98 protein-coding genes, 2 pseudogenes and 1 riboswitch (1 of these 101 cut by a window edge) are annotated in these 113,823 nt (G+C 66.7%); of the genes and pseudogenes, 40 read left to right on the top strand and 60 right to left on the bottom strand.

Translation table 11 applies throughout. From position 1 onward, the window contains the following. A protein-coding gene (locus KDK82_RS11160; RefSeq protein ID WP_088164900.1) for a helicase HerA-like domain-containing protein crosses the window boundary here: on the bottom strand, positions 1–914 show its 5' portion. 613 nt of this gene lie to the left of the window's left edge; the window shows 914 of its 1,527 coding nt (coding positions 1–914); the start codon lies at positions 912–914; its stop codon lies off the left edge, out of view. Positions 915–992: 78 nt separating this feature from the next. Between KDK82_RS11160 and KDK82_RS11155 the strand changes: the two genes are divergently transcribed. The 9 genes from KDK82_RS11155 to KDK82_RS11115 all read left to right on the top strand — a co-directional run bounded on the left by KDK82_RS11155 (position 993) and on the right by KDK82_RS11115 (position 11,206). Then, positions 993–1,712 (top strand): YebC/PmpR family DNA-binding transcriptional regulator, encoded by a 720-nt coding sequence (locus tag KDK82_RS11155; RefSeq protein WP_012205357.1) that lies wholly within the window; start codon positions 993–995, stop codon positions 1,710–1,712. Beyond that, a complete protein-coding gene (gene purD, locus KDK82_RS11150; protein ID WP_088164899.1) occupies positions 1,709–2,992 on the top strand; it encodes a phosphoribosylamine--glycine ligase in 1,284 nt (427 codons plus the stop codon). Before KDK82_RS11155 ends, purD begins: the two co-directional genes overlap by 4 nt. A gap of 4 nt (positions 2,993–2,996) precedes the next feature. Next, positions 2,997–3,971 (top strand): oxygen-dependent coproporphyrinogen oxidase, encoded by a 975-nt coding sequence (gene hemF / locus KDK82_RS11145; protein ID WP_051940708.1) that lies wholly within the window; start codon positions 2,997–2,999, stop codon positions 3,969–3,971. A 249-nt stretch (positions 3,972–4,220) separates the two neighbouring features. Continuing rightward, positions 4,221–5,006 (top strand): ribosome silencing factor, encoded by a 786-nt coding sequence (gene rsfS, locus KDK82_RS11140; protein ID WP_088164898.1) that lies wholly within the window; start codon positions 4,221–4,223, stop codon positions 5,004–5,006. Positions 5,007–5,027: 21 nt separating this feature from the next. Continuing rightward, on the top strand, positions 5,028–5,495 hold the full coding sequence (gene rlmH, locus KDK82_RS11135) for a 23S rRNA (pseudouridine(1915)-N(3))-methyltransferase RlmH (RefSeq protein ID WP_012205361.1): 468 nt from the start codon (positions 5,028–5,030) through the stop codon (positions 5,493–5,495). 127 nt (positions 5,496–5,622) lie between these two features. Then, positions 5,623–6,237 carry a nucleoside triphosphate pyrophosphatase gene (locus tag KDK82_RS11130; protein ID WP_088164897.1) on the top strand — a complete coding sequence of 205 codons (615 nt, stop codon included), beginning with the start codon at positions 5,623–5,625 and terminating at the stop codon, positions 6,235–6,237. Positions 6,238–6,398: 161 nt separating this feature from the next. Further along, entirely contained in the window at positions 6,399–7,886 is a 1,488-nt protein-coding gene (gene rng, locus KDK82_RS11125) for a ribonuclease G (protein WP_013802635.1), read from the top strand. Positions 7,887–8,065: 179 nt separating this feature from the next. Further along, a complete protein-coding gene (locus tag KDK82_RS11120) occupies positions 8,066–9,967 on the top strand; it encodes a LodA/GoxA family CTQ-dependent oxidase (RefSeq protein WP_088164896.1) in 1,902 nt (633 codons plus the stop codon). Positions 9,968–9,976: 9 nt separating this feature from the next. Further along, a complete protein-coding gene (locus KDK82_RS11115) occupies positions 9,977–11,206 on the top strand; it encodes an FAD-dependent monooxygenase (protein WP_088165495.1) in 1,230 nt (409 codons plus the stop codon). On the opposite strand, the gene KDK82_RS11110 is transcribed toward KDK82_RS11115, so the two are convergent. The 9 genes from KDK82_RS11110 to lptF form a co-directional block, all read right to left on the bottom strand. Next, positions 11,142–12,134 (bottom strand): tripartite tricarboxylate transporter substrate binding protein, encoded by a 993-nt coding sequence (locus tag KDK82_RS11110; RefSeq protein WP_088164895.1) that lies wholly within the window; start codon positions 12,132–12,134, stop codon positions 11,142–11,144. The two genes, KDK82_RS11115 and KDK82_RS11110, sit on opposite strands and share 65 nt — an antisense overlap. Before the next feature lie 414 nt (positions 12,135–12,548). Then, a complete protein-coding gene (locus KDK82_RS11105) occupies positions 12,549–14,768 on the bottom strand; it encodes a TonB-dependent siderophore receptor (protein ID WP_256974452.1) in 2,220 nt (739 codons plus the stop codon). A 77-nt stretch (positions 14,769–14,845) separates the two neighbouring features. Next, a complete protein-coding gene (locus tag KDK82_RS11100; RefSeq protein WP_088164894.1) occupies positions 14,846–15,808 on the bottom strand; it encodes a helix-turn-helix transcriptional regulator in 963 nt (320 codons plus the stop codon). 110 nt (positions 15,809–15,918) lie between these two features. Beyond that, complete coding sequence (locus KDK82_RS11095; protein ID WP_088164893.1) at positions 15,919–17,613, bottom strand: tannase/feruloyl esterase family alpha/beta hydrolase; 1,695 nt, start codon at positions 17,611–17,613, stop codon at positions 15,919–15,921. Between the two features lie 105 nt (positions 17,614–17,718). After that, the gene (locus tag KDK82_RS11090; RefSeq protein WP_034393073.1) at positions 17,719–18,885 is read right to left on the bottom strand and encodes a pyridoxal phosphate-dependent aminotransferase; all 1,167 of its coding nucleotides are present in this window, start codon (positions 18,883–18,885) and stop codon (positions 17,719–17,721) included. A 58-nt stretch (positions 18,886–18,943) separates the two neighbouring features. Beyond that, on the bottom strand, positions 18,944–19,885 hold the full coding sequence (locus tag KDK82_RS11085) for a CysB family HTH-type transcriptional regulator (RefSeq protein WP_034398475.1): 942 nt from the start codon (positions 19,883–19,885) through the stop codon (positions 18,944–18,946). A gap of 64 nt (positions 19,886–19,949) precedes the next feature. Continuing rightward, entirely contained in the window at positions 19,950–20,363 is a 414-nt protein-coding gene (locus KDK82_RS11080) for a sirohydrochlorin chelatase (protein WP_088164892.1), read from the bottom strand. A 10-nt stretch (positions 20,364–20,373) separates the two neighbouring features. Next, complete coding sequence (gene lptG / locus KDK82_RS11075) at positions 20,374–21,483, bottom strand: LPS export ABC transporter permease LptG (protein ID WP_088164891.1); 1,110 nt, start codon at positions 21,481–21,483, stop codon at positions 20,374–20,376. Next, positions 21,483–22,610, bottom strand: a complete 1,128-nt coding sequence (gene lptF, locus KDK82_RS11070; RefSeq protein ID WP_034393085.1) for an LPS export ABC transporter permease LptF — start codon at positions 22,608–22,610, stop codon at positions 21,483–21,485. Before lptF ends, lptG begins: the two co-directional genes overlap by 1 nt. 23 nt (positions 22,611–22,633) lie before the next feature. Between lptF and KDK82_RS11065 the strand changes: the two genes are divergently transcribed. From KDK82_RS11065 to KDK82_RS11055, 3 genes are read left to right on the top strand one after another with little or no spacing between them, the layout of a single operon-like run. Then, entirely contained in the window at positions 22,634–24,211 is a 1,578-nt protein-coding gene (locus KDK82_RS11065) for a leucyl aminopeptidase (protein WP_088164890.1), read from the top strand. Positions 24,212–24,256: 45 nt separating this feature from the next. After that, positions 24,257–24,688: a DNA polymerase III subunit chi gene (locus KDK82_RS11060; RefSeq protein ID WP_012205376.1), complete on the top strand. Its 432-nt coding sequence runs from the start codon at positions 24,257–24,259 to the stop codon at positions 24,686–24,688. A 3-nt stretch (positions 24,689–24,691) separates the two neighbouring features. Then, the gene (locus tag KDK82_RS11055) at positions 24,692–25,543 is read left to right on the top strand and encodes a hypothetical protein (RefSeq protein WP_088164889.1); all 852 of its coding nucleotides are present in this window, start codon (positions 24,692–24,694) and stop codon (positions 25,541–25,543) included. 46 nt (positions 25,544–25,589) lie between these two features. Here the strand turns inward: KDK82_RS11055 and KDK82_RS11050 are convergent, their stop codons facing one another. The 3 genes from KDK82_RS11050 to KDK82_RS11035 all read right to left on the bottom strand — a co-directional run bounded on the left by KDK82_RS11050 (position 25,590) and on the right by KDK82_RS11035 (position 28,080). Then, positions 25,590–26,606, bottom strand: coding sequence for a D-2-hydroxyacid dehydrogenase family protein (locus KDK82_RS11050; RefSeq protein ID WP_034393098.1), 1,017 nt, complete (start codon positions 26,604–26,606; stop codon positions 25,590–25,592). Between the two features lie 632 nt (positions 26,607–27,238). Beyond that, on the bottom strand, positions 27,239–27,769 hold the full coding sequence (locus KDK82_RS11040; protein WP_088165493.1) for a DUF4124 domain-containing protein: 531 nt from the start codon (positions 27,767–27,769) through the stop codon (positions 27,239–27,241). A gap of 107 nt (positions 27,770–27,876) precedes the next feature. After that, a complete protein-coding gene (locus KDK82_RS11035) occupies positions 27,877–28,080 on the bottom strand; it encodes a hypothetical protein (RefSeq protein ID WP_071955643.1) in 204 nt (67 codons plus the stop codon). Between the two features lie 113 nt (positions 28,081–28,193). Beyond that, positions 28,194–28,257, top strand: a riboswitch (Fluoride riboswitch). Between the two features lie 81 nt (positions 28,258–28,338). On the opposite strand from KDK82_RS11035, the gene crcB reads away from it, so the two are divergent. Further along, on the top strand, positions 28,339–28,725 hold the full coding sequence (gene crcB / locus KDK82_RS11030) for a fluoride efflux transporter CrcB (protein WP_088164888.1): 387 nt from the start codon (positions 28,339–28,341) through the stop codon (positions 28,723–28,725). A gap of 177 nt (positions 28,726–28,902) precedes the next feature. Then, on the top strand, positions 28,903–29,460 hold the full coding sequence (locus KDK82_RS11025) for an ATP-binding protein (RefSeq protein WP_088165492.1): 558 nt from the start codon (positions 28,903–28,905) through the stop codon (positions 29,458–29,460). Positions 29,461–29,507: 47 nt separating this feature from the next. Here KDK82_RS11025 and KDK82_RS11020 read toward each other — a convergent pair whose 3' ends face one another. The 5 genes from KDK82_RS11020 to lexA form a co-directional block, all read right to left on the bottom strand. Beyond that, positions 29,508–30,479 carry a FecR domain-containing protein gene (locus KDK82_RS11020; RefSeq protein ID WP_088164887.1) on the bottom strand — a complete coding sequence of 324 codons (972 nt, stop codon included), beginning with the start codon at positions 30,477–30,479 and terminating at the stop codon, positions 29,508–29,510. 4 nt (positions 30,480–30,483) lie between these two features. Further along, a complete protein-coding gene (locus KDK82_RS11015) occupies positions 30,484–30,960 on the bottom strand; it encodes a sigma-70 family RNA polymerase sigma factor (protein WP_088164886.1) in 477 nt (158 codons plus the stop codon). Between the two features lie 80 nt (positions 30,961–31,040). Continuing rightward, a complete protein-coding gene (locus KDK82_RS32745) occupies positions 31,041–31,187 on the bottom strand; it encodes a hypothetical protein (protein ID WP_179217886.1) in 147 nt (48 codons plus the stop codon). A gap of 27 nt (positions 31,188–31,214) precedes the next feature. Then, positions 31,215–31,637 (bottom strand): hypothetical protein, encoded by a 423-nt coding sequence (locus KDK82_RS11010; protein ID WP_088164885.1) that lies wholly within the window; start codon positions 31,635–31,637, stop codon positions 31,215–31,217. Between the two features lie 162 nt (positions 31,638–31,799). Then, a complete protein-coding gene (lexA, locus tag KDK82_RS11005) occupies positions 31,800–32,474 on the bottom strand; it encodes a transcriptional repressor LexA (protein ID WP_012205399.1) in 675 nt (224 codons plus the stop codon). Positions 32,475–32,572: 98 nt separating this feature from the next. Between lexA and KDK82_RS11000 the strand changes: the two genes are divergently transcribed. Then, positions 32,573–33,544, top strand: a complete 972-nt coding sequence (locus KDK82_RS11000) for an asparaginase (protein ID WP_088164884.1) — start codon at positions 32,573–32,575, stop codon at positions 33,542–33,544. A 92-nt stretch (positions 33,545–33,636) separates the two neighbouring features. On the opposite strand, the gene adk is transcribed toward KDK82_RS11000, so the two are convergent. The 6 genes from adk to KDK82_RS10970 form a co-directional block, all read right to left on the bottom strand. Next, positions 33,637–34,293, bottom strand: coding sequence for an adenylate kinase (gene adk, locus KDK82_RS10995; protein WP_088164883.1), 657 nt, complete (start codon positions 34,291–34,293; stop codon positions 33,637–33,639). A 264-nt stretch (positions 34,294–34,557) separates the two neighbouring features. Further along, complete coding sequence (kdsB, locus tag KDK82_RS10990; RefSeq protein WP_088164882.1) at positions 34,558–35,349, bottom strand: 3-deoxy-manno-octulosonate cytidylyltransferase; 792 nt, start codon at positions 35,347–35,349, stop codon at positions 34,558–34,560. Between the two features lie 67 nt (positions 35,350–35,416). Beyond that, a complete protein-coding gene (locus tag KDK82_RS10985) occupies positions 35,417–35,599 on the bottom strand; it encodes a Trm112 family protein (protein ID WP_012205403.1) in 183 nt (60 codons plus the stop codon). Between the two features lie 64 nt (positions 35,600–35,663). Beyond that, positions 35,664–36,680 (bottom strand): tetraacyldisaccharide 4'-kinase, encoded by a 1,017-nt coding sequence (gene lpxK / locus KDK82_RS10980; RefSeq protein ID WP_088164881.1) that lies wholly within the window; start codon positions 36,678–36,680, stop codon positions 35,664–35,666. Between the two features lie 13 nt (positions 36,681–36,693). Beyond that, entirely contained in the window at positions 36,694–37,119 is a 426-nt protein-coding gene (locus KDK82_RS10975; protein ID WP_012205405.1) for a biopolymer transporter ExbD, read from the bottom strand. Positions 37,120–37,150: 31 nt separating this feature from the next. Beyond that, positions 37,151–37,783 (bottom strand): MotA/TolQ/ExbB proton channel family protein, encoded by a 633-nt coding sequence (locus KDK82_RS10970; RefSeq protein ID WP_012205406.1) that lies wholly within the window; start codon positions 37,781–37,783, stop codon positions 37,151–37,153. Positions 37,784–37,930: 147 nt separating this feature from the next. Here KDK82_RS10970 and KDK82_RS32005 point away from each other — a divergent pair, with 147 nt between their 5' ends. The 3 genes from KDK82_RS32005 (at position 37,931) to KDK82_RS10960 (ending at position 40,416) form a co-directional block, all read left to right on the top strand. Next, positions 37,931–38,182 (top strand): hypothetical protein, encoded by a 252-nt coding sequence (locus KDK82_RS32005; RefSeq protein WP_139093503.1) that lies wholly within the window; start codon positions 37,931–37,933, stop codon positions 38,180–38,182. Further along, complete coding sequence (xseA, locus tag KDK82_RS10965) at positions 38,179–39,516, top strand: exodeoxyribonuclease VII large subunit (protein ID WP_088164880.1); 1,338 nt, start codon at positions 38,179–38,181, stop codon at positions 39,514–39,516. The genes KDK82_RS32005 and xseA overlap by 4 nt, the downstream gene beginning before the upstream one ends. Before the next feature lie 318 nt (positions 39,517–39,834). Continuing rightward, on the top strand, positions 39,835–40,416 hold the full coding sequence (locus KDK82_RS10960; protein WP_012205408.1) for a Fe-Mn family superoxide dismutase: 582 nt from the start codon (positions 39,835–39,837) through the stop codon (positions 40,414–40,416). Between the two features lie 92 nt (positions 40,417–40,508). Here the strand turns inward: KDK82_RS10960 and KDK82_RS10955 are convergent, their stop codons facing one another. Continuing rightward, on the bottom strand, positions 40,509–42,059 hold the full coding sequence (locus KDK82_RS10955; RefSeq protein WP_088164879.1) for an MFS transporter: 1,551 nt from the start codon (positions 42,057–42,059) through the stop codon (positions 40,509–40,511). Between the two features lie 114 nt (positions 42,060–42,173). Here KDK82_RS10955 and KDK82_RS10950 point away from each other — a divergent pair, with 114 nt between their 5' ends. Further along, positions 42,174–43,055, top strand: coding sequence for a LysR family transcriptional regulator (locus tag KDK82_RS10950; protein WP_088164878.1), 882 nt, complete (start codon positions 42,174–42,176; stop codon positions 43,053–43,055). Positions 43,056–43,089: 34 nt separating this feature from the next. Here the strand turns inward: KDK82_RS10950 and KDK82_RS10945 are convergent, their stop codons facing one another. After that, a complete protein-coding gene (locus KDK82_RS10945; protein ID WP_088164877.1) occupies positions 43,090–44,310 on the bottom strand; it encodes an MFS transporter in 1,221 nt (406 codons plus the stop codon). A gap of 122 nt (positions 44,311–44,432) precedes the next feature. Between KDK82_RS10945 and KDK82_RS10940 the strand changes: the two genes are divergently transcribed. Further along, positions 44,433–45,029 carry a TetR/AcrR family transcriptional regulator gene (locus KDK82_RS10940; protein ID WP_071955663.1) on the top strand — a complete coding sequence of 199 codons (597 nt, stop codon included), beginning with the start codon at positions 44,433–44,435 and terminating at the stop codon, positions 45,027–45,029. 33 nt (positions 45,030–45,062) lie between these two features. Here the strand turns inward: KDK82_RS10940 and KDK82_RS10935 are convergent, their stop codons facing one another. From KDK82_RS10935 to KDK82_RS10925, 3 genes are read right to left on the bottom strand one after another with little or no spacing between them, the layout of a single operon-like run. Then, complete coding sequence (locus KDK82_RS10935) at positions 45,063–45,923, bottom strand: oxaloacetate decarboxylase (RefSeq protein ID WP_013802578.1); 861 nt, start codon at positions 45,921–45,923, stop codon at positions 45,063–45,065. A 44-nt stretch (positions 45,924–45,967) separates the two neighbouring features. Continuing rightward, the gene (locus KDK82_RS10930) at positions 45,968–46,978 is read right to left on the bottom strand and encodes a tripartite tricarboxylate transporter substrate binding protein (protein ID WP_088164876.1); all 1,011 of its coding nucleotides are present in this window, start codon (positions 46,976–46,978) and stop codon (positions 45,968–45,970) included. Between the two features lie 44 nt (positions 46,979–47,022). After that, positions 47,023–48,018 carry a tripartite tricarboxylate transporter substrate binding protein gene (locus KDK82_RS10925; RefSeq protein WP_088164875.1) on the bottom strand — a complete coding sequence of 332 codons (996 nt, stop codon included), beginning with the start codon at positions 48,016–48,018 and terminating at the stop codon, positions 47,023–47,025. A gap of 197 nt (positions 48,019–48,215) precedes the next feature. On the opposite strand from KDK82_RS10925, the gene prpR reads away from it, so the two are divergent. Continuing rightward, the gene (prpR, locus tag KDK82_RS10920) at positions 48,216–50,237 is read left to right on the top strand and encodes a propionate catabolism operon regulatory protein PrpR (RefSeq protein ID WP_088164874.1); all 2,022 of its coding nucleotides are present in this window, start codon (positions 48,216–48,218) and stop codon (positions 50,235–50,237) included. Between the two features lie 21 nt (positions 50,238–50,258). Here prpR and KDK82_RS10915 read toward each other — a convergent pair whose 3' ends face one another. Next, positions 50,259–51,116 carry a hypothetical protein gene (locus KDK82_RS10915; protein WP_088164873.1) on the bottom strand — a complete coding sequence of 286 codons (858 nt, stop codon included), beginning with the start codon at positions 51,114–51,116 and terminating at the stop codon, positions 50,259–50,261. A gap of 331 nt (positions 51,117–51,447) precedes the next feature. On the opposite strand from KDK82_RS10915, the gene KDK82_RS10910 reads away from it, so the two are divergent. Next, positions 51,448–52,476, top strand: a complete 1,029-nt coding sequence (locus KDK82_RS10910; RefSeq protein ID WP_088164872.1) for a hypothetical protein — start codon at positions 51,448–51,450, stop codon at positions 52,474–52,476. Positions 52,477–52,510: 34 nt separating this feature from the next. Here the strand turns inward: KDK82_RS10910 and KDK82_RS10905 are convergent, their stop codons facing one another. Continuing rightward, positions 52,511–53,014 carry a GNAT family N-acetyltransferase gene (locus KDK82_RS10905; protein ID WP_065347807.1) on the bottom strand — a complete coding sequence of 168 codons (504 nt, stop codon included), beginning with the start codon at positions 53,012–53,014 and terminating at the stop codon, positions 52,511–52,513. Positions 53,015–53,123: 109 nt separating this feature from the next. After that, entirely contained in the window at positions 53,124–54,062 is a 939-nt protein-coding gene (locus KDK82_RS10900) for a LysR family transcriptional regulator (protein WP_088164871.1), read from the bottom strand. Between the two features lie 67 nt (positions 54,063–54,129). On the opposite strand from KDK82_RS10900, the gene KDK82_RS10895 reads away from it, so the two are divergent. Beyond that, on the top strand, positions 54,130–55,062 hold the full coding sequence (locus tag KDK82_RS10895) for a pyridoxal-phosphate dependent enzyme (RefSeq protein WP_088164870.1): 933 nt from the start codon (positions 54,130–54,132) through the stop codon (positions 55,060–55,062). A gap of 34 nt (positions 55,063–55,096) precedes the next feature. On the opposite strand, the gene prpF is transcribed toward KDK82_RS10895, so the two are convergent. The 3 genes from prpF to KDK82_RS10880 are packed head-to-tail and all read right to left on the bottom strand — an operon-like array spanning position 55,097 to position 59,950. Then, complete coding sequence (prpF, locus tag KDK82_RS10890; RefSeq protein WP_088164869.1) at positions 55,097–56,293, bottom strand: 2-methylaconitate cis-trans isomerase PrpF; 1,197 nt, start codon at positions 56,291–56,293, stop codon at positions 55,097–55,099. Then, positions 56,293–58,920: a Fe/S-dependent 2-methylisocitrate dehydratase AcnD gene (gene acnD / locus KDK82_RS10885; RefSeq protein WP_088164868.1), complete on the bottom strand. Its 2,628-nt coding sequence runs from the start codon at positions 58,918–58,920 to the stop codon at positions 56,293–56,295. The genes prpF and acnD overlap by 1 nt, the downstream gene beginning before the upstream one ends. A gap of 49 nt (positions 58,921–58,969) precedes the next feature. Further along, positions 58,970–59,950, bottom strand: a complete 981-nt coding sequence (locus tag KDK82_RS10880) for a tripartite tricarboxylate transporter substrate binding protein (RefSeq protein ID WP_013802568.1) — start codon at positions 59,948–59,950, stop codon at positions 58,970–58,972. A gap of 539 nt (positions 59,951–60,489) precedes the next feature. On the opposite strand from KDK82_RS10880, the gene KDK82_RS10875 reads away from it, so the two are divergent. The 5 genes from KDK82_RS10875 (at position 60,490) to KDK82_RS10855 (ending at position 71,999) form a co-directional block, all read left to right on the top strand. Further along, positions 60,490–63,768 (top strand): EAL domain-containing protein, encoded by a 3,279-nt coding sequence (locus KDK82_RS10875; RefSeq protein ID WP_088164867.1) that lies wholly within the window; start codon positions 60,490–60,492, stop codon positions 63,766–63,768. A gap of 133 nt (positions 63,769–63,901) precedes the next feature. Next, positions 63,902–67,429: a chromosome segregation protein SMC gene (smc, locus tag KDK82_RS10870; protein WP_088164866.1), complete on the top strand. Its 3,528-nt coding sequence runs from the start codon at positions 63,902–63,904 to the stop codon at positions 67,427–67,429. Between the two features lie 57 nt (positions 67,430–67,486). Next, a complete protein-coding gene (locus KDK82_RS10865; RefSeq protein ID WP_065346993.1) occupies positions 67,487–68,833 on the top strand; it encodes a cell division protein ZipA C-terminal FtsZ-binding domain-containing protein in 1,347 nt (448 codons plus the stop codon). A 47-nt stretch (positions 68,834–68,880) separates the two neighbouring features. Next, a complete protein-coding gene (gene ligA, locus KDK82_RS10860) occupies positions 68,881–70,992 on the top strand; it encodes an NAD-dependent DNA ligase LigA (RefSeq protein WP_088164865.1) in 2,112 nt (703 codons plus the stop codon). Next, positions 70,992–71,999 (top strand): patatin-like phospholipase family protein, encoded by a 1,008-nt coding sequence (locus KDK82_RS10855; RefSeq protein WP_012205427.1) that lies wholly within the window; start codon positions 70,992–70,994, stop codon positions 71,997–71,999. The genes ligA and KDK82_RS10855 overlap by 1 nt, the downstream gene beginning before the upstream one ends. Before the next feature lie 70 nt (positions 72,000–72,069). On the opposite strand, the gene KDK82_RS10850 is transcribed toward KDK82_RS10855, so the two are convergent. The 3 genes from KDK82_RS10850 to KDK82_RS10840 form a co-directional block, all read right to left on the bottom strand. Beyond that, positions 72,070–74,922: a chemotaxis protein CheW gene (locus KDK82_RS10850; RefSeq protein ID WP_088164864.1), complete on the bottom strand. Its 2,853-nt coding sequence runs from the start codon at positions 74,920–74,922 to the stop codon at positions 72,070–72,072. A 252-nt stretch (positions 74,923–75,174) separates the two neighbouring features. Continuing rightward, complete coding sequence (locus KDK82_RS10845) at positions 75,175–75,738, bottom strand: NUDIX hydrolase (RefSeq protein ID WP_012205429.1); 564 nt, start codon at positions 75,736–75,738, stop codon at positions 75,175–75,177. 147 nt (positions 75,739–75,885) lie between these two features. Further along, the gene (locus KDK82_RS10840; RefSeq protein ID WP_088164863.1) at positions 75,886–76,581 is read right to left on the bottom strand and encodes a fumarylacetoacetate hydrolase family protein; all 696 of its coding nucleotides are present in this window, start codon (positions 76,579–76,581) and stop codon (positions 75,886–75,888) included. A gap of 133 nt (positions 76,582–76,714) precedes the next feature. Between KDK82_RS10840 and maiA the strand changes: the two genes are divergently transcribed. After that, positions 76,715–77,380, top strand: a complete 666-nt coding sequence (maiA, locus tag KDK82_RS10835; RefSeq protein ID WP_013802559.1) for a maleylacetoacetate isomerase — start codon at positions 76,715–76,717, stop codon at positions 77,378–77,380. Beyond that, positions 77,377–78,234 (top strand): peptidoglycan editing factor PgeF, encoded by an 858-nt coding sequence (pgeF, locus tag KDK82_RS10830; protein ID WP_088164862.1) that lies wholly within the window; start codon positions 77,377–77,379, stop codon positions 78,232–78,234. The genes maiA and pgeF overlap by 4 nt, the downstream gene beginning before the upstream one ends. Here pgeF and KDK82_RS10825 read toward each other — a convergent pair. After that, complete coding sequence (locus KDK82_RS10825) at positions 78,154–78,489, bottom strand: hypothetical protein (RefSeq protein WP_088164861.1); 336 nt, start codon at positions 78,487–78,489, stop codon at positions 78,154–78,156. The two genes, pgeF and KDK82_RS10825, sit on opposite strands and share 81 nt — an antisense overlap. A 141-nt stretch (positions 78,490–78,630) precedes the next feature. On the opposite strand from KDK82_RS10825, the gene KDK82_RS10820 reads away from it, so the two are divergent. The 3 genes from KDK82_RS10820 to phbB all read left to right on the top strand — a co-directional run bounded on the left by KDK82_RS10820 (position 78,631) and on the right by phbB (position 82,778). Then, on the top strand, positions 78,631–80,523 hold the full coding sequence (locus KDK82_RS10820) for an alpha/beta hydrolase (protein ID WP_088164860.1): 1,893 nt from the start codon (positions 78,631–78,633) through the stop codon (positions 80,521–80,523). Between the two features lie 123 nt (positions 80,524–80,646). Then, positions 80,647–81,828, top strand: coding sequence for an acetyl-CoA C-acetyltransferase (locus KDK82_RS10815; protein ID WP_012205435.1), 1,182 nt, complete (start codon positions 80,647–80,649; stop codon positions 81,826–81,828). A 212-nt stretch (positions 81,829–82,040) separates the two neighbouring features. Then, positions 82,041–82,778 carry an acetoacetyl-CoA reductase gene (gene phbB / locus KDK82_RS10810; protein WP_012205436.1) on the top strand — a complete coding sequence of 246 codons (738 nt, stop codon included), beginning with the start codon at positions 82,041–82,043 and terminating at the stop codon, positions 82,776–82,778. A gap of 717 nt (positions 82,779–83,495) precedes the next feature. Here phbB and KDK82_RS10805 read toward each other — a convergent pair. From KDK82_RS10805 to dapC, 15 genes are all read right to left on the bottom strand, one after another. Then, positions 83,496–84,470 (bottom strand): isoaspartyl peptidase/L-asparaginase family protein, encoded by a 975-nt coding sequence (locus tag KDK82_RS10805; RefSeq protein WP_088164859.1) that lies wholly within the window; start codon positions 84,468–84,470, stop codon positions 83,496–83,498. Then, a complete protein-coding gene (locus tag KDK82_RS10800) occupies positions 84,467–85,549 on the bottom strand; it encodes an amino acid ABC transporter permease (RefSeq protein ID WP_088164858.1) in 1,083 nt (360 codons plus the stop codon). The genes KDK82_RS10805 and KDK82_RS10800 overlap by 4 nt, the downstream gene beginning before the upstream one ends. A 17-nt stretch (positions 85,550–85,566) precedes the next feature. After that, complete coding sequence (locus tag KDK82_RS10795) at positions 85,567–86,616, bottom strand: amino acid ABC transporter permease (RefSeq protein WP_088164857.1); 1,050 nt, start codon at positions 86,614–86,616, stop codon at positions 85,567–85,569. Between the two features lie 20 nt (positions 86,617–86,636). Continuing rightward, on the bottom strand, positions 86,637–87,674 hold the full coding sequence (locus tag KDK82_RS10790; RefSeq protein ID WP_088164856.1) for an amino acid ABC transporter substrate-binding protein: 1,038 nt from the start codon (positions 87,672–87,674) through the stop codon (positions 86,637–86,639). Further along, entirely contained in the window at positions 87,671–88,627 is a 957-nt protein-coding gene (locus KDK82_RS10785) for a MurR/RpiR family transcriptional regulator (protein WP_256974451.1), read from the bottom strand. The genes KDK82_RS10790 and KDK82_RS10785 overlap by 4 nt, the downstream gene beginning before the upstream one ends. A 256-nt stretch (positions 88,628–88,883) precedes the next feature. Beyond that, a complete protein-coding gene (locus KDK82_RS10780) occupies positions 88,884–90,950 on the bottom strand; it encodes an ABC-F family ATP-binding cassette domain-containing protein (RefSeq protein ID WP_088164854.1) in 2,067 nt (688 codons plus the stop codon). A 94-nt stretch (positions 90,951–91,044) separates the two neighbouring features. Next, complete coding sequence (locus KDK82_RS10775) at positions 91,045–92,064, bottom strand: tripartite tricarboxylate transporter substrate binding protein (RefSeq protein WP_088164853.1); 1,020 nt, start codon at positions 92,062–92,064, stop codon at positions 91,045–91,047. Positions 92,065–92,105: 41 nt separating this feature from the next. After that, complete coding sequence (locus tag KDK82_RS10770; protein WP_088164852.1) at positions 92,106–93,329, bottom strand: acyl-CoA dehydrogenase family protein; 1,224 nt, start codon at positions 93,327–93,329, stop codon at positions 92,106–92,108. Position 93,330: 1 nt separating this feature from the next. Next, positions 93,331–94,935: an AMP-binding protein gene (locus KDK82_RS10765; RefSeq protein WP_088164851.1), complete on the bottom strand. Its 1,605-nt coding sequence runs from the start codon at positions 94,933–94,935 to the stop codon at positions 93,331–93,333. A 175-nt stretch (positions 94,936–95,110) separates the two neighbouring features. After that, positions 95,111–96,109, bottom strand: coding sequence for a LysR family transcriptional regulator (locus tag KDK82_RS10760; RefSeq protein WP_088164850.1), 999 nt, complete (start codon positions 96,107–96,109; stop codon positions 95,111–95,113). A gap of 1 nt (position 96,110) precedes the next feature. Beyond that, the gene (gene prmB, locus KDK82_RS10755; protein WP_088164849.1) at positions 96,111–97,088 is read right to left on the bottom strand and encodes a 50S ribosomal protein L3 N(5)-glutamine methyltransferase; all 978 of its coding nucleotides are present in this window, start codon (positions 97,086–97,088) and stop codon (positions 96,111–96,113) included. A 20-nt stretch (positions 97,089–97,108) separates the two neighbouring features. Next, positions 97,109–98,269 (bottom strand): succinyl-diaminopimelate desuccinylase, encoded by a 1,161-nt coding sequence (gene dapE / locus KDK82_RS10750; RefSeq protein ID WP_034393204.1) that lies wholly within the window; start codon positions 98,267–98,269, stop codon positions 97,109–97,111. Positions 98,270–98,355: 86 nt separating this feature from the next. After that, a complete protein-coding gene (locus KDK82_RS10745; RefSeq protein WP_034393206.1) occupies positions 98,356–99,525 on the bottom strand; it encodes a PilT/PilU family type 4a pilus ATPase in 1,170 nt (389 codons plus the stop codon). Positions 99,526–99,705: 180 nt separating this feature from the next. Further along, entirely contained in the window at positions 99,706–100,530 is an 825-nt protein-coding gene (gene dapD / locus KDK82_RS10740; protein WP_012205450.1) for a 2,3,4,5-tetrahydropyridine-2,6-dicarboxylate N-succinyltransferase, read from the bottom strand. Positions 100,531–100,581: 51 nt separating this feature from the next. Next, entirely contained in the window at positions 100,582–101,787 is a 1,206-nt protein-coding gene (gene dapC / locus KDK82_RS10735) for a succinyldiaminopimelate transaminase (RefSeq protein ID WP_013802542.1), read from the bottom strand. 188 nt (positions 101,788–101,975) lie between these two features. On the opposite strand from dapC, the gene KDK82_RS10730 reads away from it, so the two are divergent. After that, positions 101,976–103,514, top strand: a complete 1,539-nt coding sequence (locus KDK82_RS10730; RefSeq protein ID WP_088164848.1) for a methyl-accepting chemotaxis protein — start codon at positions 101,976–101,978, stop codon at positions 103,512–103,514. A gap of 108 nt (positions 103,515–103,622) precedes the next feature. Here the strand turns inward: KDK82_RS10730 and rsxB are convergent, their stop codons facing one another. The 4 genes from rsxB to KDK82_RS32000 all read right to left on the bottom strand — a co-directional run bounded on the left by rsxB (position 103,623) and on the right by KDK82_RS32000 (position 107,124). Continuing rightward, on the bottom strand, positions 103,623–104,351 hold the full coding sequence (gene rsxB, locus KDK82_RS10725) for an electron transport complex subunit RsxB (protein WP_088164847.1): 729 nt from the start codon (positions 104,349–104,351) through the stop codon (positions 103,623–103,625). 23 nt (positions 104,352–104,374) lie between these two features. Then, a complete protein-coding gene (locus KDK82_RS10720) occupies positions 104,375–105,748 on the bottom strand; it encodes a polyhydroxyalkanoate depolymerase (protein ID WP_088164846.1) in 1,374 nt (457 codons plus the stop codon). Positions 105,749–105,916: 168 nt separating this feature from the next. Then, positions 105,917–106,927, bottom strand: a complete 1,011-nt coding sequence (gene dusA / locus KDK82_RS10715) for a tRNA dihydrouridine(20/20a) synthase DusA (protein WP_088164845.1) — start codon at positions 106,925–106,927, stop codon at positions 105,917–105,919. Next, a complete protein-coding gene (locus KDK82_RS32000; RefSeq protein ID WP_143343452.1) occupies positions 106,924–107,124 on the bottom strand; it encodes a hypothetical protein in 201 nt (66 codons plus the stop codon). The genes dusA and KDK82_RS32000 overlap by 4 nt, the downstream gene beginning before the upstream one ends. Between KDK82_RS32000 and KDK82_RS32995 the strand changes: the two genes are divergently transcribed. Further along, the gene (locus KDK82_RS32995) at positions 107,111–107,359 is read left to right on the top strand and encodes a hypothetical protein (RefSeq protein WP_218827071.1); all 249 of its coding nucleotides are present in this window, start codon (positions 107,111–107,113) and stop codon (positions 107,357–107,359) included. The two genes, KDK82_RS32000 and KDK82_RS32995, sit on opposite strands and share 14 nt — an antisense overlap. 94 nt (positions 107,360–107,453) lie before the next feature. After that, positions 107,454–108,091: pseudogene (locus tag KDK82_RS32990) on the top strand (site-specific integrase). Here the strand turns inward: KDK82_RS32990 and KDK82_RS32740 are convergent. Then, entirely contained in the window at positions 108,010–108,513 is a 504-nt protein-coding gene (locus KDK82_RS32740; RefSeq protein WP_179217825.1) for a hypothetical protein, read from the bottom strand. The pseudogene KDK82_RS32990 and the gene KDK82_RS32740 overlap by 82 nt on opposite strands. 101 nt (positions 108,514–108,614) lie before the next feature. Next, positions 108,615–111,335, bottom strand: a complete 2,721-nt coding sequence (locus KDK82_RS10700) for an IPTL-CTERM sorting domain-containing protein (RefSeq protein ID WP_368731463.1) — start codon at positions 111,333–111,335, stop codon at positions 108,615–108,617. 499 nt (positions 111,336–111,834) lie between these two features. Between KDK82_RS10700 and KDK82_RS33380 the strand changes: the two are divergent. The 4 genes and pseudogenes from KDK82_RS33380 to KDK82_RS32735 form a co-directional block, all read left to right on the top strand. Then, positions 111,835–112,773: pseudogene (locus KDK82_RS33380) on the top strand (LPD38 domain-containing protein); the annotation flags it as partial. A gap of 101 nt (positions 112,774–112,874) precedes the next feature. Then, positions 112,875–113,222 carry an LPD38 domain-containing protein gene (locus KDK82_RS33150; protein ID WP_306417381.1) on the top strand — a complete coding sequence of 116 codons (348 nt, stop codon included), beginning with the start codon at positions 112,875–112,877 and terminating at the stop codon, positions 113,220–113,222. Positions 113,223–113,226: 4 nt separating this feature from the next. Then, positions 113,227–113,427: a hypothetical protein gene (locus tag KDK82_RS33145; RefSeq protein ID WP_256974449.1), complete on the top strand. Its 201-nt coding sequence runs from the start codon at positions 113,227–113,229 to the stop codon at positions 113,425–113,427. 163 nt (positions 113,428–113,590) lie between these two features. Beyond that, on the top strand, positions 113,591–113,823 hold a 233-nt coding region (locus KDK82_RS32735; RefSeq protein ID WP_179217885.1), incomplete at its 3' end, for a hypothetical protein.

The raw sequence follows: 113,823 nt of genomic DNA, 5'->3' as shown, positions 1-113,823 counted from the left end.
ATCGGGTTTTGCGTGACGAAATACACACCCACGCCCTTGGAGCGCACCAGGCGCACCACCAGCTCGATGCGTTCGAGCAGCACCTTGGGCGCGTCGTTGAACAGCAGGTGGGCCTCGTCGAAGAAGAAGACCAGCTTGGGCTTGTCGGGGTCGCCGATCTCGGGCAGGCGCTCGAACAGCTCCGACAGCATCCACAGCAGGAAGGTGGAGTACAGGCGCGGCGAATTCATCAGCTTCTCGGCGGCCAGGATGTTGACCACGCCCTTGCCGCCGGCATCGGTCTGCATCAGGTCGTTGATGTCGAGCATGGGCTCGCCAAAGAATTTGTCGCCGCCCTGCGACTCGATGGCCACCAGTCCGCGCTGTATGGCGCCCACGCTGGCCGCGCTGATGTTGCCGTACTCGGTGGTGAACTGCTTGGCGTTGTCGCCCACATGCTGGAGCATGGACCGCAGGTCCTTGAGGTCCAGCAGCAACAGTCCGTTGTCGTCGGCAATCTTGAAGACCAGGTTGAGCACGCCCATCTGCGTGTCATTCAGGGCCAGCATGCGGCCGATCAGCAGCGGACCCATGTCCGAGACCGTGGCGCGCACCGGGTGGCCCAGCTCGCCGAACACGTCCCACAGCGTGGTGGGGCAGGCCAGGGGCTGGGGAATCTCGATGCCGCGCTCCTGCAGGGAGGCCGCCATCTTGGCGCCCGTGCTGCCAGCCTGGCTGATGCCGGACAGGTCTCCCTTGATGTCGGCCATGAACACCGGCACGCCGATCTCGGAGAATCCCTCGGCCATTTTCTGCAGCGTCACGGTCTTGCCGGTGCCGGTGGCGCCCGTGATCAGGCCATGTCGATTGGCCAGTGCGGGCAGCAGCAGGCATTCTGTGGCAGAGTGGCGGGCGATCAGAAGTGGAGCGGCCATTTCGGGTTTCCTCGGGGGAGCATGCGGTCAAAAGTAAAATCCCAGCCGCAAGGTTAAATCAATATCAAAGGACAGCCTGTGGCAGGACACAGTAAATGGGCCAATATCCAGCACCGCAAAGGCCGCCAGGACGAAAAGCGTGGCAAGGTCTGGACCCGCATCATCCGTGAAATCATGGTGGCGGCACGCACGGGAGGGGGCGATCTCAGTGCCAACCCGCGCCTGCGCCTGGCGGTGGAAAAGGCCAAGGCGGCCAACATGCCGGCCGACAACATCAAGCGCAACATCGACAAGGCCACGGGCAACCTCGAAGGCGTGACCTACGAGGAAATCCGCTATGAAGGCTATGGCATTGGCGGCGCGGCCATCATCGTGGACACCATGACCGACAATCGCGTACGCACTGTGGCGGATGTGCGTCACGCCTTCAGCAAGTACGGTGGCAACATGGGCACGGAGGGCTCCGTGTCCTTCCAGTTCAAGCATGTCGGACAACTGATCTTCGCTCCCGGAAGCGACGAGGACCAGATCATGGAAGTGGCTCTGGAGGCCGGCGCCGAGGACGTGATCACCGATGACGAGGGAGCCATCGAGGTGCTGACCGCACCCGCAGAGTTCGAAACCGTGCGCGACGCGCTGCAGGCCAAGGGCCTGACGCCGGAGGTGGCTGAAGTCACCATGCGCCCGGAAAACACCATCGCCCTGCAAGGCGATGACGCAGCCCGCATGCAAAAGCTGCTGGACATGATCGAAGACCTGGATGACGTACAGGACGTCTACCACAACGCTGAACTATGAAAATTCTTGTGATTGGTGGCGGAGGCCGCGAGCACGCCCTGGCGTGGAAACTGGCTGAATCGCCGAAATCGACCAAGGTCTATGTGGCCCCCGGCAACGGTGGCACGGGCCTGGCCGGCGGCAAGGTGGAAAACCTCAACATCACCGACCCGCAGGCGCTGCGCGAGTGGGCTCAGGCCGAGAAGGTCGCGCTGACCGTGGTCGGCCCCGAGGCCCCGCTGGCTGCCGGCGTGGTCGATGAGTTCCGCGCCCACGGCCTGCGCATCTTCGGCCCCTCCAAGGCGGCCGCCCAGCTGGAAAGCTCCAAGGCCTTCTCCAAGGACTTCATGGCGCGCCACGGCATTCCCACGGCGCTCTATGAAACCTTCACCGACCCGGTGGCGGCCCATGCCTACGTGGACCGCCTGGGTGCGCCCATCGTGGTCAAGGCCGACGGCCTGGCCGCAGGCAAGGGCGTGGTCGTTGCGACAACGCTGCAGGAAGCCCACGACGCCGTGGACTTCATGCTCGTGGACAACAAGTACGGCGTGGCCCACAACGACGGCGGCGCCCGCGTGGTGATCGAGGAATTCCTCGCCGGCGAGGAAGCCAGCTTCATCGTGCTGTGCGACGGCAAGAACGTCCTGGCCCTGGCAACCAGCCAGGACCACAAGCGCCTGAAGGACGGCGACCAGGGCCCGAACACGGGCGGCATGGGCGCCTACTCGCCCGCGCCCGTGGTCACGGCCGACGTGCATGCCCGCGCCATGCGCGAGATCATCCTGCCGACTATCCGTGGCATGGAAAAGGACGGCATTCCCTACACCGGCTTCCTGTATGCGGGCCTGATGATCGATGGATCCGGCCATCCCAAGACGCTGGAGTTCAACTGCCGCATGGGCGACCCCGAGACCCAGCCGATCATGATGCGTCTCAAGAGCGATCTGGTGGACGTCATGCTGGCGGCCACCGATGCCAAGCTCGACCAGGTCGAGCTGCAATGGGACCGCCGCACGGCGCTGGGCGTGGTCATGGCCGCAGCAGGCTACCCCGAGGACCCGCGCAAGGGCGATGCCATCAGCGGGCTGCCGCAGGACGCCGCCGATGCCATGGTCTTCCATGCCGGCACCCAGCTCAAGGATGGCGTTCCCGTCACCAGCGGTGGCCGCGTACTGTGCGTCACCGTGCTGGCCGACAGCGTCAAGCAGGCCCAGCAAAAGGTCTATGACGTGGCGCGCGGCATCCATTTCGATGGTGCCCAGTACCGCCGCGACATCGGCTTCCGTGCCGTGAAGAACTGAGTCCATGGCAGAGCAATCGACCGGGCAGGCGCTGCCCGTGGCCCAGGTGCGCGAGTACCTGACGGGCCTGCAGGCCCGCATCACGCAGGCGCTGGAGCAGGTGGAAGGCGAGGGCGGTGCACGCTTTCTGTCCGACGCCTGGAGCAAGGGCCCCGGCGAGCGCCTGCAGGGCGATGGCATCACCCGCATCATGGAGGGTGGCCGCGTGTTCGAGCGCGCGGGCTGCGGCTTCTCGCATGTGCGCGGGCCGCAGCTGCCGCCCTCGGCCACGCAGCACCGGCCTGAACTGGCGGGTGCGCCTTTCGAGGCCATGGGCGTGTCCCTGGTCTTCCATCCGCGCAATCCTTTTGTGCCTACGGTACACATGAATGTGCGAATGATTGCGGCTGGCTCAGGTGCGGCCGGCTCAGGTGCGGCAGGGCATCCGGGCAACGAACCCACCTGCTGGTTCGGCGGCGGCATGGACCTGACACCGGTCTACGGCTTCGAGGAAGATGCACAGCACTTTCACCGCGTCTGCCGCGATGCGCTGGCGCCTTTTGGCGACACGCTCTACCCGCGCTTCAAGACCTGGTGCGACGAGTACTTCTGCCTAAAGCACCGCAACGAGCAGCGCGGCATCGGCGGCATCTTCTTCGACGACTTCTCTGAGCTGGGCCAAGCGCGCAGCTTCGACATGCTGCGTTCGGTGGGAGATTCCTTTCTGGAGTCCTACCTGCCCATCGTCGAGCGCCGCCAGGCCATGGACTACGGGCAGCAGCAGGTCGATTTCCAGCGCTACCGCCGCGGCCGCTACGTGGAGTTCAACCTGGTCTGGGACCGGGGCACGCACTTCGGCCTGCAGTCCGGCGGGCGCACGGAATCCATCTTGCTGTCCATGCCCCCGCATGCGAGCTGGAGCTACCAGCGCGAGGACGCGCCCGGCACGCCCGAACGCGCGCTGCTGGAGCAATTCCTGGTGCGCCGCGACTGGCTTTGAGCTCCATTGCCGCCATCCCCGACCGCGTGGCGAAATCCGCGCGTGCAAGGGAATAGGCGGCAAAACTATAATTTCAATAGCTTGAGGCGCAGCGTTGGCTGCGTTCTCCACTTTCTTCGGCGCGAAATCTTCCGGCGATCTGTGGGCGAACTCCATGCATTTTGGAGCGCCGCTACAGCCAAGCCCTCTACGGGCCGCACGGCGCTCGCGCTATATTGATCCCATTTCTATTCCACTGATCACCGCCTGATGACCACTTCCACCAAATCGGATTCCGCAGCCAAGCGCGACGTGACCAAGCTGCAACGCGCCATTGTTGACGGCCTCGAAAACGTCAAGGCCCAAGACATCCAGGTCTTCAATACCGAAAAGCTCTCGCCGCTGTTCGAGCGCGTGATCGTGGCTGCGGGCACCTCCAACCGCCAGACCAAGGCGCTGGCCTCCAGCGTGCGCGACGCCGTCAAGCAGGCCGGTTTTCCCGTACCACGCCAGGAAGGCGAAGAAAACGGCGAGTGGATCATCGTGGACTGCGGCCAGGCCGTGGTCCATGTCATGCAGCCAGCCATCCGCCAGTACTACCGCCTGGAAGAGATCTGGGGCGAGACGCCTGTGCGCCTGAAGCTGGGTGCTCCCAAGCCCACGCGCTCTGCCGCCACCGACAAGGCCGAGGAAAAGGCCAAGAAGGCTGCTTCCAAGAAGGCTGCTGCAACGGCCGCCAAGCCTGCTGCCAAGAAGGCCGCTTCTGCCGCTGCACCCGCCGCAGGCAAGAAGCCCGCTGCCAAGAAGGCAGCTCCTGCCAAGGCCGCTGCACCCCGTTCCGCAGCTGCCAAGCCGGCAGCATCCCGTACGGCAGCCGCCAAGCCGGCTGCTGCAAAGTCGGCCGCCGTGAAGTCGGCCGCCGCCAAGGCGCCGGCCCGCAAGACGGCAGCGCCCAAGGCCATCAAGACCGTGGTGGTCAACCGCGCTCCCGCCAAGCCCAAGGCAGGTGCCGCTGCCAAGCCGGCCGCCAAGCGCGCTCCTCGCGCCAAGGCCTGAACGGTTCGGGACTGACGCTGCATGAAGCTGTTGATCGTGGCCGTGGGCCAGCATGTGCCCGACTGGGCGCAGACGGCCTACGACGACTATGCCAAGCGCTTTCCCCCGGAGCTCAAGGTGGAGCTCAAGGCCGTCAAGACCGAGCCGCGCGGCTCCAAGACGGTAGAGACCCTGTACGCGGCCGAGCGCAAGCGCATCGAGGCCGCCATTCCGCGCGGCACGCGCATCGTCGTGCTCGATGAGCGTGGCACCAATCTGACGACCAAGGCACTGGCCCAGCGCCTGCAGGGCTGGCAGCTGGAGGGCGACGACGTGGCCCTGATCATCGGCGGCCCGGACGGACTGGACCCCGCCTTCAGGCAGGCTGCGCACGAGCGCATCCGCCTGTCGGACCTGACCCTGCCGCATGCCATGGTGCGGGTGCTGCTCATCGAGCAGCTGTACCGTGCCTGGTCGGTCAACGCCGGCCATCCCTACCACCGGGAATAGGGCCTGTCCCGGCTCCCAGGCTCTGCCAGCGGCCCTGTCACGCGGATCCGAGGATCTCGTGATACTATGATTTTGATAGCCTTCAGCGCTTTGCAACAAAGGGCTGAAGGCATTTCTCATTCTTATCATGCCGCCATTCATCTACCTTGCCTCCCAGAGCCCCCGCCGCCGCCAGCTGCTGGAGCAGCTGGGTGTGGCCCATGAGCTTTTGCTGCCCAACGCTGAGGGCGACATTGCCGAAGATGCCGAGGCCATAGAGGCCGAACTGGCCGATGAGGCAGCGCGCGACTATGTGCAGCGCGTCACCGCGCTCAAGCTCGATGCCGCCATGGCCCGCCATGCGCGCCGCGCCCTGGCTGTGGCGCCCGTGCTGTGCTCGGACACCACGGTGGCGCTGGATGGCCGCATTCTTGGCAAGCCTGCCGATGCCGACGATGCCCGCCGCATGCTGACCGCGCTTGCGGGCCGCGAGCACGAGGTGCTGACCGCCGTCGCCATACAGCACGGCACGCGGCGCCTGGCTGCGCTGTCGGTGTCCCAGGTCTGCTTCTCGGCCGTGAGCGCGCAGCAGATCGACGCGTATGTGGCCTCGGGCGAGCCCATGGGCAAGGCCGGCGCCTATGGCATACAGGGCCGCGCGGCGGCCCATGTGCAGTGGCTGCACGGCAGCTACTCGGGCATCATGGGCCTGCCGCTGTTCGAGACGGCGGCGCTGCTGCGCGAGCTGGGCTGGGCACTGTAGGCCGGCTCCCCGACCTGGGCCCGCAGGGGCGTGCAGGCATGCGCAGACCGCCGATGGCAGCGGATGGCTCGGCAAGATAGTGGCAAGCGGCCACCGGCGCAATGATTGCCGGGCCGCCATGGCCGAGAAATACAAACGACAAAGCACACCACAGGCACAGCATGCAGCAAGACATTCTGATCAATTGGTCGCCACAGGAAACGCGCGTGGCCATCATCGAGAACGGCGCCGTCCAGGAGCTGCACATGGAGCGCCCGCTGGAGCGCGGCCTGGTTGGCAACGTCTATCTGGGCAAGGTCTCGCGCGTGCTGCCGGGCATGCAGTCGGCCTTCATCGACATCGGCCTGGAGCGGGCAGCCTTCCTGCATGTGGCCGATGTCTGGCAGCGGCAGGAAGGGGGCGAGGCCCCCATGTTCGCGCGCAAGGACATGCCTGTCGTGCCCATCGAAAAGCAGGTTTTCGAAGGCCAGACCATCATGGTGCAGGTCATCAAGGACCCGATCGGCACCAAGGGTGCGCGCCTGTCCACGCAGATCAGCATTGCGGGGCGATTGCTGGTGCTGCTGCCCCAGGATGACCATATCGGCATCTCGCAGAAAATCCCGCAGGGCGAGCGCGACGCGCTGCGCGCCCGCCTGCAGGGCCTGGTGGGCACCAAGGAAACCGGCGGGGGCGGCGGCTTCATCCTGCGCACCAATGGCGAGGACTCCAGCGACGCCGAGCTGGCCGACGACATCCGCTACCTGCGCAAGACCTGGAGCCGCATCAAGGACGCCTCGGTGCGCCTGCCGCCCATGTCGCTGCTGCACCAGGACCTGAACCTGCTGCAGCGCGTGCTGCGCGATCTGGTGGGCGAGGGCACGCAGAGCATCCGCATCGACTCCAAGGAGCAGTTCGCCCTGCTCATGACCTTCGGCCAGGAATACATGCCGGCGGCCGTTCCCAAGCTGCAGCACTACCGCGGCGAGCGGCCTATCTTCGACCTGTTCGCCATCGACGAGGAAATCGCCCGTGCGCTGGGTCGCCGCGTGGACCTCAAGTCCGGCGGCTACCTGATCGTGGACCAGACCGAGGCGCTGACCACGGTGGACGTCAATACCGGCGGCTACGTGGGGGCGCGCAACTTCGACGACACCATCTTCAAGACCAACCTGGAAGCGGCCCAGCAGATCGCGCGCCAGCTGCGCCTGCGCAACCTGGGCGGCATCATCATCGTGGACTTCATCGACATGGTGCGCGACGACCACCAGGCCGAGGTGCTGTCCGAATTCAAGCGCCAGCTCGGGCGCGACCGCGTCAAGACCATGGCGGGCGGTTTCTCGCAGTTGGGCCTGGTGGAGATGACGCGCAAGCGCACGCGCGAATCGCTGGCCCACATGCTGTGTGAATCCTGCCCGGTCTGCCAGGGCAAGGGCCATGTGAAGACCGTGCGCAGCGTCTGCTACGAGGTGCTGCGCGAAATCCTGCGCGAGGCGCGCCAGTTCAACCCGCGCGAGTTCCGCATCGTGGCCTCGCCCAAGGTGGTGGAGATGTTCCTGGACGAGGAAAGCCAGCACCTGGCAGGCCTGTCCGACTTCATCAAGAAGCCCATCTCCCTGCAGGCCGAGACAGCCATGGCACAGGAGCAATACGACATCGTGCTGCTGTGAATCGGTATTTATCCTGCTAATTCATTATCAATAGCAGTCCATCTATTGGCGAATGAATGAGTTCAATTGAACTCATTCATTCTTTTCTATGGATTGTTGATTCCCGATAATTAACTTTGTCTCGGCTTTTTTGATACTGTTTGTTGCAATCAGTGCCTCAGCAACTGAAAGGGCGACGAATGGGAATAGACTCCACCATTGTGCGTGCAGCCATACACCCGGGAATTGGTGTGGCGCGTATTGGCAATAGTCCGGATGAGTACTATGTCGGCCCCGAGCTGATGCATGTGCCGCCCATGGCGCCGGGCAGCCTGCGTGATGCGCAGGGCGCGCTCAAGCGGCAGGCTGCGCGCTTTCGCATCTACGGCTACAACGCTGCAGGCGAGGTGGTGCGTGAACTCACGGCCGACCAGGACCAGATCGAATGGGAAGTCGAGCTGGCCAATACCAAGGCCGCCTGGTATCAATTCCAATTGGCGCTGGACGTGCCTGAAGCTGCAACGGCCGATCCCACGATTTTGCGCAATGCCACGGTGAAGGACCGGAAAAGCCTGGCCATTCGACCGGGAGCCCGCCGAATTGCCAAAGGCTCGGCCCCGGTGGCATTCGACAGCGGCAGTTTCTGCGGCAAGCCGGTTTATCTGGGCGAATTGCGCATTGAAAAGACGGGCCAGCTTCTCGTGCTGGGAGGCCGTGGCGTCTCTGCCTCCGTGGATGGCTCCAAGGCCACCACGTTTGCGAACAACGAGGGCTGGCATGACGATGTGGCCGACGGCCCCGTGCGCGCCAAGGTCGTCGTGGCCGGTGTTTCCGTGCCGGTGGATGCGGCATGGGTCACGGTTGCGCCGCCCAACTACGGCCCGCAGATGAAGTCGGTGCGCACCATGAAGGACCTGATGGAGGATGTGTACATCCACTCGGGCATGGCCGCCTTCCCGCTGCACGTCTCCTTCAGCCGGCACATCCTACCCATACTCCAGCGCCAGAGCAGCCTGCAGTGGGCGAACAAGGGCTTTGCATCCCAGTTCGGCTGGGGCGGGGCGGCCAATGCGGATGACGAGGTGTGGATCGCCAGGCTCAACAGCCCGGGCACGACCTGGGCCGAGCTGCGCCAGCAGGTGGCGAATGCCTTCCGGCGCTTTGACCGTGATGGCGCATCTCCCCAGCCCTGGCCCTGGCTGTATGGCGACGCCATGGCCGTGCCGCCCGTCGACACACCGCGCCAGCATGCGGCGCTGACGGCCACGCAGCTGAGGATGCTGGACCTGTGGGCCGCAGGCCACTTTCTCTCCGATTGGACGCCCGGCCAGAAGTACCCGGCTCAGCTGTCCGATGTGCCGCTGCAGGAGCAGCCCACCATGCTCGACTATGCCGCCATGGACGACTGCCTGGCCGATGCCTTTCACCCGGGTTGCGAGATCACCTGGCCCATGCGCCACGCCAGCATGTACCGGGCGCCGTTCCGCATCCGCGAGGCGGCAGTGAACCCGCCCGAGCTGCAGCTCTACGGCTCCCGGCTCACGCCTGCGGTGGCCTTGTCCGAGAGCGGGCCGCTGTATGCGCAGGTGGCCGGCGACCTCACGCGCTGGATGGCGGTCCCCTGGCAGACCGACACCGCCAGCTGCCGCAGCGGCTATTACGCCGGCTATGGCCCACGCTACGACCCCTACCTGCCCACGTTCTGGCCGGCCCGCGTGCCCAACCAGGTGCTGACGCAGGAGGCCTATGAAAGGGTCATCAACTCGGAGCTGCCGCGCGAGCAGCGCGTTGCCGCCTTCAACCGGCGCGAGTCGTGGTTCCGCACACTGGGTGAGGAAGGCTATGAGAGCGAGATCAACCGCATGATCAGCCACTTCGGTGACATGGGCGTCATCGAGAGTCGGCCCGGCGTGCGGGGCGACAAGGACTTCCCGCCGGTGATGCAGGTGGAAAACCGCATCGCCCCGGCGCCGTCGCACATGCTCAAGACTGCGCAGCAACCGGACGGGCAGGAGGCGCCTCCCCGCATCGAGCCCTTCGATGCAGACAACGAGCAGCAGTTGCGCGCCATGACGCAGCGCGGCCCGGTGCTGCCGCGCTGAGTGCCGGCCATGCCGTCGCACGCCATGGCCGCCGCGCCGCTGCCGAATGAACTGGATGTGCTCGTCGTGGGCGCAGGGCCGGCGGGCGCGGCCGTTGCCGCGCAACTGGCAGGGCACTGCCGCGTGGCGCTGGTAGGACGCGCCGTGCAGGCTGGGCGGGCCATTGGCGAAACCCTGCCCGCTGCGGCCCGGGTGATTCTGTCCGACCTGGGCGTGTGGGATGCGTTCGCGGCACAGGGCCACCGTCCTGCCTGGTCGCGGCGATCATTGTGGGGAAGCTCCGAGATCATCTTTCAGGACGCGCTGTTCGACCCGCATGGCGCGGGCTGGCACCTGGACCGAAAGCGCTTCGACGCCATGCTGCTGGAGGCTGCGCGCAGCCGTGGCGTGCCCTGCCTGGTGCCTGCCACGCTGCGCAGCCTGCAGCGCCAGCCGCCGGGCGCGCCCATGCGCTGGCGCTGCCTGATCGATAGGGTGCAGGGCGACACGGCGCACGACCCGTTGGAGCTGTCCTGCCGCATCGTGGTCGATGCCACGGGCCGCGCGGCCCGCGTGGCCCGGCAGGCGGGCGCCCAGGTCCACCGTGATGGCCGCCTGGCCTGCTTTCACGCCTGGGTGGAGCCGCCATCGCATGAGCATGCAGGCACCACCATGATCGAGTCGGATGCCGAAGGCTGGTGGTACAGCGCCGACCTGCCCGATGGCAGTTGCGTGATTGCCTGGCAGACCGACATCGATCTGCCTGAAGCCCGGCGCCTGCGCAGCACGGCCGATCTGTTGGAAATGGCGCATCACACGGCCCTGGTGGGCGCGCGCAGCAGGGGCAGCCGGGTGCTGGAGCCGCTGCGCGTGGCCGCCGCCCGCGAACAATGGCTTGATGCAGCCAGCGGGCCGGACTGGCTGGCCGTGGGCGATGCAGGCCTGTCCTTCGATCCCCTGGCATCGCAGGGCCTGCTCAACAGCCTGGTCACGGGCAGCGAGGCCGCCACGGCCGTGCGCCGCAGCCTGGCGGGCGATACCGATGCGCTGCCGTCCTGGAGTGCGTGGATCGGCACGATACGCGCCGCGTACCGCACCCATCACCAGCACTACTACGCGCTGGAGCAGCGCTGGGCGGCCGAGCCGTTCTGGACCCGCCGCCAGCAGGTGCCGGAGGCAGGGATCGGAGCCGACGTTACTGCCGCTCCAACTTCGCCGTCTGCACGATCGCATTCCAGCGCTGGTACTCGGCCCGCGTGAATTCGCGGAAGGCCTTGGAGTCCAGCAGGCGCACTTCGCCGCCCAGTGCCGTCACCTTGGACTTGAAGTCGGCATGGCCCGCCACCTTGAGCGTGGCCTCTTCCAGGCGCTTGACGATGGCGGCCGGCGTGCCCTTGGGTGCCAGCACGCCGTTCCAGGTGCCGGTCACGAAGGTGGGGTAGCCGCTTTCCTTCATGGTCGGCACATCGGGCAGGGCGGGCAGGCGCTGCTCGGAGGTCACGGCCAGGGCCTTGAGCTTGCCCGACTGCACGAAGGGCAGGGCGGGCGTTACGTTCTCGAAGATGAAATCGATCTGGCCGCCCAGCAGGTCGGTCAGGGCTGGCGCGCTGCCCTTGTAGGGCACATGCACCATGTCCAGCTGGGTGGCGCTCTTGAACAGCTCGCCCGACAGGTGGACCGTGGAGCCGCTGCCCGGCGAGCCATAGCTCATGCCGGTCTTTTGCGCGGCGGCGCGTGCCACCAGGTCCTTCACCGTCCTGGCGGGCGTGCGCGTCTCGTTGACGACCAGCACATTGGGAATGGTGGTCACCAGGGCCACGTACTCGAAATCGCCCAGGTTCTTCTCGCTGAGGTTCTTGTACAGGCTCTGGTTGATGGCCTGGGTGCCGGCCGTGCCGAACAGCAGTGTGTAGCCATCATTGGCCGCCGAAGCCACGCGGCTGGCGCCGATGGAGCCGTTGGCGCCGGAGATGTTTTCCACGATCACGGGCTGGCCCAGCGATTCGGACAGGCCCTGCGCCACCATGCGCGCCAGTACATCGGTATTGCCGCCAGGGGCGAAGGGCACGACCAGCTTGACGGGCCGGGTGGGATAGGCATCCGCCCAGGCCTGGGGCAGGGGCAGCAGCGTGGCGCCGAGCAGCGCGGCAGCGCGCAGGAATTGCTTGCGTGAAAGGGTGCGGGGCATGGGGGATGTCTCCTTGTCGGTGTTTTTGGTGGCGCAGCGGCTGGGGCCGGCGGCGGATTTTTCAGGCGGGCCAATGCTGGGTGGTGGCTGTCTTGACGTCAATCAATGTTTTGGCAGGACGTCATGCGGCGGGCGAATGACCTGTTCGGCCTTGCTCGGAAAATGAGAATGGATTGCACCGGCGTGCGCCCGTCATGGCTCCTGCAACCACGGCGCAAGCCTCCTGGACCCGCCCATGAACAAGGTCCGTACCCTCTCCTGCATCCGCCCCCGACGCTGCCAACTGCCCGCATCCATGCGGCTTTGCGGCTCCTGCCCGCACCTGCACGATGTGCCCCATGACGTGGGCTGGCGCATGCCGGGGCGCCGGGGTGGAGCGGTAATTGCCGCTGTCCATGCCGATGCCGATACAGCTCAGAAATCCGCCTTCAGGCTCACCGTCAGATTGCGCGGCTCGCCCCACCAGCCCTGGTTGTAGAAGCCGATCTGGCTGTAGTACTGGCGGTCCAGCACGTTGTTGAGCTGCACGCTGGCCGACCAGGTGGGATCGATGCGGTAGTGGGCCGAGAGGTTGACCACCAGGTAGCTGCCCTGGCCGACCTGCACGCTCTGGCGCAGCGGGTTGGTCACGTTCTGCCAGATGCGGCTTTGCCAGCGCAGGTTGCCGCCCAGGCTCAGGCCTTGCAGCGCACCCTCGAAGCTGCGCATGGCCGTGAGCTTGACCAGGCTGCGCGGGTGCGTGGTGTTGAAGGCGGCGCCGCTGGCGCTGCGTGCCGTGTAGTGCGTGTAACTGGCGCCCAGGCGCCAGCCCCTGGCCGGCTCGCCGCTGAGTTCCAGATCGATGCCGCGCACCTGGGCGCCCTTGACGCCGCGATAGGCCTTCTGGTCCGTGGTGCCGTCGATGAATTCGCCCGTGTCCTGCGCCAGGTTGTCCTGGCGGGTCTGGAACAGCGCGGCAGAACCCTGCAGCCGGTCCTGCAGCCAGGAGCCCTTGAGGCCCAGCTCGAAGGCCTGGCCGGTGACGGGGTCCAGGATGCTGCCTTGCTTGTCGCGGTAGTTCTGGGGCGTGAAGATTTCCGTGTAGCTCAGGTAGGCCGTGTGCCGGGCATCGATGTCCCACAGCAGGCCGGCGTAGGGCGTGATTTCGTTGCTGTAGCGGTAGTCGCGCAGGCTGCCGAAGTAGTTCTGGCGCGTGGACCAGCGGCTCAGGCGGGCGCCGGCCACGGCCGTCCAGCCATCGGCCAGCGAGAAACGCCCCACGGCATAGCCGCCGCTTTGGCGCATGCGGCTGTCGTCGCCGCCGTTGGAGACGTCGGACCAGCCCGGCTCGGCCAGGCTGCCGTTGCGCCAGTCGAGGAAGTTGTCCGTGGCAGGCGGCGTGCCCAGCGGTGCATAGCGGCGGATGTCGATGTCGTCGCGCACATGGTTCCAGCCCACGGCAATCTCGTGCTGGCGCCCGAACAGCGCGACCGGGCCGCTGGCCGTGAGGTGCAGGCTGTCGCGCGAGCGGTCGCCCCGGTACTTGATGAAGGAGTTGGCCATGCCCAGGCCGGTGCTGGCGTCCGGCGCGCCGCCCCGGTAGACGTAGCGCATGTCGTAGTTGCCTTCGTTGCGGCTGTAGGCGGCGCGCAGCAGCCAGCGGTTGTCCAGGCGGTGCGTCAGGTCCAGCGTGGCCGTGGTGTTCTCGGTGCCGAAATGCGACCAGCGCGTGTTGTTGGATACCGAGCGGTCGAAGTCCGTGCGGCTGCCGTCCGCATAGAACAGCGGAAAGCCGGCGCCCATGCCGGGACTGGTGTTCTTCTGGTATTCGAGGCTGGTCACGAGCCGCGTGGCGGGCGTCAGGGCCGCGCTGACCACGGCATACAGGCCCTGCCTGCGCTGGCCGAAGTGGCTGACGTAGCTGTCGCTATCCGATTGCACGGCCACGACACGGCCATGCACGCGGCCTTCGCGGTCCAGCGGCAGGGACAGATCGGCCTCGGCGCGGCGCAGGTTCCAGCGGCCCAGCGTCAGTGAGGCATGGCCGCCCGCCGTCTCGCGCGGCTGCTTGCGCACGAAGTTCACCGTGGCCGACGGATCGCCCGAGCCATTGAGCAGGCCCGTGGCGCCGCGCACGATTTCCACGCGGTCGTAGAAGGCCGTGTCCATGTCGGTGGCGCCGAAGTTCCACAGGCTGTTGATGGGCGAGGCCAGCCCGTCGAACTGGAAGTTGCTGACGCCAAAGCCGCGCGACGAGAACTGATAGCGGTTGCTGTCGCTGCGGCTCACCGACAGGCCGGGCGCGGAGGCCTCCAGCGTCTGCGAGACGGTGAGCTGGCCTGCATCGTCCATGAGCTGGCGCGTGATCACGCTGACCGACTGCGGAGTTTCACGCGCCGACAGTTGCAGGCCCGTGGCCGTGCCTGTGGCGCCGCTGGTGTAGCGCGCCGTGCCTTCGGTGGTGCTCGCATCGGCGGCGGCGCGCACGGTGACGGTGCCCAGTTCGGTGTCGCTGTTCCTGGCAGGGGGCCTGTCCTCGTCGGCGGCCCAGACTGCTGGCGCAGGGGCGGCACAAAGGGCACAGATCAGCAGGGACAGCGGGGTCCGCGCGCCTTGGGGGTGTCGCGGGGTGGGGTTTTGAATACGAATGCTCATCATTTCCATGGTCCTGGGCGTGAGCCAGGATTGTGGGAAATGTGCGCCGCCGCCGCCTGTTCCAGGCGACGCCAGTCCTATGGTTTGCGACGCAGGCTGCCTTGGCTGGGTGCGTGGCCGAAGCGCTGGCGAAAGGCCGTGGCGAAATTGCTGGCGTGCTGAAAGCCCGCGCAGTCGGCCGCTTCCTGCACGCTCCAGCCCTGTGCCAGCCGTTCGCGCGCCAATTGCATGCGGCGCTCGCGCAGCCAGCCGAACACGGTCTGGCCGTAGGCCGCCTGGAATTTCTCGCGCAGCGTGGTCGGGCTCATGCAGGCCAGGCGCGCCAGGTCGTCCAGGCTGTGCGCCTGGCCCGGCGCTGCATCCATGCACTCGCGCACGCGCTCCAGGCCGCGCCTGTCCCGGGGATGGATGCGCGGCGAGGGCGCAGGCCGCGGCTGCGCATGTGCCTGCAGCGCGCAGGCCAGCACCTGCAGCCCAATGCCTTCGCGGTGCAGCCGGGCCAGGCTGCCGCTCCAGACACCATCGAGCAGCTGGCGCAGCGACACCGCCAGATGCTCGGGCAGCGACCAGGCATGCAGCGGCGGGCCGGACTGCCGCAGGGCATGGTGCAGCAGCTCGGCCAGTTGGGCATCGGCGCAGGCCTCGGGTGCCTCGATGGACAGGTTGAAGCCGCGCACCGTCTGGCCTGCCGCATGGGTGGCCTTGAGCACCTCGGTGTCGCCGCAGGAGAATGCCGCTGCGGCATGGCGCGTCACGCTCAGGGCCTTGCGGGCGGCGGGCAGCTGCAGTTCGGCCTGGCCGTCCAGCAGGACCACGGCGGTGAAGCGCCGCGGGTGCTCGGACGTGGATTCATAGCCATGGTTGATGCGGATGTCGGAGCTGACCAGCTGCAGGCCCGAAGGCAGTTGGTGCTCCTGTACTTGGCCCTCGAAGATGCAATCGTTTTCGGAGACGGTGGAGAGAAAGCGCACGCTGAAACCGTGGCGCTGGCGCATGGCGTCGAGCTGCGCCGTGGTATAGCGCTGGGAAGGGGCGGGCATGGGCGGAGGCGGAAAGGCGGTGGCGGGAAGCGCTCGCTGCAGTGAACGCTTCTCATTATCGCTGCAGGCTTGCTTCGGCCAGGTGCCGTCCAGCCCGCAGATGCGCAGGCTCAGGGCAGGGCGCAGACAAAGCTGGCCGCATCCTCCACATTGCCCGTGCCGGCGGCTGCGCCCTCGAACCTGTACCTGGCAATCTTCGGATACGGGCACAGCGGGCGCGTGCGCTGCGGAAAGTCCGCGCTGGACGGCAGGGCCCTGGCGGCGATGGTGTCCGGGGCGACGCCTTTCTCCACCCAGTCGACCATGGCCTGTATGGAGTCGAAGCTGTCCGTGGCCGGGCCGCCCGAGCAATGGTTCATGCCCGGCACGAGGAAGGTGCGCGCAAAGTCCTGCGTGGCCTGCATGCCGCCGTTGTTGGCGGCCAGGCGCTCGTAGTAGTCCAGCGTGTCCAGCGCCGAGAAGATGGGGTCGGACATGCCGTGGATGAAGAGCATCTTGCCGCCGTGCTGCCGGAAGGCCGTGAGCCGGTCGTCCCGGTAGGTGTCATAGATGGCCGAGTAGGCCTGCATGCGCGCCGGGTCGGTGTCGAAATTGAAGGCCAGCGGGTTGAAGCCCAGGTCTGGCGGCGTGAGGAATTCGTTGACCAGCGCATCCACGATCAGCGTGATGTAGCGCGAATCCGGCGTGGCGGTGGTGGAGCTGCCCAGTGTCCAGGTGCGCCAGCCCGGCGCTGCCAGGCCCGGATCCCACGGCTGGCCCGCATACAGGGCCTGGCCTGCCGAGTTGCGCGGCCCGGCAAACACGTTTCTGAGCGCGTTCACCTGTCCGCTGCTCAGGCAGCTGCTGGTCTTGGCGCCGCCGCACTGCAGCACGCCGGGGTTGAAATGGCAGGCCTTGACGTGGTTCACCATGCCATCGGCCACGCCGTCGGCCGCATCGCAGGAGGCGGTCACGGCCTTGGCCACCAGGTTCAGGTCCTCGTTGCTGAAGGCCCGGGAGAGGATGCGCCGGCCACTGCTGTCGGCCGGCGCGATGGCGTCGAACTCGATGGTGTTCCACATCGCGGCCACCGTGGCGCCGCTCGACACCCGCATGGCAGGGGCACCGGCCGTGATGGCGTCGAAGTAGTCGGGAAAGCGCTGCGAGAACACCATGCCCTGGCGTCCTCCGCCCGAGCAGCCTGAAAAATAGGAGTGCTCAGGCTTGCGCCCGTAGCGCGTGGAGATCAGCGATTTGGCCGCCACGGCGGTCTTGTCGTAGGCGTTGTAGGCGTGGTCCAGCCGGGCCTGAGGGTCGGCACCGAAGCTGGCCGTCGTGCCGGTGTGGCCCGCGTCGGTGGAGACCACCGCAAAGCCCTGGCCCAGCGGCGAAGGCGTTGCGCCAGAGATGCTGGAGCTCAGCGAGGTGTCGCGCAGGATGCCGTCGTTGCCACCGCCGCCGATGAAGAGAAACCGGCCGTTCCATTGGTCCGGCAGGCTGAGCTGGAACCCGATGGCGTAGTTCTTTCCGTCCACGCCCACGCGCGGGTTGATGGCACCGGTGACTACGCAGTGCCCGGGCAGCAGCGCGCCGGTGCTGGCGCCGCCCGGCCTGCGGGTGTCGGGCGGCACATAGCTGGTGGACAGCCGGGTTGCCGCAAGGCCTGCCCTGTCAGGCAGGTCGGCGCAGGCGGCCGCCGGCGTTTCCGCATCGGCCAAAGTGGGGCTGCTGCCACCGCCGCAGCCCGCCATGAGAAGGGATGCGGCAAAGGCGGCCGTGGATGGAAAAACGCGCCGCAAGACGCGTGGGGCGTGGTCGGTTCGCATGGCTTGTGTCTCCTGTCGCCCGAGCGTAAGACCAGGGACGGAAGGGCCATGTCATCTCAGAGGATGACGGGACAACCCGGCGTGGGCGCTGCCCCGCGCCCGGCTTCAGAGTTTGCGCAGCCGCTCCAACGCCGCGCGCAGCGTGCTGTCTTGCTTGGCAAAGCAAAAGCGCACCACGCGCTGGTCGAAGCCGTCGCCATAGAAGGCCGACAGCGGGATGGCCGCCACGCCATGCTCCCGGACCAGCCACTGGCAGAACGCGGCTTCGTCCAGGTCCGACACGGCCGAGATGTCGGCGCAGACGAAGTAGGTCCCCGCCGTGGGCAGCAGGCGCAGGCGCGAGCCTTCCAGGCCCTGGCAGAACAGGTCGCGCTTGGCCTGGTAGAAGGCGGGCAGCTGCAGGTAGGGCGCAGGGTCGGCCATGTAGCTGGCCAGGCCCGCCTGCATGGGCGTGTTGACGGTGAAGACGTTGAACTGGTGGACCTTGCGGAACTCGGCCGTAAGCGCGGCCGGCGCGGCGACGGTGCCCACCTTCCAGCCCGTGACATGGTAGGTCTTGCCGAAGCTGGAGACGATGAAGGCGCGCGCCGCCAGGCCGGCAAAGCGCGCGGCGCTCTGGTGCTGGCGGCCGTCGTAGACCATGTGCTCGTAGACCTCGTCGCTGATCAGCAGCACGTCGGTGGGCGCCAGCAGCTCCTGCAATTGCAGCATCTCGGCATCGCTCCAGATGGTGGCGCTGGGGTTGTGCGGGCTGTTGATGATCAGCAGCCGTGTGCGCGGCGTGATGGCGGCGGCAATTTTGGCGAAGTCGGGCTTGAAGCTGCCCGGCGTCAGCGGCACGCGCACGGGCACGCCGCCGGCCAGCTCGATATTGGGCACGTAGCTGTCGTAGCAGGGGTCGAGCACGATGACCTCATCGCCCGCATGCACGGTGGCCAGGATGGCGGTGAGGATGGCCTGCGTGGCGCCGGCCGTGACCGTGATCTCGGTGCCCGCGTCGTAGCGGCGGCCGTACAGTGCCTCCATCTTGTCGGCCATGGCCTGGCGCAGCTGCGGCAGGCCGGGCATGGGCGGGTACTGGTTGTGGCCGGCCTGCATGGCGGCCGTGACGGCATCGACCAGCCTGGGGTCGCAGCCGAAGTCGGGGAAGCCCTGGCCCAGGTTCACCGCCTGGTGTTCGGCGGCCAGCGCCGACATGGTGGTGAAGATGGTCGTGCCCACATGGGGCAGGCGGCTGGGGAAGGCGGGCGTGCGGGGCGTGGCAGAGGTCATGGCGGAGGCAGCGGAAAACGGGAACGGGCCCGCGCTGCGGGCCCGGTGGGGCGGAGGATCAGAGTTCGTAGTCGTGCACGTGGCCGCTCATGGCGCGCATGATCAGGTCGCGCGTCAGGCGGTCGCTGAGCAGTTCGGCGAAGCGGTAGACGAAGTTGCGCAGATAGGCGCCGCGCTTGATGGCCACGCGCGCCACGCTCTGGCCGAACAGATGGCCCATGGGGCGCACCACGAGGTCGTTGACCGGATCGTCGCGCATGGCCATCTCGGCCACGATGCCGATGCCCAGGCCCAGGCGCACATAGGTCTTGATCACGTCGGAGTCAATGGCCTCCAGCACGATGCGCGGACGCAGCCGGCGCGTGGCGAAGGCCTGGTCGATCTTGCCGCGCCCGGTGAACGAGGGGTGGTAGGTGATCAGCGACTCATGGGCGATGTCGTCCAGCGTGATGCGCTCCTTCTGCGCCAGCGGATGGCCCGTGGGCATGACCAGCACGTGCTGCCATTCGTAGCAGGGCAGGGTGACGAGATCGGGGTAGTCGGCCAGGGACTCGGTGGCCATGCCGATGTCGGCGATCTCGTCGATGACCATGCGCGCCACTTCGGCCGGCGTGGCCTGGTGCAGGCTGATGGTGACCTTGGGATACAGGTCGCGCAGCCGTGCCACGGCGGGCGGCAGCACGTAGCGGGCCTGGGTGTGGGTGGTGGCAATCGACAGCGTGCCGCTGTCCTGGGCGCTGTACTGCTCGCCGATGCGCTTGAGGTTGCCGATCTCGCGCATGATGAGTTCGATGCTCTTGAGCACCTCCAGGCCGGGTTCGGTGATGCGCTTGAGGCGCTTGCCGTGGCGCGCGAAGATGTCGATGCCCAGCTCCTCCTCCAGCTCGATGATGGCCTTGGAGACGCCGGGCTGCGAGGTGTGCAGGGCCTTGGCCGCCTCGGTGAGGTTGAGGTTGCGGCGCGCCGCTTCTTGGACGAATCGGAATTGGTGCAGGTTCATGGCGGTGACAGCTGGGTGCAGCGCGCCATTATGCTGCATTTATATAAAGAAGCGATTCGTTATTTCAGCTTCCTGACCTGCCGGAAGGCTCCATGGCCGCCAACGCCAGCTCTGCCAACAGGGCCGTGACACGTGGATGCTCGCCCACGGCCGGCTCCAGTTCCACGGTCACCTGTGGGTGGGTGTCGCGGATCTCCTGCACCAGCTTGGGGATGTCCTCGCGCGCATGCTTGCCCGTGCCCAGGAACAGGGGCAGCACGGTGATGTGCGTCGCGCCCGCCTCGATCAGCCCGCGCGCGGCGGTGGGCAGGTCGGGCGCACAGGCTTCCAGGTAGGCGCATGCAGCCAGGCCGTGGGGCCGCGTTTGCCGGACGGCGCCGAGCACGGCCTCGATGGGCTGGCGCCACAGGGCGTCGCGGGAGCCGTGGGCCAGCAGGATCAGGCCGGCAATGCCGGCCGCTGTTGTGTCGTTTTGCATGGCAACGGATCTAGCGGCGCAGCACCAGCCAGGTGAACGCGGTCAAGGAAAGAAGGCTGTAGAGCAGGCCCGGCGCTGCAGCGGTCAGCCAGGGCGACCAGGTCTGCAGCGTGCCGATGTAGCCGAACACGTTGTTCAACAGGAAGAAGCTGATGCCGGCCATGACGCCGCCGAACACATAGGCCGCGATGCCGCCCGAGCGGAAATGCAGATAGGCAAAGGGCAGGGCCAGCACCACCATCACCAGGCAGCTCATGGGGTAGAAGACCTTGCGCCAGAACTCGATCTCGTACTTCTGCGCGGCCTGGCCGTTGGCCTCCAGGTGGCGCACGTACTGAAACAGCGAAATGGTGGACATGCGGTCGGGCTTGAGCAGCGCGGCCGTGACCATTTCGGCGCTGATGCCGGTCTTCCAGACCAGGCTGTCCTCCTTCTCGCGCAGCAGCACCATGCCTCCGTCGGCCTTGGCCTTCAGGCGGCTGGCCTCAACGCCCTGGAGCGTCCAGGATTCGCCATCCTCGCTGACCTGCGCCGCCTGCGCATGGATCTGGGCCGAGATGCGGCCCTGGCCGTCAAAGTCGAAGATGCGCACATTGGAGAAATCGCCGGGCCCGCGGATGGCGCGCACGTTGATGGCGATGGAGTGATCGCCCTGGCGTTCCTTGAGCCAGGCACCCGTGGCGCCGCGCGACAGCTGGGCCAGGTGGATGGCGCGGATGTTCTGGCCCGCGTTCTCGGCCGCCGGCGCCAGGTAGTCGCCCGTGCCGAAGGTGGCCAGCACAAAACCCAGGCCCAGCACCATCAGCGTGCGCAGCGCCAGCCAGGGGCCCATGCCGCTGGTGCGCATGATGGTGAATTCCGAGCTCTGGGCAAAGCGCGCCATCACGTAGATGGTGCCGATCAGCACGGTGATGGGCATCAGCTCGTACAAGTGGCTAGGGATGCGCAGCACCACGAAGAGCAGGGCGTGCGTGATCTGGTAGCCGTTGTCGCCGCCGCGCCCGACCCAGCGCAGCTCATCGACCAGATCGAAGAAGAAGAACAGAGCCAGGAAGGCCAGCGTCACATAGCTGACGGCCGCGATGATGTCGCGGTACAGCAGGTTTCTCAGAACTCTCATCAGGGCACCGCCTTTGCGTCGTCCAGGGCAGCCGGCTTGCAGGGCCTGCGCCACAGGTCGCGCGGCGACCAGCGCTTGTGCCGCACCAGCAGCACCAGCAGTGCCAGCAGCAATGTTCCACCGTGCAGCAGGGCCGTCATGGCGGGCATGCTCAGCTTGCCCGAGGCCACCCAGTTCTCGCCCAGCGTCATCAGGTTGTAGTACACGATGAAGGCGAACAGCGCGAGCATGAGGCTGCCGCTGCCACCAGCGCGTGGGTTCACGCTGGCCACGGCCAGGCCCAGGATCACGAAGTTCAGCGCCGCCAGCGGCAGGCCTATGCGCCAGCCCAACTCGGCGCGGTAGATGGGTTCGGTGCGCGGCAGCAGCTCATGCGTGTAGGTGCTGCGAGCGGCCATTTCCTCGGCAGCGGCCAGATTGTTGCCGCCGCCGAGCTGCGTGCCGTATTCCTTGAACTCGCTGATCTTCACCGAGCCGTCGCTGGTCTGCGTTTCCATGCGCTGGCCGTCGGTCAGCACGGCCATGCGTTCGCCCTTGACCACTTCCAGCCGCGCCCCGCGCGCCGAGGTCACGGACTCGCGCCCGCGCTCATTGGCCACGATGAACACATTGTTGGCAGCGGTGGCGCTGGGCACGTCCTTGTCGATGAAGAACACGCGCGAGCCGCCGGCAGACTCCTGGAACTCGCCGGGAGCGATGCGGTCGATGTCGCTGCGTTGCTCGAACTGGGTCTTGATCTGCTCGATCTGCTGATTGGCCCAGGGCAGGATGCCCAGGCCCAGCACGGCGATCACGGCCAGCACCGGCCAGGCAAAGCGCAGCAGCGGGCGCAGCAGGCTGGCCAGCCCCTGGCCTGCGGCGAACCAGATCACCATCTCGCTGTCGCGGTACATGCGCGACAGCGAGCCGACCACGGCCACGAAAAGCCCCAGGCCCAAAATCGTGGGCAACTGGCCAAGCACCGTATAGCCCATGACCAGCAGAACGTCGGAAGGGCTGACATTGCCCTTGTAAGCCTGGCCCAGCGTGCGGATCAGCATCATGGTCATGACGACCGTGATCAGCACCACGACCGTGGCACCGAAGCTGCGGGCCAGCTCTTTGCGTATGGATGAATCGAATAACATTGGCTGAAAGGAAAACGCCGATTATGAACTTTGAACTGAAGCCGTTGACGACTGCCGCAGCAGTACGTGAAAAGTGTGACCTGTTGTTGGTGCTGGTGACCGAAGCCACGGTCACGGGCAGCGACGCGCTGTCCACTCTGGTCGCACACGCGGTCAAGGCCGGAGATTTCGAAACGGCAGCCGGCAAACAGCTGGCACTGTACGGCCTGCCAGCCGTTGCCGCACGCCGCGTCGTGCTGCTGGGTGCGGGCAACGGCTCGGCACGGGAAGTGCGCCAGGCCGTGGCCGGCGCAGGTGCCGCGCTCAAGGCGACCGGTGTTGGCAAGGCCTTGCTGTGCTTTGGCTTCGATGCGGCAGGTCCTGCCGTTGCTGCCGCCGTTCTGGCGGCGGCCGATGCCTGCTACAGCTATACCCACACCAAGCCGCAGGCCAAGCCCGTGGCGCTCAAGAAGCTGGTGATTGCCGCAGCCGTCAAGGCGGGCGACAAGAATGGCGTTGCCGACGCTTTCAAGACCGCCGTGGCCCAGGCCGAAGGCATGACCCTGGCACGCGAATGGGCCAATCGCCCCGCCAACCACGCCACGCCCACCTTGCTGGCTGACGCGGCCCGCGCCCTGGCCAAGCTGCCCGGCATCAGCTGCAAGATCCACGGTCCCGCTGAAGTCTCCAAGCTCGGCATGGGCGCTTTCATGGCCGTGGCCCAAGGATCGGAGCAGCCGCTGCGCTTCATCGAACTGCACTACAACGGCGGCGCCAAGGGTGCCGCGCCCGTGGTGCTGGTCGGCAAGGGCATCACTTTCGATACCGGCGGCATCTCGCTCAAGCCTGCTGCTGAAATGGACGAGATGAAGTTCGACATGGGCGGCGCTGCCAGCGTGCTGGGCGTGTTCCATGCGCTGGCCCGGCTGCAGCCGGGCGTCAATGTCGTAGGCCTCATTCCGGCGTCCGAGAACATGCCCGGCGGCGCTGCCGTCAAGCCGGGCGACGTGGTCACCAGCATGAGCGGCCAGACCATAGAAATCCTCAACACCGATGCCGAAGGCCGTCTCGTGCTCTGCGATGCGCTGACCTACGCCGCCCGCTTCAAGCCCCGCGCCATGGTGGACATCGCCACGCTGACCGGCGCCTGCGTCATCGCCCTGGGCGGGCTGCGCAGCGGCATGTTCTCGCCCAGCGACGAACTGGCCCGCGCGCTGGAGCAGGCCGGCGATGCAGCACTTGACCCCTGCTGGCGCATGCCGCTGGACGAGGAGTACGGCGAAGGCCTCAAGAGCAATTTCGCCGACATGGGCAATGTGGCTGGCCGCGCGGGTGGCGCAGTCACGGCAGCCAAGTTCCTGCAGCGCTTTGTGGGCGACATTCCCTGGGCGCACCTGGACATCGCCGGAACGGCCTGGAAGAGCGGCGCCGCCAAGGGCGGTACAGGCCGCCCCGTGGGCCTGCTGCTGCACTATCTGCTGGCCGGCATCGATGCTGGCAAGGCGCAGGCCAAGGCTGCTGCACCCCATAAAGCTGCTGCACCCAAGAAGCCGGTGCCACCCAAGGCAGGATCTGCCAGCCGCCGCAAGGCTGCAGTTGCAGCTCAGCCGGAGCAGGCATGAGCGCATCGTCCCCGTCGGCCCGGGCCTGTTTGAAGGGAGCATCGCTTGACTGAAGTGGCGTTCCATTTCAACGCGCCCGACAAGCTGGCCTATGTCTGCCGCCTGGCGCGCAAGGCGCTCAGGCACCGCACGCAACTGGTGGTGCTGGGGTCGCCGCCGCTGCTCAAGGCCTTGTCGCCCAGGCTGTGGAGTGTCTCGCCCACCGACTTCCTGGCCCATGCGGGCGAAGGCGATGGGGCAGACATCATGGCCTTCTCGCCCATCGTTCTGCTGGAGCGGCTGGACGGCGCGCCGCACCACGACATGCTGGTCAACCTGGGCGGCGAAGTGCCCGAAGGGTTCGAGCGCTTTGCGCGTGTCGTCGAAGTGGTTTCCGCCACCGACGAGGAAGACCGCCACCTGGCCCGGCAGCGCTGGAAGCACTATGCGGCCCAGGGTATTTCCATCAAGCGCCATGACCTGGTCCTCAAGGAGTAAGCCATGAGCGCTCCTCCCTCCAAAACCCCACCGCGCTTTGTTCCCACGCTCACCGATGTCGTTGCGGTGGATGCGGTGCAGGCACCGGTTCAGGCGGTCGAACCCCCGGCACCCCTGGCACCCCCCGTGTCCGAACTGCCGCTGACGGACGAAGCGACGCCCTGGGCCAGCGAAGGCATGCTGGCGCCTCGGCGTGGCGTGGTCACCCTGCCTGCGTCCCTGCCGCCGCTGCCGCAGGACCTGGAGCCCCAGCGGCCCATGGTCACCGAGCAGGATGCACCTGAGGAAATCCCGACACCTGCAATGCAGCCTGTGCTCTCGGACTATCAGCCGCCCAGCGCCCCGTCCGTGGAAATGCAATTGGCCCAGGAAAGCCGTCTGGCCGAAATGGCTGATGTGACTGATGCGGCAGGTGCGGCAGGTGCGGCAGGTGCGGCAGGTGCGGCAGATGTGGCTTCAGCGGGCGACGCGGCACCGGTCGGGGAAGTGGTCCCTGCCGACCTGGTGGTCCCGGTGGTGCAGGCTGTCGTGGCAGAGGCGGCTGCCGCGCCGACGCCGGCTTCCCCCGCCATGCCGGCCGCCCCCACCATGGAGTCCATCTGGGACAGTCATGCGCAGCAGGTCACCGAGGAATATCTGGTCCATCGCCTCATGCAGCGTGTGGACCTGGTGCTGGACCAGCGCCTGCGCGACGCCATTGCCACCGTGGTTCAGCAGCAGACACGGTCCATCGTCGTGCGTCTGCGCGAGGAGGTGGAATCCGTCGTGCGCCAGGCTGTCTATGAGGCGGTGGCCGATGAACTGGCCTTTCGCGCCACGGCCGCACGTGGCGACTCCGGCCAGGGCGGCCGTTGAGTGCAGGGCAAGGGCGGGTGGCGCAAGCCCCCGCCTGATCCGGTCGTCAGCCTGCGCGGGCCGGGCCTGAGAACACCTCGGGATTGAGGATGTTGCTGGGCTGCCCCGCAACGAAGTTCACCACATTGTCGAAGGCAGCGCGAAAGTACAGCTCGTAGCTGTCCTGCTCCACGTAGCCGATGTGCGGCGTGCAGATGCAGTTCTCCAGCCGCAGCAGCGCATGGCCCTGGAGAATGGGCTCGCTCTCGAACACGTCCACGGCCGCCAGGCCCGGCCGGCCTCGGTTGAGCGCACCCAGCAGGGCATCGGCCTCCACCAGCTCCGCGCGCGAGGTGTTCACGAACAGGGCGGTAGGCTTCATGCGTGCCAGATCCTGCGCCGTGACGATGCCGCGTGTGGCCTCATGCAGTCGCAGATGCATGGACAGCACGTCGGATTCGGTAAAGAAAGCCTCGCGCGATTCCGCCGCCGTAAAGCCATCGGCCTGCGCCTTCTGGCGCGAGCTTTCGCTGCCCCAGACCAGAACCTGCATGCCGAAGGCATGGCCGTAGTGCGCGACCAGCCGTCCAATGCGGCCGTAGCCCCAGATGCCCAGCGTGCGCCCGTGCAACACGCTGCCCAGTCCGAAATTCGCAGGCATGGACGCAGCCTTGAAGCCCGATTGCTGCCAGGCGCCGTGCTTGAGGTTGGCGATGTACTGCGGCAGCCGCCGCGTGGCCGCCATGATCAGCGACCAGGTCAGCTCTGCCGGTGCAATGGGCGAGCCCACGCCCTCGGCAATCGCAACGCCTTGGTCGGTACAGGCCTGCACATCGATATGAGCGCCGGCCTTGCCGGTCTGCGCAATCAGCTTCAGGCGCGGAAGCTTTTCCAGCAGCTGCCGGCTGATCTGCGTGCGCTCGCGGGTCAGCACGATGATGTCCGCATCGCGCAACCGCACCGACAGCTGGCCAACGCCCTTGACGGTATTGGTGAAGACCTTGGCGTTGAAGGGCTCCAGCAGACGAGCACAGTCCAGCTTTCGCACGGCGTCCTGGTAGTCGTCAAGAATGATGATGTTCATTGCCTGTGAATCCGTCATAAGCCTTTGATTTATCTCTGGTTTGCCGCGCAAGATGTTGTCGGCAGACACTTTAATCTGTCGTTGCGCTCTGTCTTCGGCATCGTCGGCACTTGCCTGAGCTGGGCTGCTTGAAGGTTCTACGACGCTCGCGCAGCCAAGGCCCTGAAGCCCGGCGAACACATTGTCGTTCAAGCTTGTCCCAACCTGAGGCTGGAGGCTTCGGTCAGTACCAAATCTTGGACCTGTCGTTACAGAAGCCTCGCAGATGCAAAGGCTCAAGCCGGCGAAGTGCGGCCGTTGGCCCACCATGCCAGCCGCACAGGCTGCTTCTGAATGGCAAGCTGCATCTTGCTCCGCTCGCCCCGTGGCTTATCCAACGAACGCAGGCAGGCAGGCCAAGGTCGGCTCCGCGCAACCGTATCAGTGGCTTACACACTGGAACGTCTTGGCGACGACGATGTCGAGAAGGCTTGGTGGATGGCCGCCTGTTGTGAAGTCGGTGAAGACCGGTTGGCGGCGGTCTGAAGAGGCTGTGTGGCATTGGGAGAATGCCTGAACATGTTCCCCCGCTGCTGAGTGGCGCGAGAGGAGTCATGATTGCGCTCGATATCTGGCAGTTCCGTGCCTGGTTCTCATTGAGAAACTGGTTGCTGAATGGAGTGGGGTACTCCCGGTGTCACAATCACCTTCGGCGGCTCCTGCATCAGGGGCGTATTTGAGCCGCATGCAGCATTGACACCCGTGATCGCGGCATTGGTCCGCATCCGTTTTTCGTCTTGGGAAATGGTGCGAATGCTGGAGACGAATTCCAGCTCCTTGCGCGCCTGCTTGCACTGAAGGGACGCGCCGAGCTGCTCGGGCGCAGGAGCAGTTGTCTGGCGGGCTTGCTGCTCGATGATACGCTGCTGGCTCTCGATCTGGCGCTGCTGCATTTCGTTCAGCTGGCGCTGATACTTTTGTTCATTCGCCTGTGCTGCATCAGCCCGCTCACGGGAGATCTCATCGTCCGATTTTTTGCGCTGTATCAGAGCTCCAGTGTCATTGCTGCTGCAAGGACTGTCTGAGAAAGTCGACTTTCCAGAAGCATCCTTGCATTGAAAGACCTGGGCTGCGGCAGGCAATGCGAAAAGTGCTGTAAAGATTGCTGTGGTCAAGAGTCGCATATGCATATCGATGAATTGATGGGCCTGATCGGATCCGAATTACAGACGAAGAATAGTCCTTTGACCCGCATGCCCGGCAACTTTCGTCTTGGTTTGAATGGCCCGCTTCACTCTGCGTCCCGCAGGGCAGCGCGGCGGGCTGCTTCAGCGGTCTCCTGAGCCTCCTTCTCGGCTTGCCTGAAACGTTCTTGTGCTGTGGTCGGTGTGCCGTCATGGCCGCCTGCGGCGCGCTCACCGATGTGAATGTTGGAAAGCCTTGCTGTGCCGTACAGCAAGGCCGCTGCAATGATCAGGAGCACGATGAATTTCATTGTTGCATTGTGCCGCTGGTCATTTGGAGGGTACGGCCAGCGTCTGCAACGCAATCTCACACCTCTGCCGCTTGCCAGGTCCAGAGTAAACTCGCCCCCGCAGCCAGCACTCGCTGCACGATGGGAATGGAGCTTCCCGAAACCGCCCTGCGAAGGGCTGATGGCTCCTGCCTTGGTGGGATGGGTCCTGCCGGTGGCGGGGCCATGTCTTGATCTTGCCCGGCACGCCCGTCCCGGTTATTCGATGAAAGGACGGTCATGGGGTTCTACGGTTTCATTCTGGTGTTCGTTGGAGGCGGCCTGGGGTCTGCGCTCCGGCATGGCGCGAACTTGCTCGCACTGCGGCTGGTGGGCGGTGCGTATCCACTGGGTACGTTGGCGATCAATGTGCTGGGTGCCTTCGTGATGGGGGTGGTGGTGGAGTGGTTTGCGCTCAAGACATCGCTGCCGCAGAGTGCGCGGCTGTTCATCACCACTGGCATTCTGGGTGGCTTCACCACGTTTTCGACGTACGCGCTGGAGGTCGGCATGCTGTATGAGCGTGGCGACTGGCTGGCCTCCGTGCTGTATGCGCTGGGCTCGCTGGTGCTGGGCGTGGCTGCGCTGTTTGCAGGGTTGGGGCTGGTGCGCATGGTGGCCCATTGAGACACCGTGATTGCGCTATGCTGTGCGCCATGGCCCGCCGGAACGCAACGCAGATTATTCGCACCATCCATTGGATGGTGGGTTAGCCAGCGGCCTTCAGCGCCATGCAACCCGCCCAGAGGAGGCGGGTTTTTCATTCTGTCTCCGGGGTTTTCTCAAGCCTTTCAGGAGATGGATATGCAGGTTTCCGAACAGTCCCGGCCCCGTTGCGCAGAATATGCCGATGACCCTGCCGCCAACGCGCGGCTTGCCACGCTGCACATGGTCTGCTGCAAGATCGGCTCGGGCAAGTCAACGCTGGCACGGCAATTGGCGGCCGGGCCCGGAACGGTGTTGGTCAGCGAGGATTCCTGGCTGGCCGGCCTGTACCCCGGCGAGATGCAGTCGGTGGCCGATTACGTGCGTTGCAGCACGCGGCTCAAGGGGTTGATGGGGGCGCATGTACAGGCGCTGCTGGACGCTGGCGTGTCGGTGGTGCTGGATTTTCCGGCCAATACCCTGGAGGGGCGGGGCTGGGCGCGCAGCGTGTTCGAGAAAGTGGGCGCCTCGCACCGCCTGCATTTTCTGGATGTGCCTGACGAGGTCTGCAAGCAGCGCTTGCGTGTGCGCAATGCGGCAGGCGAGCATCCGTTTCAGGCCAGCGATGAGCAATTCGACCTGATCACGAGCTACTTTGTCGCGCCCTCCGACGAGGAGGGCTTCGACGTGGTGCATCACCCGTATGCGCCGCTCTGAAGTGCTGGTTTGGACGAGAGACTTCGCCACGGCCTCATCCCATCATCTCAGCTTGATCGCGCTTGCACCTCCACCCAATAGCGGGTGCGGGTGCGCAGTTGCAGAGGAAAGCGGCTGACGAGCGCGGCCAGGGCGCGATCCGTGTCATCCACGGGAAAGGCGCCCGAGACAAGCATCCCGGCGACCTCGGCCGAGCAGCCCAGGTAGCCGGGCCGGTAGCGGGCAAGGGCGTCAATCAGCTGGCCCAACGGCATGTCCAGTGCGACCAGGCCGCCTTCATGCCAGCTGGCTGCAAAGGGGTCTGCGGACGTGGGCGGCTGGGTGGCGCTGGACGAGAAGGCGGCCTGCTGTCCGGCCTGCAATTGCGCGGAGGGTGCATCGCTGTCCAGAGGCTGCAGGCGCACGGCCTTTTCCTGCACGGTGACATGGCACAGGCCATCGTCCGCGAGATGAACCGTGAAGCGCGTGCCCAGGGCCAGTACGTGGCCTTGCGGGGTCTGCACGCTGAAGGGGCGGCCCAGCGCGTCGGGCTCGGTGGCGACGAGGATGCGGCCACGGTGCAGGCGCAGCAGGCGCTGGCGGTCGTCAAAAACGGTGTCCAAGGCGGTTGCCGTATCCAGGGCCACCAGGGAGCCGTCGGGTAGCTTTAGATCCCGGCGCTCGCCCGTGGCTGTGCGCTGCCCGGCCTGCCAGCTTTCCAGTGGTGCGCCTTTCCAGGCCATCCAGGCCATGGCGCCGCTGCCCAGGCCCAGAGCCACGCCGCGCACCACGGAGCGGCGGGTGGGCGAGGTGCGACGGCCCAGCGCCTGGCGCGCCAGTGGTGCGGGCAGATGCGACAGTTGCGCGGTGACGGATTGCACGCGCAGCCAGGCGCGCTGGTGGGCGGGATCGGCCTCATGCCATTTCTGCCAGTCCTGTTGCAGGCCTGCTGTGGCAGAGGCGCCGCGCAGTTTCACGTGCCAGGCGGCGGCCTCATGCAAGGCGCGGCGGTCGTTGCCTTCCAGATGTCTCTCGCCCATGTGGCTATGCCAGGACCAGGCAGCAATGCTCCATCGCCCGGGTCAGGTAGTTGCTGACGGTGCGCAGCGATACACCCAGGCGCTGGGCGATCTCTGGGTAGCTCAGTTCCTCGAACTGGGCCAGCACGAAGGCTTCGCGAACCTTGGGAGGAAGGCTTTGGAGCATGCGGTCCACATCCAGCAGGGTCTGCTGGACGATGGCCTGCTCTTCGGGCGAAGGCGCCAGTGATTGTGGCAACTGGGCCAGATAGTCCAGATAGGACTGCTCCAGCGTGCGGCGGCGAAACAGGTCGGCGACCAGGCCCCGGGCGATGGTGGCCAAGTAGCGCCTGGGTTCGCGGATGTCCTGCTGCGGCAGGGGCGAGCGCAGCAGGCGCACAAAGGTGTCCTGGGCCAGGTCGGCGGCATCGTCACGGTTTCCCAGGCGTTTGCGCAACAGGCTTTCCAGCCAGGGATGGTGATTCTGGTAGAGGCTGTGCACGGAGAAGGCTGGGGCGGAGGAGGCGGGCGCAGTGGCAATCGCTGCTGCAAAAGATAATAAGAATGCTTATCAATTATCTTTCAGGCCTGCGCCCCTCCCGCAAAGAGGGCGTCCACTTGTTGCATGTGCGCTACAGGGTAGTGGTGGCCGCCAGCCTGCAGCAGCTTTGCGCAGGCCGATTCCTCGTGCGGCACGCGGTCCGCGCCGCCCAGGTTTGTGTCGTGCAAGGTGTGTCGCACACCTTGCATCGGGCCTCAGTTGGCTGCCGGTCCGCCATGCGCCTCCATGCGCTCCAGCGCAGCGCAGACATCGGCCATGCGCCCGGAGATGAACAGGCATTCCGGCTGCTCCTGCGGCGACCGCTGGATGATGCGCAGGCCTGAAGGCTGCTCAGGTGCGGATTGCAGGGCGGGCTGCGTCGGCAGCAAGGGCAGGATCAGCTGGGCATCTCCATGGTCTGCAGCGCGTGCGGCCTTGCCGCGGCGCTGCTGGCTGCGCCGGCGTGCCTTGCTGAAAGAGATCACGTTGGCGGACTCGGGTGCTGCAGCAGGTAATGGCTGGCACGCAGGGGCTTGTGCAAGTGGCATGGCCGACTCCATGGCGGTCGCAGTCAGGCGGATGCCATGTGCCAGGCGCAGGAAGGAAAAAGAAGACAGTGTTGGCAGAGCGAATCCCATGTGACGACTCCTGTTGGCGTGTTTCAAAGAGGCATGGACACAGGCAGGATTGCGGTTTGCGGGCAAAGCTCCGCCCAGGGCGAAGCTCCAAGGCTTCGCGCCTACCACCTGGGCGGTGCGTGAAATGGGGTGAGGCGGCCTGAGAAGGGCCGCCAGTCCGGCTTACATGGACATGCTGTTGCGGATCAGCCCCACGGCCAGGCCTTCAATGGCAAAGGCCTCTTCGGGGGCGACGCGAATCACCGGGTAATCGGGGTTTTCCGGCAGAAGTTCCACGCCCTGCGTGGTGCGGCGCAGGCGCTTGACGGTGACTTCATCACCCAGGCGCGCCACGACGATCTGGCCGTTGCGGGCTTCGTGTGCGGACTGCACGGCCAGCAGGTCGCCGTCCATGATGCCCGCGTCGCGCATGGACATGCCACGCACGCGCAGCAGATAGTCGGGGCGCGTCTGGAACAGGCTGGGCTCGACGGAATAGGTTTGGTCGATATGTTCCTGGGCGAGAATGGGCGAGCCCGCCGCAACGCGGCCCACCAGGGGCAGCATCAGCGGTGCCAGGGCCGACAGCGGCAGTCCGAAGCTGGTGCCGCGCGCGGCATTGATGTTGCGCACGGTGTCGGTACGCAGGCGAATGCCGCGCGAGGTGCCGCTGACCAGTTCGATCACACCTTTGCGGGCCAGGGCCTGCAGGTGTTCCTCGGCAGCGTTGGCGGACTTGAAGCCCAGCGTGTTGGCGATTTCCGCGCGTGTGGGAGGCGCGCCCGTGCGGGAGATGGCGGCCTGGATCAGGTCCAGGATCTGTTGCTGGCGGGCGGTGAGCTTGGGATGGTCGAGCATGGCGTGCGTCCGGTCCTTGAGGGCAGATGGCAGGCTGGGAGGCCATCTGATGATTTATACAGTATCTGTATTTTTAACCAGTTTTCCAAGAGGTGCAAGTGGGGCAGTCAAAGTTGGTGATTCTGGGCACGGGCGGGACCATCGCCGGCCGGGCGGATTCGCAGTCGCAGGGCGTGGGGTACAAGGCCGGGCAGATCACGGTGCAGTCGCTGCTGGAGGCCGTGCCGGACCTGGAGCAGCAGGCGCTGGGACCCGTGCAGACGCAGCAGATCGCGCAGGTGGACAGCAAGGATATGGACTGGCCCGTGTGGCGCGCGTTGCTGCGCGCCTGCACGCAGGCGCTGGAGGATGCGGACACACGCGCCGTGGTGATCACGCATGGAACGGACACGCTGGAAGAGACGGCCTGGCTGCTGCACAGCCTGCTGCCGGCCACCAAGCCCATTGTGCTGACCTGCGCCATGCGCCCGGCCACGGCCCTGTTGGCCGACGGGCCGCAGAATCTGCGCGATGCCGTGAGCCTGGCTGCCAGCGGCGGGCGCAGCGGCGTATGGGTGGTGGCAGGCGGCGAGGTGCATGCGGCAGACCAGGTGCAGAAGGTCCATCCCTACCGGCTGCAGGCAATGCGCTCCGTGGAAGGCGGGCCGCAGGCGTTGGTGGAGGAAGGGCGTGTGCGCTGGCTGGTGCCCGATGCGCCGTCCGCGCGGACCATGGTGCCTGCGGCCATGTCATCTGATCTGCTGGCGCTGGATGAGCTGCCCTGGGTCGAGGTGGTGTTCAGTGGCGCCTTGGCGCGTGCCAGCGGCGTGAATGCGCTGGTGGCGGCAGGCGTGCGTGGCATCGTCGTGGCTGGCACGGGCAATGCGACGGTTCACGAAGGCATGGAAGCGGCCTTGCAGCGTGCCCGTGACAAGGGCGTCTGGATCTGGCGGGGCACGCGCTGTGCCGAAGGCCTGCCCGTGGCCTCCGGCCTTGGGACCAACCCGGCAGAGGCCGATCTGGCGCAGCTGCCCGTGGCAAAGGCCCGGATTGCGATGATGCTGGCGCTAGCAGCGCAGCCGCGCGATTGAGCCGGGCGGCGACACCGGCATTTCTTCAGTTGCTGGCGGTCAACAAAAAAGCACCCTGCGGGTGCTTTTTTCGTTGTGGCACATGGCCTGCATCACTCAGCCAGTGCAGCCAATGCGCGTTGGGTGATGTCCTCGACCGAGCCCAGGCCGCTGATGGCGCGGTACTTGGGCGCCGCTGCGGCTTCCTTTTCGGCCCATGCGCGGTAGTAGTCCACCAGGGGGCGGGTCTGGCTGCTGTAGACGTCCAGGCGCTTCTTGACGGTTTCTTCCTTGTCGTCTTCGCGCTGCACCAGCGGCTCGCCGGTCACGTCGTCCTGGCCTTCGATCTTGGGCGGATTGAACTTGACGTGGTAGGTGCGGCCCGAGGCGGGGTGGGAACGGCGGCCGCTCATGCGCTCGATGATGGCGTCGAAGGGCACATCGATCTCCAGCACGTAGTCCAGCTTTACGCCAGCGGCCTTCATGGCGTCTGCCTGGGGAATGGTGCGGGGAAATCCATCAAACAGGAAGCCGTTGGCGCAATCGGCCTGGGCGATGCGTTCCTTGACCAGATTGATGATCAGGTCGTCGCTGACCAGTTGGCCGGCGTCCATCACGGCCTTGGCCTGCTGGCCCAGGGGCGTTCCGGCCTTGACGGCGGCACGCAGCATGTCACCGGTGGAAATCTGGGGGATGCCGTACTTCTGGCAGATGAAAGCGGCTTGCGTGCCTTTGCCGGCGCCGGGTGCGCCCAACAAAATCAGTTTCATGGAAGTCCTTGAGGAGAGTAGAAATTCTTGTCTGCCGGATCGGCCCACCGGGGCGGACAGTCCATGCGTCATATTTTTGTCGCGGGCAAGGATAGCACGCACAGGGCTAACACTGGCTTACACGCAGAGGGCAAAACTGTCGCCTGTGCAATCTCCAAAAACTGCGTTTTGCTGTCCGACAAAACCGCATGTGCAGTTGTGTTGTGAATGGCGATGCCGGGCATCGCCATTGGCGCATCTGTATTGGCGTATGCGGGATCGGATTCAGGCGGACAACCGGGCGCGCACCCGCTCCAGGTCTTCGGGGGTGTCCACGCCGGGGCCAGGTGCATGGGGCGTCAGGTGGACGGCGATGCGGTGGCCGTGCCACAGCGCACGCAACTGTTCCAGCGCCTCCAGCACCTCGGTAGGGGCGGGAGAAAGCTGCGGGAAGCTGCGCAGGAAACCGGCACGGTAGCTGTAAATGCCGATGTGGCGCAGTGGCGCGAAGCCGGGGTGGCCCGGTGCTGCCGCTGCAGATGCCGTCTCCCACCATGCCTGGCCTGCATGTTCACGCGCAAAGGGGATGGGTGCGCGGCTGAAATAGTGGGCCATGCCCTGGGCATCGCAGACGACCTTGACCACGTTCGGGTTGGTGAAGTCGGCCAGGCTGTCGATGGCATGTGCCGCCGTGCCCATGCTGGCCGAGGGCCGCAGCGGCAGCAGGGCAGCCACGGCATCGATGAGGTCGGGAGCGATCAACGGTTCGTCGCCCTGGACGTTGACGACGATGTCGTCGCCATCCAGGCCCAGCAGTTCGCAGGCCTCGGCCAGGCGGTCGCTGCCGCTGGCGTGGTCGCTGCGGGTGAGCACGGCCGCAACGCCGTGCGCGGCGCAGGCGGCGACGATGCTTTCGTCATCGGCCGCGACCACGCAGCGCGTGGCGCCGCTGAGGCCGGCACGCTGTGCCACGCGCACGACCATGGGAAGGCCTGCAATGTCTGCGAGGGGCTTGCCTGGCAGGCGGCTGGAGGCAAGGCGGGCAGGAATCAGAACCGTGAAGGGCGCGGTGGGCATGGTGCGTTGCGGAGAAGGTCGAAAGTGCGGGCGCGGGCGTTGTCGGAAATCGGGCCTTGCGGCGCGATCAGTCCTCGAGCTCGTCGTCGTCCAGCGTGCGGGCTTCGGCCTCCAGCAGCACCGGAATGCCGTCGCGCACGGGGTAGGCCAGGCGCGCGCTGCGCGAGACCAGTTCCTGGTGCTCGCGGTCAAAGCGCAGCGGGCCCTTGGTGACGGGGCAGACCAGCAGTTCGAGAAGTTTGGCGTCCATGGCGGATCCTGTGTTTTGGAGGGGGAGGGCGGGCCGTGGCGGCCAGCCAAGACGGTGATGATAGTCAGGCGCGTGGCCTGCGCAGCGCCTGCAGCCGCTGATCCAGCAGCGCCCAGAAATCTGGCGGCAGCTGCAATTGCAGCGCAACGGACCAGGCCTGGGGATGGGTTCGCCACAGCTTGACGGCATCCTTTTCGGTGCAGACCAACGGGTCTTCATTGCGTCCCAGGCGCTGGAAGCTCTCAAAATTATAGTGATCCGGCAGCGCCTGGGCGTGCTCCAGCGCCAGGCCCTGTTCACTGGCCAACATGGAGAAAAAGCCCTCGGGCCGGGCCACGGCGGCCACGGCCTCCACGGGCCGTCCGCGCAGGGCCGCCAGGGGAATGCGCTCACCGTGCGCATTGACGCCTTCAGCGGCCAGTTGGCGATGCATGGCAAAGGCGGGCGCATCCGTTGGCGGGCAGGCGCCCGCGTGCAGCACGGCGGTGACGGGGCGCGGCCAGGGTTCGCGAAGCGGGCCTGCCGGCAGCAGCCAGCCATTGCCGATGCCGTCGTCATTGAAGACGCACAGCTCAATGTCGCGGGCCAGGGCCAGGTGCTGCAGGCCGTCGTCGCTGATGACCACATCCACCTGCGGATGGCGGGCGCGCAGGGCCTGGACGGCCTCGATGCGCTTGCGGGCCACGAAGACCGGCACGCCGCTGGCACGCGCCAGCAGCGCGGGCTCGTCGCCCACATCGGCGGGGGCGCTGTCAGGATGGGCTTCGCGGCAGTCGTCCGTGCTGCGGCCATAGCCGCGCGAGACGATGCCAGGGTTCCAGCCGCCATCCTGCAGATGGCGGGCCAGGGCGAGCGTGACGGGGGTCTTTCCGGCGCCGCCCGCAATCACGTTGCCGACGACGATGACCGGAATGCCGGCCTGGCCTGCACGCCTGAAACCCAGTGCATAGGGCAGCCGATGCAGGCCCAGCAGGGCACGGTACAGCAGGGACAGGGGAAGGAGCGCGCAGGCCAGCGGGCCGCGGTGGCGCCAGGCCGCGCGAAGCCCTCGGGCTGCGGGGGTGGGGCCATTCCCGGGCATGGAGGCCTTGCCCTCAGCGCCCGGCGCTGGCCGACGTCTGCGTGGCAAAGGTGATCTGGGACAGTCCGGCGCGGCGCGAGGCCTCCATCACCGACACCACGGACTGGTGCGGCGCGGTGGCGTCGGCGCTGATGATGACCACGCTGTCCTTGCCGGCAACCGCCGCTGCGGCCAGTGCCTGGGTCAGGCCGGTGACGCTGCGGTCTTCCACGGCGGTCTTGTTGATGGCGTAGCGGCCGTCGGCAGCGATGGCGACGATGATTTCGCGGGGCCGGTCGCGCTGCTGCTCGACATCGGCCACGGGAAGGGTCAGCTGCAGCTCGGTGAACTTGCTGTAGGTGGTGGACAGCATCAGAAAGATCAGCACCACCAGCAGCACATCGATGAACGGGATCAGGTTGATCTCGGGCTCGTCACGGCGGCGGGGACGGAAGTTCATGGCAGGTCTCTCGCGTGCGGGTTCTGCGGGTTCACTTGCCGCCGACGCGCACCAGGTGGCGCACGAACTGCTCGGAGGCCAGCTCCATGCCCAGCAGGTAGCCATCGACGCGGGCGCGGAAGTAGCGCCAGAAGATCAGCGCCGGAATGGCGACGATCAGGCCGAAGGCCGTGTTGTACAGGGCGATGGAGATGCCGGCCGCCAGCTGCGCCGGGTTGCCGCCGCCGGTGGCCGATGCGCCGCCTTGCGAGCCGAAGATCTCGATCATGCCGATCACCGTGCCCAGCAGGCCCAGCAAAGGCGCGGCAGAAGCGATGGTGGCCAGCGCGCTCAGGTGCTTTTCCAGCGTGTGGGCAGCGGCGCGGCCGGCGCCTTCCATGGAGGCGCGAAGCTCTTCTTCGCTGCTGTCCGGATGGGCTTGCAGGGCGCGCAGTCCGCTTGCCAGGACTTCGCCCAGCGTGGAGTTCTGGGACAGCTGCTGCACGACTTCCTGGCTGGGCAGGCCGCGCGAGGACACGGAAATCGCCTCGCCCAGTAGGGCGGGCGGCGCCACGCGGGCCGTTTTCAGCGCCACGAAACGTTCAAAGACCAGGGCCAGAGCCAGGATGGAGCAGGCAATCAGTGGCCAGATCGGCCAGCCTGCGGCTTGTATGATCGACAGCAAGTTGTTTTCCCCCCGCGTTTAACTGCAGCCGACGATTATGGCCCAGCCATATGGCCGGTCCAGGCGTCTCGTGTCCGCGATCGCCTGAAAACTGTGACCCGGCGCAGCATCCAGGCAACGGGCGGCTCCCCATATTCGGGATTTTGGATGGTCGCTATAGCACAGATTTCTGTGGATAACTTTGTTATCAAGCGGGTTGCGCAAACGCCGCTGCGGCGGCGAATGGACACTGTGACAAATGTGAATTCTTTGTTGCAGCAAAAAAATCTTTATGAATCAATTGCTTGCGAGGTGTTTTTGAGAGTGCTTCTGCAAATTGCCGCCAAAGTGCCTGCTCGGGTCTGCATCCGCCTGCCTGTGGAGAATGTTGCACTGCATGCAGACCGGGAGGCCGCATGAGCGGTGCATTCGGCGCAATGAACCCAGCAGCGGCGCCGCTGGTCTGGGAAGTCGGCGCGCTGTGCCGCGCCGTGGGCGACGCCTTGCAGGCACGCTTCAATCCGGTGGCGGTGCGCGGGGAGATCAGCGGCTTTTCCCGCGCGGCCAGCGGCCATTGCTACTTCAGCATCAAGGACGCGGGCGGGCAGATCCGCTGCGCCATGTTCCGGCGTGCGGCCCAGCTCATGGATTTTTCGCCGCGCGACGGCGAACTGGTCGAGTTGCGGGGCCGGCTGGGCGTCTACGAGCAGCGTGGCGACCTGCAACTGGTCGTCGAGAGCATGCAGCGTGCGGGCCAGGGCGCCCTGTTCGAGCAGTTCCTGCGGCTGAAGGCGCAGCTGGAGGCCGAAGGCCTTTTCGACGCAGCCCGAAAGCGCAGCCTGCCGCCGCTGCCGCGCGGCATTGGCGTGGTGACTTCGCCCGGGGCTGCTGCGCTGCACGACGTGATCACGGCGCTGCGCCGCCGCGTGCCCCATATCCCCGTGGTGCTGGTGCCTGCCCTGGTGCAGGGCGCGCAGGCGCCGGCCTCCCTGATCGATGCGCTGCAAAGGCTTTATGGCCTGGCGCGGGAAGGCGCGGGCTCGGTTGATGGCTCGGTGGCCGGCGCGCCGCCCATCGACACCATCTTGCTGGTGCGCGGGGGCGGCTCCATTGAAGACCTTTGGGCCTTCAATGACGAGCGCCTGGCCCGCACCATCGTGCAAAGCCCTGTGCCCCTGATCTGCGGCGTGGGGCACGAGACCGACTTCACCATTGCCGACTTCTGCGCCGACCTGCGCGCGCCCACGCCCACGGCGGCGGCCGAACTGGTGAGCCAACCGCGCGAGGTCTGGATGGGTGCGCTGCAGCTCATGCAGGGCCGCCTGGAGGATTCCGTGCAGCGGCTGCTGGACCGCCAGCAGCAGCGCCTTGACCTGGCAGCGCAGCGCCTGGGCCGGCCCAGCGAGCAACTGGCCCGCAGCCGGCTGCAGCTCAGCCGCCAGGCCCAGCGACTGCGCCATGCCATGCAGTTGCGGTTGCAGCGCATGGACCATGCGGGGCAGGGCCTGCAGGCGCAGTTGCCTGCCGGCATGCGTCGCGGCCTGGACCGGCGCGCGGATCACCTGGCGCGCATGGAGCTTCGCCTGCAACTGCTGGACCCGCGCCTGGTGCTGCAGCGCGGCTATGCCCTGCTGACCGATGCCGAGGGCCATCCCGTGACCGAGGCGCGCAGCGCGCCACCGGGCACGGCCTTGCAGGCACAACTGGCCGACGGCAGCCTGGACCTGGTGGTGACGCAGCCGCGCCTGCTCTGAACTGCGGCGCCCTGGGTGCAGCGTTCGGCGTGCAGGGAGTGGCGGGCGGCAGGCGGTATCCGTGTAGGCCGATTGGCCGGATCAAGGTCAATTCACATCCACCCCCGCAGCAGCGGGCCAAGATGGGCCATTTGGCGCGCGCTTTCGCCGCAGGGTCACGAAGTTGTTCCTACAATGCCCGTTCGGGTGCGTGAGGGCCAGGGCTCGCAGCAATGCGTGCAGTGCAGGCCCCGCGCGACGGTCACGGCAGGCGCTGCAGGCGCTCTGCGCAACAGGTGCTGGCCCGTCCTAAAAGATTTCAACCACGAAGGAAACACCATGGAACATACCTTGCCCCCTCTGCCCTATGCGATTGACGCGCTGGCACCCCACTACAGCCAGGAAACGCTGGAGTACCACCATGGCAAGCACCACAACGCCTATGTGGTGAACCTGAATAACCTGCAAAAGGGCACCGAATTCGAAAACATGACCCTGGAAGAGATCGTCAAGAAGTCTTCCGGCGGCATCTACAACAACGCAGCCCAGATCTGGAACCACACCTTCTTCTGGAACTGCATGGCCCCCAACGGTGGCGGTGAGCCCACCGGCGCACTGGCTGACGCCATCAACAAGAAGTGGGGCAGCTACGCCGCCTTCAAGGAAGCCTTCGTGAAGTCGGCCGTGGGCAACTTCGGCTCTGGCTGGACCTGGCTGGTCAAGAAGGCCGACGGTTCGGTGGACATCGTCAACACCGGCGCTGCAGGCACGCCCCTGACCACGGAAGACAAGGCCCTGCTGACCGTGGACGTCTGGGAACACGCCTACTACATCGACTACCGCAACCTGCGTCCCAAGTTCGTCGAGACCTTCCTCGGCCAACTGGTGAACTGGAAGTTTGCCGAGCAGAACTTCGCCTGATCGAAGCGCAGGTACGCCGTGTGCACGCCATGTGCATGCAATGCAAAAAGCCCCGAACGGGGCTTTTTGCTTTTTGAGAGGAAGGCGACGGCTCAGCGGCGCTGACCGCGCAGCCGCCAGCCCGTCCACAGTGCCGTGCAGACCAGCAGCAGCGTGGCGCTGGCGATCACGGCGCTGAAACCCTGGTCGAAGGCCGTGCGTGCCAGCTCGGTCAACTGGTGCGCGGCCTGGGGCATCAGCTGATCGGCAGCCAGCAGGGCTTCGTCCAGGCTGTCGCGCACGGAATCGGGCAGGGCCAGGCCCAGACCCAGCCCCTCAGGCAGGCGCAACGAGCCTGCATAGACGGCCGACAGCAGGCTGCCCATCAGCGTCACGCCCAGGGCGCCACCCAGCTCGTATGACACCTCCTCGACCGATGCCGCCATGCCGGCACGGTCCGCGGGAGCGCTTTGCATGATGGTGCTCGACGCCGTGGTCATGGCCGCGCCTATGCCCAGGCCCAGCACGGCCAGCGCTGCCGCCTGCGGCCACCAGCCCATGTCGTGGACCAGCAGATAGCCGCCCATGCCCAGGCCCGACAGCAGCAGCGCTGCCGGCAGCATGCGCGCGCCGCCCAGGCGTGGCAGCCAGTGGCCTGCCACGGGGCCGGCCACAAAGGCGGCCAGCGGCAGCGGCAGCACGGCCAGGCCGGCCTGCAGTGGCGACAGTCCCTGCACCAGTTGCAGGCGCTGGCTGAACACGAGCTCCATGCCGATCAGCGCGGCCGCTGCCACCAGGGCCGAGGCCACGGCCGTGGCAAACGCCGGGTTGCGGAACAGCGCGAAGTCCAGCAGCGGGTCGCTGCTGCGGCGCTGGCGCCGCACGAACAGCGCGAGATAGCCCAGGCCCAGCACCAGGGCCACGGCGGCCAGGGCCCAGTCGGGCGACTGTTTGCCGGCTTCCTTGATGGCGTAGGTGCTGCCCACCAGGCCTGCCATGACCTGCAATGAGCCGATGAAGTCCCAGGGCCGCTGCAAGGTGGCCGTGCCTGCGGGAATCAACCAGCCGGCCAGGGGCAGGGCGAGCAGCACGATGGGCACATTGATCAGGAACACCGAGCCCCACCAGAAGTATTCGAGCAGCAGCCCGCCCACCACCGGCCCGAAGGCCGCACCGCCCGAGGCCACCGAGGCCCAGATGCCGATGGCCAGCGCGCGCTCGCGCTCATTGGCAAAGCTCAGGCGGATCAGGGACAGCGTGGCCGGCATCATCATGGCCGCGCCCACGCCCAGCAGCGCGCGCGCCGCAATCAGCAAGGCGGGCGAGGGCGCAAAGGCTGCACACAGCGATGCCACGCCGAACACGCACAGCCCGGCCATGAACAGCCGCTTGTGGCCGAGCCTGTCGCCCAGCGTGCCCATGCCCAGCAGCAGGCCGGAGACCACCAGCGCGTAGATGTTGACGATCCACAGCTTGGCCGAGGCCGTGGCCGCCAGGTCATGTGTCAGGCGCGGAAGCGCCGTGTAGAGCACCGTCATGTCGATGACGATGAGCAGCAGCGCCACCGAGACAATGGCCAGCACCAGCCAGCGGCGCGGGTCGGCCGCCTGGGATTTTGGAAGATGCCCCGAAACGGGGTTCTGGGTTTGCGTTGTGAACGCCATAAAGCACCTGTTTGCCCCGGGCCTTGTGGGCCAGGGCTTCCTTCTTGATGAAAACCACAGTTTCCATCAATGAAATGATTTATCAAAGTTTGATTCCATCCATAAAATTGATGGATGGAATGGACACTCGACAGGCTGAAGCATTTTGTGGCGGTGGCCGAAGCCGGCACCATGACCGAGGCCGCCCGCCGCCTGGGCCGTGCGCAGTCGGCCGTGAGCACGGCCATCGGCCTGCTGGAAGCCGACCTGGGGCTGGAGCTGTTCGACCGCGTGGGGCGCCGCGTGCAGTTGACGGCGGCAGGGGAGGTGATGCTGCTGGAGGCCCGGACCCTGCTGCACCAGGCCCAGGCCATGGACCACCGCGCCCGCGCATTGGCCGCAGGCGGGCAGGCACGCCTGGCCGTTGCGCTGGACGAGGCATTGCCCTATGTGCCGCTGGCCCAGCTGTTCAAGGAGCTGGCGGCGCGCTTTCCGGCCATGGAGCTGACCGTGCTGAACGGCACGGCCTCCGAAGTGGCCGAGCATGTGGCGGCGCAGCGTGCCCAGGTCGCCTTCCAGTTCGACCGAGCGCCTGCGCCGGCCACCTGTGCCCAGCGCCATATCGGCAGCGTGCCGCAGACCATTTGCGTGGCCAAGGGCCATGTGCTCGATGGCACGGCGGTCCTCACGCGCAGGCAGCTGGCCGCGCACCGCCAGTTGCTGATGCACATCGAGGGCGTGGAGGACACCGTGCTCAGTCCCGCCGTCTGGCGCTCCAACAGCTTCTATGTGATTGCCGACATGGTGGCCGACGGCCTGGGCTGGGCCATCCTGCCGGTCAACATTGCCGAGTTCGGCGACCTGCGCCCGCATCTGCGGCAACGCGCCTGCGAGGGACTGGCGCTACCGCCGCTGACCGTGCGCATGCTCTGGCTGGAAGGGATGGCGCCCGGGGCCGAAGCGCTGTGGATGCGCCAGCGCCTGGCCGAGCTGCTGGCCTTGATGGCCACGGCCTGAGCGGTCTGGGCTGACGCGGGCGTTGCGGCCGTGTTCAGGTGCAGGCAGCGGCTGCGTCTTCGGCAGGCGGGCTCTCTTTCGCTCGTGCCTGGCGTGCGGCCAGAACGCCCAGGGCCCACATGGCGACACCGGCCAGCAGCGCCACCACGAAAGAAATGCGTGCGCCCCACAGGTCGGTGGCCCAGCCTGCGGCGGCCGCGCCCAGGGCCACGCCCATGGCAATGCCGGTCAGCAGCCAGGTCATGCCTTCGGTCAGGCGCTGGTGCGGCACCTGCTGCTCCACCAGGCCCATGGCCACGGTGATGGTCGGGCCGAAGGTAATGCCGGCCAGCAATACGGCCAGGGTCAGCGTGAACACATTGGTGGCCAGCAGCAGGGGCACGGCCGTGATGCAGACCGAGGCGCCCACCCAGGCGATCTGGCGGTGCAGCGGCGCCTTCAGGCGCAGCGTGCCGAAGACCAGTCCCATCACGCAGGACCCCAGCGCGTAGAACGACAGCACGATGCTGGCCGCCGCTGGCTGGCCCTGCTGCGTGGCAAAGGCCACGCTGGCCACGTCGATGGTGCCCACGATGATGCCCTGGGCCAGCATGAATAGCGCCAGCGTGCGCACCACGGGATGGCGGGCCAGCGATTGCTGGCGCGTGCGCTGCTGCGATGTGTCCACGGGCGGCTCGGTACGGCGCTGGGCCACGAACAGCGCCACGCCCACCAGCAGCAGCAAGGAGGCGGCCAGCGGCCCGGCCTCGGGGAACAGCACCATGCTCAGGCCTACCGACAGCGGCGGGCCGACGATGAAGCAGACATCGTCCAGCACGGCCTCCAGCGCATAGGCCGTCTGCAGCTGGGGCGTGCCACGCAGCAGCACGGTCCAGCGTGCGCGCACCATGGCCGGCATGCTGGGCAGGGCACCCACCAGTGCTGCCAGCACCAGCAGCAGCCAATCCGGCCCCTGCCAATGCGCGCAGGCCAGCAGCGCAAACATGGCGGCAGCACTCACTGCCGCTGCCCAGGGCAGGACCTTGCGCTGGCCATGGCAGTCCACCAGGGCCGAGATGCGGGGCGCCAGCACCGCAATGGACAGCGCAAAGCAGGCCGCGACCGCGCCGGCCAGTGTGTAGGCGCCGCGCTGCTGGGACAGCATGGTGATCAGGCCGATGCCCGTCATGGACAGGGGCAGGCGGGCCAGGAGACCGGCCAGCACAAAGGCGGCCGTGCCGGGCCGGGTGAACAGCTGGCGGTAGGCGTGGAACATGGAAACCTCGGAAAACGGACAGGCCGCTGCAATCACATACGCGGCGTATGTCAGCGATTCTACGGGTTGCCCATGACGCGCCGTATCATTGGCATACGTTTTGTATGTGAATGGAGTGCGCCATGCGCAAAAGCCGGGCCAGCATGATCGAGGAGACACGCGCCAAGCTCATCGAGGCTGCGCGCGAGGCCTTTGGCAGCCAGGGCTATTCCCAGGCCTCCATGGACGAATTGACGGCCAATGCCGGGCTGACGCGTGGCGCGCTGTACCACCATTTCGGTGGCAAGCCGGGCTTGCTGGCCGCCGTGGTGGCGCAGATGGATGCCGAGATGGACGCACGCCTGGAGCAGGTGCTGGCCGACCATGCCGACCCCTGGGAGGGGTTCCTGGCCTACTGCCGCGCCTACCTGGCCATGGCGCAGGAGGGCGAGATACGCCGCATCGTGCTGCAGGATGCGCGCGCCGTGCTCACCGGCACGGACCAGGGCGAGCAGCACCGCGCCTGCATCGCCTTCGTGGCCGGCTACTTGGAGCAGCTCATGGAGCGCGGCGTGATCGTGCGTGCCAATCCTCTGGCCATGTCGCGCCTGCTCAATGGCTGCCTGGTGGAGTCGGCATTCTGGATTGCCGAGGAAGGGGCGCCCCCCGAACGCCTGCAGCAGGCGCTGCAGGCGCTGGAGTTGACGCTCAAGGGGTGGAAGGCGCCTGCGAGGGGCTGAGCGGCGCTGTGCCAGCCCGCCCTCGCTCGTGCTTCACTCGTACTTCTTTTCCAGCGCGTCCCAGAACGGCTTGTTGACCAGGCGCTGGCGCTCGGCAAAGGGGGCGACCACAGCGGGGTTCTCGTCCACCCTGCGCTCGTTGCGCAGCTGGCCCAGCGCCTTTTGCATGCCGGCCACGGCGCCTTGCAGCGCGGCATTGGCATACAGCACCAGACCATAGCCCAGGTCTGCCAGCTCGCCCGCGTCGGTGATGGGCGTCTTGCCTCCGATCACCATGTTCATCAGCTGCGGCGTGGACAGGCGCTGGGGCAGGGCGCGGATCTCATCGGCCTGGGTCACGGCTTCCACGAACAGGATGTCGGCTCCCGCCTCGGCAAAGCGCTGGGCGCGCTCGACGGCGGCCTCGAAGCCCTGCGTGGCGCAGGCATCGGTGCGCGCCATGATCAGCGTGCCCTGGTCTCGGCGCGCGTCCACGGCGGCCTTGATCTTGCCCAGCATTTCCTCGGTGGAAATCACTTCCTTGCCATTGAAATGGCCGCAGCGCTTGGGGCTGATCTGGTCCTCGATCTGGATGCAGTCGGCGCCTGCGCGCTCCAGCGTGCGCACCGCATGGTAGGTGTTGAGCGCGTTGCCAAAGCCGGTGTCGGCATCGACGATCAGCGGCAGATCCACCGCGTCGCGGATGCGGGCCGTATGGTCTGCGATGTCGGTCAGGCCCATGAAGGCCTGGTCGGGCAGGCCGAACCACATGTTGGTCACGCCGGCACCGGTCACATAGATGGCCTCGAAGCCGAGATCGGCCACGACGCGCGCGGACAGCGCGTTGAATGCGCCGGGCACGAGCACGCCGCGGCGCGCTTCGGCCAGGGCCTTGAGTTGTTGCTTGGTGTTCATGGATGGTTCTGTTGAATGGGAAAAAGCGATGCGCGGGCTGGCGCTCAGTCCAGCGTGATGTTGGCGTTCTTGATCACCGGGCCCCACTTGGCGCGCTCGGCCTCGATGAACTTGCCGTAGGCCTGGGGCGTGCCGCCCATGACCATGCCGCCCGTGTTCTCGATCATGGCGCGCACCTCGGGGTCCTTGAGTGCCTCGTTCACGGCCTTGTTCAGGCGCTCGATCACGGCCGGCGGCGTGCTGGCCGGTGCAATCATGCCCAGCCAGTTGTACGACTCGAAGCCCTTGATGCCCGCCTCATCCAGCGTGGGCACGCTGGGCAGCACCTTCAGTCGCTGCTTGCTGGACACGGCCAGCGCCTTGACCTTGTCGCCCTGGATGGCGGGCAAGGCCGCATAGCCCATCTCGAACATGAAGGCCAGGTGGCCGCCCATCAGGTCGGTGGCTGCCAGCGCGCCGCCCTTGTAGGGCACATGGACCATGTCCGTGCGCGTCTGGAAGGCCAGCAGCTCGCCCGACAGGTGGTGGGCACCGCCCACGCCCGACGATCCATAGGTCAGCGTGCCCGGCTTGGCCTTGGCTGCAGCCACCAGCTCGGATACGGTCTTGAACGGCTGGTTGGGCGCCGTGGTCAGGATCAGCGGCGCCTCTTCGATCAGGATGATGGGCTGCAGGTCGCGTGCGGCGTTGTAGGGCAGCTTTTTCATCAGCATGGGATTGGTCACCAGCGGGCCTGGTGAGCCGAAGCCGAAAGTGTGGCCGTCCGTGGCCTTGGCAATGGCATCCGTGCCCGTCACACCGCCCGCGCCGCCGCGGTTGTCGATCACGATGGGCTGGCCCAGGCTCTGGCCTATCTTGTCGGCGATCTTGCGGGCCCGCGTATCGGCAAAGCCGCCGGCCGCATAGGGCACGATGAGCTTGATGGGGCGCGAGGGCCAGGCATCTGCGCCCTGGGCCACGGCGGTGGCGGGGGCGGCGAGCAGGGCCGCAGCGGCGGCGGTGGCGCTCAGGGCCAGCCCCAAGCTCAGGCGGAGGGTGTTGCGGCGGGTATTCATGGTGTCTTGTCTCGGTTGGGATCCGTGGTTGTGGCGGGAGCGGCTCACTTTTCCTGCATCTTCGCGGCCTTGACGATCTCGCCCAGGCGCTTGCGCTCGGCATCGGTGAATTTCACGAACTCGGCGCGCGTGCCGCCGATGGGCTCGATGCCCAGGCCCTTGAGCTTCTCCACGGTGGCCGGCTCCTTCATGGCCTGGTCCACGGCGGCGGCCAGCTTGTCCAGTATGGCGGCCGGCGTCCCCTTGGGCGCATGGATGCCGGCCCAGTGCGCGATCTGCAGTTCGGCAAAGCCCTGCTCCACGGCGGTGGACAGCTGCGGATAGGCCGAGATGCGCTGCGTCCAGGTGGTGGCCAGGGCCTTGAACTTGCCTTCGTTGAGGATGTGGGGCAGGGCGATGATGCTGGCCTCCGACGTGCCCTCCACCTGCCCGCCCAGCACGGCCGTCGTGCTCTCCGACCCGCTCTTGTAGGGCACGGGCTGCAGCTGGGCGCCGTACTTCACGTTCAGCATCTCGGCCACGAAATGCGGCGTGCTGCCCGTGCCGGCCGTGGCGAAGTTGAAGCCCTGGCCCTTCTTCGATGCCTCGACGAAATCGCGCAGGTTCTGGTAGGGCGCGTTCTTGGGAACCACGATCACGGACGGCGCCAGGCCGATCATGGCCACCGGCACCAGCGCATCGTCCTTGAACGGCATGGTCTTCTTGATCATGCTGTTGGAGATCACGCCGGCCGCGCTCACCAGCAGGGTGTAGCCGTCGGGCTGGGCCTTGGCCACGATGTCGGCGCCCACGGTGCCGCCCGCGCCTGCGCGGTTGTCGATGACCACGGGCTGGCCCAGGATTTTGGACGCACCTTCGGCGGCCGAGCGGGCCATCAGGTCGTTGGCGCCGCCTGCAGAGAACGGCACTACCAAGCGGATGGGGCGGGTGGGCCAGGCATCGGCGGCAGGCGCGGCAAACGACACGCCGGCCAGGGGCAGCACGGTGGCAAGCAGGGCGGCCAGGGCAGTGCGGCGGGGCAGGCGGGATGGCTGGTGCATGGGGAGTCTCCTGGAAATATTTGAAATGATTGAAACGCCGGCCTTGTTTGCAAGCTGCATGCCATGGCAATAAAGGGTAAACCCTTATTTTTGCAAGTCATTGATATGAATGAATTTTTCAGTTCGCAAGAGGATGGGGCGGAACCTGTTGCTGGATTCATGCAGCGTGATGTTGCATGAATGAAATAATCGGTTGCATGAATGAATCAGTCGTGGCCCCTGTCCCTGGAACCCCGTCCTCCCCCCGCGCGGCATGGCCCCGTGTCGTCACCATAGGCCGCCATCGCATCGGCCGCGTGCTGGAGCGCATGTCCCTGGCGGTGGGCGACCAGGTGCGTGTGGAGCATGTCAGCGCGGCCTTTGACGACGCCGTGCAGGCCGTGCGCGCGCTGCAGGCGGTCGAGCCCATAGACGCCCTGGTGGCCGCCGGCGCCAGTGGTGCCTGGGTGCGCGAGCATGTCGACATTCCCGTGGTCATGATCGAGGTGCGCGGCTTCGATCTGCTGCAGGCGCTGGCCAGCGCGCGGGAGTTGGCGCAGGCGGGCGGCACGCCGCGCATCGGGCTGGTGTCGTTCGACCATCCCTCGCCGCACCTGGCCCAGTTCGACGCGCTGTTCGGCGCCGGCATTGCCCAGTTCAGCTACCACGGGCCCGAGGATGCTCAGGCCTGCGTGCGTGCGCTGCAGGCCGCAGGCGTGGGTGCCGTGGTTGCGCCAGGGCTGGTTGCCGATCTGGCCGAGCAGGCCGGCATTCCCAGCGTGCTGCTGTATTCCGACGGCGCCGTGCTGCAGGCGCTGCGCGACGCGGTGCTGCTGGCCCGCCACCGCCATGCCGAGCGCGCCCGCCACCAGCGGCTGGAAACCGTGCTTGGCCAGTTGCAGGACGGCGTGGTCGCCGTGGATACGCAAGGCTGCATCCAGGCACTGAACCCCACCATGGCAGCCCTGCTGGGAGCGCCCGCCAGGGCGCTGCATGGCCGGCTGCTGGACGAGGTGGCGCCCGCGCTGGCGCTGGCACAGGCGCTGCAGTCGCAGTCCCTGGAGCCCGAGGGCAGTGAAGACGTGGTCCAGCTGGCCATGCGCACCCTGGTGGTACGGCGCGCGCCCATGGTGGAAAACGGCCAGCTCACGGGCGCCTTGCTGGTCTGCCGCGACCCCGCCACCATCCAGCGCGCCGACCGCCACCTGCGCGCCAACCGCAGCCTGCGCGGCGCGGGCGTGCGCTGGCGCATCGAAGACTATGCGGGCGACAGCGAACCCGCCCAGCGCGTGCGCCGCCTGGCGCGCCAGTTCGCGGCCAGCGATGCCACCGTGCTCATCCAGGGCGACAGCGGCACGGGCAAGGAGTTGCTGGCCCAGGGCATGCACCGCGCCAGCCGGCGCGCCGCCCAGCCCTTTCTGGCCGTCAACTGCGCGGCCCTGGGGGAAAGCCTGCTGGAGAGCGAACTCTTCGGCTACGACGAAGGCGCTTTCACCGGCGCGCGGCGCGGCGGCAAGACCGGGCTGATCGAGGCGGCCCATACGGGCACCTTGTTCCTGGACGAGATCGGAGACATGCCGCTGGCCCTGCAGTCCCGCCTGCTGCGTGTGCTGCAGGAGCGCGAAGTGCTGCGCGTGGGCTCCACCACGTCCGTGCCCGTGGACCTGCGCGTCATCGCCGCCACGCATGCCGATCTGGCGGCCCTGGTCGAGCGCGGTGAATTCAGGCGCGACCTGTTCTACCGCCTGGCCGTGCTGCGCCTGGCCATGCCTGGACTGCACGAACGCGGACAGGGCGATGTCCAGGCCCTGGCCCGCACCATGCTTGCGCGACGTTTGCGCACGCAGTCGCTGCAGGCCGAGGCCTCTTCACTGGAGCCCTTGCTGGAAGCCTTACTGGATTTGGCCGCCGCGCACCGCTGGCCCGGCAATGCGCGAGAGCTGGACAACTGGGTGGAGCGCCTGCTGGCCTGCCGCCACGACCTGCGTGACAGCGCGGGCCGCGTGGACATGGGCCGGTTGCGGGAGCTGTTTCCTGAATGCGACGGGGCTGGGCAGGGTACCTTTCAGACCCTGCCCGCACAGCAGCGGCAACTGCAACTGCGCGAGGCCCGGCGCGATGCCGAGCGCCAGCGCATGCGCGAAGTGCTGGAGCAAGTGCAGGGCGACCAGCGCCGCGCCTGCGAGATCCTGGGCATCAGCCGGGCCACGCTGTGGCGCAGGCTGCGCGACAGCCGTTGATCTTGCGCTTGCGTCCTGCTGCTATTCCCGCTGCAAGGCGGGATCCACCTGCAGGGCGTCGGGATAGCAACGAGGTGTAGCCAGGAAAATGGCTCCCTGGTGCTCGCAGATGCCGGTGATGAATTGCCTGAAGTTGTAGACGCCGGGCTGTTGCGGCGACCCGAGGTAGAGCCGGGCACTGAGGTTTCCGAATTCGTCCACCTTCAAATGCTTGGCTTCATATGCGAAATCATTGATTCTTTCGCCCCAGACACATCGTGCGCTTCCCTTGGAGTGGAATCCATCGCCTGCAGGTTTCAAATCACCGGTGTATTGGCAGCCGCCGGAAGAATTGTTGGGCGTCTCAGTCATGGTCAGCGTATTTTCCCCTGCCTGGATGGTGATCCTGCCCGGGCTCAGGTTGGCGTATTCGGAGGAGTTGGAGTGCACGAATTTGCCATTGAGCCGTTTCCTGAGATCCTCGAACTGGAAGCGCTGCAGGCGCTGTGGCGCCTCGCCGGGCAGGGTTATCGTGGCTGTGGTGGAAGTGTCAAACACGATCTGTACCGGCCCTGCCTCTTGCGCCAACTCGCCATCTCGCGCCTGGCCACCCAGTGCGCGGCCATTGCGGTACTCCGTGAGCACGCCGTCAAACTGCTTGCCGTCCTTGAGCGTGCCTGCGGCCTGCAGGAACAGGGACGATCCGTCCGCGCGATAACCGAAATAGGTCAGGATCAGGGTGGAGCCGCCTTGCCTGTCAATCTGAATGCCGCGCCCGGGCTTGCCATTGAGTTCCGCGCCAATGCTCCACATGCCCGAATCCGGAAGAATGGCCAGCGCGGGTGTGGAAATGAAGGCGGCAAGGGCCGCGGCCATGAGGCCATTCAGTCGCTTTGACATGCTTGCTCCGTTGTGAGGGGTGAATCGAATGGAAGCCGACTTTAACCGCGATTCACTTGGGCATATTGAGCGACCCGTCACACCGGAGGCATTTGACCTTTTTCAGGTTGAATGCGATTTTCGTATGAGGGTCGGCAGATGTGCCATGCCCAGCGCCAGCACGCAGGCAGGAGCGCACGACCTGCGTGATGCAGCCGTTCCTGCTTCGCGGTGCCGCTCGCCTTCCAGGGCTCCTCTTCACTGGTCAAAATGTCCAGTACCGATCGCTGCGGGCTGTCTATCATCGCCCCCAACAAGCATGAAGCATTGGGAGTGAAATAGAGTGAGTTCCTTGAATCCCCTGGAGAATTTCGACACCAGTCACTGGAAAACCGACGACAAGTCTTGGATGAAGGAGCGCGAGAAGCAGTGGCCGGAGATCGAGCAAATGCTCTATGCGCTGGAAATGACCAAGAAGGGCCGGGGGATCGTCAAGAGGTACTTCCTCAAAGGCTCCCTTCCCCATTGGAAAAAGCTCCACGACTGGGACCGTGATTCCACGGTGCGCCATTTGAATCTGCTGCTGTTCCTGTACCTGCACCCTTGCCAGGACGAGACGGTGCTGCGCTCATTGCGGGACCAGTTCATGGAGCACCCTCAGGCGCTGCCGGGAGATCGCCTCGGAGGTTTCAATTTGCTCTTCAGCATCGGGCAGGGCCATGCATCTTCCGGGGGCACGCGCCTGGTCAGCACGTCAGAGTTGGAAAAAGAGTTGCCCCTCGCTGTGTCTCAGCTTCCTGACGCCCCTGCGCCCTATGCACATTGCAAAATTGTGGACATACATACGAACGGGCATAACGAACGGCTGTTCAACCTGATGCTTCCAGACCTGTCTCAAGACACTGTTCAGCTGCCAGTGACCCGAGACACTTACGTCATCAGAGCACCCAGATACTTTCCATGGGACCACGAAGAGCTCCCGTTGAGAGCCTTCCGTTTTGCACTGTATGACCTATGGACCATGGGCCAATGGCTGGCGTTTCCTGCCACATCCAGCAAGGGCTACAACGACATGATCTTTCAGTACGAGAGGCCCCTGGATCTCTGGTACCAGGATGTCGCCAAGTCAGCGGCCCCCGAGGGGAAGTGGCTGGAGCCTGTGCTGATTGGTCTGTACCGGATCTTCCAGTTCGACCTTGACAACGAGCCCGACGAAAGTCCGCGCACGCGCTTTGTGCGGCGGATGCGGGCATTGTTGACAGAGAGACAATTCTCGGAGTCCTTCCAAGCCTTGGTCAAACTGGCCAAAAACGATGGCATTGCCGTGCGAAACCCCTGGAGCGACGAGCCAAAACTGAGATCTCGCAGCTTGCCCCGCTGACATTCCACAAGCGACCAAGATCGCGCGGCACAACCTAAGCGGCAAGCAGCGCCCAGCGCTCATGGTCTCGCCAGCGGGTTCCAACCTTCATGAACGCCGGCGAGAAGCCCTCCAGCTTGAAGCCGCATGACTTGGCCAGTGCAATGGCTGCCTTGTTCTCAGGCTGGATGTTGGCTTCCAGCCGATGCAGCTTCAATGTCCTGAAAGCCTGCTTCACGACATGCGCGAGGCCTTCCTTCATCAGGCCTTTTCCCTCAAAGCCCGAGAACGCATAGAAATCGATCAGGCCACAGCGGAATGGGTCCATCACGATGTTCGTGATCTGCACGATTCCGGCAAAACCGTCACTGTGCCACTCCCAGATCACAAAGGCGGCCCCAGCCGGCTCCTGCACGCGTGCCAGGTAGCTCTGAAATTCCTGCGGCGTGCTGGGGGGCGACACCCATGGCGCGTGCAGTTTGCGGCTTTGGCTGGCACCTTTGATGAACTCCGTTTCCAGATCCGCTGTCAGCTCCGAAACATAGATGTTCGTGTCCATGACCGTCCCTCAGATGTGAAGCCGAAAGTGTATCGACGCAGATGCGTGCGCCGCCGGTCAACGCCTCGCGGCCACCCCACAGGTTTGTCAAGCGCTTGCCGCTGTGGTGCTAGCCACGCTGGACCGGCGGCCCACCAACCCCGCCCAGCCGCTCGGCCAGGAAATCCATCAGCACGCGCAACTTCAGTGGCAGATGTCTGGTGGGCGGGTGAAGAATCCACAGCTGGCCGCTGTAGTTGGGCAGAAAGTTCCAGTCCGGCAGCACCTGCACGATGCGCCCGTCCGCCAGGGCCTCGCGTGCCGTGAAGCGGGGCAGGCTGGCGATGCCGATGTGCTGCAGCACGGCGTCCAGCCGCACACCGGTGTGGTTGGCGGCATAGCGCCCGCGCACGGCCACGGTGACGGTCTTGCCATGGCCGCGCAGCTTCCAGTGCGCGTCGCCGGGCTCCTCCCCCAGGTAGATGCAGCTGTGGGCCTTGAGCTCCAGCGGATGCACGGGCGTGCCGTGCCGGGCCAGGTACTGGGGCGAGGCGCACAGCAGATGGTCGATGTCCATCAGGTGGCGGCCCATGAGGCCTGGCGGCGGGTGGTTGGTGATGCGTATGGCCAGGTCCACCGGGTCGTCGATCAGGTCCATGTAGCGGTCTTCCAGCCGCATCTGCACGTCGACCTCGGGATACAGGGCCAGGAAGTCGGGCATGTGGGGATGGACCACGGTACGGCCCACGGCCTTGGGCACGCTGATGCGCACCAGGCCGCGCGGCTGCGCGTCCTGCAGCAGGGACGCGGCCATGACGGCCTGGGCGGCGCCCACCATGTCCAGGCAGCGCGCATGCACCTCGCGGCCGGCCTCGCTCAGGCGCAGCTTTCGCGTGGTGCGTTCCAGCAGGCGCAGGCCCAGAGCCCTTTCCAGCCGCGCCACGCCCCGGCTGGTGGCCGATGGCGTGCTGCCCAGCTGGCGTGCGGCCTCGGAGAAGCTGCCCGTGTCCACGACCTTGACGAAGATGGCCATTTCTCCGAACAGGGGCAGGGCTTGATTTGTGCTCATGGCGCAAAGAATATTTGAAAAGCCAAGGGATTATCGCGGCGGAAAGCCAGTTCTACACTGCCACCCCATGCCTTTGCACACCTTCACTCCCCTTATCCCGTCCCATGCCCTGAGCCACGCCGGTGGGCCTGAAATCTGGCTCAAGCTGGATGCGCTGCAGCCCTGCGGATCATTCAAGCTGCGCGGCATAGGCCACGCCTGCGAGACCCTGGCGGGCCAAGGCAAGAAGCGCTTTGTGGCTTCGTCGGGCGGCAATGCCGGCATTGCCGTGGCCTATGCCGGGCGGCAGCTGTCCATACCCGTCACCGTGGTCGTGCCTCAAACCACGACCGAGCATGCGCGGGCACTGATCCGTGCCCAGGGCGCCGAGCTGATCGTGCATGGCGCCGTTTGGGACGAGGCCAATGCCCTGGCCCAGTCCCTGTTGGGCGCCGAAGATGCCTTTGTCCATCCGTTTGACGACCCGCTGCTGTGGGCAGGGCATTCCACCCTGGTCGATGAGCTGGCCGCTGCCGACTTCAAGCCCGACGCCGTGGTGCTGGCCGTGGGCGGCGGCGGCCTGCTGGCCGGCGTGGTGCAGGGCCTGGAGCGCCATGGCTGGACCGATGTGCCCGTGATTGCCGCGGAGACGGCCGGTGCCGACTCCCTGGCGCAGTCGCTGGCCCAGGGCCGCCGCGTGCTGCTGGACCGCATCACCAGCGTTGCCACCTCGCTGGGCGCGCGCCAGGTCTGCCAGCGGGCCTTCGATCTGGCGCAGGTGCATCCCGTGCGCAGCGCCGTGGTGACGGATGCGCAGGCGCTGGACGCCTGCCTGCGCTTCATTGATGACCATCGCCTGCATGTGGAGCCCGCCTGCGGTGCCGCGCTGGCCCTGGCCTACGCAGGCGCACCTGCGCTGCAGGGCTTCAAGCGCGTGCTGGTGGTGGCCTGCGGCGGCACGACGAACACGCTGGAGCAACTGCAGACGTGGCACGCAGCGGCGCTGAGAGCCCAGGCGTGAGCACGGCCCAGGCCTGAAGCCGGGCCCTGCGCATTCACGCGGCGTTCAACACTTCGCCAGGCACCCTGATCCAGCCTTCCATCAGGATGCGCGCGCTGCGGCTCATCAAGGCCTTGGTCACCTGCCACTGGCCATTCAACAACCGGGCCTCGGCGCCCACGCGCAGCGTGCCGGAGGGATGGCCGAAGCGAACGGCGCCGCGTTCGCCGCCGCCCGCTGCCAGATTCACCAGCGTTCCCGGCACCGCTGCCGCCGTGCCGATGGCCACCGCCGCCGTGCCCATCATGGCGTGGTGCAGCTTGCCCATGGACAGGGCGCGCACCAGCAGGTCCACATCGCCTGCCTCGATGCGTTTGCCGCTGGAGGCCGTGTAGGGTGCTGGCGGTGCCACAAAGGCGATTTTGGGCGTGTGCTGGCGCCTGGCGGCTTCGGACAGTTCCTGGATCAGGCCCATCTGCAGGGCGCCGTGGGCGCGTATGGCCTCGAAGCGCGCCAGCGCCTCGGCATCGCCGTTGATGGCGTCCTGCAGCTCGCAGCCCGTGTAGCCCAGGTCCTTTGCGTTCAGGAAGATGGTCGGAATGCCCGCATTGATCAGCGTGGCTGCAAAGCTGCCCACGCCAGGCACATCCAGGCGATCCACGAGATGGCCCGTGGGGAACATGGCGCCTCCGTCCTCTCCCTCATCGGCAGGGTCCAGGAACTCCAACGCCACCTCGGCCGCAGGAAAGGTCACGCCATCGAGCTCGAAGTCGCCCGTCTCCTGCACCTGGCCGTCCGTGATGGGCACATGGGCCACGATGGTCTTGCCGATATTGGCCTGCCAGATACGGAGGGTGACCGTGCCGTTGCGTGGAATGCGCGCAGGGGCTATCAATCCCATGTGGATGGCGCAGGGCCCCACGGCGGCCGAGAGATTGCCGCAGTTGCCGCTCCAGTCCACGAAGGGTCGGTCGATGGAGACCTGGCCGAACAGGTAGTCCACGTCATGGCCTTCGCGCGTGCTGGCCGAGAGGATCACGGCCTTGCTGGTGCTCGACGATGCATTGCCCATGCCGTCGATCTGCTTGCCGTAAGGGTCGGGGCTGCCCAGGGCGCGCAGCAGGATGGCGTCGCGCACGGCGCCCGGCTGTTGCGCAGCCTCCGGAAGGTCTTGCAGGCGAAAGAACACGCCCTTGCTGGTGCCTCCGCGCAGATAGGTGGCAGGAATGCGGATCTGGGGTGTGGTGTTCATCAAGCGTCCTGTGTCTGTGCAAGAAAGTCCTGGGCAAAGCGCTGTAGCACGCCGCCCGCTTCGTAGACCGATACCTCCTCGGCCGTGTCCAGCCGGCAGGTCACGGCCACGCGCAGCGTCTGGCCGTTGCGGCGTTCGACCACCAGCATGAGTTGGGTGCCCGGCGTGCGCTCGCCTTCCACGCCATAGACCTCCGTGCCGTCCAGCGCCAGGGTCTTGCGGTCGGTGCCCGGCACGAACTGCAGCGGCAGCACGCCCATGCCGATGAGGTTGGTGCGGTGGATGCGCTCGAAGCCTTCGGCCACCACGACCTCGACTCCGGCCAGGCGCACTCCCTTGGCCGCCCAGTCGCGTGAGCTGCCCTGGCCGTAGTCGGCGCCCGCAATGATGATCAGCGGCTGGCGCCGGTTCAGGTAGGTTTCCATGGCCTCCCACATTCGCACCACGCGGCCTTCGGGCTCGATGCGCGCCAGCGAGCCCTTGTGCTGCACGCCGTCGATGACGGCCATTTCATTGACCAGCTGCGGGTTGGCGAAGGTGGCCCGCATGGCGGTGAGGTGGTCGCCGCGGTGGGTGGCGTAGGAGTTGAAGTCTTCCTCGGGCAGGCCCATGCGCGCCAGGTACTCGCCCGCGGCGCTGTCGGCCAGGATGGCGTTGGAGGGCGACAGGTGGTCGGTGGTGATGTTGTCGGGCAGCAGGGCCAGCGGCCGCATGCCGGTGAGGGTGCGCGGGAAGGCCGCCAGTGCGCCCACGCCTTCGGTATCCCAGTACGGCGGGCGGCGGATGTAGGTGGACTGGGGGCGCCAGTCGTACTGGGGCGATGCCTTGTCTCCGTCGTCCTTGCGGATGGCGAACATGGGTTCGTAGACGGCGCGGAATTGCGCAGGTTTGACCGATTGCTCGACGATGGCGTCGATCTCCTCGTCGGCGGGCCACAGGTCCTTGAGGCGGATCTCGCGGCCGTCCACCACGCCCAGCACATCCTGCTCGATGTCAAAGCGCACCGTGCCCGCCAGCGCATAGGCCACGACCAGCGGCGGCGAGGCCAGGAAGGCCTGTTTGGCCTGGGGATGGATGCGCCCGTCGAAGTTGCGGTTGCCCGAGAGCACGGCCGTGGCGTAGAGATCGCGCTCGATGATTTCCTGCTGGATCCTGGGGTCCAGTGCGCCGCTCATGCCGTTGCAGGTGGTGCAGGCAAAGGCGACGATGCCAAAGCCCAGCTGCTCCAGCTCGGTGAGCAGCCCGGCCTCCTTCAGGTACAGCTCCACGGCCTTGGAGCCCGGCGCCAGCGAGGACTTGACCCAGGGCTTGCGCGTGAGACCCAGGCGATTGGCATTGCGCGCCAGCAAGGCGGCGGCGATGACATTGCGCGGGTTGCTGGTGTTGGTGCAGCTGGTGATGGCCGCGATGATGACGGCCCCATCGGGCATCAGGCCTTGCGCCTCCTGGGCGCGGGCGGCCTGCAGCTTGGCCGCATCGGCAATGCCGCGTTCGGCCAGGGCCGAGGTGGGCAGGCGCCGGTGCGGATTCGAGGGGCCGGCCATGTTGCGCACCACGGTGGACAGGTCGAACTGCAGCACGCGCTCGTACCGGGCATCGGCCAGGCTGTCGCTCCAGAAACCTGCGGTGCGCGCATAGGCCTCGACCAGGCGCACCTGGGCCTCGTCGCGGCCGGTCAGGCGCAGGTAGGCCAGGGTCTGGTCGTCAATGGAGAACATGGCCGCCGTGGCGCCGTACTCGGGGCACATGTTGGAGATGGTGGCGCGGTCGCCAATGCTCAGGCTGTCGGCGCCCTCTCCAAAGAATTCCACATAGGCCCCGACAACTTTTTGCTGGCGCAGGAATTCGGTCAGGGCCAGCACGATGTCGGTGGCGGTGATGCCGCCCTGGCGCCGGCCCGTGAGGCGCACGCCCACGATCTCGGGCATCCGCATCCAGCAGGCGCGGCCCAGCATGACGTTCTCGGCCTCAAGGCCCCCCACGCCCACGGCGATCACGCCCAGCGCGTCCACATGGGGCGTGTGACTGTCCGTGCCCACACAGGTATCGGGGAAGGCAAGGCCATCCTGCACGGTGACCACGGGGGACATTTTTTCCAGATTGATCTGGTGCATGATCCCGTTCCCTGCAGGGATCACATCCACGTTGGCGAAGGCCTTCTTCGTCCACTCGATGAAGTGGAAGCGGTCCTCGTTGCGGCGGTCCTCGATGGCGCGGTTCTTCGCAAAGGCGTCGGGATCGAAGCCGCCGCACTCCACGGCCAGCGAGTGGTCCACGATGAGCTGCACGGGCACGACGGGGTTGACCTGGGCCGGGTCGCCGCCTTCGGCCGCGATGGCGTCGCGCAGGCCGGCCAGGTCCACCAGGGCCGTCTGGCCCAGGATGTCGTGGCAGACCACGCGCACGGGATACCAGGGAAAGTCGATGTCGCGCCGGCGTTCGATCAGCTGCAGCAGGTAGCCGTCCAACTGCGTGGGATCGGCGCGGCGCACAAGGTTCTCGGCATGGACGCGGGCGGTGTAGGGCAGGCGTGCCCAGGCGCCGGGCGAGAGGGCATCGACGGCGGCGCGGGCGTCGATGTAGTGCAGCGTGGTGCCGGGCAGGGGTTTCTTGTAGCGGGACGTCATGGGGGCGGATGGATTCTCGGGCCTGCGTTAGCCGATTGCTGTGCGCCGATTACTGTGCGCGGATTTCGTTGTCTTTCACCACCTTGGCGTAGCGGGGAATCTCGGACTGGATCAGGGCGCCGAACTGGGCCGGTGTGCCGCCTGCCGGGGACACGCCCGTCGGCTCCAGCTGGGCCAGCAGTGCCGGCGCCTTGAGGCCGGTGTCCAACGCCGCATTGATGCGCGACAGCACGGCGGGCGGCAGGCCCTTGGGCGCGAGCAGGCCGTGCCAGGCCACCACGTCATAGTCCGGCAGGCCGCTTTCGGCCACCGACGGAATCTCGGGATAGGCGGGCAGGCGCTGGGCCGTGGTCACGGCCAGGGCGTGCAGCTTGCCGCTCTTGACGTGCTGCATCAGCGCCTCGGTGCCTGCCACCAGCATGTCCACGTTGCCTGACAGCAGATCGGTCACGGCCGGGCCCGTGCCGCGATAGGGCACATGCGTGGCCTTGACCTTGGCCATGCCGAACAGGTACTCGGTGACGATGTGAAGATGGCTGCCATTGCCGGCCGATGCAAAGGTCAGCTTGCCCGGGTTCTCACGCGCATAGGTCAGCAATTCCTGCAGGTTTCTGGCGGGCACGCGGGGGCTCACGCAGACCACGTAGGCGCCTTTGGACAGCTGGATCACGGGCGTCATGTCGGCCACGGGGTCGAAGCGCAGCTTGTACAGCGAAGGGTTGACCGTATAGCTGCCCGCCACCAGCAGCAGCGTGTAGCCATCGGCCGCCGAGCGCAGCGCGTACTCGGTGCCCAGCGTGCCACCGGCGCCCGGCCGGTTCTCCACCACCACGGGCTGGCCCAGTCTGTCGTTGAGCACGTTGGAGGCCACGCGCGCAATGAAGTCCGAACCGCCGCCGGGCGCGAAGGGGCAGACGATCTTCAGCGACTTGCTGGGAAACGCCTCCTGGGCCAGGCCCTGGTGCGGCAGCGCAAGGCCGGCCAGCGGGGCGGGCAGGGCGGCGCAAAAGCGGCGGCGGTTGATGCTCATGGGTTGGTGTCTCCTGCAGAGTTATGGTTGGCAGTGCACCAGGCTTGTTGCAAGCAGCATGCCATCCGACTCAAGGGAAAACCCGTGCAAGCATCGCAGCCTGCTGCCAGAGGCTGAAGGGCTGCAGCGCCACCTGCTGCCGTACCATCGGTTTCATTGTTGTTTCAAAACTGCGGCCTCTGATTTCATGGATGAGGGCGTGTGCAATGCCTCGCCCTTCACCTCTGGTGCCCGGCAAGGCCTGGCAGGTCCGGCAGGCTCGGCACAGGGGGCCGGGTGCAAGCACCTTGCTGCCTGCAGTCTAGGGTTTGCCCGTGGAGGTCTTCAGCAAGAGCGCATTCCGACGATAGAGCAAAGGCGTTTGTAGGATTTGTCTTACATATGATTTGCCTGCCGGGTGCCGAAATCCATTTATCCTCGCTCTCTGCTCCACATGGCCTGCCCGGCCTTTTCGGGTGGCTGGCCATGGGGCTGGCAACGAGTGGTTCCGTGCTCCTGGACCGATTCCCCGTGACTGCCTATTCAGCCTTAGCCGCTCCATGTCAGCTTTTGCCCAGCGCACGCTTGTAGCCATCCGGACCGCCTGGCCAGCCGCCACCGTCATGGCGGTGGGCATGTGCCTGAGCGCCGCGCTCGCCCTGCAGCAGCAGAGGGCGCTGGAGCGCATCGACCTGCAGCGCCATACGCAACAGGCCCAGTCTGCCCGCCAGGCGCTGGAGATGCGCCTGGATGCCTATGCCGTCATGGTCCAGCATGTGGCCAACCAGCTGGCCGCCTCTCCCGAGATGGGGCAGCAGGCCTTCGCGCGCATTGCGCAGGCGCTGCGCATACAGATACAGCCCGGCATGCAGGCGCTGACCTTTACGCGGGCCGCAACGGAGCGCGGTCAGGCCAGCCAGGATCCGTCGGCCTCGTTCAGGCCCGATCCCCACTATTTCTTCATCGACTATCTCTGGCCGGTGGAAGGCAATGAATCCATCGCCGGTCTGGACATGCACGACCGCCCCAGTCTCATGGCCAGCATGCTGCGCAGCCGGGACAGCGCGGCCGCCGTGGTCTCGGCGCCGTTTGCAATGAAGCAGCCCGGCGAGCATGCCACCGCCGTGCTGGTGCGCGCGCCCGTCTTTGCGCTGGCGGACCACCAGTCTCTGGATGGCACGGCCGCGCATCCGCTGTTCCTGGGAACGGCCGACGTCAGCATTCGTGTGCACGACCTGGTGCAGGACCTGCATGAGCGCGGCTTCCTGGGCCGGCTTGCGCTGGCCATGCATGACGCAGGCCCGGTCTCGCCCCTGCCGCCGGCCGGCGTATCGCCGCTGCCGCTGTATCTGGGTGCTGCCTGGCCCGAGCGCGGGCAGGATGCGGTAGGCCTGGGCGATACCGGCCAGGTGGTGCTGGAGCAGACACTGCAGGCCCAGGACCGGCTGTGGCGGCTGAACTTCATTCCCGTGAGCACGGCCCTGTCCTGGACCGAGCGTGCCCAGCCCCTGGTGTTGTTTGCGCTGGGCATGCTGGTGTCAGTCCTGCTGGCCTCGCTGGCGGCAGCCTGGTGGCGGCGCCATCCGTCCAGCTGGGCGCAACTGCGTGCCTCTTCCCGCAGCATGCGCGAGAGCGATGCCCGCTTTCAGGCACTGTTCGAGCAGGCCGCCGTGGGCGTGGTGCAGATCGACGCGGCCAACGGCAATGTCCTGCATGTGAACCGCAGGTATTGCGACATCACCGGCCACGAGGCACAGCAGCTGTGCCAGCGCCCCCTGCTGGCCCTGGTGGCCGCCGAAACGGTGGAGGGCGACAGGCTGCTGCTGCAGGAACTGGCTGCGGGCCAGCGCCGCGCCCTGCAGATCGAGCGGCAGCTGCGGCGCAGCGACGGCAGCCTGGTCTGGGTGGAACTGCACATCTCCGCGCTGGGCCACGGCCCATCGCTGCGGCTGATGGCCCTGGTGCAGGACATCAGCGCGCGCCGCCACTTGCAGCAAATGCAGCGCGACGGATCGCGCCACCTGCGCATGGTCATCCAGCGCCTGCCCCTGGGCCTGGCCATGCTGCAGGAGGATGGCCGCTTCGCCTACTGGAACGAGGAATTCATGCGCCTGGCAGGCCATGGCGCCACGGCCGGCATGGATGGCGACGGCTGGTGGCGCAACATGTGCCCGGATGAAGCCCGCCGCCAGCGCATGCAGCGCCGCTTCGAAGCCGCGCAGGCGCGGGCGCGCGTTGCCCAAAGCTCCCATGGCAGCGAGTCCGACAGCTGCGGCACCCTCAACTCCGAGGAGTACCAGCTCATAGGCAGCGACGGCTGCGCGCGCTCCGTATCCATCGGCGGCATGCTGCTGGACGAAGGCTGCCTGCTGATCCTGCAGGACCAGAGCCAGCGCAAGACCGCCGAAGAGGAAATTCGCCGCCTGGCCTTCTACGATGCGCTCACCGGCCTGCCCAACCGCCGCCTGCTGGTGGACCGGCTGCAGCAGGCGCTGGCCTCCAGCCGCCGTCGCGGGCGCTGTGGCGCCGTCATGCTGCTGGACGTGGACAACTTCAAGGCCTTCAACGACAGCCTGGGACTGGAACTGGGCGACGTGCTGCTGCGCATGATTGCCGAGCGACTGGCCCAGTCCCTGGGCCGCGAAGCCACGCTGGCCCGCCACAGTGGTGATGACTTCGTCGTGCTGCTGGAGGACCTGGGCAAGGACTCCATGCACGCCGCCTCCAAGCTCGAAGGCGAGGTCCAGCGCATGCGTTCGCTGCTGCTGCAACCGCTGCAACTGAGTGGCCAGTCCTGCCACATCACGCTCAGCATCGGCGCCAGCCTGTTCGGCGAGCAGGAACTCAGTGCCGACGAGGTCCTGCGCCGTGCCGAGATGGCCATGTACCAGGCCAAGGGCATGGGGCGCAACACGCTGCAGTTCTTCGATCCGCAACTGCAGGCCGTGCTCAGATCGCGCACGGCCATGGAGCAGGAAATGCGCGAGGGCCTGGTGCGCTCGCAATTCGTCCTGTACTACCAGCCGCAGGTGGCGAACGGGCGCATCGTCGGCGCCGAGGGCCTGCTGCGCTGGAACCACCCGCGCGAAGGGCTGGTGCCTCCGTCGCTCTTCGTCTCGCTGGCCGAGGAAACGGGCCTGATCCAGCAACTGGGCGAATGGGTGCTGGGCGAGGCCTGCCGGCAACTGGCGCAATGGGCGGCGGAGCCGGACATGGCCTGCCTGATGCTGGCCGTCAACGTCAGCCCGCGCCAGTTCCACCAGGCGCGCTTCGTGGAGCAGGTGCTGCAGGCGCTCAAGGAGCACGGTGCCAATCCGCGCCTGCTCAAGCTGGAGCTGACCGAAAGCCTGCTGCTGGCCGACGTGGACGACACGGCGGCCAAGATGGCCACGCTCAAGGCACACGGCGTGGGGTTCTCGCTGGACGACTTCGGCACCGGCTACTCCTCGCTGGCCTATCTCAAGCGCCTGCCGCTGGACCAGCTCAAGATCGACCGCAGCTTCGTGCGCGACGTGCTCAGCGACCCCAACGACGCGGCCATTGCGCGCACCATCGTCGCCCTGGGCACCAGCCTGGGCCTGCAGGTCATCGCCGAGGGTGTGGAGACCGAGGCGCAGCGCCAGTTCCTCGAAGACCAGCACTGCCATGCCTGGCAGGGCTACCTGCTCAGCCCGCCCGTGCCCGTGCGCAGCTTCGAGGCACTGGTGCGCCAGGCCATCGTGTCGCGCCCTCCGGCCCTGAGCCCGGCGAACCTGCCGCAGCAGGCGCAGGACCGGCCCCAGGTGGTGGAGTGCACGGATGGCAGCGGGGTGCCGGACGCCCCCTCAAACCATTCTTGACATTCGACACGGCCCCGCGCGGGCCGCTTTCCATTCTTGAGCAGGGGTGGCGCGCGGTATCATTCCGAGCTTCCCTGTTGTTCCCCCACGTCCTCATTCGTCCGTTCGCCGCGGACCGCCATCTGCCTGCATCGTGCGCCTGAATTCCATCAAGCTGTCCGGCTTCAAGTCCTTCGCCGAGCCCACCAACTTCATGCTGCCGGGGCAACTGGTGGGCGTGGTGGGCCCCAACGGCTGCGGCAAGTCCAACATCATGGATGCGGTGCGCTGGGTGCTGGGCGAGAGCAAGGCCAGCGAGCTGCGCGGCGAGTCCATGCAGGACGTGATCTTCAACGGCACCACGCACCGCAAGCCGGCCAGCCGCTCCAGCGTGGAGCTGGTGTTCGACAACAGTGACCACCGCGCGGGCGGCCAGTGGGGCCAGTTCGGCGAGATCGCCGTCAAGCGCGTGCTCACGCGCGAGGGCAACAGCAGCTACTTCATCAACAACCAGGCCGTGCGCCGCCGCGATGTGCAGGACGTGTTCCTGGGCACGGGCCTGGGCCCGCGCGCCTACGCCATCATCGGCCAGGGCACGATCAGCCGCATCATCGAGTCGCGCCCCGAGGAACTGCGCCTGTTCCTGGAAGAGGCCGCAGGCGTGTCCAAGTACAAGGAGCGCCGGCGCGAGACCGAGAACCGGCTCTCGGCCACCACCGAGAACCTCACGCGCGTGGAAGACATCCTGCGCGAGCTCAACAACAACCTCGACCGGCTGGAAAAGCAGGCCGAGGTGGCGGCCCAGTACAACGCGTTGCAGTCCCAGGTCACGCTCAAGCAGCAGCAGCTGTGGTTCCTCAAGCGCGCCGAGGCCGAGGCCGAGCAGGACCGCGTGCGCGTGGAGGGCCTGCAGGCCGTCAACGAGCTCGAAGAGCGCATGGCCGACATCCGCAACAACGAAAGCGGACTCGAAACCCTGCGCCAGGCCCACTACGACGCCAGCGACCAGGTCAACCAGGCCCAGGCCAAGCTCTACGAATCCACGGCCGAAGTCGGCAAGCTGGAGGCCGAGATCCGCTACGTGCTCGAAGGCCGCCAGCGCGTGCAGCAGCGGCTTCAGCAGCTGTCCGAGCAGGTGCTGCTGTGGAACAGCCGCCGCGAGGAAGCCGAAGCCGAGATCGAGAACCTCGAAGGCGCCGGCATGGACGCCGAGGAACAGGCCGAGATGCTGGCCGCCCAGGTCGAGGAGCAAAGCATGCGCCTGCCCGACCTGGAGGACGCCCTGCGCAATGCCCAGAAGGCCGACACCGACCAGCGCGCCAGCGTGGTCCAGGTGCAGCAGCAGATCCAGGTGCTGGCCGCCGAGCAGCGCAGCCTGGACGAGCAGCGCCGCCAGTTCGAGACCCGCTTCGAGCGCCTGCGCGCCGACCGCAACGCGCTGGAGACGCCCGACGAGGCCCGCCTGAACAATCTGCAGTCCCAGCTGGAAGAGGCGCGCGAACTGGCCGAAATGGCCGATGCCGTGCTCAACGAGCTGCAGGACTCCGTGCCCCAGCTCGACGAGGACCGCCGCACGCGCCAGCAGGCCGTCAATGCCGAGGCCGCACGCCACGCGGACCTGTCGGCGCGGCTGGAAGCGCTCAAGGCCCTGCAGGAAAAGGTCAAGACAGACGGCAAGCTCCAGCCCTGGCTGGCCAAGCACGGCCTGGACGGCATGCAGGGCCTGTGGAGCCGCATTGCCATCGAGCCCGGCTGGGAAAACGCGCTGGAGGCCGCGCTGCGCGAGCGCCTGGGCGCGCTGGAAGTGGGCCGGCTCGACATGGTGCGTGGCTTTCTGGGCGCAGGCGGGCACGATGCGCCGCCCGCGCGCCTGGCCTTCTTCAGCCCGCCGCAAGGCGCACCCGCGCCGGCCGCCGGCCGCTGGCAGCACCTGTCGGACCTGCTGCGCGTGAACGATGCCGGCCTGCGCGCCGTGCTCGGCGACTGGCTGCAGGACTGCTACACGGCGCCCACGCTGGAAGAGGCGCTGTCGCGCCGCGGCGAACTGCGGCCCGGTGAAACCGTCTACGTGCCCACGGGCCATGCCGTCAGCAGCCACAGCGTGAGCTTTTATGCGCAGGACTCGGAGCAATCCGGCCTGCTGGCACGCGCCCAGGAAATAGAGCACCTTGAAAAGGAAGTGCGCGCCCAGGCGCTGATCTCCGACGAATCGCGCACGGCCCTGGTGCGTGCCGAAAGCGCCTATGCCGAGGCCTCGCAGCGCCTGGTCAGCGCCCGGCGCGAGGCCAGCGAATCGCAAAGCCGTGCCCACGAGCTGCAGGTCGAAACCCTGCGCCTGTCGCAACTGGCCGAGCAGGCCCGTGCACGCAATGCCCAGATCAGCGCCGACCTGGCCGAGGTCGAGGCCCAGCTGTCCGACATCGAGGAGCGCCGCGTGGCGGCCGAGGCCCGCTTCGAGGAACTGGACATGCAACTGGCCGACAGCCAGGAGCGCCATGCCCAGCTCGGCGACAAGGTGCTGGAGTCCGAGCGGCGCCTGAACGAATCGCGCGAGCAGCTGCGCACGCTGGAACGCCAGGCCCAGGAGGCCACGTTCTCGCGCCGCAGCCTGGAGGCGCGCCGGGGCGAACTGAGCCGCACCATAGAGACCGCCAGCCAGCAGGCCCGCTCCCTGGCCGACGAGCAGCAGCGCGCGCAGGACGAACTTACGCGCCTGACCGATGCCGCGGCCCAGGGCGGCCTGCAGGATGCGCTGGATTTGAAGATGCAGCGCGAGCAGGCCGTGGCCGCGCGCCGCAGCGAATATGACGACCTGACCAACAAGCTGCGCGCCAGCGACGAACGCCGCCAGCAACTGGAAAAGGCGCTGGACCCGCTGCGCCAGCGCATCACCGAATTCCAGCTCAAAGAGCAGGCCGCGCGCCTGGGCCTGGAGCAGTACTCCACCTTGCTGGAAGAGGCGGGCGCCGACCTGGCCGCCGTCTCCCAGTCCATTGCCGAGGCCAATGTGCGCATGCACGGCCTGCAGGGCGAGATCGACCGCCTGCACCGCGAGATCGCGGCCCTGGGCGCGGTCAACCTGGCGGCGCTGGACGAGTTGAAGCTGGCGCGCGAGCGCAAGACCTTCCTCGACGCGCAGACCGAGGACCTGACCCAGGCCATGAACACGCTGGAAGATGCCATCCGCAAGATCGATGCCGAGACGCGCGAGCTGCTGTCGGGCACGTTCGAGACCGTGAACGGGCACTTCGGGCGCATGTTCCCCGAGCTGTTCGGCGGCGGGCAGGCCAAGCTGGTGATCACGGGCGATGAAATCCTGGACTCGGGCGTGCAGGTGATCGCGCAGCCGCCCGGCAAGAAGAACCAGACGATTCACCTGCTGTCGGGTGGCGAGAAGGCGCTGACGGCGATTGCCCTGGTCTTCGCCATCTTCCAGCTCAACCCGGCCCCGTTCTGTCTGCTGGACGAGGTGGATGCGCCGCTGGACGATGCCAACACCGAGCGCTATGCCAAGCTGGTGGCCAGCATGAGCAAAAGCACGCAGTTCCTGTTCATCAGCCACAACAAGATCGCCATGGAAATGGCCCAGCAGCTCATCGGCGTGACCATGCAGGAGCAGGGCGTGTCCCGCATCGTGGCCGTGGACATGGAGTCCGCGCTGTCCATGGCTGAGCTATCCTGAGCATGTCCGCAACCTTTCGAACCCCTTTGCTGGAACGACGTTTCATTCCTTCATTCCATGAGTAACCTGCAAATCAGTCTGGCCGTCCTGGGCTTTGTGGTGCTGGCCCTGATCCTTGCCTACAACAGCTGGTCCGCGCGCCGCAATGCACCCAAGCGCGCCGACCCCGTCGATGAAGCGCAGCGCGATCCCTCGCGCCATGAGCCCGGCATGGACACCGTGGGCCACGGCCCGGACCTGACGCACAGTCTGCGCGAGCCCGTGCTGGGCGACTTCGGCACCGCCGCGCCGGGCCAGAGCCCCGCCTCCGCGGACCGCTTCGCCGAAACCGACGCCGAGCTGGCCCATCTGGTCCAGCTCGAAGAGCAGCAGCGCCAGGCTGCGGCCCAGGCTGCGCTGGCTGCCAAGGCCGCCCAGGCGGTGCAGTCCGCGCAGGCCGCCCATGCCCTGCAGGCGGGCGAAGACGCCAGCGCTTCGGCACCCGCATCTGAATCTGTGTCCGCGCCTGCGGCGTCCCCGTCGGCACCGCAGTCCATCGAGCCTTCCCTCAACGACGCGGCCCTGACCAGCGCGGCCGCCAGCCGCCCGGGTCTGGATGCGCTGATCGACGCCATTGCCCCCGTGCAGGTCGGCCAGGCCGTGCCTGGCGAACTGGCGCTGCAGGCCCAGCCCGCCACGCGGCGCGCGGGCAACAAGCCCTTTGCGATCGAGGGCATGAACCAGTCCACCCACCAGTGGGAGCCGCTGCAGCCCGGCCAGCGCTACCTGGGCTTCCAGGCCGGCGTGCAGCTGGCCAACCGCACGGGTGCGCTCAACGAGATCGAGTTCTCCGAGTTCGTTGCCAAGGTGCAGCGCTTTGCCGATGCGCTGGGCGCCACGCCCGACGTGCCCGACATGCTGCAGGAAGTGGCGCGAGCGCGCGAGCTCGACCAGTTCGCCAGCGAGCACGACGCCCAGCTCACCTTCATGCTGCGCGCACGCCAGGCCTCCTGGAGCGCGGGCTACGTGCAGCAGAACGCATCGCGCCAGGGCTTTCTGCCGGGCTCCATGCCCGGGCGCATGGCCCTGCCTTCGCCCACGCCCGGCATGCCGCCGGTGCTGGTGCTCAACTACGACCCGCAGGCGGCCATGGCCGACGACCTGGACACCTCGGTGGTGCGCGAGTTCCTGCTGAGCCTGGACGTGCCCCAGGTGCCGCGCGGCGAGCAGGCCTTCGTGCAGTTGCGCCAGGTGGCCGAGCGCCTGTGCCAGACCATGGACGGCGTGCTCTGCGACCAGAACGGCTACCTGCTGCCGGCCATGGCGCTGGACCCCATCCAGCACGACCTGGAACATCTCTATGACAAGCTCGACAGCCGCGAGCTGTCGGCGGGCTCCATGCTGGCGCGGCGACTGTTCAGCTGACGCGGCGCGGTGCCCCTGGTGCACAACAGGCTCCTGGCCTCAACCCCATGAACGACAATCTGGATCTTTTCTCCGGCGCAGCCCCCGCGGCGCCGGAGTCCGGGGCCGCCCCCGACAAGGTGCTGGCCAAAGTGCAGGCTCTGCGCGCCCAGCTCAACCAATGGGCGCATGAGTACTACGTGCTGGACACGCCCACCGTGCCCGATGGCGAGTACGACCGCGTCTTCCAGCAACTGCAGGCGCTGGAAGGTGCCTACCCCGAACTGGTCACGCCGGACTCGCCCACGCAGCGCGTGATCGGCGCCGTGCTCGACGGCCTGATGCCCGTGCGCCATGCCGTGCCCATGCTCAGCATCCGCACCGAGACCGACAACGAGGCCACGGGTGCCGAGGCCTTCGACGCACGCATCCGCAAGGAGCTGGAACTGGCCGAAGGCGCGCCGCCCGTGGAGTATGTGGCCGAGCCCAAGTTCGATGGCCTGGCCATGAACCTGCGCTACGAGAACGGCCGCCTGGTGCAGGCCACCACGCGCGGCGACGGCGAGGTGGGCGAGGACGTCACCCACAACATCCGCACCATCCGCAAGATTCCGCTGTCACTGCCCGAAGGCAAGGGCGTGCCGCCCGTGGTCGAGGTGCGCGGCGAGGTCTACATGGGCCGCGCCGACTTCGTCAAGCTCAACGAGCGCCAGCAGGCCGCCGGCGGCAAGAGCTTTGCCAATCCGCGCAATGCGGCGGCAGGCTCGGTGCGCCAGCTGGACTCGGGCATTGCGGCGCAGCGCCCGCTGTCCTTCTTCGCCTATGGCCTGGGCGAGATCACGCCGGCCGCGCAGGGCGGCCCCGACTTCGTCACCCACTACGCCATGCTGCAGACGCTGCGCGACTGGGGCTTTCCGGTGGCGCCCCAGGTCTGCATCGCCAAGGGCGCGGCAGAGCTGGTGGCCTTCCACCAGCGCATGGGCGCCGAGCGCGCCACGCTGCCCTACGAGATCGACGGCGTGGTCTACAAGGTCAACAGCCTGGTCCAGCAGCGCCAGCTGGGCTTTGTCTCGCGCGAGCCGCGCTGGGCCGTGGCCCACAAGTACCCGGCCGAGGAAATGCCCACGCGCATGGAAGGCATCGACATACAGGTCGGCCGCACGGGCAAGCTCACGCCCGTGGCGCGCCTGGCCCCCGTGGCGGTGGGCGGCGTCATCGTCACCAATGCCACGCTGCACAACCTGTTCGAGATCCGCAAGAAGCGCGTGCGCACGGGCGACACCGTGGTCGTGCGCCGCGCCGGTGACGTGATCCCCGAGGTCGTGGGCCGCGTGCCCGGCGACCGGCCGACCTATGTGCCCAACTTCCGCATGCCCGCTGCATGCCCCATCTGCGGCAGCGCTGTGGCGCGGCCCAAGGGCGAGGCCAACCACCGCTGCACGGGCGGCCTGTTCTGCCCGGCGCAGCGCAAGGAGGCCATCCTGCACTTTGCCGCGCGGCGCGCCATGGACATCGAGGGCCTGGGCGACAAGCTCGTGGACCAGTTGGTGGACGGCCACGTGGTGCGCACGCTGCCCGATCTCTACCGCCTGGGCCTGGTGGCCCTTGCATCGCTGGACCGCATGGCCGAGAAGTCGGCCCAGAACGTGCTGGATGCGCTGGAAAAATCCAAGAAGACCACGCTGGCGCGGTTCCTCTTCGGCCTGGGCATCCGCCAGGTCGGCGAGTCCACGGCCAAGGACCTGGCCCGCCACTTCGGCCAGCTGGACGCCATCATGGACGCCAGCGTCGAGCAACTGCTGCAGGTGCGCGACGTGGGGCCCATCGTGGCCGAGAGCATCCACACCTTCTTCGCCCAGCCCCACAACCGCGAGGTGGTCGAGCAACTGCGTGCCTGCGGAGTGCACTGGGAAGAGGGCGCGGCGCGCGAGCAGACCGCCCAGCCGCTGGCCGGCATGACCGTGGTGCTCACCGGCACGCTGCCCACGCTGGGCCGCGACCAGGCCAAGGAGATGCTGGAGGCCGCGGGCGCCAAGGTCTCCGGCTCGGTCAGCAAGAAGACCAGCTATGTGGTGGCCGGTGCCGAGGCCGGCAGCAAGCTGGCCAAGGCCGAGGAACTGGGTGTGACCGTGCTGGACGAGGCCGGCATGCTGGCGCTGCTGGCAGGCGGGGACCACTGATGGCGCTGAGTCCGCGCAAACCCGTGGTCGGCCTGGCGCTGGGCAGCGGTTCGGCGCGCGGCTGGGCGCATTTCGGCGTGCTGCGCGCACTGGAGGATGCGGGCCTGAGGCCCGACATCATCTGCGGCTCGTCCATCGGCGCCCTGGTCGGTGCCTCCTATGCGGCTGGCGAGATGCAGCGCTTCGAGGAATGGGTGCTGGGCCTGGGCATGCGCAAGGTGTTCGGTTTCATGGACTTCAACATCACGGGCGGCATGCTCAAGGGCGAGAAGCTGATCGCGTTCTGGCGCGAGCACTTCGTGGACTCGGCCATCGAGGACCTGAAGATTCCCTTCGGCGCCGTGGCCACCGACCTGCATTCGGGCGCCGAGGTCTGGCTGCGCAAGGGCTCCATCGCCGATGCCGTGCGTGCCTCCATCGCGCTGCCCGGCCTGTTCACGCCCGTGCAGCGCGAGGGGCGGCTGCTGGTCGATGGGGGCATCGTCAACCCCGTGCCCGCCTCGCTGGCGCGCGCCATGGGCGCGGACATCGTGATCGCGGTCGATCTCAATGCCGACATCATGCGGCGCCACATGCGGCCGCTGGTTCCCTCCGCCGCCATGGCTGCCGCCCCGCCGCTGGAGGAAGCCCCGCCCGCTGTGGAGCAGGGCGTGGCGCCCGAGGACCTGGCCGGCCAGGCCAGCGCCGTGGCCGGCACGGCCTGGGTGCGCAGGCTGCAGCGCGGCGTGATGGGGTGGATGCCCGGACACCACCGCGACGAGGCAGGCCGCGAGACCGAGCCCCCGCCCCGGCCGCCCTCGCTGCTGGACGTGGTGATGACCAGCGTCAACATCATGCAGATGCGCATCACGCGCAGCCGCATGGCGGGCGACCCGCCCGAGCTGGTGATCGCGCCGCGCCTGTCCCACCTGGGCCTGCTGGACTTCCACCGCGCCCGCGAGGCCATCGACGAAGGCTACGAGGCAGCGCAGGCCGCGTTGCCGGGCCTGCGCCACTGGGGCCTTTGAGGCGTTACAGGCGCGGCACACCCGACAGGCCCGGCGCGCCCGACATGTCCATAGGCCCGACACGCCCGGGCTACGCCGCCTCTCTTTCCACGCTGACCGCATTGCGGTCGGCATTGGCCGCGGCAACGCGCGAAGGCTGCAGCCTGCGCATCAGCGCGGCGGGGTCCAGGCACTGGATCAGCGGCAGGCCCGAATCGGCATGCACCAGCTTGCGCACCAGGGCCGTCGCGGTGTCGGCCGCGTTCAGCATGGGCGAATCCACCAGCGCGCTGGCTGGCAGCCGGTGCACGCCCTGCAGCGCGCTGACCAGCAGGCCCACGCGCAGGCCGCCATGCTGGACCACGATGACCTGTGACTGCTCGGTGACCACGCCGGGCTGGCCCTGCAGCAGCGCGGCCAGGTCGAACACCCAGACATAGCCGCTGACGCTGCCCTGGCTGCGCCGTGCCAGCGCGCCCACGCAAAACGGCAGCCTTCCTGCCGCCACGGGCGAGATGGCGCTGGCGGGCAGGGCCTCGCAGACATCGCCCGCGCGCAGGGCCAGCAGGCTGGCGCCCACGTAGAAGCTGGCCAGTTCCACAGGCGCGTCGCCGCTGCCATGCGCGGCGCGCCCGTGCCCGTGCGTGGCGGGCCGGGCACCATCCAGGCGGGTGGCCGACGCCAGGCGCAGCGCGCGGTTGCGCGCATCGGCATGCACGGGGCCCAGCCGCTGCAGGCTCAGGCTGACGAGGCCGGCCAGTGTGTCGTCCGTTGCGCTTTCTTTTGCATCGCGTGCCGCGCCCTGGTCCAGCCGGAACTCGCGGTAGCCGCGCCCGGCGGCCATGCCGACGATGCAGTAGTGGCCTTCGATCTCCTCGATGCTGCTGCGCACCTCGCCATCGGCCAGCGATGCCAGGCCGGCCACGCCTGCGATGCAACTGCCCAGCGGGCGCCCGCCATGGCTGGCAGCGACGATGCGCCCGTCACGCGCCACGTAGAAGGCTTCCATCGGCAGGCGCGGCAGGCCGCTGTCTTCGGGATCGGTGGCTGCGGCCTGCTCTGCCGTTGCTGCCTGCTCTGGCGCTGCGGCCTGCAGCATGGCCTGCAGCTCCCGCCGCGTGTGGAACAGCAGGGCGATGCCGCCGATGACGGGGCCCTGATCGCCGCCGTGTGCATGTCCGTGCGCCTGTTCACTCCCAGGCGATGGCGCGCGCAGCGCGGCATGGTAGACATGGACGGGCAGGCCTCCATCGTCCATCTCCTGCACGTGGTAGGCCTGGGCATCGCGCAGCAGCACGGTGGCCTGCAGGGCCGATGCCTGCACGCGCGTGCCGGGAGCCAGGGGCAGGCCGACCTCGTTCTCATGGCTGCAGGCCAGCACCAGGCCCTGGGCGTCGTACAGCGCAATGCGCGCATAGACGGTGTACAGCGCATTGAGCTGCTCCAGCAGCCGCTGCGCGCTGTCGTGGGCCTGTACCGACAGGGCCAGGCAGCCGCTGTTGTCCTCCAGCACCTTTTGCAGGCCGGGCGTCAGGGCCCACCAGCGGCAGTCGTTGGCACGTTCATAGAGATTGCGCTCCAGCAGGTCCATCAGCAGCCGGTTCAGCGTGCTGTGCTCCTGCAGCCGGGTGGACAGCGCGGTCTCGTGCAGGCCGTGAATGGCGCGTGTGAACACGGCATGGGTCAGGTCGCCGGTCTCGCCCATCTGCTCCAGCACCGCCTGCAGCGGGTCCGGGTGGGCCGTGCCCTGCACGGGGGACTCCGGCGCCTGGCTGGCAGCCAGCACCTGGCCGTTCCAGACCACGCGGCGTATGTCGTCGGCCGCGCGGGCCATGGCGTGCAGCGGCGGGCAAAAGCCACGCGCCTGGGCCATCAGCCCCTCGGCAATGGCCGGCTCCAGCGCCTGCAGGACCTGCGGTCTTTGCTGCGCGGCGAAGGCCAGGTCCAGAGGTGCCATCACCTGGGTCTGCCAGCCCTGCGGCCCCGCGTAGCCCTGGTAGGGCAGGGCGCGCGCCGTGCGCACCAGGTAGGTGCGGCCTGCATGGATCAGCGGCTGCACGGCATCACCATGGTGCATGGGCACGCGGCTGCCGGGGGCTATCCAGTGGGCGTCGCTGCTGGCGATGACCAGTCCGCCCTCGTCCAGCAGCAGTCCCACCTGGGCACGCGGCCCGCCCGAGGCAAAGATGGCCTGCATCTCGGCGGCGAAGTCGAAGCTCAGGCACAGCACGCCGAGCACCGCCATGGTGCGTGGGTGCAGCAGGCGCTGCGCGTAGATCAGGCGGTCAGCGCCCGGCAGCACGCAGCTGGCGCCGAAATGGCTGACATGGCCGGCCTGCTGCAGGGACTGCTGGAACCAGGCCTCGGCACAGGGCGGTGGCGGCTTGCGGCCTGCCTGCGCCTGGGCACGTGCGCAGACCTGGCCCTGCGTGTCCAGCAGCAGGATGTCGTCATACACCGTGTACTTGGCTCGGTAGCTCTGCAGGTGCGCCTGCAAGTGCGCCTGCAGCGGTGCCTGCCATGCGCGCAGACCGCCGGCCGCCATGTCGGGCAGGCCGCAGTCATCGCCATCGCCATCGTCAAGCCGGGCCATGGCCTCGCACAGCACGGTATCGGCGGCGAGAAAGCCGACATCGGCCGTGCGCTCGTACAGGCTTCGCACCAGCAGATCGATGGCATGGGCGGACTGCATGCCCAGCTGGGCCATGGCCTCCTGCGCGGACTGCGCCAGCTGCGACTGCAGCAGGCCTTGCTCCAGCTGCTCCAGTCCCTGGCGCGTGTCGGTGAGCATGGACACCAGGGCCTGCCCCTGCTGCGAGGCCTGCATGCGGGCCGAGGCTTCGATGAGCCGCCACATGAGCCGTATTTCGCGCAGGTCGGCGGCGTTGCGGTTGAGTTCCCTCAGGTGGGGAAGAATCAGGTCGGTTGGCAGGGATGTGGCCATGGAGCGCTCCGCAGTCAGGTTCAGGCTGGGTGAAACCCGCTTTCCCCGATCAGGGAAAAGCCTGATGCAACGAGCAAGAAGGAGGCCAGCTTGTGACTAAATGTGTCTGCAAGGTGACACAGAGATGACAGCCCCCCATCCACAGCCCCACCCGCAGCCCCATCGGCGCCACGCCGGGGCATGGCCTGGCGTCACCGGGGTGCGTCCGGCACTGCCGTGCAGCACGGTGGTGCCGGGCGGCGGTGAATGCGCCTACAGGCTCAGGTCGATGGAGTGCACGCGGTGCGCGTCAAGCAGGCCCGCTGCACGGTCCTCGAAGTAGCGCTCCAGCGTCACGCGCACGGTGCGAAAGGCCAGTTCCTCCCAGGGAATCTCGGCCTCGGCAAAGAGGCGGGCCTCCATGGTCTCCGGGCCTGGATAGAACTGCTCGCTGCGCAGGCGAGCGCGGTAGAACAGGTGGACCTGGCTGACCTTGGGCACGTCAACGATGGAAAACAGCGGCCCCATCTCGATGTCGGCACCGGCTTCCTCATCGGTCTCGCGCTGGGCGCCGCGCGCTGTGGTCTCGGCCAGTTCCATGAAGCCGGCAGGCAGGGTCCACAGGCCCCGGCGCGGCTCGATGTTGCGCTTGCACAGCAGCACGCGGCCGTCATCGGTGACGGGGATGGTGCCGACCACGTTCAGTGGATTCTCGTAGTGGATGGTGTGGCAGTGCGGGCACACGGCGCGTTCGCGCGTGTCGCCATCGTCGGGAATGCGGTAGACCACGGCCGTGCCGCAGGCTCGGCAGAACTTGATGGGGCTGCGAAAAATCATGCCGACACCATGGAAGTGAAAGCGCCGCCAGACGGAAGGCAGGAAGGCTTTCCGTGCGGCGGACTGTGGGTTCAGAAAAACGAAGGCCGGCAGGCCGGGGAGCGCGCTCCCCGCTGCCTTGCCGGCCTGTCGCCAGGCAGACGGATCTCAGGCGATCTTGACGCTCAAGGGGCTCAGGCCATCGATGCGGCCTTCCAGCACGTCACCGCGCACCACGGCGGCCACGCCTTCGGGCGTGCCCGTCATGATCAGGTCGCCGGGCTGCAGTTCCCAGGCGGCCGACAGGTGCTCGATGGTCTCGGCAATGTTCCAGATCAGCTTGCCGATGTCGCTGCGCTGGCGGTCGGTGCCATTGACCTGCAGCGAGATCGTGGCCTTGGCGATGTCGCCGGCCTCGGCTGCCGGGGTGATGGGGCCGATGGGCGCGGCATGTTCGAAGGCCTTGCCGATGCACCAGGGGCGGCCCTGTTTCTTCATGTCGTTCTGAAGGTCGCGGCGCGTCATGTCCAGGCCCACGGCGTAGCCCCAGATGTAGTCCAGCGCGTCGGCGGCCAGGATGTTCTTGCCCGCCTTGCCGATGGCCACGACGAGCTCGATCTCGTGGTGCAGGTTGGAGGTCAGCGTGGGGTAGGGCATGGTGCCCGTGGTGCCGGCCTCGACGGGCACGATGGCGTCGGCAGGCTTGAGGAAGAAGAAGGGCGGCTCGCGGCCGGTGAAGCCCATCTCCTTGGCGTGCTCTTCGTAGTTGCGGCCCACGCAGTAGATGCGGTGCACGGGAAAACGCTCGGGGCGGCCCAGGACGGGTACGCTGGCCACGGCGGGCGGGTTGAAAACGTAGCTCATGTCGGTGTTCCTCTGGCGCCTTGTCTCGTGGGCGCCGTCGCAAGTGTGCCATGCCTGTGGCCCCGCAGCGGGGCAACGCGATGGCCGGATGAGCCGGAACAGACCCCGGGCCGCACGGTATGCTTTGCGGTCTATGAAGCTCCACACCTACTTCCGCTCGTCGGCCTCCTACCGCGTGCGCATTGCGCTGCAGATCAAGGGCCTGGACTATGAATCCGTACCCGTGCACCTGCTGCGCGGCGACCACAGGGCGCCGGCCTATGCCCAGCATGTCGGCGATGCGCTGGTGCCGGCGCTGGAAACCGAGGACGGCCACTGGCTGACCCAGTCCATGGCCATCATCGAATATCTCGATGAGACCCATGCCGAAATACCGCTGCTGCCGCGCGACGCCCTGGGCCGTGCCCATGTGCGCGCGCTGGCCCAGATGGTGGCCTGCGAGATCCATCCGCTCAACAACCTGCGCGTGCTCAAGTACCTGGTGCGCAACCTGGGCGTCTCCGACGAGGCCAAGAGCGGCTGGTACGTGCATTGGGTGCGCTCCGGCCTGGAAGCCTTCGAACGCCAGCTGGACCTGCTGGCCGCCGAGCGCGAGGCCGCAGGCCTGGCGCCTTCGCTGTTTTGCTGGGGCGACACGCCCACGCTGGCCGACTGCTGCCTGGTGCCGCAGATCTTCAACGGCCGCCGCTTCAACGTGAGCCTGGACGGCCTGCCACGCCTGGCGGCCATCGTCGATCGCTGCGAGGCGCTGCCGGCCTTCCAAAAGGCCCATCCCTCGGCCTGCCCCGACGCGGAATGAGCGCGGCCCTGCCTGACTCCATCCCCGGCAACCTCCCCGGCACCATTCCCGCGTCCTGGCTGGTGCCCGAGTGGCCCGCGCCGCCCGGCGTGCACGCGCTGTGCACCTCGCGCGAAGGCGGCGTCAGCACGGCGCCCTGGGGCAGCCTGAACCTGGGCGACCATGTGGGCGATGACCCGCAGGCCGTGCGCACCAACCGCCAGCGGCTGCAGGAGATCGTGCGTGCCCATACGCCCGGCGCCTGCGCAGTGTTCCTGCAGCAGGTGCATGGCGTGGATGTCGTGGCCCTGGATGCAGGCAGCGCGCAGGGCCAGGCCTTCGATGCCTGCGTGACCAGCGCCTCGGGCGTGGTCTGCACCATCATGGTGGCAGACTGCCTGCCCGTGCTGCTGGCCCATCGCAGTGGTGCCGTGGTGGGCGCGGCCCATGCGGGCTGGCGCGGGCTGGCGGGCGGGGTGCTGGAGACGCTGTTCGAGCGCTTTGCCGGCCAGATCCAGACGCCGCCCGGGCAAGCGGCGCAGCAGACCCTGGCCTGGCTCGGACCCTGCATCGGTCCGCGCTCCTTCGAAGTGGGTGCCGAGGTGCGCGCGGCGTTCATCGCGCATGACGCGGCGGCCGGGGCGCATTTCACCGCCGTGCCGCAAGAGGGCGGGGGCGCACCCAAGTACCTGGCCAACCTGGCCGGGCTTGCGCGCCAGCGCCTGGCGGCGCTGGGCATCACCGCCATCTACGGCAATGACGGCGGGGACGCATGGTGCACGGTGCTCAACGGCTCACGGTTCTTTTCGCACCGGCGCGACGCTGCCCGCCTGGGCAGCAGCGGGCGGTTCGCCGCCTGCATCTGGAAGGACTGAGCGCGCCTGCGTCACGGGGCCGCTCTGCGAGGCCTGCTGCTGCGCCAGCCAGGCCTCGCGCTCGGCCAATTCGCGTGCATGGCGTTTTCGCTTGCGCGCGGGCGTGCCCATGATGTAGATCACGATGGACAGCGGCAGCAGTCCATAGAGTGCGAACGTGATCACGGCGCCGAGTATGCTGCCCGTGGGGCTGGCGGCCTCGGCCACTGCCATCATCAGAGTGACATACAGCCAAGCGATAACAACGAGATACATGGTCGAACCAAAAAATCGAGCGGGGCACGGGTTTTCGTGGAGGTCTGTGCCGGGCAAGGCGGGGCTCGCCTGGGTCACAATCAAAACGGATGCCCCGCAAGCCCCAGGCTATTGCATGGCATCCACGAACAAGGATGCAGCATGAATTTTGACCCACTCGCTGGCCTGTCAGGCCAATCCGTCCAGCAATTCTGGAACGAGCAATGGAGCCGCACGCTGCAGACACTGCAGCAGCTGGGGCAACCAGGCCTTCCGGGAACCCAGGGCATGCCAGGCATGCCGGACATGGCCCAGGCCTGGAAAGCGGCCGTCCCCGAACCCGGCGCCCTGCCCGAGAACGCGCTGTCGCTGGACCCCGAAAAGCTGCTGGAGCTGCAGCGCCAGTACCTGGATGGTGCCAAGGCCATGGCCGAACAGGGCGGCGCCCAGGCGCTGCTGGCCAAGGACAAGCGCTTCAATACCGAATCGTGGGCCGGCAATCCGCTGACGGCGGCCACGGCTGCGACCTATCTGCTCAACAGCCGCATGCTCATGGGCCTGGCCGATGCCGTGCAGGCCGATGACAAGACGCGCAACCGCGTGCGCTTCGCCATCGAGCAATGGCTGGCGGCCATGGCGCCCAGCAACTTCCTGGCACTCAATGCCGAGGCCCAGAAGAAAGCCATCGAAACCCAGGGCGAGAGCCTGGCCCAGGGCGTGGCCAACCTGCTGGCCGACATGCGCCAGGGCCATGTGTCCATGACCGACGAAAGCCTGTTCACCGTGGGCAAGAACGTCGCCACCACCGAAGGCGCCGTGGTGTTCGAGAACGAGCTGTTCCAGCTCATCGAATACAAGCCGCTGACGGACAAGGTGCACGAACGGCCCTTCCTCATGGTGCCGCCCTGCATCAACAAGTTCTACATCCTGGACCTGCAGCCCGACAACTCGCTGATCCGCTACGCCGTCAGCCAGGGCCATCGCACCTTCGTGATGAGCTGGCGCAACCCCGACGAAAGCCTGGCGCGCAAGACCTGGGACAACTACATCGAGGACGGCGTGCTCACCGGCATCCGCGTGGCGCGCGAGATCGCAGGAGCCGAGCAGATCAATGTGCTGGGCTTTTGCGTGGGCGGCACCATGCTGTCCACCGCGCTGGCCGTGCTGCAGGCGCGCCATGACCGCGAGCATGGCGCAACTGCCGCTCCGGCGGCCAAGGCGCCTGCGGCCAAACGCGCGGCTGGCAGCCGCAGCGCCGCCCGCACATCCACAGCCCGCGCCACGGCGCCGGCCGGCGTGCCGTTTCCCGTGGCCAGCGTCACGCTGCTGACCACCTTCATCGACTTCAGCGACACCGGCATCCTCGATGTCTTCATCGACGAATCCGTGGTGCGCTTCCGTGAGATGCAGATGGGCGAGGGCGGTCTCATGAAGGGCCAGGACCTGGCGTCCACCTTCAGCTTTCTGCGGCCCAACGACCTGGTCTGGAACTACGTGGTGGGCAACTACCTCAAGGGCGAGACGCCCCCGCCGTTCGACCTGCTGTACTGGAACAGCGACTCCACCAACCTGCCCGGCCCGTACTACGCCTGGTATCTGCGCAACCTCTACCTGGAAAACAAGCTGGCCCAGCCCGGCGCGCTGACCGTCTGCGGCGAGCGCATCGACATGCACCAGCTGCGCCTGCCGGCCTATATCTATGGCTCGCGCGAGGACCACATCGTGCCCGTGGGGGGCTCCTATGCGTCCACCCAGGTGCTGGGCGGCGACAAGCGTTTTGTGATGGGCGCATCGGGCCACATCGCAGGCGTGATCAATCCGCCGGCCAAGAAAAAGCGCAGCTACTGGATGCGCGAAGACGGCCAGTTGCCGCCCACGCTCAAGGAATGGCAGGCCGGCGCCGACGAGTACCCGGGCAGCTGGTGGGCCGACTGGAGCCCCTGGCTGGCCGAGCACGGCGGCAAGCTGGTCGCAGCGCCCAAGCAGTACGGCAAAGGCAGGGAATACACGGCCATCGAGCCGGCCCCGGGCCGCTACGTACTGGTCAAGGCCTGAGGCACAATCGTTTCGATGCTGCAGTGCAATAACGCTGTGGCTTGAATGCAGGGTGCCGCTGCCGCGACTGCGGCAATGTGTGCCCGGGCATCCCTTCAAGAGTCCAAAGAAAGGTCCGTCATCATGGAAGACATCGTCATCGTTTCCGCTGTCCGTACTGCCGTTGGCAAGTTTGGCGGCACCCTTGCCAAGATCCCCGCCACCGAACTGGGCTCCATCGTGATCCGCGAGGCACTGAACCGCGCCAAGGTCGGCACCGACCAGGTCGGTGAAGTCATCATGGGCCAGGTGCTGGCCGCTGGCGCAGGCCAGAACCCCGCACGCCAGGCCATGATGAAGGCCGGCGTCGCCAAGGAAACCCCGGCCCTCACCATCAACGCCGTCTGCGGCTCGGGCCTGAAGGCCGTGATGCTGGCAGCCCAGGCCGTGGCCACGGGCGACAGCGAGATCGTCGTGGCCGGCGGCCAGGAGAACATGAGCCTGTCGCCCCACGTGCTGCCGGGCTCGCGCGACGGCCAGCGCATGGGTGACTGGAAGATGGCCGACACCATGATCGTGGACGGCCTGTGGGACGTCTACAACCAGTACCACATGGGCATCACGGCCGAGAACGTGGCCAAGGAAAAGAGCGTCAGCCGCGAGCAGCAGGATGCCCTGGCCCTGGCCAGCCAGCAAAAGGCCACGGCCGCACAGGACGCAGGCAAGTTCGTGGACGAAATCGTTCCCGTCAGCATTCCCCAGCGCAAGGGCGATCCCGTGGTGTTCGCGGCCGATGAGTACATCAACCGCAAGACCAATGCCGACGCCCTGGCAGGCCTGCGCCCGGCCTTCGACAAGGCCGGCTCGGTGACGGCCGGCAACGCCTCGGGCCTGAACGATGGCGCGGCCGCCGTGGTGGTGATGAGCGCCTCCAAGGCCAAGGCCCTGGGCCTGAAGCCGCTGGCACGCATCGTCTCCTACGCCACCAGCGGCCTGGACCCCGCCACCATGGGCCTGGGCCCGGTGTTCGCCTCGCGCAAGGCGCTGGAGCGTGCGGGCTGGACCGCGCAGGACGTGGACCTGTTCGAGCTGAACGAAGCCTTCGCGGCCCAGGCCTGTGCGGTGAACCAGGAGCTGGGCATCGACCCGGCCAAGGTCAACGTCAACGGCGGCGCCATTGCCATCGGCCACCCCATCGGCGCGTCGGGCGCCCGCATCCTGGTGACCCTGCTGCACGAGATGCAGCGCAGCGGCGCCAAGAAGGGCCTGGCCGGCCTGTGCATCGGCGGCGGCATGGGCGTGGCCATGGCGGTGGAGCGCGTCTGAAAGGCTCCGGGAAAACGTTAGCAAGCTTTCAGGGTAGATCCTAGGCCTGCCTAGGGCCTGCCCGAAGAGAGGCGCAGCGCACGCGCTGCATACTAGCCATACGGGGGTGCCGGACCCAGAGGTTCAGGCACCCTTGGTGATAACCGGAGTCAATGCCCCGGTTGTCGTGGATAGATTGATCTGAAGCAACCATTGATTGACAGGAGAGAAGAATGGCTCAAAAAGTAGCGTATGTCACAGGGGGAATGGGAGGCATCGGAACGGCTATCTGCCAGCGTCTGCACAAGGAAGGCTTCAAGGTCATCGCAGGTTGCGGTCCGTCGCGCGACTTCCAGAAGTGGCTGGACGAGCAAAAGGCGCTGGGATACAACTTCCATGCATCGGTCGGCAATGTGGGCGACTGGGCTTCCACCGTCGAGGCCTTCAGCAAGACCAAGGCCGAGCACGGCAGCATCGATGTGCTGGTCAACAATGCCGGCATCACGCGTGACCGCATGTTCATCAAGATGACGCCGGAGGACTGGCAGGCCGTCATCGAGACCAACCTCAACTCCATGTTCAACGTGACCAAGCAGGTCGTGGGCGACATGGTGGAAAAGGGCTGGGGCCGCATCATCAACATCAGCTCGGTCAATGGTGCCAAGGGCCAGGCCGGGCAGACCAATTACTCGGCCGCCAAGGCGGGCATGCACGGCTTCACCATGGCGCTGGCGCAGGAGATGGCCACCAAGGGCGTGACCGTGAACACCGTGAGCCCCGGCTACATCGGCACCGACATGGTCAAGGCCATCCGTCCCGACGTGTTGGAGAAGATCGTGGGCACCATCCCCGTCAAGCGCCTGGGCGAGCCCAGCGAGATCGCATCGATCATCGCCTGGCTGGCCTCGGAGGAAGGCGGCTATTCCACCGGTGCCGATTTTTCGGTCAACGGTGGCCTGCACATGCATTGAACCTGCAAGGGTTCGCGCTGCAAAGGAGCCTCCGGGCTCCTTTTTTGTTGGGCAGCACCGCTGCAAATGTCTCAGAAATGACAAAACCCGCTGAAGCGGGTTCTGTGGAAGAGGGGGTCTGCACGGAAGGCCGTCAGACCGGTGGTGTCAGAGACTGGGGCACCGTGTGCGCCAGCCAGCGCCTCAGCGCTTGCGATCGCGTTCGTCTTCGGGCCAGATGGACATGATGGCAGTCGTTTGCATGGAAACTTTCTCCTGTATTGCTTTCTTAACGCGGGCCAGATTCAGCTGGTTGACAGGTTTTTAAAAAATTTTCGAAGGAAGTCGAAACTTTTTTGTGACCCGGTTTTCAGGCGTTGCGGGGGCCGCGCTTGCGGTCACGGTCATCCCATGGCCAGACAGCTTGGGCCAGCGCAGCGGCTGCAAAGCGGGTCTGCAGGGCGGTGTGGGAAAAGATGTCGGTCATGTGCAATCACTCCTTTGTTGCGTGTTCAACGCGGGCAAGTGGCTGCAGGTTGACTCAGGGATTGCCCCAGGACGCAAGCAATTGCAAGCCTGGAGGTGCTGATCTGTCAGTTTGGAGACAGATTTCTGGCGCGGTGAGAAAAAATCCGTTTCCTGACAGAGGCTTACTGGCGTGGCGGGCCAATGCCGATGCTGTTACGCCTCGTTGCCCGCAATGCGTGGGCACAGGTCAACCCGGGGCGAAAACGTCCATCAGGCAAAAATCAGGGTCACGGCAGGCGCGTCGTCCACGATGTAGCCGCGGTACATGCCGGCGCTGTTGAAGGGGCAGTGCACGCGTCCCTGGCTGTCCACGGCCACCACGCCGCCCTGGCCACCGATGTGTGTCAGCGTGCCCCGCACTGCAGCGTCGGCTGCGAGTTCCAGGCTTTGCCCCAGGTAGCGCATGCGCGCATGGATGTCGTGCGCGATGGCTGCGCGCAGGAAATGCTCGCCGGTTCCGGTGGCCGCCACGGCGCAGGTGGTGCTGTCGGCGTAGAAACCTGCGCCCACCACGGGCGTGTCGCCCACGCGCCCGGGGCGCTTGTTGGTCAGCCCGCCGGTGGATGCCGCGGCGGCCAGGTTGCCATGCACATCGCGCGCCACGGCGCCGACCGTGCCCATCTTGCCGTTCTCGTTCAGCGGAGCAGGGTGCGCCGCCAGTCCGCTGGCGTCGTGGTCCAGCAGCGCGGTCTGGCCGGATTGCGCCTGCACCCGGCGCAGCTGTGCCAGGCGCTCGGCAGAGTCGAAGTAGCCTGCATCCATGCGCGCCAGCCCGCGTTCATCGGCAAACCGCTGCGCCCCTTCGCCGACCAGGAGCACGCACTGGCCGTCGTCAAGAACATGCCGTGCCAGCGCAATCGGATTGCGCACCTGGCTGACGGAAGCGACTGCGCCTGCCCGCAGGTTGCTGCCGTCCATCAGGCCAGCGTCCATCTCGTGGCGCGCGTCGCGCGTGTAGACGGAGCCGCGCCCGGCATTGAACAGCGGGCAGTCTTCCAGGGACTGGCACGCGGCCTGGACGGCGTCCAGCGCGCTGGCGCCGCGCCGCAGCAGGGCGGCGCCCGCCTCCAGCGCCTGGGCCAGAGCGGCGTGGTAGGGGGCCTCGTCGGCCTGGCCCTGGATGACGGTGCCTGCGCCGCCGTGCACGGCAATGGAAAATTTTCGGGAGTTCTGGGGCATGTTCATTGGAGTGCGTAGCGCGATTCCAGGAAGCGGCCATAGCGGGCGATGCCCAGGCCGATGAGCAGGTAGACGGCACAGACCACCATGTACATCTCCACGAAGTACGCAATCCAGTGGGGGTCGCTCATGGCCATCTTCAGGGAGCCGGTGATGTCGTAGATGTTCACGATCGCCACCAGGGAGGTGTCCTTCACCGCGCCGATGAAGTTGCTCACCGTGGGCGCGATGGTCACGCGCAGTGCCTGCGGCAGGACCACGTGGCGCAGCACCTGCACCCTGGTGAAGCCCATGGCCTGGGCCGCCATGACCTGGCCCTGGGGCACGGCCTGCAGCCCGCCGCGAAACACCTCGGCAAGATAGGCGGCGCTGAAGGCCGCCAGGCAGACGGTGATGCGGACCATGGGGTCCACCCGCCACTGCGTGGGCACCAGCATGGGCAGCACGAAGGCCCCGAAGAACAGCAGCGTGATCAGAGGCACGCCGCGCACCGCTTCGATGAACAACGTGCAGAGCACGCGCAGCAAAGGCAGGCTGGAGCGCCGGCCCGGCGCCAGCAGAATGCCCAGCGGGACACCGGCCAGGCACGCGATCACGGCAAGGAACAGGGTCAGCGGCAGGCCGCCCCACAGATCGCTGGGCACGGGTGCCAGGCCGGCCACACCGCCCGCCATCAGCACGCCAAAGCCGGTCAACCCGGCCAGCAGCATTGCCATGCCGGCGCGGCCGAAGAAGCGCGGCAGTGCCGCCACCCCCACGCTGCCCAGCAGCAGCAGGCTGGCGGCGACGGGGCGCCACTGTTCGGCCGTGGGGTAGCGCCCCAGGAACACCAGACGGTACTTGTCGCGCACCACGCCCCAGCAGGCGCCGGCCGCAGCGCGGCATGTGTCGGGGTTGGCTGCGGTTTCGGCGTCGAGCAGGCCCCAGGCCAGCAGCTTCCAGCCCGCCCACAGTGCGGCCAGCAGCAGCGTGGCGGTGATGAGCCCGGAGAGCGCATCCGGAAACAGGCTGGCGCGCAGGCGCTGCGCCAGCGGAACCCGTGGCGGGGCCACCGGCAGGGCCGGTGCGCGGAGTACGGCACTCATGGGCAGGTCTTTCCCGGCTAGCGTGTGATGAAGGCACTGCGCTGGTTGAAGGCATTCAATGCCAGCGAGGTCAGCAGGTTGATGGCCAGGTAGACCACCGCGATGATGGTCACGCATTCGATGGCCTGGCCGGTCTGGCTCATGGCGGTGTTGGCGACCATCACCACGTCGGGGTAGCCGATGGCCACGGCCAGCGAGGAGTTCTTGATGGTGCTGAGCGCCAGGTTGGTATAGGGGGGAATGATCACCCGCAGGGCCTGCGGCAGCACGACCAGGCGCAGCTGCTGGCCGCGGCGCATGCCCAGGGCCGAGGCGGCATTCCATTGCCCGCGCGGCACGGCCTGCAGACCGGCGCGCACGATTTCCGCGCAATAGGCGGCGGCATACAGGCCCAGGGCTCCCACCAGGGCCAGGAATTCAGGCGTCAGCGCCAGTCCTCCGTCGATGCCGAACATGCTCGGTTGCGGGGAACTCCAGTGCCAGCCCGCCGCGCTGTCGTACACCGGGCCGGGCAGGGCCAGCCCCGCCTTGCTCAGAAAGCCCAGGGGGCCGATGGCCAGAGGGTGGTCCACGTCGGGCAGCAGCGAAGTCAGCGCGAAATACCACAGCAGCACCTGCACCAGCAACGGGATATTTCGCGCCACATCGACATAGAGGCGCACGGCGCCGCGCAGCAGCGGATGCCTTGCCACGGCGGCCACGCCCAGCAGCAGGCCCAGCACGGTGGCCAGCACGAGCGCGGGCACGGCGGCGCGAACCGTGTTGGCCACCCCGGCCGCGACCGCACGCAGGTAGCTGTCGCCGGGCTCGTAGGGCAGCAGCCCTTCGGAGATGGAAAAGCCGGCCGTCTGCTCCAGAAAGCCGAAGCCCCCGGCAATGCCGCGCGCGGCCATGTTGCGGCTGGCGTTGTGCGCCAGCCAGCCCAGCAGCAATATCAGCAACCAGCCGATGGCGAGCTGCAAGGCCAGCCGGCCCCAGCGTGGCCGGGTGGGGGCCGGTGGCTGCCGTGCCCCGGCGTCGATGGCATTCACGGCTTTCGCAGCATCCACAGCGTTCGCGGCGTTCATGGCAGGGTGCCCTCGGCGCGTCAGTTCATCGGCGGCGACATCATCAGGCCGCCCTTGGTGAACAGCGCGTTCTTGCCGCGCGGCACGTTCAGGCCCGACCTGGCGCCCAGGTTGCGCTCATAGCTCTCGCCATAGTTGCCCACGGCCTTGACGATGCGCAGCGCCCATTCCTTGTCCAGCCCCAGCTGCTTGCCCAGGTCGTCGCTCTGGCCCAGGAAACGCTTGACCTGGATGCTGTCGGAGCGTGTCTTGAGCTCGTCGGCATTGGCCTGGGTGATGCCCAGTTCCTCGGCCTCGATCATGGCGTTGAGTGTCCAGCGCACGACGGCGAACCATTCGTCGTCACCGCGGCGCACGGCCGGGCCGGCCGGCTCCTTGGAGATGACTTCGGGCAGGATCACGTAGTCGTCGGGGTTGGCCAGCTCCTTGCCGCGCAGCACGGCCAGGGCGCCGAGGTCGCCTGTATAGGCCTGGCAGCGTCCGCTGCTGAAGGCCTGCAGGGCGGCTTCGGGGTTGTCGAACACCACCGCCTTGTAGTTGAGCTTGTGGGAGCGAAAGTACTCCGACAGGGTCTTTTCCGTGGTGGAACCGCTGATCACGCAGATGGTGGCGCCAGAGAGCTGCTTGACGCTGTTCAGGCCGGGCTTCTTCCTGGCCATGAAGCCCTGGCCGTCGTGGAAATTGACGCCCGCCCACATCAGGCCCAGGCCGTTGTCGCGCGTGAAGGTCCAGGTGGTGTTGCGTGCCAGCAGATCGATCTCGCCGGACTGCAGCGCCGTGATGCGTGTCTGGCCGCTGGTGGGAATGAACTTGACCTTGCTGGCGTCACCCAGGGTGGCTGCAGCCACGGCACGGCACAGATCCACGTCCAGCCCGGACCAGATGCCGCTGCCGTCGGCGAGCGCAAAGCCTGCGCGCCCCGTGTGCACGCCGCAGGTCACGGCGCCGCGCTGCTTGATGCCGTCCAGCGTCTTGCCAGCGTGGGCCGGCGCGGCAGCGAGTGTGAAGAGGGCGGCCATCGATGCAAGCGCAAGGCGCAGACGGGCAGGGGCGTTCATGGTGAATCCTTTCCAGCGGGATGAGGGGCCTGGGGTTGCGGCTTGCTTGCCGCCGGCGAAGCGGTATCGGCGTCCGGAGTCAGGTAGGGAAGCACCGACTCGGACAGTTCGACCAGACTGCGCACGGCCTGGGGCGTGGCGCGGATGACCTGGGTGGCCAGTGCCTCGACCATGGCCATGGCCGCCATTGGCGATGAAGGCAGCAGGGGATGCGAGGCGGGCGCCAGCAGCGTGTAGTCGGCCTCGCGGGCCAGCGGACTCGTGGACTCGTCGGTGATGGCGATGGTCAGGGCGCCCCGCTGGCGTGCGTGCGCCGTCAGCGCGACGGCTTCGCGCGAGTAGCGCGGCAGTGAAATGGCGATCAGCACGTCCTGCTCCGTCAGCCCTGTCATGCGGCGTACCGCCTGTTCCGATCCGCCTGCGGAGGTCACTTCCACCACCTGCGGCAGATAGGGTTGCAGCACGTCGGCGCCAAAGGCCGCCACATGGTGGGAGCTGCCGAACCCCATGAAGAGCACACGGCGTGCGCGGCAGATGCGCTGGGCCAGTTGATCGAGCAGGCCGGGGTCGCAGGCCTGCGCAGCAGCCTGCAGGTTGCGCTGCGTGTGCCCGAAAGCCTGCTCGCCCATGGTGCCCACGGCGCCCGCGGTGCCTGCCGTGGCGGCTTCGGGCCCATGCGCCGCGCGCAGCTTGTTCACGGGCTCCAGGGCCTGCTGCAGCTGGCGGCCCAGGTGCAAGCGCAAATCGGCAAAGCCTTCGTAGCCGGCGTGTTTGGCAAAGCGGTTGACGGCGGCCAGGGAGCCGCCGCAGGCATTGGCCACTTCTTCGGCGCTCAGCGTGACGGCCAGCACCGGATGCGCGGCCATCCAGCGGCCGACCCGGGCGACGGCGGGCGAGCCATCGACGCTGGCGCGCAGCAATTCCTGTACGGCGGGGTGGGGGTGGAGTTCCATGAATGAATGAAAGTGAATGGTCTCTTTCATTCATTATTTTTTAAGAATGAAATCTTTCATTCAGGAGAAACCCTGAATCAAACGATCCATGCGTTCCGCTGGCGCGGGGAACTGCGGGGGCGTGAGGGGAGTGGGGGAAGGGCGGGGCCTCAGGGGCGCACTTGGGCGGAGCCGAAGTGGAGCGCCGTCTTCACGCGGGACGACGCTTGTGGCAGGCGGTCCCATGGGACCGCCTGATTTTCGAGAACGACTGGAATCAGTCGGAAATCGCGGCCGACAGTTGCTCGATCTGCTCGCTCAGTTCCAGCCAGCGCTCTTCCAGGCTGTCGATCTCGTCGTTGCAGGCCTTGAGGCTGCGGCCCGTCTCGGCCATCTCGGCGGGCGAGATGGGCTGGCTCAGCAGGCCTTCGAGCCGCGTGCGCTCGGCCTGCAGCTGGGGCAGGCGCTTGTCCAGCTGTTCCAGTTCCTTCTTGAACGGCCGGGTCTTCTCGGCCATCTGCTGGCGGGCCAGGGCGGCCAGGCGCCGTTGCTCGCGCTGGTCTCCGGCACTGGCGGCCGGCGGCGTGGGCGGGGCAGCGGGGGCCGGGGCCAGCGCAGCAGCCACGGGGGCCTGCACTGCAGGTGCTGCTGCAACTGCTGCGGGCTCCACCTGCGCTGCCGCCTTGCTGGTGGCCGCAGCCGCCTGTTCGGCCTTGCGGGCCTCCTCGCGCAGGCGGCGGGATTCTTCCAGCAGGTAGCGCTGGTAGTCGTCCAGATCGCCGTCGAAGGGGCCGACCACGCCGCGGCCGACCAGCCAGAAGTCCTCGCAGACCGAGCGCAGCAGCGCGCGGTCGTGGCTGACCAGCATGACGGTGCCGTCGAAGTCGTTGATGGCCATGGCCAGGGCCTCGCGCGTGGCCAGGTCCAGGTGGTTGGTGGGCTCGTCCAGCAGCAGCAGGTTGGGGCGCTGCCAGACGATCATGGCCAGCACCAGGCGGGCCTTTTCGCCGCCGCTCATGCTGCCCACGGCCTGCTTGACCATGTCGCCGCTGAAATTGAACGTGCCCAGGTAGCTGCGCAGGTCCTGCTCGCGGGCCTGCGGGCCGGTGGCGCCGGTGTCCCGTGCCAGGCGGATCATGTGCTCCATGGGGTTTTCGCCGGGGCGCAGCACATCCAGTTCCTGCTGGGCGAAGTAGCCGATGTTCAGGCCCTTGCCTTCGGTCACGGTGCCGGCCAGGGCCTTCATCTCGCGCGCAATGGTCTTGACCAGGGTGGACTTGCCCTGGCCGTTGGCGCCCAGGATGCCGATGCGCTGGCCCGCCAGCACCGAGCGGTTGACGCCGCGCAGGATGGTGGTCGCCTGGCCTTCGTCGTCCAGGTAGCCGAATGCGGCGTCCGTGATCGCCAGCATGGGGTTGGGCAGGTTGGCCGGCGGCTTGAACTCGAAGGTGAAATCGGCGCTGGCCAGCATGGGTGCGACCTTTTCCATGCGCTCGATCTGCTTGACGCGGCTTTGCGCCTGCTTGGCCTTGGAGGCCTTGGCCTTGAAGCGGTCGATGAACTTCTGCAGGTGGGCGATCTTGTCCTGCTGGCGCTCGAACGAGGCCTGCTGCAGCAGGATCTGCTGGGCGCGCAGTTCCTCGAACTTGCTGTAGTTGCCGCCATAGCGCGTGACCTGCGCGTTTTCGATGTGCAGCGTGGTGTTGGTGATGGCGTCCAGGAATTCGCGGTCATGGCTGATCACGACCAGAGTGCCGGGGTAGCGCTTGAGCCAGGCTTCCAGCCAGACCAGGGCGTCCAGGTCCAAGTGGTTGGTGGGTTCGTCCAGCAGCAGCAGGTCGGAGGGGCACATCAGCGCGCGCGCCAGCTGCAGGCGCATGCGCCAGCCGCCGGAGAAGCTGTTGACGGGGTGCTCCAGCTCGGAGACCTTGAAGCCCAGGCCCAGGATCAGGGCCTGGGCGCGCGGCACGGCATCGTGGGCGCCGGCATCGGCCAGGTCCACGTGGGCGTGGGCAATGGCCATGCCGTCCTCGCTGGCCTCGGCGGCCGCGAGCTGGGCGTTGAGCTCGCTCAGGCGGGTGTCGCCGTCCAGCACGAACTGGGTGGCCGTCTCCGAGGTCTCGGGCATGTTCTGCGCGACCTGGCCCAGGCGCCATTGCGAAGGGATGGAGAACTCTCCACCGTCCTCGGCCAGGCTGCCGTTGAGCAGGGCGAACAGGCTGGACTTGCCGGCGCCATTGCGTCCGACAAGGCCGACTTTTTCACCGGGGTTGATGGAGACGGAGGTGCTGTCCAGCAGCACGCGGGTGCCGCGGCGCAGGGTAATGTTGCGAAGGCTGATCATGAATGGGCAGGATTATCCCAGCGATTGCGCCAGGGCAGGATTGCCGCCCGCCATGCCCGTGCCCGGCCACGGTGCAAAGCCCTGGTACCAGGCCCTAGATCGGCTGTATGCCCACGCGCTGCATCATGGACTGGGTGAACTGGATCTCGCGCTCGAAGCCCTTGGCATAGGCGTCGGCGCTGGTGATGGCGACCCTGCCGCCTTCCTGCTCCAGCAAGGCGATGACCCTGGGCTGCCTGAGCACTTCCTCCAGCGCCGTGCGCAGCCGCTGGACGATGGCCTCGGGCGTGGCGGCCGGCACGGACACGCCGCCCCAGGACGTGAGGTTGACATTGGGCACGCCCAGCTCGGCCAGGGTCTGCACCTGGGGCAGCTTGGCGTTGCGCTGCGGCCCGGCAATGGCCAGCGGCACCAGCTTGCCCGCCAGCACCTGGGGATAGGCCACGGAAAACAGCGGGGCGCCGAACGCTACCTGCTGGCCCAGCACGGCATTGACCAGCTCGGACGCGCCCTTGTAGGGCACATGGTTGACCTGCAGGCCCATGCTGGAGGCCAGCATTTCCACGCCCAGGTGCGATGGCGTGCCCACGCCGCCCGAGGCATAGTCCAGCGCGCCGGGCCTGGCCTTGGCGCGCGCGGCCAGGTCGTCCAGCGTGCGCATGCCCGAGTCGGCATGCACGACGACCAGGATGTCCGAGCGCGACATGCCCAGCACATGGCGGAAGTCCTTGAACACGTCGTAGCCCGGGCTTTTGTACATGCGCATGGCGGCGGCCATGGGCGAGCCCGAGTACAGCAGGGTGTAGCCGTCCGCCGGCGCCTTGGCCACCTGGCGTGCGCCGATGTTGCCGCCTGCGCCGGCGCGGTTGTCTATCACCACGGGCTGGCCCAGCTGGGCCGACAGCGCCTCGGCCACGATGCGCGCGGCCGTGTCGGGGCTGGTGCCGGCCAGGTAGGGCACCACCCATTTGATGGGGCGCGTGGGCCAGGCGCTGTCGTGTGTGGCGGCTGTGGCGGCTGTGGTGGCCCAGGGCAGGCCTGCGGCAAGCGATGCGGCGCCCGCAGCGCGCAGGAATCGGCGTCGGTCCGGCCTTTGGGATGGATTGTCTTGCATGGCGTTGTCTCCTTGTCTTTTCGCTTTCATGCCGGCCAGCCTCAGGCGCCGGCCCGCTCCAGCAGTTCCTTGGCGATGGTGTTGCGCTGTATCTCGCTGGTGCCCGTGAGCACGCGGTACATGCGCAGCATGCGGAACAGGAATTCCACGCGCCGGCCCTGGACGATGCCTTCGCCGCCATGGATCTGCACGGCGCGGTCGGCGATGCGGAACGCCGTCTCCGAGCAGAACAGCTTGCTCATCGAGGCCTGGGCGCGCGCATCGATGCCGGCGTCGATGGCGCGGGCCGTCTGCACCATCAGTGCGCGCGCGGCCATCCATTCGGTGGCCATGTCGGCCAGCATGTGCTGTATGGATTGGAACTGGGCAATGCTGCGGCCGAATTGCTGGCGCCCCAGCGCATAGTCGCGCGCATCGCGCAGCGCCACCTGGGCCAGCCCCAGCATGGCCGGGCAGTGCAGCAGGCGGTTGACGGTGATGCGGCCCAGCGCCAGGGCCAGGCCCCGGCCCGGCTCGCCAATCAACTGCGCAGCGGGCACACGGCAGCCGTCGAGCACGATGTCCCCCGTGCTGGACTGCCCGGCCATGGTCTTGTAGCCGCTGACCACCTGCACGCCCGGTGCATGCAGGTCCACGAAGAAGGCGCTGATCTCGCGCTGCGGGCTGCCCTCGGGCGCGGTCGAGGCCATGAGCACGGCGAAGTCGGCGAACGGCGAGCCCGAGATGAAGCGCTTGCGGCCGTGGAGCAGGTAGTGGTCGCCTTCGAGCACGGCGCGCGTCTCCAGCGCGCCCGCGTCCGAGCCGGCCGCCGCCTCGGTCAGCGCAAAGCAGATGGATTTCTCGGCGCGCGCCACGGGCAGGATGAACTGCTCCATCTGCAGCGGCGTGGCCTTGCGGATCAGCGCACCTATGCGCGGCGGGCCGCTGAGTTCGCCCAGTACATGGGGCGCGAAGGGCGAGCCCGTGGCGTAGATGGCCTCCTTGACCAGCACCTGGTCGAGCACGGACAGGCCGGCGCCGCCCATGGCCTCGGGCAGGGTCATGCCGTAGAAGCCGCGCGCATGCGACAGCTTCCAGACCTGGCGCAGCAGTTCGGTGGAGGCGCTGTTTTCATGGTCCACGCCATGCGCGCGGGCGAGGTCGGCCAATTCGCCGTGGATGAAGGCGTTGAGCGCGTCGATCAGGCCGGCTGCGCGCTCCGAGCCTTCAAAGGGCATTTCCAGCAGGGCAGCGTTGGCGGCGGGGAGTGTGTCTTTGGCGTTCATTTCAGTTCACCTTGCGGGCGTGGTTGGCCCAGTAGGGCGCCTGCACTGCGCGGCGCATGACCTTGCCGTTGGGGTTCTTGGGCAGCTGCTGCACGAATTCGATGTGGCGCGGGCGCTTGAAGCCGCCCAGGCGCTCGGCGCAGAAGCTGTCCAGCGCGGCGCTGTCGCCGGCCAGGCCGGGCTTGAGCACGATGTGGACGGCCACGGCCTCGCCCCATTTGTCGTCGGGGATGGCGAACACGCAGGCATCGGCCACCGATGCATGTTCGTAGAGCACGGACTCCACCTCGGACGGATAGACGTTGAAGCCGCCGCTGATGACCATGTCTTTCTTGCGGTCCACGATGTAGACAAAGCCCTGCTCGTCCATGCGGGCCAGATCGCCCGTGTGGTAGCGGCCGTTCTTGAGCACCTCGGCTGTCAGCTCGGGCGCGCGCCAATAGCCTGCAAAGACATCGGCGCCGCTGACCACGATCTCGCCGATCTCGCCCTCGGGCACCGGGCGGCCCTCGTCGTCCAGCACCTCGACCAGGGATTCCAGGAAGGGCCGTCCGCAGGAAGCCAGCCGCTCGGGGCGCGATGCGCGCGCCTGCAGGTGGTCCTGCACCGTCAGGCCGCAGACACCGGAGGTGGTCTCGCCCGCGCCGTAGCCCTGGGACAGGATGGGGCCGAACACGTCCATGGCCTGCAGGATGCGCGCGGGCGCCATGGGCGCTGCGCCGTAGCCCAGGCGCAGCAGGTCGGGCAGGGGGCGGTAGCGGCCGCCGATCTCGGCCAGCAGCATGTTGATCATGGTGGGCACCATGAAGGTGTGGGTCACGCGCCGCGCCTGCATCTCGGCCATGAAGGCGCCCGGCTCGAAGCCTGAGAACAGGTGGATGGTGGCGCCCGTGCACAGCGCCGGCACCATCTGCATTCCCGAGGCGTGCGTGACCGGCCCCACCAGGCCCAGCACGTGGCCGGCCTGCATGCCCTCGCCGCGCATCAGGAATTTGCGCAGCTGGGCCAGGCGGTTGCCGAAGGTCTGCATGGCGGCCTTGAGCACGCCAGAAGAACCTGAGGTGTAGTGCAGCACGGCCACCTCGTGCTCCTGCACGGCCACGGGCTGGAAGCGGTCGCTGGCGCGGGCGAGCAGGGCCTCGTAGCTTTCGCCAGCGGGGCCGTCCAGCAGCAGCAGGCGCACGTCGGCAGACTGCAGGTGCGGCTTGAAGGCCTCAGCGCGCGCTGCGGTGGTCACGATGACGGCGGCATCGCTGTTGGCCGCGATATCGCCCACTTCGCGCGGCGAAAGGCGTGCGTTGAAGGGCGCCTTGATGAGCCCGGCCTTGTAGCAGGCGATCTCGATCTCCACGATTTCCACGCAGTTGGGCAGGTAGATGCCCACGCGGTCGCCACGGGACAGGCCCAGCGCCGCCAACGCATTGGCCAGCCGGTTGGAGCGCTGTTCCAGCTCGGCGTAGCTGATGCTGCGCGCGGCGCTGGTCACGGCCGGCTGCGCGCCGTGGGCCCTGCAACTGCGCGCGACCAGTTCGCCGACATTGGGGATGGGAAGGGAGTGGGAGTGGGAATGGGTGTGGCCTGCGGTGGGCCGGGATGTCTCGTGCATGGCATTCCTTGGCTGAAGCCGCGCGTTTTGCGCGGCGTGCCATGCACTGTTCCAGAAGAGGCCTGGAGCGGGGAAATACCGTTTAGTGATTCAGGCGCATCAGAAAAATTGATGTCCAGATCAACCCTTGCGGTATTTGCTGATGGCCCGTGCCCAGACCCCTGCGGTCATGCCGTCATGCCTGCTGCCAGCGTGCCTGCCAGATACCGGCCGTGATGAGTTGCCGGGCCTGTGCCATCAGCGCCTGCTGACCCACCTGCAGCGCCGGGTCGCTGCTGCGGTTGGCCTGCACGGCCAGGAAGTAGCGGCGCAGCAGTTCGGGCGCCGTGACCTGGGCCACGATCCAGCCGTGCTGGATGGCCGTGGGCGCAGCCTTGGCTTCCTCGCGCAGCCAGGCGGGCGCATCGCTCAGCGAGCAGGCGGGCGTGAAGGTGAAGCCCGCGCCGCAGTGGTAGAGCGAGCGGATGACGCGGGCTGAATCGTGTTCGTGGACGATGTTCAGCCGCAGGTCCCGTGCGTCGGCAGCAGCCTCCACGGTCTGGCGGATGGAAAAGCGCCGCGACTGCAGCACCAGCGGCAGCTGGCAGGCGTGGGCAAAGTCCATGTGCGGCAGGCCGCCGTCCGGCGCGGGGCGCAGCAGCGGGGCCACGCTGCCATCGACATCCTGGCCGCAGACGTAGATGGATTCCTCGGCCATGGGCTCCACCTGCATGTCGTGCAGGCTGGCCGTGTCCACAAGAATGGCCAAGTCTGCGCGCCGGTCCAGCATGGCCTTTTGCACCATGAGGCTGAGGTCGTCGAGCACGAAGATGCGGATGCGAGGGTGGCTGTTGCGCAGGCTGGCGATCACGGGGCCGGCCAGCAGGCTGGTCAGCAAAAAGGGCAGGGCGATGGTGACCGAGCCTTCGGGGCCCTGCGGCAGGCGCTGTATGCGCTCGCGCACGGCATCGGCGTCGGACAGCAGCCGGCGTGCGTCCTCGTACAGCTGGGCTCCGGCCGGCGTGGGAGTCACGCCGGCGTGGCTGCGCTCCAGCAACTGGGCTCCCAGCTCGCCTTCCAGCTTTTTGATCTGCGCCGTGAGCGCGGGCTGGGCCACGTACAGCGAGTGCGCGGCGCGCGAGAGGCTGCCCGCCTCCAGCACCGCGATGAAGTAGCGCAGCGCCCGCAGGTCCATCTCAGCCCAGGGGGCGGTAGGTGGGGCGCAGGGCCTCGATGTCGCCTTCGGTCCAGGCGCGCAGCGCCTCCTGGGTGATCAGCAGCACCTGCTCGTCGCCCGAGCTGGTGTCCAGCCAGAACACGGGCAGGTCGGGGAAGGCAGCTTCGAAGAAGTCCTTTTCATTGCCGATTTCCAGCACGACCACGCCTTCCTTGGCCAGACGTGACGGCAGGTCCAGCAGCAGGCGGCGGATGAAGTCCATGCCGTCGGCGCCGCCGGCCAGGGCCAGTTCGGGCTCGGCCTGGTATTCGGCGGGCAGGCGCGACATGCTGTCGGCATTCACATAGGGCGGGTTGCACAGCACCAGGTCCCAGGGGCCGGGCAGGGCGGCCAGGCCATCGCTTTCCAGCAGCTGCACGCGCTCGGCGAGTTCATGGCGGTCCACGTTGATGCGCGCCACGGCCAGTGCGTCGGTCGAGATGTCGGCGCCCGTGACCTCGACTTCGGGCCAGGCCATGGCCGCCAGGCAGGCCAGGCTGCCGTTGCCGGTGCACAGGTCCAGCACGCGGCGCGTGCGGTCGGACAGCCAGCCGTCGATGCTGCCGTCGGCCAGCAGCTCGGCAATGAAGCTGCGCGGCACGATGGCGCGCTCGTCCACGTAGAAGGGCACGCCCTGCAGCCAGGCCTCGCGCGTGAGGTAGGCGGCGGGCTTGCGCGTTCGGATGCGCTCTGCGAACAGCTCGGCCACTTCGGCCTGCTGCTGGGCGCTGACGGCCTGGTCGGCCAGGGATTCGGGCGCGCCGGGCGCCAGTTCGCTGTCCAGCGGCAGGCCCAGCTTCCACAGCGTGAGCCAGGCCGCTTCGTCTTCGGCAGTGGCCGTGCCGTGGCCGAAAGCCACGCCGGCCGCCGTGAGCGCTGCGGCCCCGGAGGCCACGAGGTCGGCGATGGTGCTGCCCGAGATGGCGGGAATATTGGCAGGGGTGGGGGCGGATGTCATCGTCGGCTCCTTGGTCGCATTCAGACGGCCTGCTGTCGCTGCAGCTCCTGGAGCGTGCGGCGGTAAATGTTCTTGATGGGCTCGATGTCGGCCACCACGATGTGCTCGTCGATCTTGTGGATGCTGGCGTTGGGCGGGCCCACCTCCACGACCTGGCTGCAGATCTGGGCGATGAAGCGGCCGTCGCTGGTGCCGCCCGTGGTGGACAGCTCGGTCTCCAGGCCGGTCTCGGCGCGGATGGCCGCCTGCACGGCGTTCACCAGCGTGCCCGGCGTGGTCAGGAAGGGCTGGCCGCCAATGGTCCAGGCCAGCTCGTACTCCAGCCCGTGGCGGTCCAGCACGGCGTGCACGCGCTGCTGCAGCGATTCGGCCGTGGACTCGGTGCAGAAGCGGAAGTTGAAGTCGATGGTCACATGGCCGGGAATGACGTTGGATGCGCCCGTGCCGCCATGCATGTTGCTGATCTGCCAGCTGGTGGGCGGGAAGAAGGCATTGCCCTCGTCCCAGCGCGTGGCGGCCAGTTCGGCCAGGGCCGGCAGGGCCTGGTGGATGGGGTTGCGCGCCAGCTGTGGGTAGGCGATGTGGCCCTGGATGCCCTTGACCGTGAGGCGACCGCTCATGGTGCCCCGGCGGCCGTTCTTGATCATGTCGCCCGTGCGTTCCACCGAGGTGGGCTCGCCGACGATGCACCAGTCCAGGCGCTCGCCGCGCTCGCGCAGCAGCTCGACCACGACCTTGGTGCCGTCCACCGAGGGGCCTTCCTCGTCGCTGGTCAGCAGCAGGGCAATGTCGAAGGAGGGGGCCGGTGTCTCGGCCAGGAATTCCTCCAGTGCCACGACGAAGGCGGCGATGGAGGTCTTCATGTCGCTGGCGCCGCGGCCGTACAGCTTGCCGTCGCGGTGCGTGGGCACGAAGGGCGGGCTGCTCCACTGTTCCAGCGGGCCGGTGGGCACCACGTCGGTATGGCCGGCAAAGACCAGCACGGGCCGGTCGGCGCCTGTTCCGGAGCGCCGGGCCCAGAGGTTGCGCACGCGAAAGCTGTCGGGGCCGCTGTCGATGCGCTCGCAGGCAAAGCCCATGGGCTGCAGGGCATCGGCCAGGAGTTCAAGGCAGCCGGCGTCTTCGGGAGTGACGGAGGGCAGGCTGATCAGCTGCTCGGTCAGTTGCAGGGTGCGGGACATGGTGGGTGGAATCAAAAAACAAAAAAGTCGGAGGGCCGGCTGCCGCCAGCGTGCTCCGACATTGTGAACGCTGCGGGGCTGGCCGATCAGTTCGGCTTGACTTCCAGCATGATTTCCGTGAACGAGGGCATGTCGTCCTCGCCGGGCGTGGCCAGTTCGGCGAACTGGCTGGACTGCGCTGCATGGCTGGCCTTGACCACGTCGTTTTCCAGGCGCCACATCAGGTTGGTGGGCGAATCGGCGAAGGCCAGGGCTTCGGCGCGGTCGATGCGGCCGGAGCGGACCAGCTGCGCCAGCGCCTCTTCAAAGGTCTGCGAGCCTTCGGCCATGGATTTTTCCATGGCCTCCTTGACGCCCGAGAAGTTGCCGCGCTCGATCAGGTCGGCGATCAGCTTGGTGTTGAGCATGACCTCGACGGCCGGCATGCGGCCGCCGTCCACGGTGCGAACCAGGCGCTGGGAGATCACGCCCTTGAGTGCAGCCGACAGCTCGCCCAGCATGGTGGGGCGGATTTCCTCGGGGAAGAAGGACAGGATGCGGTTGAGCGCGTGGTAGCTGTTGTTGGCGTGCAGCGTGGCCAAGCACAGGTGGCCCGACTGCGCAAAGCCCATGGCCGAGGACATGGTCTCGCGGTCGCGGATTTCGCCGATCAGGATCACGTCGGGGGCCTGCCGCAGCGCATTCTTGAGCGCGATCTGCAGCGATGCCGTGTCCGAGCCCACTTCGCGCTGGTTGACGATGGAGCGCTTGTTGCGGAACTGGTATTCGATGGGGTCCTCGATGGTGAGGATGTGGCCCGTGAGCTTTTCGTTGCGCGCATCGATCATCGAGGCCAGCGTCGTGCTCTTGCCAGAGCCCGTGGAGCCCACGACCAGCAGCAGGCCGCGCTTTTGCATGATCAGCTCGCCCAGCACGGGCGGCAGGTTCAGCGTGTCCATGGCCGGAATGTGTTGGGCGATGAAGCGGATCACCACGGCGCAGCTGCCGCGCTGGTGCATGGCGCTGACGCGAAAACGCCCCACGCCGCGCAGCGGCACGCCCATGTTGAGCTCGCCCGTTTCGTCCAGTTCCTGCAGGCGTTCGGCCGGCACGATCTCGGCCAGCAGGCTGCGCGGCGCGTCGGGCGGCAGCAGCTGGTTGTTGATGGGCACGCATTCGCCGTTGATCTTGATCAGCGCCGGCGCGTTGACCGCCAGGTAGACGTCGGACGCCTGCTTCTCGCCCATCAGGCGCAAAATCCTCTCCATCGTGCCCATGTTTTCCCCCAAATTCGTGTACTGCCGCTGTTCTTGGATCGTCTGCACGCTCTTGTGACGTGAAACGGGCGTCCGCTGCCTGGTGGCCGGGGACGCCCTCGAGAGTATGCCTTGCTCCATCCCCTGAACAGGGGATGTTTTGGCGCCGCAACCACGCCTTTGGCGCGGTGCGGATGCGGATCAATCGCGCAGCAGGTCGTTCAGGCTCGTGGTGGAGCGTGTCTTGGCATCGACCTTCTTGACGATGATGGCGGCGTACATGCTGTAGCGGCCGTTGTCCTTGGGCAGGTTGCCCGACACCACCACCGAGCCGGCAGGCACGCGGCCATAGCTGGTCTCGCCGGTCGCACGGTCATAGATGGGGGTGGACTGGCCGATGTACACGCCCATGGAGATCACGGAGTTCTCTTCCACGATCACGCCTTCGACGATCTCGGAACGCGCGCCGATGAAGCAGTTGTCCTCGATGATGGTCGGGTTGGCCTGCAGCGGCTCCAGCACGCCGCCCAGGCCCACGCCGCCGGACAGGTGCACGTTCTTGCCGACCTGGGCGCAGGAGCCCACGGTGGCCCAGGTGTCAACCATGGTGCCTTCGTCCACATAGGCGCCGATGTTCACGTAGGAAGGCATCAGGATCGCGCCCTTGGCAACGAAGCTGCCGCGGCGGGCCACGGCCGGGGGCACCACGCGCACGCCGGTGGCGGCGATCTCGGCCTCGGTCATGCCGGCGAACTTGGTGGGGACCTTGTCGAAGAAGTTCAGGTCGCCGGACTGCATCAGCACGTTGTCCTTGAGGCGGAAGGACAGCAGCACGGCCTTCTTGATCCACTGGTGCACGGTCCACTGGCCCACGCCTTCGCGCGTGGCCACGCGCAACTGGCCGTTGTTCAGGGCTTCGATCACGTGGTCCACGGCCTCGGTCACTTCCTTGGGGGCGGCAGCGGGGGAGAGGCTGGCACGGTTGTCCCAGGCGGTGTCGATGATGGATTGCAGCTGTTGCGTCATATGGCTTTGGTGATCAAAGGGTTTGTGAGGAAAGGGGAGCGCAGGGCTGTCTCAGCGCTGGCGCGATTCTATGAACTGTGCAATGCGCTGTGCGGCTTCCAGGCATTCTGCGGTCTCGGCCACCAGGGCCATGCGCACGCGCCCGGCGCCGGGGTTGCGGCCATTGGCTTCGCGCGCCAGGTAGCTGCCGGGCAGCACGGTCACGCCGGTGGCGGCATACAGCTCGCGTGCAAAGTCGGCGTCGTCCAGGCCCAGCGATTCGGGAATGCCAGCCCAGAGGTAGAAGCTTGCGTCGGGCAGGCGCACATCCATCACGCGCGCCAGCACGGGCGTGACCTGGTTGAATTTTTCGCGGTACAGGCGGCGGTTTTCCTCGACATGGGCCTCGTCGGCCCAGGCCGCCATGCTGGCCGTCTGCACCACGGGGCTCATGGCACCGCCGTGGTAGGTGCGGTACAGCAGGAAGGCCTTGATCAGGGCTGCATCGCCCGCCACGAAACCGCTGCGCAGGCCCGGCACATTGCTGCGCTTGGACAGGCTGGTGAACATCAGCAGGTTTTTGTAGTCCGTGCGGCCCAGGCGCTGTGCGGCTTCCAGGCCACCCAGGGGGGCGGTGCCGTCGAAATAGATCTCGCTGTAGCACTCGTCGCTGGCGATCACGAAGCCGTAGCGGTCGGACAGGGCAAACAGCTTTTCCCACTCGGCCAGCGGCATCACCGCGCCCGTGGGGTTGCCGGGCGAGCACACGAAGATCAGCTGGGTCTTTTCCCACACGTCGGCGGGCACGCTGTCCCAGTCCACCGCGAAGTTGCGTGCGGCGTCGCTGGGCGCGTAGTACGGCTGGGCGCCGGCCAGCAGGGTGGCGCCTTCGTAGATTTGATAGAACGGGTTGGGGCAAATCACGCGCGCGCCGTCCTGGCTGGCATCCACCACCACCTGGGTGAAGGCAAACAGTGCCTCGCGCGAGCCGTTGACGGGCAGCACCTGGGTAGCGGCGTCCAGGGCAATGCCATAGCGCTGGCGAGCCCATTGGGCGCAGGCCTCGCGCAGCGCGGGCTCGCCCGCCGTGGCCGGGTACTTGGCCAGGCCGCCGAGGTCGGCGCTCAGTGCCTGTTCAATGAACGCCGGCGTGGCATGGCGGGGCTCTCCGATGCCAAGGCTGATGGGGCGCACGCCCGCCGGTGGCTGGACCCCGGCGAACAGTTTGCGAAGACGCTCAAACGGGTAGGGCTGGAGTCGGGAGAGCAGGGGATTCATGGGCTCGCATTATGGATTGATGCGCTTTCGGCATGTCGTTGTCACAGGGGACTGCGGGTCTGCACGCTGGCTTTTTTGCATTCTGTTACCTATTCTGGCATGGTCTCGACTGGGGCCATGCCATCTCGTGTGGCGGGGCCTCGTGAACGGTGAATTCCAGATACCAATGACTAGAGAGGCAATCAGCTATGCAGGCAGGCGCTGGCATGGAAAAAGTGGGAAACAGGCATCGTAAGCATACATCCGGCCCCGGGGCCGGCTTCCTTGTATGCGCCATGTGGGCATTGGCGGGGCCGCCGCTGGCGTTGGTGGCCGGTTCGGCGGGCTTGGGGCCCTGGGTTTGGGGTGCCTTGCTGCTGTGGGCCGGGCTGTTGCTGGGCGGCATGCACAGGCTCTGGTCGCGGGTGATCGGCGAGCGCGAATTGCTGCAGCAGGCCATGCAGGGCATCGCCCAGGGCGACCTGAGCCAGCGCGTGACCGTGGAGGCGGCCGCCTCGCAGGAGGGCGCTGGTGCTGTCCAGACGCCCAAGGCGCTGCTGGGAGGCATGGTCACCTCGCTGTCGGGCATGGTGGCCGATGTGCGCAGCAACGCGGCCCTGGTGGCGCAGGCCGGGCAGCAATTGGTGAACGAGCACCAGGCGCTGTCCGATCGCACCGAGCTGCAGGCCACCAACCTGGCCCAGACCGTGGTCAGCGTGGAGCAGTTGAGCAGCGCCGTGCAGCACAACGCCGATGTGGTGGGCGTGGTCCACCACCAGGCCAGCGCCGTGCGCGGTGCCGCTGATGAAGGCGTGGTGGCCATGGGCCGCGCCGTGGAGTCGGTGGAGACCATTGAGAACAGCGCCGGGCGCATGCGGGAGATCATCGGCGTGATCGACGGCATTGCTTTCCAGACCAATATCCTCGCGCTCAATGCCGCCGTGGAGGCCGCACGGGCTGGCGAGCAGGGCCGAGGCTTTGCCGTGGTGGCCAGCGAGGTGCGCTCCCTGGCCGGCCGCTCGGCAGAGGCGGCGCGCGAGATTCGCCACCTGATTGGCGATGCCTTGACCCAGGTGGAGCACAGCACCGAATTGATTCGCACGGCCGGGCGTGGCATGGAGCGCGTGACCGAAGGCATCCGCCGGGTGGCCGAGCACATGGGCGAGCTCTCGCAATCGACCGGCAGCCAGAGCACGGGCCTGGCCGAGATCAGCCGCGCCGTGCACCAGATCGACGAGATCACCCAGCACAACGCGCAGATGGTGGGCCACGCGCTGGACCAGGCACGCGCGCTGCAGCAGCGCGCGCAGATGCTGTCAGGGGCGGTGTCGCGCTTTCGGCTGCAGCAGGGCACGGCGGAGGAAGCCGTGGCCCTGGTCGAGTCGGCCCTGGGCCTGGCGCGGCGCGGCGTGGCCACCGAGGCACTGCTGGCCGCCGTGAACGACCCCGGCCAGCCCTTCCATGACCGCGATATGTACGTTTTCGCCCTGGCCGCTGACGGCAGCTACCGCGCCTTCGGCGGCAACCCTGCGCGTGTGGGCGTGCGTGTGCAGGAGCTGCCAGGCGTGCGGGGTGAACAACTGCTGGCCGACATCATTGCCCAGGCCGAGCGCGGCCCAGGCTGGGTGGAGTACGACTTCAGAAACCCTGCCACGCAACAGGTACAGACCAAGATGTCCTTCGTCTGCAAGCATGGCGGGCTGTACTGGGGTTGCGGGGTCTACAAGAGCCTGGCGCTGGCTGCGTAGGCCTGCTACGGCCTGCGTGGGTGCCTATGGCGATCTATGACCATCTATGGGCATCCATAGGCTTGTACTGGCGGGCGTAGGCGGGTCTCGCTGCCCGCCCACATCCACTCAATGCCCTTTGGGCGTTGAGGCGCCACCCGCACGCTGGGCACGTGCGCGGGCAAGGATGGCTGCGATGGTGGCTTGCTTGCTGTCGGTCGCCAGCGGGGGCGCCGGGCAGGGCGTGGAAGGGCTGGCGTCGTCGGCCATTTCCTGCTCCCCCAATGCAAGAGGCGTCTGCGCCCGGGCGGCACCCAGGCGTTCGCGCTCCTGTTCACGCTCCTGTTCACGCTCTCGGCGCAGCACATAGCGCTGTCGCGCATGCTCGGCCTGCTGGGGGCTCCAGGCAGACCAGCCTGTGGCCGGGCCGCTGGCGTTGTGCAGCTCGATACAGTCCACGGGACAGACGGGGATGCACAGCTCGCAGCCCGTGCAGTGGGCTGCGATCACCGTATGCATGAACTTGTTGGCGCCCAGGATGGCATCCGTGGGGCAGGCCTTGATGCACAGGGTGCAACCGATGCACCAGGCCTCGTCGATCACGGCCACGGTGCGCGGGGCTTCCGTGCCGTGCTCGGCGCTCAGTGGGACAGCGGGCCGGCCCGTCAGTGCAGCCAGCCTCTCCACTCCCGCAGCGCCCCCGGGGGGGCACTGGTTGATGCCGGCCTCGCCCGAGGCCACGGCCTGGGCATAGCTGGCGCAGTCGGGGTAGCCGCAACGCGTGCACTGCGTCTGCGGCAGCGCCGCGTCTATGCGTGCTGCCAGATCGTCGCGGGCAAGGATTGCGAAGGCGGACATGGCGTGCCGGGCTTGCTCGGTGCTCAGCCTGCCTGCACCTTGGCACCGCGCTTGCGCGGCTGCTCGGTGGCCGAGGGCGCGTCATCGCTCAGGCTGCTGGTGTGACCTGCAGCGCTGGCGGCCGTGGCGCTTTCGGGCTGGTGGGCACTGATGAACTCGCGCACCTGCGGGTAGACGATCTCTCTCCAGCGCCTGCCGCTGAAAATCCCGTAGTGTCCCGCGCCCGGCACTTCAAGGTGCCTGCGCTGGTCCGCGGCAATGCCCGTGCACAGATCGTGCGCAGCCCGTGTCTGGCCGGAGCCGGAGATGTCGTCCAGCTCGCCTTCGACGGTCAGCAGGGCGCTGCCCTTGATGTCCTGCGGGCGCACCAGCTCGGCCTGGCCTTCGGGCGAACGCACTTCCCAGGTGCCATGGACCAGCTTGTAGTCCTGGAACACCGTGGCGATGGTCTCGAGGTAGTAGTCGGCATCCATGTCGAGCACGGCGTTGTACTCGTCATAGAACTTGCGGTGATGCTCGGCGCTGGCGTCGTCACCCTTGATCAGGTCCTTGAAGTAGTCGTAGTGGCTATTGGCGTGGCGGTCCGGATTCATGGCCACGAAGCCCGAGTACTGCAGGAAGCCGGGGTACACGCGGCGGCCTACGCCCGGATAGCCTTCGGGCACGCGGTAGATCACGTTGTTCTCGAACCACTCGAAGCTGCGGTTCTGCGCCAGGTTGTTCACCGAGGTCGGCGAGCGGCGCGCGTCGATGGGGCCGCCCATCATGGTCATGGACAGCGGGGGCGTCTCGCCACGGCTGGCCATCAGCGACACGGCAGCCAGCACCGGCACCGTGGGCTGGCAGACGCTGACCACGTGGCACTGGCCGTACTTGCCCTGCAGGTAGCGGATGAACTCCTGCACATAGTTCACGTAGTCGTCGAGGTGGAACTCGCCATCGGCCAAGGGCACCAGGCGGGCGTTCTTCCAGTCGGTGATGTAGACCTTGTGGCCGCCCAGCATGCTTTGCACCGTATCGCGCAGCAGCGTGGCGTAGTGGCCCGACAGCGGCGCCACGATCAGCACCACGGGCTGGCTCAGCATGGTCTGCAGCGTATCGGTGTCGTCGGAGAAGCGCTTGAAGCGGCGCAGCTCGCAAAACGGCTTGTCCACTTCGACGCGCTCGCGGATGGTCACGTCAACGCCGCCCACATCCACACTGTGCAGGTTGAATTCGGGCTTCTCGTAATCCTTGCCAAGGCGATAGAACAGATCGAACCCGGCGGCCATGCGCTGGGACATCGGACCTTGGCTCAGCAACGAGTGGGGGTTGCTGTAGAGCTTGGCTGCAGCTTGCGCGAAATCGGCAAAGGGCTCGACCATGGCGCGCTGGATTTCGTAGAGCTGATAGAGCATGGATACAAGGGGTTGTTTGGATATGTTGCAGTGCAATATATCAGCAGCAAGCTAAGAAAATTGGTAGTAAAACCCCTTTGATGCTGTCGCGTAAGTGATAGTTTTTACCGATAGGCCTGGGCGAGCGGCCGCCTCAGCCCTGGCCATCCTGCAATGCAGTGCTCTGCGCTAGGCGGCAAGCGCCGCCTCGGCCGGTTTGGTGCGCGCAAGCCGCATCACCTCTGAAGGCGGCAATTGCTTGAGCTGGTGATTGCTCCACACCTGACGCCAGCGGCGCGCCCCCGCCAGCCCGTTGCGCAACCCCAACATATGCCGTGCGATGGAGTACCAGTGCGTGCCATGCGTGCGCGCCTCGCGCTCCATATAGGCCACCATCTGCTCCTCGATGGACTCGCGTGTGTGCTCCACGCTCGCATCGCCGTAGTAAAGCGCATCCCACGAGGCCAGCCACCAGGGGTTGTGATAGGCCTCGCGGCCCACCATCACGCCATCGACCTGCTGCAGCAGTCCCTGCACCGTGGCATCGGCCTTGATGCCGCCGTTGATGGCAATGGTCAGTTCCGGAAAATCATGCTTGAGCCGGGCCACGATCTCGTAGCGCAGCGGCGGGATCTCGCGGTTTTCCTTGGGCGACAGGCCCTTGAGCCAGGCATTGCGGGCATGCACGATGAACACGCGGCAGCCCGCATCGGCCACCGTGCCCACGAAGTCGCGCACGAACTCGTAGCTCTCATCCTTGTCGATGCCAATGCGGTGCTTCACCGTGACGGGCACATCCACCACATCCACCATCGCCTTCACGCAATCGGCCACCAGCGGCGCCTCGTTCATCAGGCATGCGCCAAACGCGCCGAGCTGCACCCGCTCGCTGGGGCAGCCGCAATTGAGGTTGATCTCGTCATACCCCCACTGGGCCCCCAGCCGCGCGGCCTGCGCCAGATCGGAAGGCTCGCTGCCGCCGAGTTGCAGCGCCACCGGATGCTCCTCGGCCTCGAAACGCAGATGCCGCGGCACATCCCCATGCAGCAGAGCGCCCGTCGTCACCATCTCTGTGTAGAGCAAGGTGTGGCGGCTCAGAAGCCGGTGCAGGTAGCGGCAGTGTTTGTCGGTCCAGTCCATCATGGGCGCCACGGACATGCGCCACATGCTGGCAGGTGCTTGATTTTCTACGTTTGTCATTGATCTGATTGGGTTTTTGCTCTGGCGTCGTTGCCTGATTCTTCGCCATCCAACCCCGTTTTTGCTGATTTTCTCGCTGGCTTTGCTACATCCTTCACCTGTAGCAAAACAGATGGGACCATCACTTCACGCAAGCGCACACGGCTTGCTTGCTCGCTTGCCTGCACCGCACAGATCCGGCTGATGGAGAACGGCACGTTCGTCCACCGCGAAAGCCAGACCTACCGTCGGAAAGTGCTGGCCAGCGAGTGGCTGCGCCGGCGGGAGTACGAGCTGGAGCAGGAGCGCGCTTCTGGCCAGGCTCTACACAAGAAAGTTTCAGTGGGGGAGCTACTACGGGATTATGTCAGCGCAGCCGAAAACGTGACTGAGTGGGGCCGTAGCAAAAAGGCCGACATCGCGCGCCTGCAGGCCTCTGGTCGGGCCGCCTAAAGGTCACCAAGCTCACGGTGCAGGATCTGATGGGCTACACCAAGAAGCGGCGCACGGAAGACGAGGCCGGCCCCGCCACCCCGTGCTCAATGACATGGTGTGGCTGCGCCAGATCTTCCTGCATGCTTCGGCCGCGCGCGGCGTCGATGCGCCGCTGCAGGTGCTGGACCGTGCCAAGTCCGAGCTGCTGCGAACGCGTGTGATCGCCAAGCCGGCTCAGCGCTCGCGCCGGCTGCTGCCCGAGGAAGAGGCCAGGCTGCTGGAGCACTTCGCCAGCCGCGACGGCCGGGCGTCGATCCCCATGTGCGACATCATGCAGTTCGCGCTGCTCACGGCACGGCGACAGGAGGAGATATGTCGCCTGCGTTGGGACGATGTGGATTTCGAGAAGGGGGTTGAGTGGCTGGATGACGTGAAGCACCCCCGCATGAAGAAGGGCAACCGGCAGTGCTTCCGGGTGCTCAAGGCGGCAGCCGACATCATCAAAAGTCAGTTGAGGGAAGAGGGGCGGAATTCGTCTTCCCCTACAACAACAGATCAGTCGGAGCCGCATTCACGCGTGCTTGCCATGTCCTTGGTATCGAGGATCTTCACTTCCACGACTTGCGCCATGAGGCGACGAGCAGGCTTTTCGAGAAGGGATACAGCATTCAGGAGGTTGCCCAGTTCACATTGCATGAAAGCTGGGCCACGTTGAAGCGGTATGCCGCAAGCATGGACGTACAGCAATGAGCGTGCGCTCCATCACCCATCTGGTCGCCGCCAGTCTGGCCGCCTTCTTGGCCTGGAGCTAACAGGGCGCTCGCCTGGGCGCTGACCTGGCCGAGGCCCGCACTGCAGCTGCAGGCGAAAAGCTGGCTGTCAGCACAGCCCAGCGCGCGGCCGACGCCCGAGTGCGCCGCGCAGAGCAGTCCATCAACACCAACTACCAGGAGGCGCTGAATGCCGCTCGAACCCGCGAGGCGCTGCTGCGCCGTGAGCTTGATGACCTGCGCACTGTCTCTTACAGCCTGCGCGAGCAATCCGCAGATGCTGCCCGCCGACTTGCCAACGCTCCCCCCGCCGCCGTCCTTGAGTACGCCACTGCCTTCGGAGTCGTATTTGAAGACTGCCGCGCAGCGTATGCGGATATGGCAGCAAAGGCTGATGGGCATGCAACTGATGCAGCCCTGATGAGTGATTCCTGGCCCAACACGTCGCGTTGACGAGCGCGCGGGCGGGCAAAAGGAAAAGCCACCCGGAGGTGGCTTGTGTCTCAGACTTGTCGTCGCCGCATTCTTGCCAGTCCGAAAATTGACATCAGCGCTGACAGCACGATGAGGCCCCATTCAGAAATCGTGGGAATTGCATGCGAAGCTGCAGGTGCCGCCAGCAGCATGGGCGCGAAAGGATCCGTGATCATGCCCGGGACAGTGGTCTCGTTGTCGCCCTCACCGTCATCCGTGACGCTGTAGCTCACCGAATTGCCATTGACAGCCAGGTCCGGCGGCGTGAACCAGCCGATTTGCATGGGCGGCTGGCCGTGGGGTCCATATTTTTGCATCGTCAACCCCGCCAGGCTGCCGGCCGGGTAGCCCACCTGCACCTGGAGCTTGGCGCCTGCGCAGCCGGTGGTACTGAAGAACAGCGCACCCACTGGGAAGGATGCATTTGCCGGGGCACTGGGAATGCCCGAGGCGCTGATGCGAAGGGTCCCGGGGGACACCGTGCAACCCGCCTGGGTGCTGGTGACCAGTACGGACGCATTGCCTGCGTTGCCGGGCAGCGGTACGGTTTCGGCGACCGGTGCTGTCACAGCTACCGAATAGGCCCGTGAGCCTGTGGCACCGTTGGCATCCGTGGCCGTCACCGTAAAGCTGCTGGTGCCGCTGGAGGACGGGATTCCGCTGATGGTGCCCGTCGATGTATTGAGGGTCAGACCGGCTGGAAGGCTGCCTGAGCTAATGGTGTAGCTGTAGGGCGCGGTGCCGTCCGACGCGCTGACCGTGGCGCTATATGTGGTGCCTTGGAGCCCTGCGTTCAGGGAAGCAGGCGCCACAGCCAATGTCGGGGCACTGACGGTGATGGATACCGTGGCCGGGCTGGAGGTGCCTGTGGCATTGGTGGCGGTATAGGTAAAGCTGTCCGGGCCTGAGTAGCCTGCCGTAGGTGTGTAAGTGATGCTGGTCCCGCTGGCCGTGGCAGTGCCGTGGCTGGCTGCGCTGGCGATGGCCACGCTAGTGGCGGCGCCGCCGCTAAGGTTCAATGTGATGGGGTTGGCACTGCTGTTGGCAGCAACCGTGGCGCTGACGGCGCCGGCGACGGGCGCTTGGGCATTGATTGTAAATGTGTAGGCTCTTGATCCCGTGGCGCTGTTGGCATCTGTGGCCGTGATGGTCAGGTTGGTGGTACCACTGGAGGAGGGCGTGCCGCTGATCAGTCCGGTAGAGACGGTCAGGCTCAGCCCGACGGGAAGAGTGCCGGCGGTAATGGTGTAGGAGTAGGGCGCCATGCCACCGGAGGCAGACAAGGTGGTGCTGTAGCTTGAGCCGGTCGTGCCGTTGGGCAGGCTGGTAGGAGTTAGCGCAATTGTCGGAGCGCTGACGGTGATGGATACCGTGGCCGGGCTGGAAGTGCCTGTGGCATTGGTGGCGGAATAGGTGAAGCTGTCCGGGCCTGAGTAGCCTGCCGTGGGTGTGTAAGTGATGCTGGTCCCGCTGGCCGTGGCAGTGCCGTGGCTGGCAGCGCTTGCGACCGCCACACTGGCAGCAGCGCCGCCGCTGAGATTCAGCATGATGGGATTGGAACTGCTGTTGGCTGCTAATGTGGCGCTTACTGGTCCAGCGACAGGCGCCTGGGGTGCGATCACGAAGTTGTAGATTCTTGATCCCGTGGCACTGTTGGCATCTGTGGCGGTAATGGTCAGGTTGGAGGTGCCACTGGCGAAAGGAGTGCCGATGATCTCTCCGGTTGAGGTATTCAGGCTCAGTCCGGGAACAAGACTTCCAGAGGTAATTGCGTAGGTGTAGGGCAAAGTGCCCCCCGATGCCGAAACGGTGCCGTTGTAGGGGAAATTGACGAAGCCGTTGGGCAGGCTGGCCGGGGCTATGGCAAGGGTCGGGGCACTGACCGTGATGGACACCGTGGCCGGGCTGGAGGTGCCGCTGACATTGGTGGCGGTATAGGTGAAGCTGTCTGAGCCCGAATAACCTGCCGTCGGTGTGTAAGTGACGCTGGTCCCGCTGGCCGTTGCAGTGCCGTGACTGGCTGCGCTGGCGACTGCCACGTTGGTGGCGGTGCCGCCACTGAGGCTCAGTGTGATGGGGTTGGCACTGCTGTTGGCTGCGACCATGGCACTCACTGCCCCTGCAACAGGCACCGGCACGTTGTAGGTATATCCATTGGTAAGAGTGGCCGAACCGCCAGGCGTAGTGACCGAAACATTCACAGCGCCTGCCGCATGGGCCGGCGTGGTGGCCGTAATTGTGGTGGCGTTGTTGACGGTGTAGCCCAAGGCAGCTGTACCTCCGAAGCTGACTGCAGTGGCGCCCGTCAGATTGGTACCGGTGAGCGTGACCGAGGTGCTGCCGGCGATACTGCCGCTGTCGGGGGCGACGTTCGTCAGCATGGGCGTAGCGGAACTGGTGACCAACAGGTGATACGTGGCCACACCACCGTCGTTGTGGCCGTCATTCAGAGTGATGCTGAAGGTATACGCGCCGGCTGTGGTGGGGGTGCCATGCAAGAGCGTGGTCGCCGAGCCTGGCGAAGGGTCCAGTATGAGTCCTGGCGGGAGGCAAGGCGTCACTCCGTCATAGCTTGGATCCTCTGCGTCACACTCTACCCACATGTCCAAAGGCATTGTGCCCCCTATGGACGATATGGTGATGCTCATGGACTGTCCTACGGCGATGGTCGGTAGCGTGCTTCCTGAGGCTGGGTTCGTGATAACCGGAGCTGCGGCATGCGCGCAAGTCAGCAGCAAGAACAACTGCATAAAAAAAACGGCGATCCCTCGGAAAAACCAAGGTAAGAGCCGTTTTTTTTGCGGAATTTTTATCATGTAGGCCATAGCTAATTACCTGGTTTTAGATTTGGAAGAATGCTTTTGCTATTGAGAAATTCTTCTCAATGGATGAGATCAAGTCGCGAAAAAACGTGGCTTGAATGCACTCGTTGTTGTCAATGGTTAGAGTAGCGCTCAGTGATTTTAGTAATAAAAAGTATATTTTCCTATCACTGATTTCTCTGTGCAAATGGCCAGCGTCGTTGGGTAAGGATGGTTGTCGGCGGATTTTTCACGATGTTCCCCACTCGTACCAAGCCTGCCAACCTGCCGTGATTCAAACCACGTAAGGACGCACACATGAGCTTGAACGACGACCACCTGAGCCTCCTGTCCGACGCCGAGCGCGAGGCCATGGAAGACGACGACAAGTACGACCCTGACACCGACAACGCAGCAGCGCTGGCGGCCCTGGGTCGCTTCCCTCTCGATGCGGAAGTGGAGGAAGAGAGCAACGACGACGCGGCTGGCGCGGGCAACGGCATGTCCGGCTACCGGCCTGGTGCGCACGATGGTGGACCACGCGGCGAAGCTGCGCGCCAATGTTGTGTCCGTGCGGATAGGCGGCAAAGACCAGTACATCGTGCTCAACGAGCGCAACGAGAAAGCCGCGCGCCTGGCCATAGCCATGAAGAACATGGACGCCATGGAGCTGGACAGGTTCACGCGGGGCGCGGCCTTGATCACGTGCTGGTTCGCATCCGTCAACACTCAGTACAACCCGGTGTTCGGCGTCATGAACCTGGCGCGCGACCTGCAGGGCGCCATGCTGCAACTGTCCACCACGCCGCTGGCTGGCAAGCAGGCCGAGGTGTTCCGCAACATCCGGCGCAACACGCGCGCGATCTACAAGGAGCTGCGCCGCGAGCGCAAGGAAGAGGGCGCGCCCACTGGCCAATGGGCGCAGCTGTGGGAACAACTGCAGCTCGATTGCGGCACGACAGGCTACCGCGACCTGTATGCCGATCCCAAGGACCGTGCCAAGGCATTGCAGAAGGCGGGTGGCGTGGCCCTGGGCATGGCGTCGGCCATGGCCGGCTACCTGATGATGGGCGGCGGTGATGGCGCCGACGACGAATGTAAGAAGATCCCCGAGTTTGTGAAGGAGCGGGCGATCATCATCCCGCTGGGCCGCCAGGATTACGTGGCCATCCCGCTGGGCCGCCAGGATTACGTGGCCATCCCGCTGCCGCTGGGGTTCCATGTGTTCCCCAACATCGGCCGCACCATCGTGGAGATGGCCGTGCACGACGATCCGACCAAGAGCCGAATGGGTCACGTCCTGGACATGGCTGTACTAGCCCTCGATGCCTACAACCCGCTGGGCGGGTCTGCTGATCTGGGGCAGATGGCATCGCCCACCTGGTTTGATCCCGCGCTGCCCTCGCAACAAGGATTGGACAGGCCGGGAGATCTACCGAGGGGACCGGAGTTCAAACGACCCGATGCCAGGCGCGAGCCGGGTGAAGGATTCGACCGCGAAAGCCTTACCGCTGGCTGGCCTCCTTTGCCAATGCCGCGACGGGCGGCAACGAATGGCGACCCGGTGCTGTCAGCGCAACGCCTGAGGCCATCGAGTATTTGGTGGAGCAGATCACTGGCGGCGTGGGCCGCGAGGTGAACAAGGCCGCGGCCATGACCACGTTCGCCTTCACTGGCGAGGAACTGGCGCCGCACCAGATCGTGCTGGCGGGCCGCCTCTACGGGAACACGCGCGGCGCTAACGGCCAGAGCAACGCCTACTACGAGAACCTCAAGCGCATCAACATCAGCGAGAACGAGTTCAAAGCCCGGGGTCAGCGGGGCGAGGCATGCTGATGCCGTGCTGGCGGATGTGCCGCTGGCCAGGGCTCATGGCGCAGCGAAGGCGCTGGACAAGAAGATCTCGGACCTTCGCAAGTACCGCCGTAGCGTGCAGGCGAGCGAGGCTGCGGGCAAGCGCGATCAGGTGAAAGCGATCAATCAGGAGATCGAGCTTTCAATGCGGCTGCTGAACCAAGCGTATGAGTATTCTTTGCATTGATCAATTATTTTAGTCTGGTAATAATGATTGCTCATTTCCATGGATAGACTATTTTTAGTGCGTGCAATCATGCAATTCATGTTATCCCTATGTAATTTTATTTCATCAAGAGGGCATAATTGAGTGATACCGTGACAGTCGTTTTAACGAAAAGGAGAAAGATATGGCAACCTCAGATTTGGCCGATAAAATTGCCTTTTTGAACGGCTTAGATATTTCCAGAGATAATCCCGCTGCACTTGTGGTTGATTTTGCTCTTAGGGCAAAACGTGCTGATCTTTTCACTAGCAAGCAATTGTTGGGCGCAAAGTTAAAGCTCATAGACAGTAATGGGGTCGAACTACTCAACCAATTGGTTGAGGAAGATGAGCAAGAAGCACCAGCACCAGCACCAGC

The organism is Delftia sp. K82 (assembly GCF_002193035.1).
Classification (GTDB): domain Bacteria; phylum Pseudomonadota; class Gammaproteobacteria; order Burkholderiales; family Burkholderiaceae_C; genus Comamonas; species Comamonas acidovorans.
Note: the sequence above shows the minus strand (reverse complement) of the source record. Positions and strands in the feature narration are given on the sequence as shown.

Bases quoted from the DNA above. Each gene is read 5' to 3' on its own strand.
- purD (WP_088164899.1), top strand. From the start codon at position 1,709: ATGAAAATTCTTGTGATTGGTGGCGGAGGCCGCGAGCACGCCCTGGCG.
- hemF (WP_051940708.1), top strand. From the start codon at position 2,997: ATGGCAGAGCAATCGACCGGGCAGGCGCTGCCCGTGGCCCAGGTGCGC.
- rsfS (WP_088164898.1), top strand. From the start codon at position 4,221: ATGACCACTTCCACCAAATCGGATTCCGCAGCCAAGCGCGACGTGACC.
- rlmH (WP_012205361.1), top strand. From the start codon at position 5,028: ATGAAGCTGTTGATCGTGGCCGTGGGCCAGCATGTGCCCGACTGGGCG.
- KDK82_RS11130 (WP_088164897.1), top strand. From the start codon at position 5,623: ATGCCGCCATTCATCTACCTTGCCTCCCAGAGCCCCCGCCGCCGCCAG.
- rng (WP_013802635.1), top strand. From the start codon at position 6,399: ATGCAGCAAGACATTCTGATCAATTGGTCGCCACAGGAAACGCGCGTG.
- KDK82_RS11120 (WP_088164896.1), top strand. From the start codon at position 8,066: ATGGGAATAGACTCCACCATTGTGCGTGCAGCCATACACCCGGGAATT.
- KDK82_RS11115 (WP_088165495.1), top strand. From the start codon at position 9,977: ATGCCGTCGCACGCCATGGCCGCCGCGCCGCTGCCGAATGAACTGGAT.
- KDK82_RS11110 (WP_088164895.1), bottom strand. From the start codon at position 12,134: ATGCCCCGCACCCTTTCACGCAAGCAATTCCTGCGCGCTGCCGCGCTG.
- KDK82_RS11105 (WP_256974452.1), bottom strand. From the start codon at position 14,768: ATGAGCATTCGTATTCAAAACCCCACCCCGCGACACCCCCAAGGCGCG.
- KDK82_RS11100 (WP_088164894.1), bottom strand. From the start codon at position 15,808: ATGCCCGCCCCTTCCCAGCGCTATACCACGGCGCAGCTCGACGCCATG.
- KDK82_RS11095 (WP_088164893.1), bottom strand. From the start codon at position 17,613: ATGCGAACCGACCACGCCCCACGCGTCTTGCGGCGCGTTTTTCCATCC.
- KDK82_RS11090 (WP_034393073.1), bottom strand. From the start codon at position 18,885: ATGACCTCTGCCACGCCCCGCACGCCCGCCTTCCCCAGCCGCCTGCCC.
- KDK82_RS11085 (WP_034398475.1), bottom strand. From the start codon at position 19,885: ATGAACCTGCACCAATTCCGATTCGTCCAAGAAGCGGCGCGCCGCAAC.
- KDK82_RS11080 (WP_088164892.1), bottom strand. From the start codon at position 20,363: ATGCAAAACGACACAACAGCGGCCGGCATTGCCGGCCTGATCCTGCTG.
- lptG (WP_088164891.1), bottom strand. From the start codon at position 21,483: ATGAGAGTTCTGAGAAACCTGCTGTACCGCGACATCATCGCGGCCGTC.
- lptF (WP_034393085.1), bottom strand. From the start codon at position 22,610: ATGTTATTCGATTCATCCATACGCAAAGAGCTGGCCCGCAGCTTCGGT.
- KDK82_RS11065 (WP_088164890.1), top strand. From the start codon at position 22,634: ATGAACTTTGAACTGAAGCCGTTGACGACTGCCGCAGCAGTACGTGAA.
- KDK82_RS11055 (WP_088164889.1), top strand. From the start codon at position 24,692: ATGAGCGCTCCTCCCTCCAAAACCCCACCGCGCTTTGTTCCCACGCTC.
- KDK82_RS11050 (WP_034393098.1), bottom strand. From the start codon at position 26,606: ATGAACATCATCATTCTTGACGACTACCAGGACGCCGTGCGAAAGCTG.
- KDK82_RS11040 (WP_088165493.1), bottom strand. From the start codon at position 27,769: ATGCGACTCTTGACCACAGCAATCTTTACAGCACTTTTCGCATTGCCT.
- KDK82_RS11035 (WP_071955643.1), bottom strand. From the start codon at position 28,080: ATGAAATTCATCGTGCTCCTGATCATTGCAGCGGCCTTGCTGTACGGC.
- crcB (WP_088164888.1), top strand. From the start codon at position 28,339: ATGGGGTTCTACGGTTTCATTCTGGTGTTCGTTGGAGGCGGCCTGGGG.
- KDK82_RS11025 (WP_088165492.1), top strand. From the start codon at position 28,903: ATGCAGGTTTCCGAACAGTCCCGGCCCCGTTGCGCAGAATATGCCGAT.
- KDK82_RS11020 (WP_088164887.1), bottom strand. From the start codon at position 30,479: ATGGGCGAGAGACATCTGGAAGGCAACGACCGCCGCGCCTTGCATGAG.
- KDK82_RS11010 (WP_088164885.1), bottom strand. From the start codon at position 31,637: ATGGGATTCGCTCTGCCAACACTGTCTTCTTTTTCCTTCCTGCGCCTG.
- lexA (WP_012205399.1), bottom strand. From the start codon at position 32,474: ATGCTCGACCATCCCAAGCTCACCGCCCGCCAGCAACAGATCCTGGAC.
- adk (WP_088164883.1), bottom strand. From the start codon at position 34,293: ATGAAACTGATTTTGTTGGGCGCACCCGGCGCCGGCAAAGGCACGCAA.
- kdsB (WP_088164882.1), bottom strand. From the start codon at position 35,349: ATGCCCACCGCGCCCTTCACGGTTCTGATTCCTGCCCGCCTTGCCTCC.
- KDK82_RS10985 (WP_012205403.1), bottom strand. From the start codon at position 35,599: ATGGACGCCAAACTTCTCGAACTGCTGGTCTGCCCCGTCACCAAGGGC.
- lpxK (WP_088164881.1), bottom strand. From the start codon at position 36,680: ATGCCCGGGAATGGCCCCACCCCCGCAGCCCGAGGGCTTCGCGCGGCC.
- KDK82_RS10975 (WP_012205405.1), bottom strand. From the start codon at position 37,119: ATGAACTTCCGTCCCCGCCGCCGTGACGAGCCCGAGATCAACCTGATC.
- KDK82_RS32005 (WP_139093503.1), top strand. From the start codon at position 37,931: ATGGTCGCTATAGCACAGATTTCTGTGGATAACTTTGTTATCAAGCGG.
- xseA (WP_088164880.1), top strand. From the start codon at position 38,179: ATGAGCGGTGCATTCGGCGCAATGAACCCAGCAGCGGCGCCGCTGGTC.
- KDK82_RS10960 (WP_012205408.1), top strand. From the start codon at position 39,835: ATGGAACATACCTTGCCCCCTCTGCCCTATGCGATTGACGCGCTGGCA.
- KDK82_RS10955 (WP_088164879.1), bottom strand. From the start codon at position 42,059: ATGGCGTTCACAACGCAAACCCAGAACCCCGTTTCGGGGCATCTTCCA.
- KDK82_RS10950 (WP_088164878.1), top strand. From the start codon at position 42,174: ATGGAATGGACACTCGACAGGCTGAAGCATTTTGTGGCGGTGGCCGAA.
- KDK82_RS10945 (WP_088164877.1), bottom strand. From the start codon at position 44,310: ATGTTCCACGCCTACCGCCAGCTGTTCACCCGGCCCGGCACGGCCGCC.
- KDK82_RS10940 (WP_071955663.1), top strand. From the start codon at position 44,433: ATGCGCAAAAGCCGGGCCAGCATGATCGAGGAGACACGCGCCAAGCTC.
- KDK82_RS10935 (WP_013802578.1), bottom strand. From the start codon at position 45,923: ATGAACACCAAGCAACAACTCAAGGCCCTGGCCGAAGCGCGCCGCGGC.
- KDK82_RS10930 (WP_088164876.1), bottom strand. From the start codon at position 46,978: ATGAATACCCGCCGCAACACCCTCCGCCTGAGCTTGGGGCTGGCCCTG.
- KDK82_RS10925 (WP_088164875.1), bottom strand. From the start codon at position 48,018: ATGCACCAGCCATCCCGCCTGCCCCGCCGCACTGCCCTGGCCGCCCTG.
- prpR (WP_088164874.1), top strand. From the start codon at position 48,216: ATGAATGAATCAGTCGTGGCCCCTGTCCCTGGAACCCCGTCCTCCCCC.
- KDK82_RS10915 (WP_088164873.1), bottom strand. From the start codon at position 51,116: ATGTCAAAGCGACTGAATGGCCTCATGGCCGCGGCCCTTGCCGCCTTC.
- KDK82_RS10905 (WP_065347807.1), bottom strand. From the start codon at position 53,014: ATGGACACGAACATCTATGTTTCGGAGCTGACAGCGGATCTGGAAACG.
- KDK82_RS10900 (WP_088164871.1), bottom strand. From the start codon at position 54,062: ATGAGCACAAATCAAGCCCTGCCCCTGTTCGGAGAAATGGCCATCTTC.
- KDK82_RS10895 (WP_088164870.1), top strand. From the start codon at position 54,130: ATGCCTTTGCACACCTTCACTCCCCTTATCCCGTCCCATGCCCTGAGC.
- prpF (WP_088164869.1), bottom strand. From the start codon at position 56,293: ATGAACACCACACCCCAGATCCGCATTCCTGCCACCTATCTGCGCGGA.
- acnD (WP_088164868.1), bottom strand. From the start codon at position 58,920: ATGACGTCCCGCTACAAGAAACCCCTGCCCGGCACCACGCTGCACTAC.
- KDK82_RS10880 (WP_013802568.1), bottom strand. From the start codon at position 59,950: ATGAGCATCAACCGCCGCCGCTTTTGCGCCGCCCTGCCCGCCCCGCTG.
- KDK82_RS10875 (WP_088164867.1), top strand. From the start codon at position 60,490: ATGTCAGCTTTTGCCCAGCGCACGCTTGTAGCCATCCGGACCGCCTGG.
- KDK82_RS10865 (WP_065346993.1), top strand. From the start codon at position 67,487: ATGAGTAACCTGCAAATCAGTCTGGCCGTCCTGGGCTTTGTGGTGCTG.
- ligA (WP_088164865.1), top strand. From the start codon at position 68,881: ATGAACGACAATCTGGATCTTTTCTCCGGCGCAGCCCCCGCGGCGCCG.
- KDK82_RS10855 (WP_012205427.1), top strand. From the start codon at position 70,992: ATGGCGCTGAGTCCGCGCAAACCCGTGGTCGGCCTGGCGCTGGGCAGC.
- KDK82_RS10850 (WP_088164864.1), bottom strand. From the start codon at position 74,922: ATGGCCACATCCCTGCCAACCGACCTGATTCTTCCCCACCTGAGGGAA.
- KDK82_RS10845 (WP_012205429.1), bottom strand. From the start codon at position 75,738: ATGATTTTTCGCAGCCCCATCAAGTTCTGCCGAGCCTGCGGCACGGCC.
- KDK82_RS10840 (WP_088164863.1), bottom strand. From the start codon at position 76,581: ATGAGCTACGTTTTCAACCCGCCCGCCGTGGCCAGCGTACCCGTCCTG.
- maiA (WP_013802559.1), top strand. From the start codon at position 76,715: ATGAAGCTCCACACCTACTTCCGCTCGTCGGCCTCCTACCGCGTGCGC.
- pgeF (WP_088164862.1), top strand. From the start codon at position 77,377: ATGAGCGCGGCCCTGCCTGACTCCATCCCCGGCAACCTCCCCGGCACC.
- KDK82_RS10825 (WP_088164861.1), bottom strand. From the start codon at position 78,489: ATGTATCTCGTTGTTATCGCTTGGCTGTATGTCACTCTGATGATGGCA.
- KDK82_RS10820 (WP_088164860.1), top strand. From the start codon at position 78,631: ATGAATTTTGACCCACTCGCTGGCCTGTCAGGCCAATCCGTCCAGCAA.
- KDK82_RS10815 (WP_012205435.1), top strand. From the start codon at position 80,647: ATGGAAGACATCGTCATCGTTTCCGCTGTCCGTACTGCCGTTGGCAAG.
- phbB (WP_012205436.1), top strand. From the start codon at position 82,041: ATGGCTCAAAAAGTAGCGTATGTCACAGGGGGAATGGGAGGCATCGGA.
- KDK82_RS10805 (WP_088164859.1), bottom strand. From the start codon at position 84,470: ATGAACATGCCCCAGAACTCCCGAAAATTTTCCATTGCCGTGCACGGC.
- KDK82_RS10800 (WP_088164858.1), bottom strand. From the start codon at position 85,549: ATGAGTGCCGTACTCCGCGCACCGGCCCTGCCGGTGGCCCCGCCACGG.
- KDK82_RS10795 (WP_088164857.1), bottom strand. From the start codon at position 86,616: ATGAACGCCGCGAACGCTGTGGATGCTGCGAAAGCCGTGAATGCCATC.
- KDK82_RS10790 (WP_088164856.1), bottom strand. From the start codon at position 87,674: ATGAACGCCCCTGCCCGTCTGCGCCTTGCGCTTGCATCGATGGCCGCC.
- KDK82_RS10785 (WP_256974451.1), bottom strand. From the start codon at position 88,627: ATGGAACTCCACCCCCACCCCGCCGTACAGGAATTGCTGCGCGCCAGC.
- KDK82_RS10780 (WP_088164854.1), bottom strand. From the start codon at position 90,950: ATGATCAGCCTTCGCAACATTACCCTGCGCCGCGGCACCCGCGTGCTG.
- KDK82_RS10775 (WP_088164853.1), bottom strand. From the start codon at position 92,064: ATGCAAGACAATCCATCCCAAAGGCCGGACCGACGCCGATTCCTGCGC.
- KDK82_RS10770 (WP_088164852.1), bottom strand. From the start codon at position 93,329: ATGAACGCCAAAGACACACTCCCCGCCGCCAACGCTGCCCTGCTGGAA.
- KDK82_RS10765 (WP_088164851.1), bottom strand. From the start codon at position 94,935: ATGCACGAGACATCCCGGCCCACCGCAGGCCACACCCATTCCCACTCC.
- KDK82_RS10760 (WP_088164850.1), bottom strand. From the start codon at position 96,109: ATGGACCTGCGGGCGCTGCGCTACTTCATCGCGGTGCTGGAGGCGGGC.
- prmB (WP_088164849.1), bottom strand. From the start codon at position 97,088: ATGACATCCGCCCCCACCCCTGCCAATATTCCCGCCATCTCGGGCAGC.
- dapE (WP_034393204.1), bottom strand. From the start codon at position 98,269: ATGTCCCGCACCCTGCAACTGACCGAGCAGCTGATCAGCCTGCCCTCC.
- KDK82_RS10745 (WP_034393206.1), bottom strand. From the start codon at position 99,525: ATGGGCACGATGGAGAGGATTTTGCGCCTGATGGGCGAGAAGCAGGCG.
- dapD (WP_012205450.1), bottom strand. From the start codon at position 100,530: ATGACGCAACAGCTGCAATCCATCATCGACACCGCCTGGGACAACCGT.
- dapC (WP_013802542.1), bottom strand. From the start codon at position 101,787: ATGAATCCCCTGCTCTCCCGACTCCAGCCCTACCCGTTTGAGCGTCTT.
- KDK82_RS10730 (WP_088164848.1), top strand. From the start codon at position 101,976: ATGCAGGCAGGCGCTGGCATGGAAAAAGTGGGAAACAGGCATCGTAAG.
- rsxB (WP_088164847.1), bottom strand. From the start codon at position 104,351: ATGTCCGCCTTCGCAATCCTTGCCCGCGACGATCTGGCAGCACGCATA.
- KDK82_RS10720 (WP_088164846.1), bottom strand. From the start codon at position 105,748: ATGCTCTATCAGCTCTACGAAATCCAGCGCGCCATGGTCGAGCCCTTT.
- dusA (WP_088164845.1), bottom strand. From the start codon at position 106,927: ATGACAAACGTAGAAAATCAAGCACCTGCCAGCATGTGGCGCATGTCC.
- KDK82_RS32995 (WP_218827071.1), top strand. From the start codon at position 107,111: ATGGAGAACGGCACGTTCGTCCACCGCGAAAGCCAGACCTACCGTCGG.
- KDK82_RS32740 (WP_179217825.1), bottom strand. From the start codon at position 108,513: ATGCCCATCAGCCTTTGCTGCCATATCCGCATACGCTGCGCGGCAGTC.
- KDK82_RS10700 (WP_368731463.1), bottom strand. From the start codon at position 111,335: ATGCAGTTGTTCTTGCTGCTGACTTGCGCGCATGCCGCAGCTCCGGTT.